At 75.0% G+C, this 114,579-nt stretch carries 89 protein-coding genes and 1 pseudogene (1 of these 90 cut by a window edge); 50 read left to right on the forward strand and 40 right to left on the reverse strand.

The window, feature by feature from the left end; genetic code table 11:
• The 3 genes from ACF1ED_RS09110 to ACF1ED_RS09120 form a co-directional block, all read left to right on the forward strand.
• A partial coding sequence (locus ACF1ED_RS09110; RefSeq protein ID WP_391758145.1) for a methyltransferase occupies nt 1–993 on the forward strand: 993 nt, incomplete at its 5' end.
• A gap of 6 nt (nt 994–999) precedes the next feature.
• Nucleotides 1,000–2,214, forward strand: a complete 1,215-nt coding sequence (locus ACF1ED_RS09115) for a cytochrome P450 (protein WP_391758147.1) — start codon at nt 1,000–1,002, stop codon at nt 2,212–2,214.
• A 23-nt stretch (nt 2,215–2,237) separates the two neighbouring features.
• Entirely contained in the window at nt 2,238–2,474 is a 237-nt protein-coding gene (locus ACF1ED_RS09120) for a phosphopantetheine-binding protein (RefSeq protein WP_391758149.1), read from the forward strand.
• A gap of 219 nt (nt 2,475–2,693) precedes the next feature.
• Here the strand turns inward: ACF1ED_RS09120 and ACF1ED_RS09125 are convergent, their stop codons facing one another.
• Nucleotides 2,694–9,737, reverse strand: a complete 7,044-nt coding sequence (locus ACF1ED_RS09125) for an amino acid adenylation domain-containing protein (protein ID WP_391758151.1) — start codon at nt 9,735–9,737, stop codon at nt 2,694–2,696.
• A gap of 251 nt (nt 9,738–9,988) precedes the next feature.
• Here ACF1ED_RS09125 and ACF1ED_RS09130 point away from each other — a divergent pair, with 251 nt between their 5' ends.
• Both ACF1ED_RS09130 and ACF1ED_RS09135 read left to right on the forward strand, forming a co-directional pair.
• On the forward strand, nt 9,989–19,204 hold the full coding sequence (locus ACF1ED_RS09130) for an amino acid adenylation domain-containing protein (protein ID WP_391758153.1): 9,216 nt from the start codon (nt 9,989–9,991) through the stop codon (nt 19,202–19,204).
• Nucleotides 19,205–19,337: 133 nt separating this feature from the next.
• Nucleotides 19,338–20,321: a class I SAM-dependent methyltransferase gene (locus tag ACF1ED_RS09135; RefSeq protein WP_391758155.1), complete on the forward strand. Its 984-nt coding sequence runs from the start codon at nt 19,338–19,340 to the stop codon at nt 20,319–20,321.
• A gap of 138 nt (nt 20,322–20,459) precedes the next feature.
• On the opposite strand, the gene ACF1ED_RS09140 is transcribed toward ACF1ED_RS09135, so the two are convergent.
• Nucleotides 20,460–21,080, reverse strand: a complete 621-nt coding sequence (locus ACF1ED_RS09140) for a helix-turn-helix domain-containing protein (RefSeq protein WP_391758157.1) — start codon at nt 21,078–21,080, stop codon at nt 20,460–20,462.
• 56 nt (nt 21,081–21,136) lie between these two features.
• Between ACF1ED_RS09140 and ACF1ED_RS09145 the strand changes: the two genes are divergently transcribed.
• The 3 genes from ACF1ED_RS09145 (at nt 21,137) to ACF1ED_RS09155 (ending at nt 24,663) form a co-directional block, all read left to right on the forward strand.
• Nucleotides 21,137–22,405, forward strand: a complete 1,269-nt coding sequence (locus ACF1ED_RS09145; protein ID WP_391758159.1) for an MFS transporter — start codon at nt 21,137–21,139, stop codon at nt 22,403–22,405.
• A 175-nt stretch (nt 22,406–22,580) separates the two neighbouring features.
• Nucleotides 22,581–23,642, forward strand: coding sequence for a sulfotransferase family protein (locus ACF1ED_RS09150; protein WP_391758161.1), 1,062 nt, complete (start codon nt 22,581–22,583; stop codon nt 23,640–23,642).
• 49 nt (nt 23,643–23,691) lie between these two features.
• The gene (locus ACF1ED_RS09155) at nt 23,692–24,663 is read left to right on the forward strand and encodes a quinone oxidoreductase family protein (protein ID WP_391758163.1); all 972 of its coding nucleotides are present in this window, start codon (nt 23,692–23,694) and stop codon (nt 24,661–24,663) included.
• Nucleotides 24,664–24,682: 19 nt separating this feature from the next.
• Here ACF1ED_RS09155 and ACF1ED_RS09160 read toward each other — a convergent pair whose 3' ends face one another.
• From ACF1ED_RS09160 to ACF1ED_RS09170, 3 genes are all read right to left on the reverse strand, one after another.
• Entirely contained in the window at nt 24,683–25,921 is a 1,239-nt protein-coding gene (locus ACF1ED_RS09160) for a serine hydrolase domain-containing protein (RefSeq protein ID WP_391758165.1), read from the reverse strand.
• Between the two features lie 168 nt (nt 25,922–26,089).
• Nucleotides 26,090–26,608, reverse strand: coding sequence for a hypothetical protein (locus ACF1ED_RS09165; RefSeq protein ID WP_391758167.1), 519 nt, complete (start codon nt 26,606–26,608; stop codon nt 26,090–26,092).
• A 79-nt stretch (nt 26,609–26,687) separates the two neighbouring features.
• A complete protein-coding gene (locus ACF1ED_RS09170; RefSeq protein WP_391758169.1) occupies nt 26,688–28,205 on the reverse strand; it encodes a hypothetical protein in 1,518 nt (505 codons plus the stop codon).
• Nucleotides 28,206–28,381: 176 nt separating this feature from the next.
• Between ACF1ED_RS09170 and ACF1ED_RS09175 the strand changes: the two genes are divergently transcribed.
• Both ACF1ED_RS09175 and ACF1ED_RS09180 read left to right on the forward strand, forming a co-directional pair.
• Nucleotides 28,382–28,819 (forward strand): nitroreductase family deazaflavin-dependent oxidoreductase, encoded by a 438-nt coding sequence (locus ACF1ED_RS09175; protein WP_391758171.1) that lies wholly within the window; start codon nt 28,382–28,384, stop codon nt 28,817–28,819.
• Nucleotides 28,820–29,125: 306 nt separating this feature from the next.
• The gene (locus tag ACF1ED_RS09180) at nt 29,126–30,265 is read left to right on the forward strand and encodes a DUF3103 family protein (protein WP_391758173.1); all 1,140 of its coding nucleotides are present in this window, start codon (nt 29,126–29,128) and stop codon (nt 30,263–30,265) included.
• A gap of 4 nt (nt 30,266–30,269) precedes the next feature.
• Here ACF1ED_RS09180 and ACF1ED_RS09185 read toward each other — a convergent pair whose 3' ends face one another.
• Nucleotides 30,270–30,815, reverse strand: coding sequence for an EF-hand domain-containing protein (locus ACF1ED_RS09185; RefSeq protein WP_391758175.1), 546 nt, complete (start codon nt 30,813–30,815; stop codon nt 30,270–30,272).
• A gap of 215 nt (nt 30,816–31,030) precedes the next feature.
• A complete protein-coding gene (locus ACF1ED_RS09190; RefSeq protein WP_391758177.1) occupies nt 31,031–32,554 on the reverse strand; it encodes a catalase in 1,524 nt (507 codons plus the stop codon).
• A gap of 206 nt (nt 32,555–32,760) precedes the next feature.
• On the opposite strand from ACF1ED_RS09190, the gene ACF1ED_RS09195 reads away from it, so the two are divergent.
• Both ACF1ED_RS09195 and ACF1ED_RS09200 read left to right on the forward strand, forming a co-directional pair.
• On the forward strand, nt 32,761–33,168 hold the full coding sequence (locus tag ACF1ED_RS09195; protein WP_391758179.1) for an ATP-binding protein: 408 nt from the start codon (nt 32,761–32,763) through the stop codon (nt 33,166–33,168).
• A gap of 109 nt (nt 33,169–33,277) precedes the next feature.
• Nucleotides 33,278–33,700 (forward strand): STAS domain-containing protein, encoded by a 423-nt coding sequence (locus ACF1ED_RS09200; RefSeq protein WP_391758181.1) that lies wholly within the window; start codon nt 33,278–33,280, stop codon nt 33,698–33,700.
• A gap of 21 nt (nt 33,701–33,721) precedes the next feature.
• Here ACF1ED_RS09200 and ACF1ED_RS09205 read toward each other — a convergent pair whose 3' ends face one another.
• Nucleotides 33,722–35,278: an alpha/beta hydrolase gene (locus ACF1ED_RS09205; RefSeq protein ID WP_391758737.1), complete on the reverse strand. Its 1,557-nt coding sequence runs from the start codon at nt 35,276–35,278 to the stop codon at nt 33,722–33,724.
• A 157-nt stretch (nt 35,279–35,435) separates the two neighbouring features.
• On the opposite strand from ACF1ED_RS09205, the gene ACF1ED_RS09210 reads away from it, so the two are divergent.
• Nucleotides 35,436–36,047, forward strand: a complete 612-nt coding sequence (locus tag ACF1ED_RS09210; protein ID WP_391758182.1) for a DinB family protein — start codon at nt 35,436–35,438, stop codon at nt 36,045–36,047.
• 70 nt (nt 36,048–36,117) lie between these two features.
• Nucleotides 36,118–36,858, forward strand: coding sequence for an SOS response-associated peptidase (locus tag ACF1ED_RS09215; protein WP_391758184.1), 741 nt, complete (start codon nt 36,118–36,120; stop codon nt 36,856–36,858).
• 523 nt (nt 36,859–37,381) lie between these two features.
• Here the strand turns inward: ACF1ED_RS09215 and ACF1ED_RS09220 are convergent.
• Nucleotides 37,382–37,885 carry a GNAT family N-acetyltransferase gene (locus ACF1ED_RS09220; protein ID WP_391758186.1) on the reverse strand — a complete coding sequence of 168 codons (504 nt, stop codon included), beginning with the start codon at nt 37,883–37,885 and terminating at the stop codon, nt 37,382–37,384.
• A gap of 637 nt (nt 37,886–38,522) precedes the next feature.
• Between ACF1ED_RS09220 and ACF1ED_RS09225 the strand changes: the two genes are divergently transcribed.
• Together ACF1ED_RS09225 and ACF1ED_RS09230 are read left to right on the forward strand one after the other, a co-directional pair.
• Nucleotides 38,523–39,911 (forward strand): serine/threonine-protein kinase, encoded by a 1,389-nt coding sequence (locus ACF1ED_RS09225; protein ID WP_391758188.1) that lies wholly within the window; start codon nt 38,523–38,525, stop codon nt 39,909–39,911.
• Nucleotides 39,912–39,943: 32 nt separating this feature from the next.
• Nucleotides 39,944–40,447: a GNAT family N-acetyltransferase gene (locus ACF1ED_RS09230; protein ID WP_391758190.1), complete on the forward strand. Its 504-nt coding sequence runs from the start codon at nt 39,944–39,946 to the stop codon at nt 40,445–40,447.
• A gap of 45 nt (nt 40,448–40,492) precedes the next feature.
• Here the strand turns inward: ACF1ED_RS09230 and ACF1ED_RS09235 are convergent, their stop codons facing one another.
• Together ACF1ED_RS09235 and ACF1ED_RS09240 are read right to left on the reverse strand one after the other, a co-directional pair.
• The gene (locus ACF1ED_RS09235) at nt 40,493–40,783 is read right to left on the reverse strand and encodes a WhiB family transcriptional regulator (RefSeq protein ID WP_391758739.1); all 291 of its coding nucleotides are present in this window, start codon (nt 40,781–40,783) and stop codon (nt 40,493–40,495) included.
• Between the two features lie 365 nt (nt 40,784–41,148).
• Entirely contained in the window at nt 41,149–41,823 is a 675-nt protein-coding gene (locus tag ACF1ED_RS09240; protein WP_391758191.1) for a GlxA family transcriptional regulator, read from the reverse strand.
• A 450-nt stretch (nt 41,824–42,273) separates the two neighbouring features.
• Between ACF1ED_RS09240 and ACF1ED_RS09245 the strand changes: the two genes are divergently transcribed.
• A complete protein-coding gene (locus tag ACF1ED_RS09245; RefSeq protein ID WP_391758193.1) occupies nt 42,274–43,116 on the forward strand; it encodes a dienelactone hydrolase family protein in 843 nt (280 codons plus the stop codon).
• Between the two features lie 52 nt (nt 43,117–43,168).
• Here ACF1ED_RS09245 and ACF1ED_RS09250 read toward each other — a convergent pair whose 3' ends face one another.
• From ACF1ED_RS09250 to ACF1ED_RS09260, 3 genes are all read right to left on the reverse strand, one after another.
• Nucleotides 43,169–44,830 (reverse strand): ADP-ribosyltransferase domain-containing protein, encoded by a 1,662-nt coding sequence (locus ACF1ED_RS09250; protein ID WP_391758195.1) that lies wholly within the window; start codon nt 44,828–44,830, stop codon nt 43,169–43,171.
• A gap of 82 nt (nt 44,831–44,912) precedes the next feature.
• Nucleotides 44,913–45,725: a macro domain-containing protein gene (locus tag ACF1ED_RS09255; protein WP_391758197.1), complete on the reverse strand. Its 813-nt coding sequence runs from the start codon at nt 45,723–45,725 to the stop codon at nt 44,913–44,915.
• Between the two features lie 71 nt (nt 45,726–45,796).
• A complete protein-coding gene (locus ACF1ED_RS09260) occupies nt 45,797–46,465 on the reverse strand; it encodes a class I SAM-dependent methyltransferase (RefSeq protein ID WP_391758199.1) in 669 nt (222 codons plus the stop codon).
• A gap of 209 nt (nt 46,466–46,674) precedes the next feature.
• Here ACF1ED_RS09260 and ACF1ED_RS09265 point away from each other — a divergent pair, with 209 nt between their 5' ends.
• The 3 genes from ACF1ED_RS09265 to ACF1ED_RS09275 all read left to right on the forward strand — a co-directional run bounded on the left by ACF1ED_RS09265 (nt 46,675) and on the right by ACF1ED_RS09275 (nt 49,880).
• Nucleotides 46,675–47,049, forward strand: coding sequence for a hypothetical protein (locus tag ACF1ED_RS09265; protein ID WP_391758201.1), 375 nt, complete (start codon nt 46,675–46,677; stop codon nt 47,047–47,049).
• Between the two features lie 189 nt (nt 47,050–47,238).
• Nucleotides 47,239–47,583: an ArsR/SmtB family transcription factor gene (locus tag ACF1ED_RS09270; RefSeq protein ID WP_391758203.1), complete on the forward strand. Its 345-nt coding sequence runs from the start codon at nt 47,239–47,241 to the stop codon at nt 47,581–47,583.
• Nucleotides 47,584–47,825: 242 nt separating this feature from the next.
• Nucleotides 47,826–49,880 (forward strand): phosphocholine-specific phospholipase C, encoded by a 2,055-nt coding sequence (locus ACF1ED_RS09275; protein ID WP_391758205.1) that lies wholly within the window; start codon nt 47,826–47,828, stop codon nt 49,878–49,880.
• A 31-nt stretch (nt 49,881–49,911) separates the two neighbouring features.
• Here ACF1ED_RS09275 and ACF1ED_RS09280 read toward each other — a convergent pair whose 3' ends face one another.
• On the reverse strand, nt 49,912–50,874 hold the full coding sequence (locus tag ACF1ED_RS09280) for a helix-turn-helix domain-containing protein (RefSeq protein WP_391758207.1): 963 nt from the start codon (nt 50,872–50,874) through the stop codon (nt 49,912–49,914).
• Between the two features lie 107 nt (nt 50,875–50,981).
• Between ACF1ED_RS09280 and ACF1ED_RS09285 the strand changes: the two genes are divergently transcribed.
• On the forward strand, nt 50,982–52,025 hold the full coding sequence (locus ACF1ED_RS09285) for a saccharopine dehydrogenase family protein (protein WP_391758741.1): 1,044 nt from the start codon (nt 50,982–50,984) through the stop codon (nt 52,023–52,025).
• Nucleotides 52,026–52,082: 57 nt separating this feature from the next.
• On the opposite strand, the gene ACF1ED_RS09290 is transcribed toward ACF1ED_RS09285, so the two are convergent.
• Together ACF1ED_RS09290 and ACF1ED_RS09295 are read right to left on the reverse strand one after the other, a co-directional pair.
• Nucleotides 52,083–53,087 (reverse strand): HEAT repeat domain-containing protein, encoded by a 1,005-nt coding sequence (locus tag ACF1ED_RS09290; RefSeq protein ID WP_391758209.1) that lies wholly within the window; start codon nt 53,085–53,087, stop codon nt 52,083–52,085.
• Nucleotides 53,081–53,761 (reverse strand): HEAT repeat domain-containing protein, encoded by a 681-nt coding sequence (locus ACF1ED_RS09295; RefSeq protein ID WP_391758211.1) that lies wholly within the window; start codon nt 53,759–53,761, stop codon nt 53,081–53,083. The genes ACF1ED_RS09290 and ACF1ED_RS09295 overlap by 7 nt, the downstream gene beginning before the upstream one ends.
• Nucleotides 53,762–54,423: 662 nt before the next feature.
• Between ACF1ED_RS09295 and ACF1ED_RS09300 the strand changes: the two genes are divergently transcribed.
• From ACF1ED_RS09300 to ACF1ED_RS09320, 5 genes are all read left to right on the forward strand, one after another.
• Entirely contained in the window at nt 54,424–55,716 is a 1,293-nt protein-coding gene (locus ACF1ED_RS09300; protein WP_391758213.1) for an MFS transporter, read from the forward strand.
• A 560-nt stretch (nt 55,717–56,276) separates the two neighbouring features.
• Nucleotides 56,277–58,955, forward strand: coding sequence for a class IV lanthionine synthetase LanL (gene lanL / locus ACF1ED_RS09305; protein ID WP_391758215.1), 2,679 nt, complete (start codon nt 56,277–56,279; stop codon nt 58,953–58,955).
• Between the two features lie 85 nt (nt 58,956–59,040).
• A complete protein-coding gene (locus ACF1ED_RS09310; protein ID WP_200425306.1) occupies nt 59,041–59,196 on the forward strand; it encodes a VenA family class IV lanthipeptide in 156 nt (51 codons plus the stop codon).
• 80 nt (nt 59,197–59,276) lie between these two features.
• Nucleotides 59,277–60,314, forward strand: coding sequence for an ATP-binding cassette domain-containing protein (locus ACF1ED_RS09315; RefSeq protein ID WP_391758217.1), 1,038 nt, complete (start codon nt 59,277–59,279; stop codon nt 60,312–60,314).
• The gene (locus ACF1ED_RS09320; RefSeq protein WP_391758219.1) at nt 60,311–61,189 is read left to right on the forward strand and encodes an ABC transporter permease; all 879 of its coding nucleotides are present in this window, start codon (nt 60,311–60,313) and stop codon (nt 61,187–61,189) included. Before ACF1ED_RS09315 ends, ACF1ED_RS09320 begins: the two co-directional genes overlap by 4 nt.
• Here ACF1ED_RS09320 and ACF1ED_RS09325 read toward each other — a convergent pair.
• Nucleotides 61,173–61,657: pseudogene (locus tag ACF1ED_RS09325) on the reverse strand (cytidine deaminase). The gene ACF1ED_RS09320 and the pseudogene ACF1ED_RS09325 sit on opposite strands and share 17 nt — an antisense overlap.
• Before the next feature lie 323 nt (nt 61,658–61,980).
• Nucleotides 61,981–62,829, reverse strand: a complete 849-nt coding sequence (locus ACF1ED_RS09330; protein WP_391758743.1) for an SDR family oxidoreductase — start codon at nt 62,827–62,829, stop codon at nt 61,981–61,983.
• A gap of 144 nt (nt 62,830–62,973) precedes the next feature.
• On the opposite strand from ACF1ED_RS09330, the gene ACF1ED_RS09335 reads away from it, so the two are divergent.
• Nucleotides 62,974–63,561 carry a TetR/AcrR family transcriptional regulator gene (locus tag ACF1ED_RS09335; RefSeq protein WP_391758745.1) on the forward strand — a complete coding sequence of 196 codons (588 nt, stop codon included), beginning with the start codon at nt 62,974–62,976 and terminating at the stop codon, nt 63,559–63,561.
• Nucleotides 63,562–63,611: 50 nt separating this feature from the next.
• On the opposite strand, the gene ACF1ED_RS09340 is transcribed toward ACF1ED_RS09335, so the two are convergent.
• Nucleotides 63,612–64,262, reverse strand: coding sequence for an NADPH-dependent F420 reductase (locus ACF1ED_RS09340; protein WP_391758221.1), 651 nt, complete (start codon nt 64,260–64,262; stop codon nt 63,612–63,614).
• An 89-nt stretch (nt 64,263–64,351) separates the two neighbouring features.
• Between ACF1ED_RS09340 and ACF1ED_RS09345 the strand changes: the two genes are divergently transcribed.
• From ACF1ED_RS09345 to ACF1ED_RS09360, 4 genes are all read left to right on the forward strand, one after another.
• Entirely contained in the window at nt 64,352–64,717 is a 366-nt protein-coding gene (locus tag ACF1ED_RS09345) for a winged helix-turn-helix transcriptional regulator (protein ID WP_391758223.1), read from the forward strand.
• A gap of 255 nt (nt 64,718–64,972) precedes the next feature.
• Nucleotides 64,973–65,350, forward strand: coding sequence for a VOC family protein (locus tag ACF1ED_RS09350; protein WP_391758747.1), 378 nt, complete (start codon nt 64,973–64,975; stop codon nt 65,348–65,350).
• A gap of 160 nt (nt 65,351–65,510) precedes the next feature.
• On the forward strand, nt 65,511–66,776 hold the full coding sequence (locus tag ACF1ED_RS09355; RefSeq protein ID WP_391758225.1) for an MFS transporter: 1,266 nt from the start codon (nt 65,511–65,513) through the stop codon (nt 66,774–66,776).
• Between the two features lie 123 nt (nt 66,777–66,899).
• Complete coding sequence (locus tag ACF1ED_RS09360) at nt 66,900–67,580, forward strand: beta-glucanase (RefSeq protein WP_391758227.1); 681 nt, start codon at nt 66,900–66,902, stop codon at nt 67,578–67,580.
• 39 nt (nt 67,581–67,619) lie between these two features.
• On the opposite strand, the gene ACF1ED_RS09365 is transcribed toward ACF1ED_RS09360, so the two are convergent.
• On the reverse strand, nt 67,620–68,315 hold the full coding sequence (locus ACF1ED_RS09365; protein ID WP_391758229.1) for a substrate-binding domain-containing protein: 696 nt from the start codon (nt 68,313–68,315) through the stop codon (nt 67,620–67,622).
• 97 nt (nt 68,316–68,412) lie between these two features.
• Between ACF1ED_RS09365 and ACF1ED_RS09370 the strand changes: the two genes are divergently transcribed.
• The 9 genes from ACF1ED_RS09370 to ACF1ED_RS09410 all read left to right on the forward strand — a co-directional run bounded on the left by ACF1ED_RS09370 (nt 68,413) and on the right by ACF1ED_RS09410 (nt 76,989).
• Nucleotides 68,413–69,180 carry an IclR family transcriptional regulator gene (locus ACF1ED_RS09370; protein WP_391758231.1) on the forward strand — a complete coding sequence of 256 codons (768 nt, stop codon included), beginning with the start codon at nt 68,413–68,415 and terminating at the stop codon, nt 69,178–69,180.
• Between the two features lie 104 nt (nt 69,181–69,284).
• Nucleotides 69,285–70,493: a 4-hydroxybenzoate 3-monooxygenase gene (locus tag ACF1ED_RS09375; protein ID WP_391758233.1), complete on the forward strand. Its 1,209-nt coding sequence runs from the start codon at nt 69,285–69,287 to the stop codon at nt 70,491–70,493.
• A gap of 54 nt (nt 70,494–70,547) precedes the next feature.
• A complete protein-coding gene (locus tag ACF1ED_RS09380; RefSeq protein WP_391758235.1) occupies nt 70,548–71,573 on the forward strand; it encodes an amidohydrolase family protein in 1,026 nt (341 codons plus the stop codon).
• A 25-nt stretch (nt 71,574–71,598) separates the two neighbouring features.
• Nucleotides 71,599–72,288, forward strand: coding sequence for a 4-carboxy-4-hydroxy-2-oxoadipate aldolase/oxaloacetate decarboxylase (gene ligK, locus ACF1ED_RS09385; protein ID WP_391758237.1), 690 nt, complete (start codon nt 71,599–71,601; stop codon nt 72,286–72,288).
• Between the two features lie 2 nt (nt 72,289–72,290).
• Nucleotides 72,291–73,208: an amidohydrolase family protein gene (locus ACF1ED_RS09390; protein ID WP_391758239.1), complete on the forward strand. Its 918-nt coding sequence runs from the start codon at nt 72,291–72,293 to the stop codon at nt 73,206–73,208.
• Nucleotides 73,209–73,232: 24 nt separating this feature from the next.
• Nucleotides 73,233–74,540: a protocatechuate 4,5-dioxygenase subunit alpha gene (gene ligA, locus ACF1ED_RS09395; protein ID WP_391758241.1), complete on the forward strand. Its 1,308-nt coding sequence runs from the start codon at nt 73,233–73,235 to the stop codon at nt 74,538–74,540.
• 1 nt (nt 74,541) lies between these two features.
• Complete coding sequence (locus ACF1ED_RS09400; RefSeq protein WP_391758243.1) at nt 74,542–75,516, forward strand: Gfo/Idh/MocA family oxidoreductase; 975 nt, start codon at nt 74,542–74,544, stop codon at nt 75,514–75,516.
• Nucleotides 75,513–76,541 (forward strand): aldo/keto reductase, encoded by a 1,029-nt coding sequence (locus ACF1ED_RS09405; protein WP_391758245.1) that lies wholly within the window; start codon nt 75,513–75,515, stop codon nt 76,539–76,541. The genes ACF1ED_RS09400 and ACF1ED_RS09405 overlap by 4 nt, the downstream gene beginning before the upstream one ends.
• A 49-nt stretch (nt 76,542–76,590) precedes the next feature.
• Nucleotides 76,591–76,989 (forward strand): VOC family protein, encoded by a 399-nt coding sequence (locus ACF1ED_RS09410; protein WP_391758247.1) that lies wholly within the window; start codon nt 76,591–76,593, stop codon nt 76,987–76,989.
• Between the two features lie 15 nt (nt 76,990–77,004).
• Here the strand turns inward: ACF1ED_RS09410 and ACF1ED_RS09415 are convergent, their stop codons facing one another.
• The 4 genes from ACF1ED_RS09415 to ACF1ED_RS09430 all read right to left on the reverse strand — a co-directional run bounded on the left by ACF1ED_RS09415 (nt 77,005) and on the right by ACF1ED_RS09430 (nt 81,030).
• Nucleotides 77,005–77,328, reverse strand: a complete 324-nt coding sequence (locus tag ACF1ED_RS09415; protein WP_391758249.1) for an SH3 domain-containing protein — start codon at nt 77,326–77,328, stop codon at nt 77,005–77,007.
• 65 nt (nt 77,329–77,393) lie between these two features.
• A complete protein-coding gene (locus tag ACF1ED_RS09420; RefSeq protein ID WP_391758251.1) occupies nt 77,394–78,161 on the reverse strand; it encodes an aspartate/glutamate racemase family protein in 768 nt (255 codons plus the stop codon).
• A gap of 218 nt (nt 78,162–78,379) precedes the next feature.
• On the reverse strand, nt 78,380–79,825 hold the full coding sequence (locus ACF1ED_RS09425; protein WP_391758253.1) for an MFS transporter: 1,446 nt from the start codon (nt 79,823–79,825) through the stop codon (nt 78,380–78,382).
• The gene (locus tag ACF1ED_RS09430; protein ID WP_391758255.1) at nt 79,822–81,030 is read right to left on the reverse strand and encodes a M20 family metallopeptidase; all 1,209 of its coding nucleotides are present in this window, start codon (nt 81,028–81,030) and stop codon (nt 79,822–79,824) included. The genes ACF1ED_RS09425 and ACF1ED_RS09430 overlap by 4 nt, the downstream gene beginning before the upstream one ends.
• Before the next feature lie 118 nt (nt 81,031–81,148).
• Between ACF1ED_RS09430 and ACF1ED_RS09435 the strand changes: the two genes are divergently transcribed.
• Entirely contained in the window at nt 81,149–82,249 is a 1,101-nt protein-coding gene (locus ACF1ED_RS09435) for an Lrp/AsnC family transcriptional regulator (protein ID WP_391758749.1), read from the forward strand.
• On the opposite strand, the gene ACF1ED_RS09440 is transcribed toward ACF1ED_RS09435, so the two are convergent.
• A complete protein-coding gene (locus tag ACF1ED_RS09440) occupies nt 82,223–82,864 on the reverse strand; it encodes an ankyrin repeat domain-containing protein (RefSeq protein ID WP_391758257.1) in 642 nt (213 codons plus the stop codon). The genes ACF1ED_RS09435 and ACF1ED_RS09440 overlap by 27 nt on opposite strands.
• Nucleotides 82,865–83,006: 142 nt before the next feature.
• Between ACF1ED_RS09440 and ACF1ED_RS09445 the strand changes: the two genes are divergently transcribed.
• Nucleotides 83,007–83,867 (forward strand): maleylpyruvate isomerase family mycothiol-dependent enzyme, encoded by an 861-nt coding sequence (locus ACF1ED_RS09445; RefSeq protein ID WP_391758259.1) that lies wholly within the window; start codon nt 83,007–83,009, stop codon nt 83,865–83,867.
• A 28-nt stretch (nt 83,868–83,895) separates the two neighbouring features.
• Here the strand turns inward: ACF1ED_RS09445 and thpR are convergent, their stop codons facing one another.
• The 7 genes from thpR to ACF1ED_RS09480 all read right to left on the reverse strand — a co-directional run bounded on the left by thpR (nt 83,896) and on the right by ACF1ED_RS09480 (nt 93,620).
• Nucleotides 83,896–84,477: an RNA 2',3'-cyclic phosphodiesterase gene (gene thpR, locus ACF1ED_RS09450; RefSeq protein ID WP_391758261.1), complete on the reverse strand. Its 582-nt coding sequence runs from the start codon at nt 84,475–84,477 to the stop codon at nt 83,896–83,898.
• Nucleotides 84,478–84,571: 94 nt separating this feature from the next.
• Entirely contained in the window at nt 84,572–85,633 is a 1,062-nt protein-coding gene (locus ACF1ED_RS09455; RefSeq protein WP_391758263.1) for a hypothetical protein, read from the reverse strand.
• A 392-nt stretch (nt 85,634–86,025) separates the two neighbouring features.
• A complete protein-coding gene (locus ACF1ED_RS09460) occupies nt 86,026–86,196 on the reverse strand; it encodes a hypothetical protein (RefSeq protein ID WP_391758265.1) in 171 nt (56 codons plus the stop codon).
• A gap of 67 nt (nt 86,197–86,263) precedes the next feature.
• Nucleotides 86,264–87,685 carry a GH1 family beta-glucosidase gene (locus tag ACF1ED_RS09465; protein WP_391758267.1) on the reverse strand — a complete coding sequence of 474 codons (1,422 nt, stop codon included), beginning with the start codon at nt 87,683–87,685 and terminating at the stop codon, nt 86,264–86,266.
• An 89-nt stretch (nt 87,686–87,774) separates the two neighbouring features.
• The gene (locus tag ACF1ED_RS09470) at nt 87,775–88,866 is read right to left on the reverse strand and encodes a DUF1996 domain-containing protein (RefSeq protein ID WP_391758269.1); all 1,092 of its coding nucleotides are present in this window, start codon (nt 88,864–88,866) and stop codon (nt 87,775–87,777) included.
• Nucleotides 88,867–89,014: 148 nt separating this feature from the next.
• Nucleotides 89,015–91,183: a discoidin domain-containing protein gene (locus ACF1ED_RS09475; protein ID WP_391758271.1), complete on the reverse strand. Its 2,169-nt coding sequence runs from the start codon at nt 91,181–91,183 to the stop codon at nt 89,015–89,017.
• A 244-nt stretch (nt 91,184–91,427) separates the two neighbouring features.
• On the reverse strand, nt 91,428–93,620 hold the full coding sequence (locus tag ACF1ED_RS09480) for a discoidin domain-containing protein (protein WP_391758273.1): 2,193 nt from the start codon (nt 93,618–93,620) through the stop codon (nt 91,428–91,430).
• A 190-nt stretch (nt 93,621–93,810) separates the two neighbouring features.
• On the opposite strand from ACF1ED_RS09480, the gene ACF1ED_RS09485 reads away from it, so the two are divergent.
• Nucleotides 93,811–94,830 (forward strand): LacI family DNA-binding transcriptional regulator, encoded by a 1,020-nt coding sequence (locus ACF1ED_RS09485; RefSeq protein WP_391758275.1) that lies wholly within the window; start codon nt 93,811–93,813, stop codon nt 94,828–94,830.
• Between the two features lie 112 nt (nt 94,831–94,942).
• Here the strand turns inward: ACF1ED_RS09485 and ACF1ED_RS09490 are convergent, their stop codons facing one another.
• The 5 genes from ACF1ED_RS09490 to ACF1ED_RS09510 form a co-directional block, all read right to left on the reverse strand.
• A complete protein-coding gene (locus ACF1ED_RS09490) occupies nt 94,943–95,101 on the reverse strand; it encodes a hypothetical protein (protein ID WP_391758277.1) in 159 nt (52 codons plus the stop codon).
• A gap of 167 nt (nt 95,102–95,268) precedes the next feature.
• The gene (locus ACF1ED_RS09495; RefSeq protein ID WP_391758751.1) at nt 95,269–96,639 is read right to left on the reverse strand and encodes a GH1 family beta-glucosidase; all 1,371 of its coding nucleotides are present in this window, start codon (nt 96,637–96,639) and stop codon (nt 95,269–95,271) included.
• Between the two features lie 47 nt (nt 96,640–96,686).
• Entirely contained in the window at nt 96,687–97,571 is an 885-nt protein-coding gene (locus ACF1ED_RS09500) for a carbohydrate ABC transporter permease (RefSeq protein ID WP_391758279.1), read from the reverse strand.
• The gene (locus tag ACF1ED_RS09505; protein WP_391758281.1) at nt 97,564–98,556 is read right to left on the reverse strand and encodes a carbohydrate ABC transporter permease; all 993 of its coding nucleotides are present in this window, start codon (nt 98,554–98,556) and stop codon (nt 97,564–97,566) included. Before ACF1ED_RS09505 ends, ACF1ED_RS09500 begins: the two co-directional genes overlap by 8 nt.
• 11 nt (nt 98,557–98,567) lie before the next feature.
• Entirely contained in the window at nt 98,568–99,878 is a 1,311-nt protein-coding gene (locus tag ACF1ED_RS09510; protein WP_391758283.1) for an ABC transporter substrate-binding protein, read from the reverse strand.
• 171 nt (nt 99,879–100,049) lie between these two features.
• On the opposite strand from ACF1ED_RS09510, the gene ACF1ED_RS09515 reads away from it, so the two are divergent.
• Nucleotides 100,050–101,414: an ROK family protein gene (locus ACF1ED_RS09515; protein ID WP_391758285.1), complete on the forward strand. Its 1,365-nt coding sequence runs from the start codon at nt 100,050–100,052 to the stop codon at nt 101,412–101,414.
• An 18-nt stretch (nt 101,415–101,432) separates the two neighbouring features.
• Here the strand turns inward: ACF1ED_RS09515 and ACF1ED_RS09520 are convergent, their stop codons facing one another.
• Nucleotides 101,433–102,200 carry an NPP1 family protein gene (locus ACF1ED_RS09520; protein WP_391758287.1) on the reverse strand — a complete coding sequence of 256 codons (768 nt, stop codon included), beginning with the start codon at nt 102,198–102,200 and terminating at the stop codon, nt 101,433–101,435.
• Nucleotides 102,201–102,390: 190 nt separating this feature from the next.
• Between ACF1ED_RS09520 and ACF1ED_RS09525 the strand changes: the two genes are divergently transcribed.
• The 6 genes from ACF1ED_RS09525 (at nt 102,391) to ACF1ED_RS09550 (ending at nt 113,884) form a co-directional block, all read left to right on the forward strand.
• Complete coding sequence (locus tag ACF1ED_RS09525) at nt 102,391–103,401, forward strand: endonuclease/exonuclease/phosphatase family protein (RefSeq protein ID WP_391758289.1); 1,011 nt, start codon at nt 102,391–102,393, stop codon at nt 103,399–103,401.
• A 444-nt stretch (nt 103,402–103,845) separates the two neighbouring features.
• The gene (locus ACF1ED_RS09530; protein ID WP_391758291.1) at nt 103,846–105,756 is read left to right on the forward strand and encodes a ricin-type beta-trefoil lectin domain protein; all 1,911 of its coding nucleotides are present in this window, start codon (nt 103,846–103,848) and stop codon (nt 105,754–105,756) included.
• Nucleotides 105,757–105,892: 136 nt separating this feature from the next.
• A complete protein-coding gene (locus tag ACF1ED_RS09535; RefSeq protein WP_391758293.1) occupies nt 105,893–108,982 on the forward strand; it encodes a glycoside hydrolase family 3 N-terminal domain-containing protein in 3,090 nt (1,029 codons plus the stop codon).
• Nucleotides 108,983–109,071: 89 nt separating this feature from the next.
• Nucleotides 109,072–110,520: an argininosuccinate synthase gene (gene argG, locus ACF1ED_RS09540; protein ID WP_391758295.1), complete on the forward strand. Its 1,449-nt coding sequence runs from the start codon at nt 109,072–109,074 to the stop codon at nt 110,518–110,520.
• A gap of 185 nt (nt 110,521–110,705) precedes the next feature.
• Nucleotides 110,706–112,253, forward strand: a complete 1,548-nt coding sequence (locus tag ACF1ED_RS09545; RefSeq protein ID WP_391758297.1) for a FadD3 family acyl-CoA ligase — start codon at nt 110,706–110,708, stop codon at nt 112,251–112,253.
• 11 nt (nt 112,254–112,264) lie between these two features.
• A complete protein-coding gene (locus ACF1ED_RS09550; protein ID WP_391758299.1) occupies nt 112,265–113,884 on the forward strand; it encodes a flavin-containing monooxygenase in 1,620 nt (539 codons plus the stop codon).
• Between the two features lie 69 nt (nt 113,885–113,953).
• Here ACF1ED_RS09550 and ACF1ED_RS09555 read toward each other — a convergent pair whose 3' ends face one another.
• Nucleotides 113,954–114,579, reverse strand: the 3' portion of a protein-coding gene (locus ACF1ED_RS09555; RefSeq protein WP_391758301.1) for an alpha/beta hydrolase. The gene runs 289 nt beyond the window's last position; only the last 626 of its 915 coding nucleotides appear in the window; the start codon falls outside the window, past its right edge — the gene reads right to left on this strand; the stop codon is at nt 113,954–113,956.

Genomic DNA, 114,579 nt, shown 5'->3' on the forward strand with positions numbered 1-114,579 from the left:
ACCACCGACAGGATCGTGGAGGACTACCTCACGCTGGTCGACGACAGCATGGTCGCGGTGCTCCCGCACGCCCTGCGGATCGCCGTCGAACTCGGCGTCGCCGATGTGATGGACCCGTCGGTCGCCCAGTCCGTGGAGACCACCGCGGGCCTGGTCGACGCCGACCCCGACGCCCTGGGGCGGCTGCTGTCCGCGCTCGCCCCGGCCGGGTTCTTCGACGGCGACCCGGCCACCGGCTTCCGGCTGACCGCGCTCGGCGCGCGGCTGCGCCGGGACGACCCGCACAGCCTCTCCGCGTCCCTGGTCAACGCCGAGAGCCAGCTGGCCTGGCTCCGCGCCACGGACACCTTCCGCACCGGCACGGCCTCCTTCGACGGCGACGGCGGCGGCTTCTTCGGCGTCAAGAACTCCAGACGCGGCGAGAACGTCGCGTTCCTGCGCCGCATGCGGGAACGCACCGGCCGCCTGTACCGGCAGGCGGCCGAGGCCGTCGACTGGTCGGACTCGCAGGTGATCCTGGACATCGGCGGCGCCGACGGCTTCCTCCTCGGCGAGATCCTGTCGGTGGCCCCGCACGCGAGCGGCGTCCTCTTCGACCGCCCCACGGTGATCGACGAGGTGAACCTCCGCGGCGGCGTGCCCGGTTGCCGTGCCGTGCCCGGCGACTTCTTCGCCGCGGTGCCCACCGGCGCCGACACCCACCTGCTGTGCAGCGTCCTGCACGACTGGACCGACGAGCAGGCGGTGGACATCCTGCGGTCGAGCCGCCGCGCCCTGGCGTCCGGCGGACGGCTGCTGGTCATCGAGATGCTGGTGCCGGAGGACGGCACCCAGCACGTCAGCCGCTGGAGCGACCTCGGCATGATGGTCCTCACCGGCGGACGGGAGCGCGACCGGGCCGGCTTCGCCCGGATCCTGGAGGCCGCCGGCTACCGGACGCACCGGGTCTCGGCCGTCGCCGGGTCGCCGTTCTCCGTGATCGAGGCGCGCTGAGCGGCGATGGACATCGACCTGCTCGCCCCGGAGGTCTTCGCCGGGCACCGGCACCTGGACCAGCTCGCGGCCGTCCGCGCCCGGCCGGGCCTGACCTGGCACCCGGAGCCCGACGGGCCCGGGTTCTGGGTGGCCGCCCGGTACGACGACGTGCTCGCCGTGCTGGGGGACCCGGGCACCTTCAGCTCCCGCGCCGGCATCCGGATCGGCGGCTCGGACGAGGCGGCCCGGCTGGTCGCCGACCGGATGATGGTGGTCAGCGACCCGCCGCGGCACGGCCGGATCCGCCGCGTGGTCGGCGCGCCCTTCACCCCGGCGGCGCTGCGGCGCTGGCACGACCGGATCGTCGACGGCGTCACCGACCTGGTGGACGAGACGGTCGCGGCCGGTGCCGGCGGGCCCGCCGACGGGCGGTCGGGACCGGCGGCCGGGCCATGGGTCCTGGACGCCGTCGGGGACCTGGCGCAGCGGCTGCCCAACCAGGTCATCTGCGCCATGATGGACCTGCCGCGGGCCGACTGGCCGCTGATCGGCCGGCTCACCACCGAGGGCCTGGACTCCCCCGACCCCATCGACCGGCTGGACGCCAACGCCGAGATCTTCGGCTACTTCGCCGACCTGCTCGACCGGCGCCGCGCCCGCCCCGGCGACGACCTGATCAGCGAACTGCTCGCGGCCGGCGGCGACCTCACCGACGAGGAGCTGATCGTCAACTGCAGCGGGGTGCTCACCGGTGCCAGCGAGACCGTCCGGTACGCGGCGGCCGGGGCGCTGCTGGTGTTCGGCGAACGGCCCGCGCTGTGGACGGCGCTGCGCGCCGCGCCGGAGCTGCTGCCGACCACCGTCGAGGAGGTCCTGCGCTGGACCAGCCCCGGCCTGCACGCGCTGCGCACGGTGACCCGGCCGGTGACGGTCGCCGGCACCCGGCTGGCCCCCGGCGAGCGGGTGACCGCCTGGATCTGCTCGGCCAACCGCGACCCGGCGGTCTTCGCCGAGCCGGACGCCTTCCTGCCCGACCGCGCCCCGAACCGGCACCTCGCCTTCGGCTGGGGCCCCCACGTCTGCGTCGGGGCCCGGGTCGCCCGGCTCGAACTGAGCGCGCTGCTGACCGCGCTGACCCGCCGCGTACGCGCGATCGCCCCGGCCGGACCGCCGGTGTGGAGCGGCGGCAACTTCATCCATGGACTGACCAGTCTGCCGGTGCGGCTGAGCCCGGCGTGAGCCCGTCAAGGAGCTGATCGACGATGGGAACCACCGCAATCGCCAAGATCTGGCAGGAGGTCCTGGGCGTCCCGGTCGCGGACGACGACGACTTCTTCGCCCTGGGCGGCCAGTCGCTGGCCGCCATGGAGGTGGTGGCCGCGGTGCGCCGCCGCCTCGGCGTCTCGGTCCGGGTCCGGGTGCTGCTCGAACACCCCGTGCTGGCGGACTTCGCCGAGCAGCTCGGCCGGGCCGGGGAAGGGGGCGCGGACCGGTCCTGACCCCCCCGGGCGCACGAGGACGGCGGGAGCGGATGATCCGCTCCCGCCGTCCTCGTGCGCCCGGCCCCGGGCCCCGGGCCCCGGGCCGGGGGCCGAAGGCCGGGGGCCGAAGGCCGGGGGCCGAAGGCCGGGGGCCGAAGGCCGGGGGCCGAAGGCCGGGGGCCGAAGGCCGGGGGCCGGGCCGTGAGGCGTCCTCACGGCCCGGCCCCGGGCGGTGTCTCACGGCCGGCCCAGCCGGTCCAGCACGCTCTGCAGGCTCTCCGCCAGGGCGGTCAGGTGCGGCGGGCGCATCATCGAGTGGTGGTCGCCCGGGACGGTGTGGAGCTCGAAGCCGCCGCGGGCGAGGACGCGCCAGGGGCGGGTCGTGAGCCGGCGCGGCTGCCGGCTCGCCGACAGCAGCACCAGGCGCGCGTCGACCGGGCCCGGGCGGTGCCGCAGCAGGGCGCGGGTGTTGGCCTCGAAGACCCGTATCCGGTCCCGCAGGTCGTCGCGGATGCCTTCCGGGACGAGGCCCTCGCCCTCCAGGAGGTCCAGCAGCGCCTCGTCCTGGCGGTCCGGCGGCAGGCCGCGCAGCGCGGCCTCGTCGTACTGGGGCGCCGGGGCGCCGGCGAGGCCGGCCAGGTCGTGGACGAAGCCGCCGAGGAGCGCGGCGCGGTCCGGCTGCTCCTCGCCGAGGTACGGCGGCATGCCGGTGTCCAGCATGACGACCACCGCGACCTCCTCGCCCGCGGCGGTCAGCAGGCCGGCCGTCTCGGCGGCCACCATGCCGCCGAGGGACCAGCCGCCGAGGTGGTAGGGGCCGTGCGGCTGGACGGCGCGGAGGGCGTCGGCGTACCGCTCGGCCAGGGCGGTCAGCGAGGTGGTGAGCGGGCCGCCGTCGAGCCCCGGGTCCTCCAGGCCGTAGAGCGGCTGGTCGGGGTGGACGAGGCGGGCCAGCGGCAGGTACGGCACCACGGATCCGCCGACGGCGTGGACGAGGAAGAGCGGCGGCCGGGTGCCGGTGGCCTTGACGGGCACCAGCGGCGAGGGCAGGCTCCGCTTCTGTCGGGACGGGTCGAGCAGCATGGCGGTCCTCTCCACGGTCGGTGCCGCGTACAGGTCGCGCACGTCGAGGTCGGCGCCGAACTCCCGGCGGATCTCGGCGCGCAGCCGGGTCAGGTCGAGCGAGGTGCCGCCCAGGTCGAAGAAGCTGTCGTGGACGCCGATCCGGTCGGTGCCCAGCAGCCCGGCCCAGACGCGGGCGACCGCGCGTTCGGTGGCGTCGCGCGGGGCGGCCGACTCGCCGGCGCGGAGCGGTTCGGGCGCGGGCAGCGCGGCCCGGTCCACCTTGCCGTTGGAGGTCAGCGCGATGCTCTCCACGGGCACCAGCGCGGAGGGCACCATGTAGGCGGGCAGGCGGGCGGCCAGGTGGGCGCGCAGCGCGCCGGGGTCCACGGGGCCGCCCGGCGTCGCGGGGACGACGTAGCCGATCAGCCGGTCGTCGCGGACGGCCGCACAGGCGTGGCGGACATCGGGGTGCCCGGCGAGCGCGGCCTCGATCTCGCCGAGTTCGATCCGGTGGCCGCGGATCTTGACCTGGTGGTCGATGCGGCCCAGGTACTCCAGGCCGCCGTCGGCGCGGCGCCGGGCGAGGTCGCCGGAGCGGTAGAGCCGGGCGCCGGGCGCGCCGCCGAACCCGTCGGCGACGAACCGCCGGGCGCTCAGGCCGGGCCGGTGCAGATAGCCCCAGGACAGTCCGGCGCCGCCGACGAGGAGTTCGCCGGGGACGCCGATGGGCGCCGGCTGTCCGGCCCGGTCGACGACCCACAGCGACAGGTCGGGGATCGGCTCGCCGATGGGGCTCGCGTTCTCGTCCAGCAGCTCGCGGGTGAGCGGGCAGTGGGTGACGTGGACGGTGGTCTCGGTGATGCCGTACATGTTGACGAGCCGCGGGCGGTCCTCGCCGTGCCGGTCGAACCAGCGCCGTACGGATGCGGTGTCCAGCGCGTCGCCACCGAAGATCACGTACCGCAGGGAGAGGGCCTCCTCGCGCTCCTCGTCGGCGGCGACCAGCTGCCGGAAGGCGGCCGGGGTCTGGTTCAGCACCGTGACCCCCTCCCGGACGAGCAGGCGGTGGAAGTCCTCGGGCGAGCGGGTCTGCCAGAACGGCACCACGACCAGCCGGCCGCCGTGGACGAGCGCGCCCCACAGTTCCCAGACGGAGAAGTCGAAGGCGAACGAGTGGAACAGCGTCCACACGTCCCGCTCGTCGAAGCGGTACCGGTCCTGGGTGGCCCGCATCAGCCGGACGACCTGCCCGTGCGGGACGGTGACCGCCTTGGGCTCCCCGGTCGAGCCCGAGGTGTAGATGAGGTAGGCCAGGTCGGCGCCGGTCGCGGTCGCCTCCGGCACCGGGAGGTCCCCGTCGGCGTCGGCGTCCAGGAGCAGCGCGGTTCCGGGCACGTCGAGGCCCTGCTGGGCGACCACCACCGACAGGCCCGCGTCGGCGGCCATGTAGGCCAGCCGCCGCGCCGGATAGTCGGGGTCGAGCGGTACGTAGGCGGCGCCGGCCCGCAGGATGCCGAGGACGCCGACGACGAGGTCGGTGTCCCGGCGGGCGCACAGGCCGACGAGACTGCCCCGGGTGACCCCGCGGGCGGCCAGCCGGGCGGCCAGCCGTTCGGCGCGCCGGGCCAGTTCGGCGTAGCTGGTCCGCTCCTCGCCCGCGACCACGGCCACCGCGTCGGGGCGCCGGCGGACCTGGGCGGCGAAGAGGTCCCAGAGGGAGTCGTCGGCCGGCACCTGGCGCCGGGCTTCGCTCCACCGGCGCAGGAGCGCCGCCTCCTCCGGTCCCGGCAGGACGAAGGTGCCCGCGGTGGCGTCCGGTTCGGCCGCCGCGCGGGTCAGGACGCGGCCCAGGTGTTCCAGCAGGCGGGTCATCCGGTCCTGGTCGAACAGGTCGGTGGCGTACTCGGCCTGGAGGCGCAGTCCGCCGTCGGCGGTGACGGTGGCGTGCGCGGCGAGGTCGAAGCGGGCGACCGAGCCGGTCACCGGCAGCGGTTCGGCGGTGACGGGGCCGAAGGCGGGCGCGGCCGCGGCGGTCTCGTCGGCGTGCAGGGTGAGGCTGATCTGGAAGAGGGGGTTGCGGCCGGGTTCGCGGGCCGGGCGCAGCTGCTCGACCAGGGTGCTGAAGGGGAGGTCCTGGTGTTCGGTGGCGCCGCGCACGGCGAGTTCGCAGCGGTGCGCCAGTTCCCGGAAGGTCGGGTTGCCGGCGAGGTCGGCGCGGAGCACGACGGTGTTGGCGAAGTAGCCGACCAGCGGTTCGAGTTCGGGGCGGTCGCGGCCGTAGAGCACCGAGCCGATGCCGATGTCGTCCTGTCCGGTGTGCCGGGAGAGCACCAGCAGGAAGCCGGCCATCACCACGGAGAGCAGCGAGCCGCGTTCGGCGTCGGCCAGGGCGCGCAGGGAGGTGCCGAGGCCGTCCTGGAGCCGGAGTTCCACGGTGGCGCCGGGGTGCCCGGAGGCGGTGCCGCGCGGGCGGTCGGTGGGGAAGTCCAGCTGCGGCAGGGCGTGGAGCCGTTCGCGCCAGTAGCCGAGCTGCTTGTCGAGGACGTCGTCGGCGAGCCGGGCGCGCTGCCAGACGGCGTGGTCGGCCGGCTGGACGCCGAGGTCCGGGAGGGCGGCGTCCGGGTCGGTGTAGAGGATGGAGAGTTCGTCGAGCAGGACGCCGGCCGACCATCCGTCGGCGACGATGTGGTGGGTGCAGAGCAGCAGGACGTGCTCGGCCGGGCCGAGCCGCAGCAGTTCGGCGCGCAGCAGCGGGTCCGCGGCCAGGTCGAAGGGGCGGGTGGCGGCCTCGGCGAGGACCTCGGGCACCTGGTCCGGGTGGACCGGGGTCGCCGTGAGCGGCCGGGGCTCCGGTGCGGGGTCGGCGACCTGGACCGGGGCGCCGTCCACGGTGACGAAGCGGGTGCGCAGGCTCTCGTGGCGGGCGGTCAGCCGGGCCAGGGCGCGGGAGAGCCGGCCGGCGTCGAGGGCGCCGGTCAGGCGGAGCGCGAGCGGCACGTTGTAGACCGGGGAGGCGGGGTCGAGCTGGTGGAGGAACCACAGGCCCTCCTGCTGGTACGACAGCGGGAGCGGGCCGGTCCTCGGGACGGCGGGGATCCGTCCGCCGCCGGCCGGTTCGAGGAGCCGGGGGGCGAGTTCGGCGACGGTGGGCGCCCGGAAGAGGGTCGCCACGCCGAGGTCCGCGCCGAGGGCGGCGCGGACGCGGTTGACCAGCCGGATGGCGAGCAGCGAGTGGCCGCCGAGCGCGAAGAAGCCGTCGTGGACGCCGACCCGGGGGACGCCCAGCACTTCCGCGAAGAGGGCACACAGGGCGCGTTCGCGGTCGTCGCGGGGTGCCACGTGCTCCGTGCCGGGGCCGGTCTCCTCGGGGGCCGGCAGCAGCTTCCGGTCGATCTTGCCGTTCGGGGTGAGCGGCAGCTGGGCGAGCGGCACCAGGGCGGAGGGCACCATATACGGCGGGAGGACGGAGGCGGTCGCGGCGCGGATCCCGGCGAGGTCCGGCACGGCCACGGCGGGCACCAGGTAGCCGACGAGGCGCTTGTCGCCGGGCCGGTCCTCGCGGGCGTGCACGTGGGCCTGGGCGACGTGCGGGTGGCGGAGGAGGGCGCTCTCCACCTCGCCGGGTTCGACGCGGAAGCCGCGGATCTTCACCTGGGTGTCGGCCCGGCCGGCGAATTCGAGGGTGCCGTCGGCGCGCCAGCGGGCGAGGTCGCCGGTGCGGTACATCCGGGTGCCGGGCGGGCCGAAGGGGTCGGCGACGAAGCGTTCGGCGCTCTGTCCGGGGCGGCCCGCGTATCCGCGCGCCAGGCCGGCGCCGGCGCCGTACAGTTCGCCGACGACTCCGACCGGCACCGGTCGCAGCCGGTCGTCGAGGAGGTAGACGGCGGTGTCGTCCATCGGCCGGCCCATCGGCACGCTGTCGGGCACCCGGTCCGGGTCGTGGAGGGCCGTCTGCACGGAGCACATGGTCAGTTCGGTGGGGCCGTACGTGGCGCGGACGCGCAGGTCCGGGTGGCGGCGCAGGACGGCGCGGACGGCGGCGGGGCTGATGACGTCGCCGCCGGTCATCACCTCGCGGAGTCCCGCGAAGCAGTCCGGGTCCTCCTCGGCGACGACCTGAAAGAGGCCGGAGACCAGCAGCACGTCGGTGAGGCCGGCGGCCCGCACGACGGCGCCGTCGACCTCGCCGGGGGGTGCCACGACGATCTCTCCGCCGGACAGCAGCGGCACCCAGATCTCGCAGGTCGAGGCGTCGAAGGCGTGCGGCGAGTGGAGCAGGGCGCGGCGGGGCCGCTCGTCCTGCCAGCAGCGGTCGCGGGCGAAGGCGAGCACACCGGCCTGGGTGGTGACGACTCCCTTGGGCGCGCCGGTCGAGCCTGAGGTGTACATGATGTACGCGGCCTGGTCGGGGTGCGCGTCGCCGTCCGGCACGGCGGCGCGGTCGTCCGCCGTGGCCTCGAAGCCGGTCACGCGCAGGGTCCGCCGTCCGGCGCCGGTCGCGGCCTCGTGGTCGCGCAGGGCGTCGTCGACCAGCAGGAGTTCCGCCCCGGAGCCGTCCAGGACGTCGCGCAGCCGTTCGGTGGGCGCGGTCAGCGGCAGCGGTACGAAGCAGCCGCCGGCCTTGAGCACGGCGAGCATCGACACGACGAGGTCGGCGGAGCGCTGCTGGAGGATGCCGACGCGGGTCTCCGCCGTGACGCCGAGCCGGCGCAGGCGGCCGGCCAGCAGGTCGCCGCGCCGGTCCAGTTCGGCGTAGCTCAGCGTTCCGTGCGGGTCGGAGACCGCGGGGGCGTCGGGGGTCCGGGCGGCCTGCCGGGCGAACGCCCGGGCGAGTCCGCCGGTCGGCGCGGGGCGGGTCGTGCCGTTCCAGCCGTACAGCACCGTGGCGCGTTCGCGGGCGTCGAGGAGGTCGAGGTCGCCCAGCGGCCGGTCCGGGTCGTCCGCCACCGCTTCGAGCAGCCGGACCAGGCGGTGGGCGAAGGCGGTGACCGTCTCGCGGTCGAAGAGTTCGGTGCGGTGGACGACCTGGAGGGACAGCTCCAGGGGGGTGCCGTCCGGGGCGGAGCGGTCGGTGAAGCTGACCGAGAGGTCGAAGTGGGCCGCGATGGTCCGGTTGCGCAGTTCGGTCACGGTCAGGCCGTCCAGCGCGTACCGCGCGGCGTCGTTGTTCTGGAGGACGAGGGCGACCTGGAAGAGCGGGTGCCGGTTGAGCGCGCGGCTCGGGTTGAGGGCCTCGACCAGGCGGTCGAAGGGCAGCTCGGGGTGGGCGAGGGCGGCGAGGTCGGTCTGTCTGGCCCGGGCGAGCAGCTGCCGGAAGGTCGGGTCCCCCGAGGTGTCCAGGCGCAGCACCAGCGTGTTCACGAAGAACCCGATGAGGTCCTCCAGGTCCTCCTCCGCGCGGCCGGCGTCCATGGTGCCGAGCGGGATGTCGGTGCCGGCGCCGAGCCGGGTGAGGAGGGCGCCGAGGGCGGCGTGCACGACCATGAACAGGGAGGCGTCGGCGTCGCGCGCGAGCCGCAGCAGGCGGGCGTGCAGCGCCGCCGGCAGGTCGAGGCGGACCTCGCCGCCGTCGTCGCCGGAGACGTCCGGCCGGGGCCGGTCCAGGGGCAGCGGCAGTTCGTCGGGCAGGCCGGCCAGCCGTCCGGTCCAGTGGTCGAGGAGGTCCGCGCCGTCCGGGCCCTCCAGGAGTTCCCGCTGCCAGAGCGCGTAGTCGGCGTACTGGACGGGCAGCGGCTCCCAGTCGGGCGCGGCGCCGGCCCGGCGGGCCGCGTAGGCGGTGCCCAGGTCGCGGCCGAGCAGGGCCATCGACCAGCCGTCGCCCACGATGTGGTGGAGCACCAGGTACAGGACGTGGCTGTCCGGGGCGGTGCGCAGCAGCCACACCTTCAGCGGCAGGTCCGCCGTCAGGTCGAAGGCGTGCCGGGCCAGCCGGTCCAGGGTGGCGGGCAGCGCGTCGGCGGCCACGTCCGTCTCGGTGACGAACTCGGCGGCGTCCACGGTGGCGCGGACCCGCTGCCGGGGTTCGCCGTCGACCTCGGGGAAGACGGTGCGCAGGCTCTCGTGCCGTGCGACCAGGTCGCCCAGGGCGGCGCGCAGGGCCGCGGTGTCGAGCGGCCCTTCCAGCCGGAGGGCGAGCGGCAGGTTGTAGGTCCACGCCGTGGTGTCGAGACGGTTGAGAAACCACAGGCGTTGCTGCGCGAAAGACAACGGGAACACGGATCCTCCTGCGCCTGCGAGACAGCGACGGTCGCCGGCCGCACACGATAGGTCGGCGCCGCCGGAGGGTGAGGCGACCGAGGGCCGAAAGGCCCTGTCCGCAGGGGTTTTGACGGTCCCGTGTAGGGGTTGTCGCAAAACTTTCCGTCCGCCCATCATGAGCCAGCCCGCACGGGACCACCGGCACAGAGGGAACATGGAGAGCCGCGATGCCGTTTTCGCCGGAGCACCTGCCGTCAGCCGATACCGACGTGAGCGCGTCCTTGCACGGGCTGGTGGCCCGGCACGCGGCACGGCGCGGTGACGCGCCGGCCCTGCGCTGCGGCGGGGTCGAGCTGCGCTACGCCGAACTGGACGCCCGCGCCAACCAGCTGGCCCACGTCCTGCGCGCCCGGGGCGTCGGCGCCGAGGACGTCGTGGCGCTGGCGCTGCCCCGCTCGGCGGACCTGATCGTGGCCATGCTGGCGGTCGGGAAGGCGGGCGGCGCGTTCCTGCCGGTCGACGTCCACCACCCGGCCGAGCGCATCGCCTTCATGTGCGCCGACAGCGCCCCCCGCGCCCTGCTCACCACCGGGGCCGGACTGCCGGGACTGCCGGACACCCCGGGCACCGCCCGGTGGCCGCTGCCGGAGCTCCTGGCCGAGGCGGCCTCGGCGCCGGTGACCGCGCCGGACCCGGTGGACCGTCCGCTGTCCCTGGCGTACGTCATCTACACGTCGGGGTCGACGGGCCGGCCCAAGGGCGTCGCGGTGCCGCACCGGGGGCTCGCGCCGTTCGCCGCCGACCTGGCGGAGCGGATGGCGGCGGGGCCGGACAGCGTGGTGTCCCAGCTCGCCTCGCCCAGCTTCGACGCCATGGTCATCGAGGTGCTGATGGCCTTCGCGCCGGGCGGCACCCTGGTGGTCTCCCCCGAGACGCTGGCCGGCGAGGACGTGTCCGCCTTCCTCGGGGACCACGGGATCACCCACGCGTTCCTGCCGCCGTCGGTGCTCGCGACCGTGCCGAGGACCGGGCTGCCCGCGCTGCGGGCGCTGATGGTCGGCGGCGAGGCGTGCGGCGCGCGGCTGGTGGACGCCTGGGGCCGGGGCCGCAGGATGGTCAACGGCTACGGCCCCACCGAGACCACCATGGCGATCACCCTGTCGGCCCCGCTCGTGCCCGGCCCGGACGCGCCGCCGATCGGCTCCCGGGCGGGCGACAGCCGCCTGTACGTGCTGGACGACCGGCTGCGCCCGACGCCCGACGGCGAGATCGGCGAGCTGTACAGCGGGGGCGGGGGCGTCACCCGCGGGTACGTCGCCCGCGCCGGACTCACCGCGCAGCGCTACGTCGCCGACCCCTTCGGCGCGCCGGGCGGCCGCATGTACCGCACCGGCGACCTGGTGCGGCGGCTGCCGGACGGCCAGCTGGCCTACTGCGGGCGCGCCGACGACCAGGTCAAGATCCGGGGCCTGCGGATCGAACCGGGCGAGATCGAGGCGGTCCTCACCGCCCACCCGGCGGTGGAGCAGGCCCGGGTCCTGGTGCACGAGGACCGGCTCGGCGAGAAGCGGCTGGCCGGCTACGTGGTCGCGAGCCGGGCACCGGCCGGCGACGACGGCAACGCCGAACGGCACGTCGACGAGTGGCAGCAGATCTACGAGTCGTTCTACGACCGGTCCGACCGGACCGCTTTCGGATCCGACTTCTCCGGCTGGAACTCCACCTACACCGGCGAGGGGATCCCGGTCGAGCAGATGGCCCGCTGGCGCGAGGCCGTCGTCTCCCGGGTCAGGGACTTCGCGCCCCGTCGCGTCCTGGAGGTGGGCGTCGGATCGGGCCTCATCCTGACGCCGCTGGTCGGCGAGGTGGAGGAGTACTGGGGCACCGACTACTCGGCCTCCGCGATCGAGGGGCTCCGCGACCGGCTCGCCGGCGAGCCGGACACCGCCGCCAGGGTCACCCTGCGCGTGCAGGCGGCCGACGTGACCGCCGGGCTGCCGCGGGACCACTTCGACACGATCGTCGTCAACTCGGTCGTGCAGTACTTCCCGCACGAGGAGTACCTCCGGGACGTGCTGGCCAAGCTGCTGGACCTGCTCCGGCCGGGCGGCCGGCTACTCGTCGGCGACGTGCGGTGCCTGCCGCTGGTCGACGCCATGTGGACCGGTGTCCGGGTCGGACAGCTCGACCGCGACCCGGGGCCCGGGGCGCTGCGCCGCGAGGTCGAACAGACGGTGGCCCTGGAGAAGGAGCTCCTGATCGACCCGGGCCTCTTCGGCACGGTCGGGGCCGGCGCGGTCGACGTACGGCTCAAGCCGGGAGCCGACCACAACGAACTGACCAAGCACCGCTACGACGTGGTGCTGCACAAGGACGCCACCGGCGCGCAGGACCTGTCGGCGGCGCCGGCCCTGCGCTGGGGGCACGACGTCCGGGATTCCGGGGAGCTGGCCGCGCGGCTGGCCGACGGCGCCGCGCTGCGGCTCACCGGGGTGCGCAACGCCCGGGTCGCCGGCGAGGTCGCCGCCGCCCGGGCGGTCCGCGCCGACGCGCCCCTGGCCTCGGTCCGCGCCGCGCTCGCCGGGCCGGACGACCAGGTCGACCCCGAGCACTGGCACGCCCTCGCCGCGGCGCACGGACGCACCGCCGTGGTCACCTGGTCGGCGGACGGACCCGACCTGCTGGACGTGGTCTTCCCCGCCGCCGACGGCCCGCGGGCCCTGGGCGGCGTGTACCTCGCCGGCGGCGGCCGCTCCGTCCCCCTCACCAACGACCCGATCGCCACCCGCCGCCGCGGGCTGCTGGTCGCGGCGCTGCGCGACTGGGCCAGGGAACACCTCCCGTCCTCCCTGGTGCCCTCCGCGTTCGTGGTGCTCGACGCGCTGCCCCTCACCGCGAGCGGCAAGCTGGACCGCCGGGCGCTGCCCGCGCCCGACTTCCGCGGCCACGCGTCCGGCCGGGCACCGCGCGACGCGCGGGAGAAGCTGCTCTGCGAGCTCGCCGCCGAGCTGCTCGACCGGCCGTCGGTCGGCATCGACGACGACTTCTTCGACCTCGGCGGCCACTCGCTCCTCGCCACCCGTCTGCTCAACCGGATCCGGGGCGCCTTCGGCGTCCGGCTCGAACTCGACGCGCTGTTCGCCACGCCCACCGTCGCCGGCCTCGCGGCCACCCTCGCCGGCACCGCCGGGCAGGAGGCGCCGGCCCTGGTCGCGGCCCCGCGACCGGACCGCGTCCCGCTGTCCTGGGCCCAGCAGCGCCTGTGGTTCGTGAACCGCGTGGACCCGCTCGGCTGGACGTACAACCTCCCCGTGGTGCTGCGCCTGGCCGGCCCGCTGGACCGGGCGGCGCTGGCCGCCGCGGTCGAGGACCTGACGGCGCGGCACGAGACGCTGCGCACCGTCTTCGACGAGCGGGACGGGCAGCCGTACCAGCGGATCCTGCCCGGGGTGCCGGCCGACGGCCTGATCCGGGTGCTGGACGTGGACGAGGCCGGCCTGGACGAGGCCGTGCGGGCCGCCTGCCGGGAGCCCTTCGACATCACCGCGGACGTGCCCGTGCGGGTGCGGCTGCTGCGCACCGCGCCGGACCGGCACGTGCTCGTGCTGGTGCTCCACCACATCGCGGGCGACGGCTGGTCGATGCGGCCGCTGGCCCAGGACCTGTCCGCCGCGTACGCGGCGCGGGCCGCCGGCTCCGCGCCGGTGTGGCGGCCGCTGCCGGTGCAGTACGCCGACTACGCCCTCTGGCAGCGCGACCTGCTCACCACGGCGCACCAGGAGCGGATGACCGGCTTCTGGCGCGACCACCTGGCGGGCCTCCCGGAGGAACTGGCCCTGCCCTACGACCGGCCCCGCCCCAGCGGCACCGACCACGACGGCGCGCTGCTCCCGCTGCGGATACCGGCGTCGCTCCACGCCGGACTGGCGGCCCTGGCGCAGCGGAGCCGGACGACGCTCTTCATGGTGCTGCACGCCGCGCTGGCCGCGCTCTACACCCGGCTCGGGGCGGGCACCGACATCCCGATCGGCACCGTGGTCGCGGGACGCGGCGACGACCAGCTCGACGATCTGGTCGGCTTCTTCGTCAACAACCTGGTGCTGCGCACCGACACGGCGGGCGACCCGACCTTCCGCGAGCTCCTGGAGCGCACCAGGACCGGCGACGTGGCCGCCCTGAGCCACCAGGAGCTGCCCTTCGACCGTCTCGTCGAGGCGCTCAACCCGGCCCGCTCGCTCGGCCGCCACCCGCTGTTCCAGACGATGCTGGTGCTGCAGAACAACGCGGACGCCGGCTTCGCGCTGTCCGGCCTGGAGACCGAGGTGGTCCGGTCGACGCCGTCCGCCGCGCAGCTCGACCTGTTCGTGAACCTCACCGACGCCTACCGCCCGGACGGCGGCGCCGACGGGATGACCGGCGAGATCGTCTACCGCACCGGGCTGTTCGACCGGGAGACGGTACGGACGCTGGCCGACCGGTTCCTCCGCGTCCTGGAGGCCGTCGTCGCCGACCCCGACCAGCGGCTGGGCCGCCTCGACGTGCTCGGCGACGCCGAACGCGACACCCTCCTGCGGTCCTGGAACGCCACGGAACGGCCGCTGTCGGACGCGTCGCTTCCCCGGCTCTTCGCCGCCCGGGCCGGGGCGACCCCGGACGCCGTGGCGGTCGCGGGACCGGTCACCCTCACCTACGCCGAACTCGACCGGCGCGCCAACCACCTGGCGCACCGCCTGGTCGGGGCCGGGGCCGCCCCGGACCGGCCGGTGGCGCTGCTCCAGCGGCGCTCGGCCGACCTGGTCGTCTCCATGCTGGCGGTCCTCAAGGCCGGCGCCGCGTATCTGCCGCTGCCGCCGGCCGCCCCGGCGGACCGGCTGCGCCTGATGGCCGAGCAGGCCGGCGCCGCGCTCCTCGTCACCGACGGGGCCGCCGGGTGGACGGACCTGCCCGTGCTGGCGCCCGGCGACGGCGAGTCCCCCGAGGCGCCCCGCCGGGACCCGCACCCCGACCAGGCGGCGTACGTCATGTTCACCAGCGGCTCGACCGGCAGGCCCAAGGCCGTCGTCCTGACCCACCGGAACACCGCGGGGTTCGTCCGCGACCGGCTCTGGCGGGCCGGCGGCACCGTGCTGATGCACTCCGCCACCGGCTTCGACGCGTCGGTGCACGAGATCTGGACCCCGCTGCTGACCGGCGGCACGGTCGTGGTGGCCCCGGACGGGAACCTGGACGGCGCCGGCCTGGCCGAGGCGGTCGCCTCGTACGGCGTGGACCGGGTCTGGCTCACCTCGGGCCTGTTCGGGGCCCTCGCGGAGGACCCGGACCGCTTCGCGGGCGTCCGGGAGGTCCTCACCGGCGGCGACGTGGTGCCGCCCGCCGCGGTCGCCCGGCTCCTGGAGCTCCACCCCGGCCTGACGGTCCGGGCCCTGTACGGCCCGACCGAGACGACCACCTGCTCCACCCGGTTCTCGATGTCCGGCGCGGACGCGGTGCCCGTCCGGGTGCCGATCGGCACCGCGATGGACAACACCCGGCTGTACGTGCTCGACGAGCGGCTCCAGCCGGTGCCCACCGGGGTCCCGGGCGAGCTGTACATCGCCGGTTCGGGCCTGTCGCGGGGGTACGCGGGGCAGGGCGGCCTGACCGCCGAGCGGTTCACCGCCGCTCCGTGGGGTCCGCCCGGCAGCCGGATGTACCGCACCGGGGACGTCGTCCGGTGGCGCGCCGACGGCACCCTGGACTTCCTCGGGCGGGCCGACGCCCAGGTGAAGATCCGCGGCTTCCGGGTCGAGCCCGCCGAGGTCGAGTCCGCGCTCACCGCCCTGCCCGAGGTCGGACGGGCCTTCGTCACCGCCCACGAGGACCGCGGCGGCGAACGCCGGCTCGTCGCCTACCTGGTGCCCCAGGGCGCCGGCGCGGACCCGGCCGCCGTGCGGGACCGGCTCGCCTCGGCGCTGCCCGACTACATGGTGCCCAGCGCGTACGTCGTCCTCGACGGGCTGCCGCTGACCGGCAACGGGAAGGTCGACCGGCGGGCCCTGCCGGAGCCCGTCTTCGAGACCGGCACCGGGTACACGCCGCCGCGGACCCCGGCCGAGGAGATCCTCGTCGCGCTCATGGGCGAACTGCTCGGCAGGACCCGGGTCGGCGCCCACGACGACTTCTTCGGCCTCGGCGGCCACTCGCTCCTCGCCACCCGCCTGGTCAACCGGATCCGCACCCACCTGGGAGCGGACCTGGGCGTCGCGGACCTGTTCGAGGCCCCCACCGCGGCGGCGCTCGCCGCCCGGCTCGGCTCCGGCCGCGAGACGGGCCCCGCCCGCCCGGCCCTGCTGCCGGCCGCGCGGCCGGCCCCGCTGCCCCTGTCGTACGCCCAGCAGCGGCTGTGGTTCCTGTCCCGGTGGAACGGGCTGGGCTGGCCGCTGGTGCTGCGCCTGGACGGCGCCCTGGACACCGGCGCGCTGCGCGCGGCGGTGGGCGACCTGCTGGCGCGGCACGAGACGCTGCGCACCCGCTTCCCCGAGACGGACGGCGTGCCCGGGCAGCACATCGCGGCGGAGGCCGATCCCGACGAGGTGCTGCGGACCGCCTCCGTGGACCCGGCCGACCTGGACCGGGAGCTGACGGCCGCCGCGGGGCACCGCTTCGACCTCACCACCGACCTCGCGCTGCGGCTGCGCCTGTTCAGCACCGGGCCCGACCGGCACACGCTGCTGCTGCTGATGCACCACATCGCCGGCGACGGCTGGTCGCTGGCCCCGCTGACCCGGGACCTCGCCCAGGCGTACGCCGCCCGCGTGCGGGGGGACGCGCCGGTCTGGCGGCCGCTGCCGGTGCAGTACGCCGACTACGCGCTGTGGCAGCGGGCCCTGCTCGAAGGCCCCGAGGGCAAGCGGCTCTCCGCCTACTGGACCGAGCGGCTGGCCGGACTCCCCCGAGAGCTGGCGCTGCCCTACGACCGGCCGCGTCCCGACTCCTCGGACCTGCGGGGCGCGCTGCTGCCGGTCACCCTGCCGGCGCCGCTCCACGCCGGGCTGCGGGAGCTGGCCCGGGCCACCCACACCACGCTCTTCATGGTGCTGCACGCCGCGCTCGCCGCGCTCTACACCCGGCTGGGCGCGGGCACCGACATCCCGATCGGCACGACGGTCGCCGGGCGCAGCGACGACGGCCTGGACCACCTGATCGGCTGCTTCGTCAACAGCCTGGTGCTGCGCACGGACACCGCCGGGGACCCGAGCTTCCGCGAACTGCTGGCCCGGGTGCGGGAGCTGGACCTGGCCGCCTACGCCCACCAGGAGCTGCCCTTCGACCGGGTCGTCGACGCGCTCAACCCGGCCCGCTCGCTGAGCCGGCACCCGCTCTTCCAGACCATGCTGGTGCTGCAGAACAACGCCGAGTCCTCCTTCGCGCTGTCCGGTGTGGACGTGTCTCCGGCACCGGCCGAGGGGGCGGTGGAGGCGATCCGGGTCGGTCCGGTGGACTTCGACCTCAACCTGAGCTTCGTCGAGCACCACGGCGAGGGCCGGGTGCCCGAGGGCATCACCGGCGAGGTGCGCTACCGCACCGATCTCTTCGACCGCGAGACCGTGACCGCCCTGACGGACCGTCTGGTACGGCTCCTGGGCGCGGCGGTCGCGGATCCCGACGCGCCGATCGGGCGGCTCGACCTGCTGTCCGGGGCCGAACGGCGGGTGGCGCTGGCGGGCCCGGGCGACACCGCGCGACCGGTCGTCGAGGAGGACCTCGCCGTCCTGTTCGCCCGGCAGGCGGCGGCCACCCCGGACGCGGTCGCCGCGGTGGAGGGCGACCGGTCGATCACCTACCGGGACCTCGACCGGCGCGCCAACCACCTGGCGCACGCGCTGGTGGCGGCGGGCTGCGCGCCCGACGACCCGGTGGCGGTGCGGCAGCCGCGCGGCATCGACTACCTCGTGACGGTCCTGGCCGTCACCAAGGCGGGCGGCGGCGTCCTGCCCCTGCCCGGCTCGGCCCCGCTCGCCCGCCGGCAGCACATGGTGGACCACATGCGGGCCACGCTGCTGGTCACCGACGGGCCCACCGACCTGACCGGGGTCACGGTGGTCACGCCCACCTCCGGCGCGGAGGAGCACGGGCCCGTGACGCTCACGCACCCGGACCGCACCGCGTACACGATGTTCACCAGTGGTTCGACGGGCGCGCCCAAGGCGGTCTGCGTCCCGCACCGCGGCGTCGCCGAGTTCGTCACCGACGGCGCCTGGTCGGGGCTGCGGCGGGCCGACGCGCTGATGCACTCGCCGACCTCGTTCGACCCGTCGGTCTACGAGATCTGGCTGCCGCTGCTCACCGGCGGCCGGGTGGTGATCGCGCCCGAGGGCGAGCTGGACACCGAGGTGCTGGCCCGGACCATCGTCGAGGGGCGGGCCACCACCGCGGTCTTCACCTCCGCGCTGTTCAACCTGATGGTGGCCGAGGCGGCACCGGCGCTGGCCGCGCTGGACCTCGTCTGGGTGGCCGGTGACGTGGTGTCGCCCGCGTCGGTCGCGGAGCTGACGGCGGCCGCGCCGGACACGGCGGTCGCGGCCGCCTGGGGCACCACGGAGACCACCGTCATCTCCTCCTGGCACCCGATCGCCTCGGCCCCGGGCCGTACGGTGCCGATCGGCCGCCCCATGGACAACACCGGCCTGTACCTCCTCGACGAGCGGCTGCGGCCGGTCCCGCCCGGCGTCCCCGGCGAGGTGTACGTGACCGGCACCGGTCTGGCCCGCGGTTACGCGCACCAGCCGGACGTGACGGCCACCCGGTTCGTCGCCGATCCGTACGGCCCGGCCGGCGGGCGGATGTACCGCACCGGCGACCTCGCGCGCTACCGGCCCGACGGGGTGCTGGAGTTCGACGGGCGGGCCGACGCGCAGCTGAAGGTCCGCGGCTTCCGGATCGAGCCGGCCGAGGTCGAGGCGGTCCTGACCGGGCACCCGGACGTGGCGCACGCGACGGTCACCGGGGACGGCGAACGGCTGGTCGGCTATCTGGTGCCGGCGGACGTGGACGCGGCGGCCGTGCGGGAGCACGCCGCCCGGACGCTCCCGGACCACATGGTGCCGAGCGTCTTCGTCACGCTGGACCGGCTGCCGCTGACCGGCAACGGCAAGGTCGACCGGAAGGCGCTGCCGGCCCCCGGCCCGAGCGCGTCCCGGGCCGCCTACGTGGCGCCCCGGGACGAGCGGGAGACGGCGCTGTGCGCCCTGTTCGCCGAGATCCTGAAGGCTCCGCGGGTCGGCGTGCACGACAACTTCTTCGACCTCGGCGGCCATTCGCTGCTCGCCACCCGCCTGCTCAACCGGGTGCGCACCCGCTTCGGCGCGAACCTCAGCGTGGCCGCCCTCTTCGACTCCCCGACGGTCGCCGCGCTCGCCGCGCGGCTCGGCGGGGCCGCGCCCCGGAGCCGGCCGAAGCTCCGCAGGCGCACGGGCTCCGCCGGAGCGGACCCGGATTCCCGATGAGGCGACGGGCGGAGACCCCGCCCGACCGAGAGACCGGCGCGGCACCGACGGTGCCGCGCCCGCCGGCCGGGAACCGTACCGGTCCGGCTCCGTGGAACCCGAGATGATCGTCGAATTGGAGTGGGAGAGCGCGATGTCACCCATCAGTACCCCTGAGACCGCGGCCGACCTCGCCGCCGTCGCCGCCCTGCTGGAGATGGCCGACCGGCTGGGCATCGTGCCCCTGCTGGAGCGCGGCGAGCCGGTGACCGCGGCGCAGCTGGCGGCGGTCGCGGACGTGCCGGAGGAGGGGATGGCCGGCTTCCTGTCCACCCTGGCGGCCGCGGCGCTGCTGGTGCCGGCCGGCGGCAAGGAGTTCCGGGTCGCGGAGGACTTCGCCGACCGGATCCACGCGTCGGGCTACCTCTACTGGTCGCTGCGGGCCAACCAGCCGTACGTCGAGCATCCCGCCGAGTTCCTGCGCGATCCGGCCGGCGCCGCCGCGAGACACCGGCGCGACGGCCGTGAGGTGGCGGTCAGTTCGCGCTGGATCGGCAGCCAGGGCTTCTACCCGGCGGCCACCGAGGCGATCCTCGCCGTCCGGCCCCGGCGGATCGTCGATCTCGGCGCGGGTGCGGCGGGGCTCCTCATCGACCTCCTGGGACGGCTGCCGGAGAGCACGGGGGTGGCCCTGGACATGAGCGCCGGGGCCTGTGCGGAGGCGGCGCGCGCGGCGCGGGCGGCGGGGGTGGGCGACCGTCTGGAGGTGGTGGAGCGGCCGATCCAGTCCATCGCCGACGACCCGTCGCCGGTGGCCGGCGCGGACGTGGTCCACGCCGGGTTCGTCTTCCACGACATCGTGCGCGAGGGCGACGTCTTCGACCGGGTGCTGCGCCGGTGCCGGGAGGCGCTGCGTCCGGGCGGCGTCATGGCGATCACCGACTCGGTGCCGTACGCGGCGGACGGGCGCGAGCGCAGGTTCAGCGCGCTGTTCACCTACCTGCACGCCGGGTTCATGGACGTGGAGCTGCCTCCGGAGGAGGACTGGCTGGACCGCTTCCGGCAGGCCGGTTTCGACCAGGTCCGCTGCGTGCCGCACCGGTTCCCCGGGGGGCGGCTCTTCATCGCCGCCAAGTGACGCGCGGGGGACGCCCGTGGCCCGTACCGGGTGAGGCGTCCCCCGCGCGGGAGTTCCGCAAGGACGAAGCGCCGTCCGCGTGTCGACACGCGGACGGCGCTTCCGTCTTCTCCCCGTTCCGTCTTCCCCCTCTTCCGTCTACTCCGCCGCCGGGTCCTTCGGCGCCCAGAACATCATCAGGAACTCGACCGGCACCACGGCCTTCTCCTCGTCGTCGGGCCGGTTGAACTCCTCCATCAGCGCGGCCAGGCGGGAGCGGAACTCGGTGGCCCGCTCCGGTGTCAGCCGGCGGTCCAGCGCCACGACCATCGGGCCGAGCGGGTCCGGCTCCGCCCCGGCCTCGGGCTCCGGCTGGAAGCGCCCGCTGGTGATGTCCCGGACGAGCCGGTCGCGGAAGTCGTTCAGCGTCACGGCGAACGCGTCGGCCAGGTCGCCCGCGTTGCCCGGGGCGGCCAGCAGGTCGCGGCTCAGCCGCAGGGCGAACTGCGCCACCTGGTACTGGCTCTCCTGGATCCCGGAGACCATCCGGGTCTGCGCCACCTTGATCAGGCCCGCCGACTCCAGCACCTTGATGTGCCGGTAGAGCCGGGTGGGCGGCTGGTCCAGGAGTCTCGCGATGTCCTTCACCCGGTGTCCCGCGCGGACGTCGCTCATCATCGTGCGCAGGATCGCCAGCCTCAGCGGGTCGGACAGGGCCTTCAGCGTCTCCACGTCGTCGACCTCGCGGACGACCGTCACCGCGTCGGCATCGTCAGCCATGAACCCATCCCCATTTCCTTGTAGCGAACCATTCAGCCTCATGCTACCGTTCACGCATGAGTGAACGCTTACGTCAGAGCGATAGCGAAGCTCCCGCCCCATCCATACCCCTGCGTCGCAACCGACGCTTCCAGATTCTCTGGATCGGCGCCGCCGCCGCCAACCTCGGTCTCGAAACGGTGGAGGTCGCGTACCCCCTCCTGATCATGTCCCTGACCGGATCCCCCGCGCTGGCCGGCCTCTTCGGCTTCGCGCAGATCGGCACCGCCCTCCTGGTCGGCCTCCCGGCCGGCGCGGTGGTCGACCGGTGGGACCGGCGCCGGATCCTGCTGGTCTCCGAAGCGGTCCGCGCCCTCACCCTCGCGTTCATCGTCCTCGGCCTGACGGCCGGCTGGACGGACTACGGCCTGCTCATCCTCGCCGCCGTCGTCCTCGGCGCCGGCACGGCCTTCGGCGCACCGGCCCGGATGCTGCTCGTCCGCGCGGTCGTGCCGGACCATCAGCTGACCGCGGCCCTCAGCCAGGACGAAGCCCGCAGCGGGGCCGCCGCCCTCGCGGGACCGCCCCTCGGCGGCTGGCTCTACCTGCTCTCCCGCGCCTTCCCGTTCGTCGCGGCCACCGCCGGCTTCGTCATCTCCTTCCTCTGCGCCCTGCTCGTCCGCGTCCCGAAGACGGAAGCGGTCACCGAACCGGCCGACACGGAGCGGAAGAGCGCGCTCGGACCGCTGACCGACGTCTTCTCCGGCCTCGTCGACCTCCTCGGCGACCGACTGCTGCGGTCCGCGCTCCTCCTGGTCAGCGTCTTCTACTTCAGCGTCACCGCCGCGATCCTGATGGTGATGGTGACCCTCCAGGACCGGCACCACTCCCCCGGCACCATCGGCCTCGCCCTGTCCGGCACCGCCGTCGGCATGCTCGCCGGCTCGGCGCTGGTCCCCCGGCTCAACCGGCGGCTCAGCCCCGGCGCGCTGCTCCTGGCCGCGTCCACGCTGACGACGGTATCGGTGGCCCTGCTGGCGGTCCCGCTGGGACCGGTCTGGGTCTTCGCCCTGCTGACCCTGGCGGCCCTCGGCCTGCCGGCCCTGAAGATCCTCGTCGACATCATGATCTTCCGTCAGACCCCGGACCACCGGCGGGGCCGCGCCATCGCCGCGACCATCACGCTCATCGGCGCCGGCTCCCCGCTCGGTTCCCTGGCCGGCGGTCTGGCCCTGGAGTTCCTCGGCGTCACCGGCGCCCTCGTCCTGATCGCCGGCGTCCAGGCCCTGATCACCGCGGCCGGACTCGCCAACCGGCACGTCAGGACCGCCCGCTGGCCCTCCTGAGGCCTCCCGGCGGCGGCCCGCGCGTCCCCCCTCCCGAGCACCCCGCCCGCCCCTCCCGCACAGCCGCCCCGGCGCACCGCCCGGGCCCCCGCGTCCGTACCGCCCGGAAACCCGCGCGCCGGTACCGCGGCACCACCCCACCCGAACCCGCCTCCGCGCGAAAGCGAGCTCCGTCATGCTCAAGCAGCCCGTCTTCATCGTCGGCCACCCCCGCTCCGGCACCAGCCTGGTCCGCAGCCTGATCGAGCGCAGCGAGCACGTCTGGAGCATCGGCCGCGAGGGCAAGCCGATCTGGGAGCGCGGCAGCCTGCACCCCAGCCGGCGCGACTGGCACTCCAACGCCCTGGACGCCTCCGACGCGACCCCCGAGGTGGCGGCCCGGCTGAACGCGGACCTGCTCGCCGCCGCCCGCAGGCCCGGCGCGGAGTGGTCGGTCGCCGACAAGCTCGACCACCTCGACTTCATCCGCGCCCAGGGCCTCCAGCCGTACTACTACGACGTCCCGCTGAAGGCCCTCCAGGAGCGCTTCCCCGGCGAACTGCCGGAGGGCCCGCCCACCACGCGCGACGGCGGCGAGCTCGACGAGATCACCCCGTTCTGCTTCCCGCCGCGCGGCCCCCGCCCCACCGAGGCCGAACTCGCCGACGGCATCCGGCTGGTCGAGAAGAGCATCCAGTCCTGCTTCCGGATCCCCTTCCTCCAGGCCCTCTACCCGGACGCCACCTACGTGTTCGTCGTCCGGGACCCGCGCACCAGCATCGGCTCCCTGATGGACGCCTGGCTCAACCCGAGGATGTTCTTCTCCTACCCGGTGCCGGAACCGCTGCGCATCAAGGGCTACTCGGACGTCTTCCCGTGGGGCAAGCAGTGGTGGAACCTCAGCCTGCCGCCCGGCTGGCGCGACTGGGTGGACCTGAGCCTGGCCGAGGTCTGCGCGCGCAACTGGGTGGCCCACAACCGGGCCGTCCTGGACGCCGCCCGCGCCCTGGCCCCCACGGGCAACTCCGTCCTCGTCCGCTACGAGGACGTCCAGGCCGACCCGGTGGCCACGATGGAGGCGGTGGCCGACGCCGTGAAGCTGCCCTTCTCCGACGCCTGGGGCCGCCGCGACCTCCCCGTCGTGATGACCCAGACCGTGCCCGACCCCGAGAAGTGGCGCCGGCACGAGGCCGGGATCCGGCAGGTCCTGCCGCTCGTCCGCGACCTCGCCGAAGAGGCCGGCTATGACCTCCGCTGAACCGCCGGGACTCCGGCGGGCGGAGGGCGGGCCCCGTACGATCCCGGCCATGAAAGCCATCCAGGTCAGCCGGGCCGGCGGGCCCGAGGTGCTCGAACTCGTCGACCTGCCCCGCCCGTCACCGGGGCCCGGCGAGGCCCTCGTGCGGCTCGCCGCCGCCGGCGTCAACTACGTCGACGTCTACTTCCGCTCCGGCCTGTACCCGCAGGACCTGCCCTACGTGCCCGGGCAGGAGGGCGCCGGCACGGTCGTCGAGGTCGGGCCGGGGGTGCGGGAGGTCGCCGTCGGCTCCGTGGTGGCCTGGGCGAACCTGCCGGGGGCCTACGCGGAGTACGCCCTGCTGAGCGCCGACCGGCTGGTGCCGGTCCCGGACGGGCTCTCCGCCGAACTGGCCGCGGCCACCCTGCTCCAGGGCATGACCGCGCACTACCTCTGCCACGACACCTACCCGGTCCAAGCCGGTGACACCGTCGTCGTGCACGCCGCGGCGGGCGGCGTCGGCATGCTGCTGACCCAGCTCGTCCGGCTCCGCGGCGGCACGGTGATCGGCACCGCGTCGACCGGGGCCAAGGCGGAGGCGGCGCGCGCCGCCGGCGCCGTCGAGGTGGTCGGTCACCGGCCGGGCGCGCTGACGGAGGCGGTGCGCCGCCACACCGGCGGACGCGGCGCCGCCGCCGTGTACGACGGCATCGGCGGCCCGACCTTCGACGAGAGCCTCGCCGTGCTCCGCCCGCGCGGCGTCCTGGCGCTCTACGGGCAGGCCGGCGGAGCGGTGCCGCCGCTCGACCTCCAGCGCCTCAACGCCGCCGGGTCGCTGTACGTGACCCGCCCGAACCTCACCCACCACATCCAGGACCGGGCCGAACTGCTCCGCCGGGGAGGGGCCGTGCTCGGCATGGTCCGCGACGGGCGGCTGCGCGTCCGCGTCGGCCAGCGGTTCGCGCTGTCCGACGCGGCGGACGCCCACACGGCGCTGGAAGCGCGCGGCACCATCGCCAAGACGGTGCTCACCTGTTCCTGACCCGCCCGGGCGGAGCCGGTCAGGCCGCGGGGTCGCCGTACCCGCCGTCGGGCCCGTGCCCGCCGCCGTGGCCGTCCTCCAGGAGGGCGCAGACGAAGCGCTCCTCGGTCGCGCGCAGGCGGGCGAGCAGCGCGGGGTCGAGGGTGACCTGGCTGGTGACGGAGACGGTCACGGTGCGCCGGCCGTCGGGGGTGGCGGCGGCGAACTGGGTGTAGCCCGGGGTGTTGCCGGTGTGGCCGAGGACGGTGCCGCAGCGGGTCTCGTACCGGAAGACGCCCAGTCCGGCCGCGTTCCTCCCGGGTCCGGCGGGCTCGGACGCGCCGGGGACGAACCGCCGCTGCGCGTGCCGGGTGCGCGGCGACAGCAGCGCGGGCCCGGCGTAGCCGCCGATGAAGGCGCCGAGGTCGGCCGGGGTGGAGACGATGCCGCCCGACGCCCACGCGCCGGAGGCGCTGATCGCCTCGCTGACGTCCTCGGGGGCCTCGCCGGGGGCCGTGGCGTAGCCGTGGAGGAAGGGCCGGGGCAGCCGGAAGCCGGAGGGGAGGCTGGTGTCGCGGAGGTCGAGCGGGCGGTACACCAGCTCCCGCAGCAGGTCCTCGTAACGGCGCCCGGTGGCCTGTTCGGCCATCAGGGCGACGGCGATGTTGTCCGAGTTGGAGTAGCCGTAGCGGCTGCCGGGCGGGAAGAGGAGCTCGGGGGCGGCGAATTCCAGCAGGCGCCGGGAGACGAAGCGGTGGCGCGGGTCGGCGCGGACGATCGCCTGGAAGCGCTCGCTCCGGCTGTAGTCGGGGAGCCCGCTGGTGTGCTGGAGGAGCTGGCGCAGGGTCACCGCGTGCCAGGCCTCGGGGAGGTGCGGCAGGCGCTGTCCCAGGGTGTCGTCCAGGCCGAGCGCGCCGCGGTCCACCAGGCTCAGGGCCACTGCTCCGCTGAACGCCTTGGCGGCGCTGGCGATCCGCATGTGGTCGTCCGGGCGCGGCGGCCGTCCGCTCTCCGTGTCGGCGGTCCCGGCGCGGTAGACGCGGGGGACGCCGTCGCGGGTGAGGACGGCGATCGCGCCGGGCGGCCCGCCGGGGGCGGCGACGAGCTCCGCGAGGGCCCCGCGCAGCTCCCGTTCCGAGCCGCCGCCCCCTCCGCCCTGGGCGGGCCGTTCGCCGGCGGCGGCGCCAGGGAGGACGGGCCCGGTGAGCGCGGCGACGAGGAGCAGGGCGGTGGCCGTGGCCCGGCGTGGCCGGTACGGCAGCGGGGCGGATCGGGGCATGCGGGACCTCCTGGACGGGCCGGCGGCCTGGTGCGCCGGCCCGTCCAGCTTCGGTCCACGGCTCCGGGGGCGTCGGCCGGGGCGCGCGATCCTGCGCCACCCGGCCGTGTCGAACCCCCCGACGGAAGGTTCCGCGCCTCCCCCGCCTGGGCCGATCGGGGGACCCCGTCACCGGAAGTAGAGGTCGGCCTTCCCCAGCACGTGGCGGGTGAACAGACCGCCCAGGGCGACCTTCCCCCGGTACATCGTGGTGCGGACCACGCCCCGGCCGGCCTCGACGGTGAGCGGGCGGCTGATCAGGGTCGTCCCCATGAGCCGGGCGTCCGCGGCCGCCCAGCGGGCCGCCTCGGGCCGGACGCGCGTGCTCACCAGGGCGGGCAGCACGAAGGCGGCGTTGCGGGCGCCGGGTATGCCGCGGCGCAGGCTCCCGGCGTGGCTCATGGCCCAGACGGTGAACTCCCCCAGGGCGGTCTCGTCGACCTCGGGCACGGCGGCGGCGAAGACGAACAGCTCGACCTTCGTCCCGAACCAGCGGACCTTGCGGTCGGCGCGGTGGGCGGCGACCACCCGGTGGCCGTTCCAGGTGGGCAGGGTCACCGCGCAGCCGTCGGCCGTCAGCCGCTCGTGGAGCGCCGTGAGGTAGGTGGCCGCCGCGTCGGCGGTCGGATCGGTCGCATGCGGATTCATACGCGGATCCTCCAACACCCTTGGCGCGCCGGGGAAGAGGCGTTTCGGCGCCCCGCGGGAGCGCCCGGCTCCCTCCGGTTCAGAGCAGCGCCGCCCCCACCGCGGCCGTCGTCCCGAACACGAGGATCGCGAGGACGTTCACCAGCACGTCCAGCCCCTCCGAGCGGCGCTCGGCCTCGGGGTCCAGGGTGAACCGGGCCGGATCGGAAGGGAGGTGGTGGACCGTCACCTCGCGGCCGTACGCGCCCTCCGGGTCCGGGAGGCGCTCCGTGCAGTGGGCCGTGACGGCCGTGCCCGCGCGGGTCGTGAACGCCACGACCGGGGTGGTCCTGGTCCAGGTGTGGCCGTCCTCCTCGTCGACGCCGACGTCCTTGAGGACCGCCACGACCCGCCCCGGCACGGTGTCCATGGCCGCGAGGACGGCGAGGCGGGCGCTTCGCTCGCGGACCGTCCCCGGGAGGTGGGCGGCGGCGTAGAGCGCCCCCGGTCCGCCCGCGCCGACCAGGGCCCACGGCCAGCCCCACTCGATCGCGGCGATGGCCACCAGCCCGGCGTAGACCAGGAGGACCGCGCAGCTCGGGCCGCCCAGTCCCCGGCCGGGCCGCTCGGGGACGTTCGAGAACCGGTGGGCGTGCGGCCGGCCCCGCGGGTGGCTGACGCCGATCTCCCGGCCCTCCCACGCCGCCGTGATCGTCTCGCCGCGCTCGCCTTCGTTGGTCGCGGTGACGTCCTGCCCGGAGACCGGGTCGCGGTAGGAGACGACCACGGATATCCCGCCGCTCCGGGTCCCGCCGTGCCGCGGCTGCCGCACCCGCACGACCCGTCCGGTGAGCCGGACCGTCCGCTGCGCCTTCGTCAGCCCCGCCAGCGACATGCCGAACCCCGCCAGCGCCGCCGCTCCCCACGCCGCGCACCACAGCCTCAGGAACCGGTCCCACCCGGGAAGGCCCGGCAGGGAGCCGTCCGGCCGCGGGCCGAACAGGTCGGCGCGGAGCAGCAGCAGCGCGCCCGCCACGCCGAGCAGCAGGCCGAAGAGGGTGAGGAACCCGCCGGCCCGGCCCGGCTCGGCGTCGCTCCGCAGGACGGGCCCGGGCGCGGCGTCCAGCCGGGCGCCCGCCGCCCGCGCCTCCCACTCCGGCGTGGGCCGCCTCACGATCCGCGCCTTCCACGGCCGGTCCGGCGGGTACGTGACCACCACGACGGCGCCCGGCCGGCGGTCGGCGAGCTCGGTGACGTGGACGTCCTGCCGGAACTCCAGCCGGAACGGGGGCGCGTCGTCGGGCACGACGGACAGCTCGAACCGCACCGGCACGTCGGTGCTCTTGTCCGGGGTCATCTCCCGTGCCTCGACCCTCGCGAGGGCGGTGCGCGGGACGGTCCTCGCCCGGCGCCGGCGGCGCGGCAGGGCGGAGAGGAAGAGGGCGAGTCCGTGGGCCGCGGGCAGGGCCACCCCCACGATGACGAGCAGCGGCCGCTCGACGACGCACCCGCCGATGAAGGAGGTGAGCGACACCCCGATCACCCCGCCCGTCAGGAACCCCAGGACGAGTTCGGGAGGCGAGTCGTGCGTGGGCGGCCCACCCGCGGTGATCGTCATGGACCCGATTGTGCCCGCCGGGGGCGCGGGGCCGACAGCCCCGGGCGGGCACCGGGCCGGGCGGTCCGGCGGCAGGCGCGAAGCGGACCGCCCGGCTCCGGAGGGCGTACGGTCTTCGGATAGCGTCGGCGGGGACGCCGGCCCGGCCGGACACCCCCTGCGAAAGGCGAGCACCCATGCCCCTCACCGGCACCTACGAGCCCAGCACGAACGAGCTGGTCCGCGCCCAGGTCGAGCTGTACGAGTCGTCCGGCGGCACCGAGGGCACCACCATGCGGGGCATGCCGGTGGTGCTGGTCACCAGCGTCGGCGCCAGGAGCGGCCGGCTCCGCAAGACGCCCCTCATGCGGGTGGAGCACGACGGCGCCTACGCGCTCGTCGCCTCGAACGGCGGCGCGGTGAAGCACCCGGTCTGGTACCACAACCTCGTCGCCCAGCCCCTCGTCGAGCTGCGCGACGGCCCCCGGGTCTGGGACATGAAGGCCCGGCTCGTGCTCGGCGAGGAGCGCCGGGTCTGGTGGGACCGCGCCGTGGCGGCCTTCGCCGACTACGCCGACTACCAGCTCCGGACCGACCGGGAGATCCCCGTCTTCGTGGTCGAACGCACCGGCTGACTCCGGCCCCCGCCCCCCGGCCTTCCCGGCCCCTGCCCCCCTGCCTTCCGGGCCCCTGCCCCCCTGCCTTCCGGGCCCCGGCCTTCCCGGCCCCCGGCCTCCCGGATCGGGCCGGGGGCCGGGGTGCTCCTTCCCTCAACAGCCTTGACCTGTAGCGCCGTTGAGGCGGTCTATACGCGTAGACACGTCATGCTCCATCATGGTCGGGCTCCACCCCCGCACCATCGCGCCGGCCGCACACCCACGGCCGGTTCCCGGCATGCCCCGGCACCCCGGGGCACCGGCCGACTCCCGATGGAGGACGTCTTGTCCGTCAGAAAGCAGCTCCGCACGGCCGCGTGCGGTCTCGCCCTCGCCGGCGTCGTGGTCGTCACCGCCCAGGGTCCCGCCGCCGCGACCCCCGGGGCGGTCGGCGCGGCCGGCGCGGCGGAGGTGTCGCCGGTCGCCGCCGCCGAGGACGCGGCCGCCCGCGCGCTGGCCCGTTCGCTCGCGGACACCGCCTGGCGGGCCGAGGCCGGCCGGGCCGTGGCGGGCGGCGACGGGACCGGGCTGCGGGCCCTGGCCGACGGTTCGCGCAGCCGGGCCGCTGCCGCGCTGTCCGCCGAGGTGGCCGCCGCGGACCGCTCCGTGCTCGCCGCCAAGGGGCTGGACGCCGGCACCGGCGGGCTCCTGACCGTCACCCTGACCGGGGCGGCGGACTCCCGCCGGGCCCCGCTGGTCGCCGTCGCCCCGTCCGACGACGAGGCCGCCGCCGTCATCGCGTACGACACGGCCGGCCGCCGGCACGCGCTGTCCGCCACCGAGGCGCCCGGCGTGCCGGTGTACGTCGTCGGCCTCGACGGGGAGAAGGCGGTCGAGGCGGGCATGGAGGTCCTGGAGCGGGAGCTGGCCGCCGCCGGGGTCCCCACGGCCGCGACGGCCGGCGCCTCGGCCACGCCGTCGGCGGCCTCGGCCACCGGCTACTGGACCTCCCGCATCACGTCGGTGCGCCTCTCCGACGACAAGGAGACCTGGATCAAGGGCGACGCCGAGGTCTTCAGCATCGTCAGCGGCTTCGGACTCGACGGCAAGGTGCGCGTCGACACGGTCACCCACCCCTATCTGAACGACGCGGGGACCACGTACCACCCGAACCAGATCCTGGTGGACTGGTCGCGGTACAAGTACGACCTGGCCGACACGGTCATGATGGAGGACGACGGCGACACGAACTACTCGGCTCTCGCCAAGGCCATCGCCACGGCCCTGCTGACCATCGCCGACCTCGGCGCCTACGTCCCGCTGGTCGACCCGGTCGTCGACGCGATCCCGTCGTCCTTCTGGACCGATGACGCCGACTTCGTCGACGCCTGGTACACCCTGGCCCGGGAGACCACCGGGACCCGTGACGGGGCGGGCGGCAACGGCCGCCTCACCTTCGACCGGTACTGGGTGTCCGCCCTCTGACGGATCAGGTGGCGGCGGGCACCGGGCCGCACAGCTGGTTCCCCGGTTCGGCCGGGTCGTCGCTGATCCAGAACTGGATCCACAGCTCGGTGAACTCGGCGCGGTCGAGGTGCCCGTCGCCGTCCCGGTCGAGGCGGTCGAAGACGTCGGCGACGTCGACGCTCCCGCCGTGCCAGGTGTCGACCAGGCACCGGTGCTCGGAGGGCGAGATGCGGCCGTCGCCGTTCTCGTCGACGGCGTCGAAGACGGTCTCGGCGGTCGCGGCGACGACCTCGCGCAGGGTGGGCAGCAGATCCACCATGGCGAGGAGCTCGTCCAGGTCGACCCTGCCGTCGCCGTCGGTGTCCACACGGGTCGCGAGCAGGTCCCACCAGCCCAGCATGAGCGAGTCCACGCGCGCCTCCAGCTCGGATCCCGGCCGCACGCGGGGCAGGCCCCGCCACCTCTCCGCGAGGGCCTGGAAGTCCCGCCGGTCGAGATAGCCGTTGTCGTCGGCGTCGAAGGCGCGGAACATGCTGACGAGCTTGGCGCGCTGGAAGTCACTTGCCACGGTGGGCCTCTCTGTCGGATCTCGGGCGATCCTGCCCACCCGGCACCCGCTCCCCAACGGCGTGCGGTGGCGCCGAGGGGCGCGCGGGGGGCGTGCGGAGGCGCGCCCGGCCCGTGCCGGCCTCCCGCCCGTCGGCGCCGGGTCCCCCTCCCCCGCCCCGCGGTCGCCCGCCGCACGGGGAGGGGGTCCTGGCGGCCCGACGGAGGCCGCCGCGCTCACGCCTTGCGCTGCATGGAGCTGCGGGCGGGATTGCCCTGGTCGGCCGCCTTGGGGTCCATCTCGTCGGCCTTGGCCCGCACGCCTCGGGCGATGCGGTCGCCGACCGTCTCGTCGATCTTCCTCCAGTAGGCGAAGGCGCGCTCCAGGACGGGCTCGCTGACGCCGTTGAGGAGGTGGCCCACCACGTTGTCCACGAGACGGTCGCGGGCCTCGTCGTCGAGGACCTCGCGCACGAGGGTGCCGGGCTGTCCCCAGTCGTCGTCCTCCGGGTGGGAGACGTAGGCCGCCCGGGTGATCTCGCCGTCCGCCGCCCAGCTAGGCGGGGTGCCGTGGCGCTCCGTGTCGGCGGCGGGGCCGCCCTTGGAGTTCGGGGCGTAGACCGGGTCGGTGGTCTTGCGGTAGGCCATCGCGCCGTCCTTGGAGTACGTGTGGACGTCGACGACGGGCGCGTTCACGGGGAGCTGCTGGTAGTTGCCGCCGATGCGGTGGCGGTGCGCGTCCGCGTAGGAGAAGAGGCGGGCCAGCAGCATCCGGTCGGGGCTCGGCCCGATGCCGGGCACCAGGTTGTTCGGCTGGAAGGCCGCCTGCTCGATCTCCGCGTGGTTGTCGGTGGGGTTGCGGTCGAGCGTCATCCGGCCGACCGGGATGAGCGGGTAGTCGCCGTGCGGCCACACCTTGGTGAGGTCGAACGGGTTGAACCGGTACCCGGCGGCCTCCTCGTACGGCATGACCTGCACGTGCAGCGTCCAGCTCGGGAACTCCCCGTCGCGGATGTGCTCGAAGAGGTCCCGCGTGTGGTAGTCGGTGTCGACGGCCGCCATCTGGTCGGCCTCGTGCTGGGTGAAGAACTCGATGCCCTGGTCGGTCTTGAAGTGGTACTTCACCCAGAACCGCTCGCCGGAGGCGTTGATCCACATGTACGTGTGGGAGGTGTAGCCGTTCATGTGGCGCCAGGTGCGCGGGATGCCGCGGTCGCCCATCAGCCAGGTGACCTGGTGGGCGGACTCCGGGGAGAGGGTCCAGAAGTCCCACTGCATGTCGTGGTCGCGCAGGTTGTTGTCCGCGCGGCGCTTCTGGGAGCGGATGAAGTGCTGGAACTTCATCGGGTCCTTGACGAAGAAGACCGGCGTGTTGTTGCCGACCATGTCGTAGTTGCCCTCGGACGTGTAGAACTTCACCGCGAAGCCGCGCGGGTCGCGCCAGGTGTCCGGGCTGCCTCGCTCCCCCGCGACGGTCGAGAAGCGGGCCACCAGCTCGGTGCGCGCGCCCGGCTGGAACAGCGCCGCCCTGGTGAAGCGGCTGACGTCATGGGTGACCTCGAAGCGGCCGAAGGCGCCGCTGCCCTTGGCGTGCGGCTGCCGTTCCGGGATCCGTTCCCGGTTGAACTGCGCCATCTGCTCGATCAGGTAGGCGTCCTGGAGCAGGATCGGCCCGCCCGGGCCCACGGTGAGCGAGTGTTCGTCGCTCTCCACCGGGGCGCCGGAGTCGGTCGTGGTGGCGGGAGGGCGGCTCTCGGTCATCGGTGCCTCTGCCTTTCGTCGCTCTGTCGGATGACGGGGCCGAGCGCGGTGGGCGCGTTCCCCCCGCGCGGACGGGCGCGGGGCCGGCCGCCGCGCACCCTCCAGCCTGGACGCACTCGACCGAAGCCACCACTTGGGGAATCGTTTCCCGTCCGGGGGGTAGCCGCCGGGGCGACGATCTGTCGGGCCCGGAGGAGGACAGGGCGATGGCGGCCTCCACGCGACGTCACATCGAGATCGACGGCCCCCGCGCGGCGCGGCGGGCCCGGCGGGAGGTGCGCCGTCTCGTCCGGGAGGCGGCCCGGGCGGGCGGGCCGGTGGGCCGGACCGCCGAGGACGACGCGGCGCTGGTGGTCACCGAGGTCGTGACGAACGCCGTCCGGCACGGCGGCGGGGCGCGCGTACTGGAACTGGTGGCGGGACCGGACGGTCTCGACATCGTCGTCACCGACCGCAACACCCGGCTGCCGCACCTACGGAGGCCGTCCCTGGCGGGGGACGGCGGTCACGGCCTGGCCATCGTGGCCCGGCTGGCGGACGCCGTGACGACGTGCGGTCCCGCGGGCCCCGGGGAGGGCAAGGCCGTGCACGTCCACCTGCCGCTCTCCTCGTGATCGCCGGGGCTCCGCCGCCGGGCGATACCCGAAGCATCTTTCACGTAAATGTTGACGTATAACCGTGGCGGGGCGGACACTCGGGTGGGAGCCCTCCCCGGGAGGAACCATGAGCCCACTGCCCGCGAACCCGCCGCCCGCGTCTTCCCCGGCCGCGGCCGGGGGCCCGCGCATCCGGGTCGAGGCAGAACCGACCGCCTCCGGGACCGTCCTCCGCCTCGGCGGCGAGATCGACACGGACACGGCCGGGCAGCTGGAGGCGGCACTCGCGCGCCTCCTGCCCGACGGCGACGGCGGCACCCGGCTTCCGGTCCTCCTCGACCTGTCCGGCGTGAGCTTCTGCGACTCCACGGGGCTCAACGTCCTGCTGCGCGCACGCCTGCGCGCCCGGCGCCGGCACGTCCTCCTCTCCATCACCGCCGTGAGCGAGCAGGTCGCCCGCCTGCTCGACATCACGCGGACCGACACCCTCTTCGGCCTCCCGTCCCCGCGGGGCCCCCGGGGGGACGGGAGGCGGCGGCACGGCGCGTGAGGCGCCGCGCACGGCGGCCCGTCAGCACCGGGCGTCGGACTCCGGCCGCTCCCCCGTGAGCAGGAACCGGGTGACGGCGCGGTCCCCGCAGGCGTTGCCGGCCCCGCCGGCCGCGGTCAGGTACACGCCGTGTCCGCCCCGGTCGACCGAGACCAGCCGGGCTCGGTCGCCGAGCGCCGCGCGCATCCTCAGCCCGGAGGAGTGCGGGGTCGCCGGGTCCCGCAGGTTCTGGATCATCAGGATGTTCGACGGCCCGTCGTCGGTGAGCCGGACCGGCTTCTCGACCGCCCCGCCCTTCCAGAAGGCGCAGGGCGTGACGTTGGCGGGCATGCCGCCGGTGAGCGGGTGCCGGACCCGGTCGGCGGCGGCCGCCCGGGCGTACGCCGGCACGGAACGGGGCCAGTCGACGTCGTTGCAGATCACGCCCACGGTGACGGCCGCGGCCTCGTCGGGCATCGCTCCGGACAGCTCGGGCGGCAGCGCGGGCACGCCCTTCGGATCGAGGGCCTGGCCGACGAGCCGCGCGAAGGCGGGGAAGGCGCCGTCCGAGTAGAGCGCGAGCTGGAGCGCCTGACGGAAGGAGGCGCCGTCGAGCGGCGCACCGGGCACGGTGGTGGCGCGGGGCGCGCGGTCGAGCCGTGCGGCCAGGCCGAGCACGAGGGCCCGTACGTCCGCGGGGGTGCCGGCCAGCCGCAGTCCGTCCGCGGCCCGGTCGGGGTGGGAGGCCCAGGCGGCGAAGTCCGGGAAGCGGTCCTCGGCCCCCTCGGCCATGTCGGCGAGCCAGCCGTACGCGACCCGGCGCGGGTCCGGGTCGGCACTGCTGTCCAGGACCCAGCGGTCGGTCCGGCCCGGGTGCTCCTGCGCGTACCGGGCGGCGACGTAGGTGCCGTACGAGGTGGCCCACGCGGACACCCGCTCCTCGCCGAGCGCCTGCCGCAGGAGCTCCGTGTCCCGCACCTGGTTGGCGGTGGTGAGGCCGCGCAGCATGGCGCCGCCGTCGCGGGCACAGGCGTCGGCGACGCGCCGGGCGCGCTCGGCGTTGGCCCCGGTCGAGCCGTCGGCGGCGGGCCAGGACCGCAGGGTCACCATCCACCGGTCCTCCGCCGCGAGCCCGCACCGCGCCTTGGCGGATCCGCCGACCCCGCGCGGATCGAAGGCCACCAGGTCGTACGCCCCGCCCGTCTCCTTCGCGAGCGCCGCGCCCTTCTGCGCGAGCCGCTGCACCCCGGAGCTCCCCGGCCCGCCCGGGATCACCAGCAGCGTCCCGCGCCGCGGCTCCGGGCCGGTGCCGGCCAGCCGGGAGACGGCCAGCCCGATCCGGGGCCCGGTGGGGTCGGCGTGGTCGAGCGGCACCTGGAGGACGGCGCACCGCTGTCCGTCGGCCGCCTTCACGGAGGCGGCGCACTCCCCCCACCGCAGCCCGCCGCCGTCGGCTGCGCTCACGGCCGCCGTCCCCGCGGACCGCGCGGTCGCGTGGGCCGTCCCTCCGGCGGCGACGAGGCCCGCCGAGGCGAGGAGAACGGTGGAGAGGGCGGTGGAGAGGGCGGAGGCGGCGAGGGGCGTACCGGCGCGATGCATTGTCATGCCCTCACCCTGGCGTTCGGGGTCCGGCCGGCCCATCCGGGCACCCGGCCCGTCGGCGGTGGGGCCAACCCCCCTCCCGGAACGGCCGAGTTGAGCAGTAGAGTGCGGACCGAAACTTGCTGCAAGAACTTGCAATCGAGAGGGAACAGCCATGCCGGGATTCGCCCCTCCCGTCGCCGACGAACGCTCGGCGCTGACCGCCTACCTCGCCCACCAGCGGCGCGCGCTGCGGGTCACCGCCCACGGCCTGACCGACGCGCAGGCCCGCATGGCGGCCTCCGCCGGCGAGCTGAGCATCGGCGGGCTGATCAAGCACGCGGCACGCTGCGAGACGTTCTGGACGGACCTGATCCTCCGGGGCGACAGCGGGCCGCGACGCTCGGCGGACGAGTCGGACGCCGACGAGTTCCACCTCGCTCCGGACGAGAGCCTGGCCGGCGTCCTGGCCGAGCACGCCGAGGCCGCGGAGCGCACCGACGCGGTGATCGCCGGCATCCCGGACCTCGGACGGGCCGTCCAGGTGCCGCGCGGCCTGCCGTGGTTCCCCGCCGACGTCCCGGAATGGTCGGTCCGCTGGGTCCTGCTGCGCCTGATCGAGGAGACGGCACGGCACGGCGGCCACGCCGACGTCATCCGCGAGGCCATCGACGGAGCGACCCACTACCCCCTGCTCGCCGCGGCCGAGGGGTGGCCCGACCCGTGGTTCCGGCCGTGGGAGCCCGCCGCCCCCGGCGACGGCCGGGAGCGGCCGGCCACCGGCTGACCCGCACCGGCGGCCGGCCGCACGGCCCGTCGGGCGGCGCGGACCCGGCCGGTGGTGGCAGAGTGGCGGTATGTGCGGCCGTTACGCTTCCACCCGCAGCCCCCAAGAACTGGCCCGGCTCTTCCAGGTGACCGACTGGCAGCCGGAGGAGACCCTGGAGCCCAGCTGGAACGTCGCGCCCACCGACCGGGTGTACGCCGTCCTGGAGCGCGCGGACCGGGACGGCGACGACGAGGGCCGGGTCCGCCGCGAGCTGCGGGCCCTCCGGTGGGGCCTGGTGCCCTCCTGGGCGAAGGACCCCGGAGCGGGTGCCCGGATGATCAACGCGCGGGTCGAGACGGTGCACGAGAAGCCCGCCTACCGCCGGGCCTTCGCCAAGCGCCGCTGCCTCCTGCCGGCCGACGGCTTCTACGAGTGGGAGCGGGTGGAGGACGAGGCGACGGGCAAGCCCCGCAAGCGGCCCTACTTCATCCACCCGGCCGACGGCGGGCCGATGGCCATGGCGGGCCTGTACGAGTACTGGCGCGACCCCGACGTGAGGGACGACGACGATCCGGCCGCCTGGCTGGCCACCTGCACGATCATCACCACCGACGCGACCGACGCGACCGGCCGCGTCCACCCCCGGATGCCGCTCGCCCTCTCCCCCGACGACCACGCCGCCTGGCTCGACCCCGGCCACCACGACACCGCCGCCCTCCGCGCCCTGCTCGCCCGGCCCGCCGGCGGACTCCTCGACGCCCGCCCCGTGTCCCCGGCCGTGAACAACGTCCGGAACAACGGCCCCCACCTCCTGGACCCCGCCGACTGATCCCGGCGGACGACCCGGGCGGGGGGCCGGGCAAGGGAGCCGGGCGGACGACCCGGACGAGACGGGTCCGGAGGCGGGGGTCGGGCGGGTCCGTGACGATCCCGGGGCTGTCCGTGGCGAAGATCTCCGCCGCCGACGGGCAGGTGTCGTGCTCCGCGCCCCCCGGGCGCGCCGCCCGGCGTGGCCTCCCGCGCGTCCGCCACGCCCGGGAGGCCCAGGGCGGGAGCGGTGACCAGGACCGCGACGGACAGCCGCCGGTGCGTGATGACGTGTCGTTCACACCGCACTCAACGGGCCGGCCCCGCGTCGGTGGCACGGCACGGGGCGGAACCGGTGAGCCGGTGGCCCGCTGGGGGGCGGGTACCGGTCGGAGCCGTACGAACGGCGGCTCGCCCCGCGGGGGAACGGCGAGGAGCCGGGGGCGGCCGCCGCCGGTGAGCGCGAACGGCTCCCGCGGAGCCGGGGCGCGAGCCCGCGGCCCGGCGCGGCCCTGCGCGGGCGGCGCGGGCCGCGCGGGCGGCGGTCACGGCAACGAGCGCGTCAGCCAGGCCACTTCGCCGTTCTCCTCGACGGAGAGGTGGTCCCGCTCGAAGCCGAGCTTCTCCAGGACGCGCAGCGACGGCGTGTTCCACGTGCCGACGGTCGACCAGAGCCGCTTCCGCCCGGTCGCGGTCGCGGCCCGGAGCACCGCGCCGGCCGCCTCGGTGGCGTAACCGCGGCCGTGCGCGTGCCGGAAGAGTTCGTACGCGATCTCGGGCTCGTCCAGCGAGGCGCGCCCGATGATCAGCCCGCAGTAGCCGATGAAGTCGCCCTCCTCGCGGCGCTGGATCGGCAGCAGGGCGATCCCCGTGGTCTCGGTCTCCGCGAGCAGGTCCACGATGCCCCGCCGGCTCTTCTCGACCGTGGGCGATCCCTTCTCCCGTTCGGAGAGCAGGGCGCAGAACTCCTCCGCGTCCGACTCGGCCCACGGCCGCAGCACCAGCCGCTCAGTCTCCAGGTGGTACGCCATCGTCTCGTACGTCGTCATGCCCCTTACCCTGCCCCATCCCCCGCGCCGTCGACCGCGCCGGGCCGGACCCCGGCCGCGGGGCGCGGCTCCCGCCCGCGCGGGTGCCGTCCGGCCCGTCCGGGCGCATCGCGCAGGGCCGGAGGGAACGGGCCGCGCGGGAGGGGCCGTTCGGGACGGAGGTGCTCGGCCGCGTCGACGACACGCGGGGGCTGCGGGCCGCCGCCGACGTCCCGCTCTTCCTGCCGCGCGCGTCCGGAGGGACGCCGACGCCCCCCTGACCGTGCCGGAGGCGCTGGCCACCGGCCGGCCGGTCATCCTCAGCGACCTGCCGGAGTTCGCCGTCCTGCGGACGCCGCCCGGCGACGCCCACCGGGCGGGTCACCTGCCGCGCCGGCTGCTCGACCGCCCGTGGTGGTGGCGGAGCCTCGCCGAACGGGGGGCCGGGCGACCGCGCGGCGGGAGTTCGCGCCCGAGCGCGTCCGGGCCCGTCACGCGGCCCTCCACCGGCAGCTCCCGCCCTGAACCGGGGGACCGGAGCGGGCCCGGCCGTGAGGACCCACGACGAGGACTGCGAAGGGGAGTTCGGCCGGATGGGGGCCGGTCCGGGTCCCCGGTCGCCGGGGTGGGCCGAGGGCGCATCGGATACGGTCCTGTCATGGACCCGCTGACACCCGAAGACCCCGACCGCATAGGACCGTTCCGGCTGGTCGCGCGCCTCGGCGCGGGCGGGATGGGACGGGTGTACCTGGGCCGGTCCGACCTCGGCAGGACCGTGGCCGTGAAGGTGGTCCAGCAGGAGTACGCGGCGGATCCCGAGTTCCGCCGGAGGTTCGCGCACGAGGTCGCGGCGGCCCGGCGGGTCGGCGGCCCGTGGACGGCGGCCGTGCTGGACCACGACACCGGTGCGCGCGTGCCCTGGGTGGCGACCCAGTACGTGGCCGGTCCCTCGCTCCACGACGTGGTGGCCCGGGAGTCCGGCCCCCTCCCGGAGGAATCCGTCCACGCCCTCGCCGGCGGCCTCGCCCGGGCCCTGGTCGACGTCCACGCCGCCGGACTGGTCCACCGCGACCTCAAGCCGGCGAACGTCCTCGTCACGGTGGACGGCCCCAGGGTGATCGACTTCGGTATCGCCCGCGCCCTGGAGACCCTCGCCGAGGGCCCCCTCACCCGCACCGGCGCGGTCGTCGGCTCCCCCGGCTTCATGTCCCCGGAGCAGGTGCGCGGCCAGCGGCTCACGCCCGCGTCCGACGTCTTCTGCCTCGGCTCGGTCCTCGCCTACGCGGCGACCGGCCGCTCCCCCTTCGGCACCGCCGACAGCGGCCCGCACGCGCTGCTGTTCCGGGTGGCCGAGGAGGAGCCCGACCTCGCCGGCGTACCGGCCTCGCTGCTGACGCTCGTACGGGACTGCCTGGAGAAGGACCCCGCGCGCCGCCCGACCCCGGAGCAGATCGTGGCCCGCGTCGGCGACGCCCTGCCCAGGCCCTGGCTGCCGGGACGGCTCCTGGCCGACCTGGGCCGGCACGCGGCCGAACTCCTCGACTTCGCACCGCCGCAGGCGCCCGCCCCCGCGCCGGCGCCGGTGTCCCCGCAGGTGCCGCCGCCCCGTCCGGAGGCGCCCGACCCCACGGTCCCGGCCCCGCTCTCCGCCTCCGACCCCGCCTCCGCCTCCGTCTCCGCGCACCTCGCCGCTCAGCTCGCCGCGGCTCCGACGGCGCCGGGCGTGCCCCCGGGGCCCCCGGCCGTACCGGCCCCCGCGCGGCCTCCCTTCCTGGGGCCGGTCGTGCGCGCGGTCGTGTCGCTCGTGCTCGCGGCCATGGCCCTGCTCCTGACCGATCCGGACGTCGAGGCGGCTCTCGGCATCGCCTGGACCGACAGCGTGCGTCCGCACGCGGTGGTCATCACCGTGCTGGGCGCCCTCGTCGCCGTACCGTGGCCAGCGCGCGGCCGTCCCCGCCCCGCCCCCTACCTGAACGCGGCCCTGGCGATCGCCCTGGCCGTCAACGTCCTCATGCTCGTCCGGCACCTCCAGCTCCCGACGGCCTGAGGCCGGCCCCCTCCTGCCCCGAAGGCGACCCCATGCCCCTCCGCCCCGCCACTGCCCACGACGCCGGCCTCCTCCGGGACGTCCTGCTGGAGGCGTACAACTGGACCGGTGAACAGCGCTTCACCGCCGAGCGGCTCGCCGCCGACCCGTACGCCGCCCGCTACCTCGCCGGCTGGCCCCGCGAGGGCGACTTCGGCGTCGTCGCCGAGACGGGGACGGGCGACCCGATCGGAGCGGCCTGGGCCCGCCGCCTCCCCGAGGACGAGCCCGGCTACGGCTTCGTCGCGCCGGACGTCCCCGAGCTGACCCTCGGCGTGCTGCCCGGTCATCGCGGGCGCGGTCACGGCCGCGCGCTCTTGACGGCGCTCGTCCGGTCCGCCCTCGACCAGCCCCGTCCCGTCACCCGGCTCAGCCTCAGCGTCGAGGACGGCAATCCCGCCGTACGCCTCTACGCCTCCCTCGGCTTCGTCCGCGTGGGCCGCAACGGCGGCTCGGACACCATGCTCCTCACCTCCCCGGCCCCACCCGCCTCCTGACGCGCCCCCACCGGGGGTCGGTGCCGCGTGCCGGGCGCGCCCGGGTCAGGCGGTGCGCCGCTCCGTGCCCGCCGCCGTGCCTGCGGCGTGCTCGCGACGGGCGGCCCGCAGCAGCCCGGCCCAGTCCCGGACGGTGGGCCGGCGCTTCAGCAGGGCGCGGCGCTCCCGCTCCGTCATCCCGCCCCAGACCCCGTGCTCGATCCGCCGGTCCAGCGCGTACGCGAGGCACTCGGCGCGCACGGAGCAGCCGACGCACAGTTCCTTGGCCTGGTTCTGGGCCGCCCCCTCGACGAACAGGTCCTCGGCGTCCGCCTCCCGGCAGAGCCCCGACGCCATCCAACTACCGTCCACGTGATCCCCCTTGACCCGCACGCCACCCCTCCGGTGATCAGTGGCGTTCATTGATCAGGCACGCTACGTAGGCATGTGCTGCGGGTCTACACCTCACCCCGCCCTTCGCCCCATCGGGTGACACCCGTATGTATTTCCGGCCACATTCCGTGACTGTCCGTCAGCCTCCGGCCGAGGGTGGAGCGTTTCGACGGCGGCGGGAGGAGAGGTCGGCGGAGGAGCCGGCAGAAGCCGTACCGGCCGGGCCGTACGCGGCAGTTCCTGGGGCCGAGGTGGCGGCGGACGCGTCGTCGTCCAGGCGCTCCCCCCGCCGGGCACGGCGGCGAGGACGGCCGCGGGCGGGGAGCCGTTCAGGGACGGGGGGCTTCCGCGTCGCTTCCGGGGGCCGTTCGGGCGGTGGCCCGGTAGGCGCTCGGGCGGCGCCCCATGTGACGGGTGAAGATGCCGGCGAAGGTTCCCGGGTCGCGGTAGCCGACGTCGCCGGCGATGGCGGCGACGGTGCGGTCCGTCGTCTCCAGGAGGTGGGCGGCCCTGCGCACGCGTGCGCCGTGCAGGTACGCGAGCGGGGTCCGGCCCGTCTCGGCGCCGAAGCGGCGCAGCATGGTCCTGGTGCTGACGCCGAACTCGCGGGAGAGGGCCGGCAGGTCGTAGCGGGCGGCGAGGTTCTGGTCGAGCCGGCGCATGACCGTCGCCGCGAAGGCGTGCCCGGTCGCCGGGAGGAGGTTCGTGTCCACGTACGGGGTCTGGGTGGAGCGGGTGTCGTCCAGGAGGGCGACGCGCGCGGTGGCGCGGGCGGCGCGGGGGCCGTCGTGGTCGCGGACGAGGCGCAGCGCGAAGTCGTGCATGGCGCTGAACGCCGCCGTGGTCGTCACCCCCCGGTCGGTCACCACCAGGCTCTCCCCGCGGACCCGGACGTCCGGATGACGGCGGGCGAGGCGGTCGGCGTACAGCCAGGACGTGGTCGCCTCGCGGCCGCGGAGGAGCCCGGCCTCCGCCAGGAGGAAGGCGCCGACGCAGATCGACACCACGGCGCTCCCCCCCGGCCGCCTGGGCGCGGATCGTGGCGATCTCCGGGGCGAGTCCCGCGAGGACGGTGTCCGGGTCGAGGGCGGGCGGCAGGTCGAAACCGGGCACGATCAGGACGTCGGAGGGGCGGACCGCCGAGACGTCGACGCGGGCGCCGCCGGAGGCGTGCACACGCCTGCGCGGGGAGACGACGGAGGTCTCGTACGACGGCTCGGGCCGTCCCTGGGCGGCGGTGACGTGCGCGGCCATGGTCAGGAGGTCGGGCACGCCGTACACCTCCGAGGCGAAGCAGCCGGGGTAGGCCAGGACGCTCACGCGAAGCGGGCTCATGCGGGGTCTCCGGTGGACGACGAGGGCGGCGGGGAGCGAGGGAGGAGTGGCGGTATTCCCCGGTGAACCGGCGATATCGCCGGTTCACCGGGGGACAGCGTCCCGCCATGCTTCCCGTCATGGCAACCATGCGGACGCAGGGGCGGGACGACGACCCGCTGGACGACTTCGAGTGCAGGGACGTCGAGGTGGAGGGGGTCGGCAAGCGCGTGTACGTCTCCGGGGACGGGCCCGCGGTCGTCCTCATGCCGGAGATGCCGGGCATCAGTCCCGATGTCGCCCGGTTCGCGCGGTGGATCCGGGACGCCGGGCTCTCGGTGTACGTGCCGTCCCTGTTCGGCGTCGACGGGGCCTATCCCCTGGCCGACGCCGCCGGGACCGTGATGCGGCGGGCCTGCGTCAGCGCCGAGTTCCGGGCGTTCGCGGGCGGCGGCACCAGCCCGGTGGTCGCGTGGCTGCGGGGGCTGGCGCGGGCGGCGCACGCCGAGCGGGGCGGACCGGGCGTCGGGGCCGTCGGCTTGTGCTTCACCGGCAACTTCGCGCTCTCGATGACCCTCGAACCCTCGGTCGTCGCGCCCGTGGTCAACCATCCGTCCCTGCCGCTCGACGACCCCGCGGGGCTCGAACTGGGCGAGGAGGACGCCGCGGCGGTGGCCGAGCGCGTCCGGCGCGAGGGGCTGCGGGTGCTCGCCTACCGCTTCGACGGCGACCGCTGGTGCACGGGCCGCCGGTTCGCGGCGTACCGCGCGCTGCTCGGAGACGCCTTCGACGGCCGGGTCCTGCCCGCCGAGGTGGCGAACACCGACCCGCCGCCCTTCTTCCGCGAGGTCGTCGGCTGTGCCCACAGCGTCGTCACGGCCCATCTGGTGGACGCCGCCGGCCACCCCACCCTGCGGGCCCGTGACGAGATCATCGCGTTCCTGGCGGAGCGGCTCGGGGTCACGGCGGCGGCGCCGGAGTGACCCCGGCCGGTGACGGGTGACGGGTGGGGCGGCGGGCGGGGGTGGGGGTGGGTCAGGAGACCAGGCGGGTGTCCAGTTCCCTCAGCCTGACGGTGCACAGGCCGCCGCGGTCGGCCTTCACGTCGGTGACCTCCAGCTGGGTGCCGGGGGCGAGGATGTACTCCTCCTCGCCCGTGAAGGCGGAGAAGCTGCGGATGCCCACGGCCCGGGCCGGCGTCACCTCGAAGAGGGTCCGCTTGCCCCGGCTGCCGAGGAAGGAGCGGGCGACGCCCAGTTCCGAGGTGCAGGAGGAGACGCCCCACCAGGTGACCGTCGAGCCCAGGGGGTACTGGCCGCGGAGGTCCAGGGCGACGCCGCGCCACAGGGGCTCGGTGCGGACGGGAAGGGACTCCACCGCGGAGAACAGCAGGCGGAGGTAGGGAAGGTAGGGCACGACGCGGGCGCGGTCGGGCGAGCGGAGGACCGCGTTGATGGTGCGGTAGAAGCCGGACTCGCAGGTGTAGAGGTAGAGCGCGGCGACGGCGTCGGCGGAGAGCCCGGCACCGGCCGGTTCGTCGGCGCGCAGCTTGCCGAACGCCCGGGAGCGGTCGATGTGCCCGCCGAGGCCGCGCAGGACCCGGGCGACCGGGGCGACGGCCTCCTCGAAGGGCAGCAGGGGGGTGTCGAACACGCCGGTGAGCGGCGGCAGGACGTGGCCCTCGTCGCGGACGCTGGTGAGCCGCTCCAGGTACAGCTGGTGGAGCTCCATCGTCGAGGCGATGAAGGCGCCCATGCGGGCGGCGACGTCGGTGTCCGGGGCGGACCCGGCGCCCGGGCCCGCGGCGGAGCCCGTACCCGTGGCGGGGCCGGCCGGGGGCTGGTTCCAGCCCTTGCTCGGCAGCCAGTCGATCGCGTCGGCGCCGAGGGACATCAGGGCGTCGTTCACGGTGGCGAGGTGGTCGCCGTCGCAGAACAGGTCGCCCTGGGCGGCCGGGTTGGCGTGGTCGATGTGCCGGACCTCGACGCCCGGGTAGTTCTTCTCCAGGCGCTGCACGGTCTTCTTGAGGCTGCGGGCGTGGGCGCCCCACCAGGCGAAGACGACGCCCCGGTCCTCCGGGTCCTCGGCCTCCTGCTTGGCGCGCAGGATCTCCTCGACGATCCGCTCGGCGACGGGCCGCCAGAAGGCGGTGTGCTGGTCGGTGGCCATGGCACCGTCGCCGCTGGCGGTCAGCGAGGCGTTGAGGAGGAGGACGCCCTGGGTGAGCATGGCCTGGAACCACTCGGGCGGCTGGACCGTGTCGCGCTCCTTGAGCAGGGCGCGGACGTCGGCGATCGGGGTCTTCTTGACGATGCCGTACTTCCACATCGCGGCCGCCTTGATGAGGCAGCGGATGCTGACGACCCGTCCGAACTGGCTGTCCTTCCAGTCGTTGAAGGTGTTGTCGAACATGGCGATGCCGGTGGCGCTCTCCGGCCGCGGATAGGGGTTCTGGCCGAAGACGACGACCTTCCACTTGTGCGGCGGGTGGGGCTTGAGCGCCTGGAAGGTCAGCTCGCGGACCGGGACGACCTGCGGGCTGCGGCCCGGGCCGATGAACCGGTCGGCGTCCGCGCGGGCCTCGATGACGGGCTTCAGGACGGGCAGCCACGGCTCGCCGCCGCCGGTGAAGAGTCCGGCGAGGGCGAGCGGGTCGTCCGGGTCGGGCTGCGGCGCGGAGGCGGTGGCTTCGCTCATGGCGGGGGAACTCCCGGGGGTCGTGCCTGTGGGGTGGACGGTGCCGGCGGCGGGCGGCGCGGAGTCGGCCGGAGCGGCCTCGTCAGCGGCGGAAGGGGTGCCCTTCGACGAGTGCTCCTTTGGCGCCTGCTCCTTTGGCGGCGGCTCCTTTGGCAGCTTCCCCTTTGGCACCTGCTCCTTTGGCGACTGTCCCTTTGGCGGCTGCTCCTTCGGCCGGTGTGCCGCCCGTAGGCGTCCCGACCGGCGGCACGATCCGCACCCGGGTCGTGGGTGGGGTCTGGTCGATGGCGGCGAGCTGGGCGGTGATGGTGGCGCGCAGCTCGTCGTCGTCCTGGAACCAGTGGTCGTGGAAGAGGGTGTAGCCGGTCCACATCAGGTTGGCGCACACCCGGGCCGGGACGCGGCCGGTGCGGGCGCCCATCCCGACCAGCGCCACCGAGCGGATGCTGCCGGGCGCCTTCCGGTTCTGCCGGTGCACGGCCTGGAAGGCCGCCGCGCAGGCCATGGCCACGTTGAGGGTCTCGCTCACGTTCTGCGAGGAGGTCACCATCGTCGGCGTCGAGATGACGAAGCGCGGCACCGTCGCCCCCGACGGGACGCACACCGCGCTGCCGACCGGCATGCTCCCGTCGAACCGGTCGCGGATCGCCCGCCGCACCCGCAGCTGGATCCCCGCGCCCAGGTGGCGCTTGATCGCGGCGTCGACGCCGCCGTCCATCCGCCCCGCCGCGTTCGTCGGCGTGACCCACGCGTCCACGTCCTCTTCGAGGATGGAACCGCGCCGGATCTCGATCCCGGGCACGTCCGCGAAGGCGGCGCGCCAGGCCTCCACCACTCCCGCGTCGACATCCGTCAGCACCACCCGCAGCGCGGTGCCCACCCAGCCGTCAGTCATCGAAGCCCCCTGTCGGAACGGTCTCTCGCAACACCTCCGAAACTAGTGGGCACCACTGACAACGGCCGTCCTCAGCGGTTCCGCCTGGCCATCACCACCACGCCGGGCCCGGTCGACTCGTCGGCGGGGAGGCGGAGTTCGGCCACCGTGTCCAGCCCGGCCGCCTCGATCAGCGCCACGAACTCCTCGGGGCGCCACCGGTGCGTCGTCCACCGCACGGGCACTCCGCCGTAGGCCTCGGTGCGGACCCGGTCCCCGTCGCCGACGTGGGTCGCGGTGATGAAGTGGCCGCCGGGCTTCAGGGCGCGGGCGAAGTGGGCGAGCACCTGCGGGAGCACGTCGCGGGGCAGGTTGAAGAGCGACCACCATCCGAGGACGCCGCCGAGGGACTCCTCGGCGAGCCGGAGGTCGGTGGCGGAGGCGACGTCGAAGCGGCACGCGGGGTACAGCCGGCGCGCGTTCTCGATCATGCGGGGCGAGAGGTCCACCCCGGACACGTCGAGGCCCCGCTCGGCGAGGTAGGCGGTGACGGTGCCGGGCCCGCAGCCGACGTCGAGGACCGGGCCGAGTCCGCTCACGGAGTCGGCGAAGGCGTCGATCGACGCCTTGAGCCAGGGGACGGTGCGGATGTCGCCGATCCCGGTGGTCAGCACCATGTCGACGTAGTTGTCGGCGACGCGGTCGTAGGAGTCCCGGACCACGTCGAGGTCGGCCGGCCGGTCGATGGGGTGTGTGCTCATCGGCCCACCATAGAACGGCGCGCCCCGCCCGGAAGCGGCCGGTGCCGGGGCCGGAATGACGCCCCGTCCTATGCCCCGGGCACCGTCTTCCGCCGAAAGCCCCTCATCCTCCGCCCGCGTGGTGTCTAGTGGGAGTCGTCCGCGATCACCACCCGGTCCGGGGCGTGACGTCCGGCCGGGGCCGTCGAGAACCAAGGGAGCACATACTGATGGCGAGTGTGGAAACGTCTCTGAAGGAGGCGATGACCTCCATCGAGGGCAGTGTGGGAGCCGCGCTGGTCGACTACACGAGCGGCATGGCCCTCGGGACGCTGGGCGGGGGCAAGGACCTCGACCTGACCGTCGCCGCGGCCGGCAACACCGACGTCGTCCGGGCGAAGCTCCGGACGATGGAGATGCTGGGCATCAACGAGGGCATCGAGGACGTCCTGATCACCCTCGGCAGCCAGTACCACCTCATCCGGCTGATCACGGGGCGGGGCGCCAACGGCCTGTTCCTGTACATGGTCCTGGACAAGAGCCGGGCCAACCTGGCCATGGCCAGGCACCAGCTCAAGCGCATCGAGGCGGACCTGGAGCTGTGACCGGCCTCCCGTTTCCCGGCTCCGCACACCCTCTACTTGAAGAACTCTTCAACTCGGCACATCTGAAAGTGATCAGTTGAGGGCGTGCGGGAGCCGGGACGCGGGAGAATGGCCGCAGCCGTGGATCAAGGTTCCGGCAGGTCCGGCCGTCGGCGTCCGGACCGGCCGGCCCAGGGGGAGAGTCGTCGCATGCAGGTGCCGCTGTACCAGGCCAAGGCGGAGTTCTTCCGCATGCTCGGGCACCCCGTCCGGATCCGGGTCCTGGAGCTGCTGCAGCACGGGCCCCTCCCCGTGCGCGAACTGCTCAAGGACATCGACATCGAGCCGTCCAGCCTCAGCCAGCAGCTCGCGGTCCTGCGCCGGTCCGGGATCGTGATCTCCATCCGCGACGGCGCCACCGTCAGCTACGCCCTCGCCGGCGGAGACGTGGCCGACCTCCTCAAGGCCGCGCGGCGCATCCTCACGGAACTCCTGGTCGGGCAGAGCGAGCTCCTCGCGGAGCTGAGGCACGCGGACGGGACGCCCCCGGAGTGACCGCACGCGGCCCTCCCGGTCGCTCCGGGCCGGCCCGGAGCGACCGGGGCTCGGCGCGGTCCGGAGCGGTCGGGGTCCGGAGCGGTCCGGACCGGCGCGGGGGATTTCCCCGGGCGTACAGCGGGAAGTCACGGGACGGTCGTGGGCCGGTGGTTCCGGGGCGCTCTCCTTGGGGCGCTCCGCGCCGGTCCCCGGCCGGCAGTCCGCTCCCGTCCGCTCGTACTCCGGAGGACTACTCCCCCATGGCCGACCTCGATCGTCGCCGGTTCCTTCAGCTCGCCGGCGGTGCCGTCGCGTTCAGCGCGCTCTCCGAGTCCATCGCCCGCGCCGCCGCCATCCCCGCCCAGGGGTCGACGGGCACGCTCCAGGACGTCGAGCACATCGTCGTCCTGATGCAGGAGAACCGTTCCTTCGACCACTACTTCGGGGCGATGAAGGGCGTCCGCGGCTTCGGCGACCCCCGTCCGGTCACGCTGCCGAGCGGCAAGACCGTGTGGCACCAGTCCGACGGCTCGAAGGTGACCCTGCCCTTCCGTCCGGAGAGCGCGAAGCTCGGCATGGAGTTCCTCCAGGGCCTCAACCACGACTGGGCGGGCGGCCAGAAGGCGTTCAACCAGGGCCGCTACGACCAGTGGATACCCGCCAAGACCAAGGCGACGATGGCGCACCTCACCCGGGACGACATCCCCTTCCACTACGCGCTCGCCGACGCGTTCACCATCTGCGACGCCTACCACTGCTCGTTCATCGGCTCGACCGACCCGAACCGCTACTACCTGTGGTCGGGGCACACCGGCAACGACGGCACCGGCGGCGGGCCGGTGCTCAACAACGCCGAGGCCGGCTACGGCTGGAAGACGTACCCCGAGCGCCTGGAGGCGGCCGGCGTCTCCTGGCGGGTCTACCAGGACATCGGCGACGGGCTGAACGCGTCCGGCTCCTGGGGCTGGATCAACGACGCGTACCGCGGCAACTACGGCGACAACTCGCTGCTCTACTTCAACAGCTACCGCGACGCCCAGCCCGGCGATCCCCTCTACGAGAAGGCCCGCACCGGCACGAACGCCAAGGCGGGCGAGGGCCTCTTCGACCGGCTCCGGGCCGACGTGCAGGGCGGCCGGCTGCCGCGGGTCTCCTGGATCGCCGCGCCCGAGGCGTTCTCCGAGCACTCCAACTGGCCGTCCAACTACGGCGCCTGGTACATCGCGCAGGTCCTGGACGCGCTGACCTCGAACCCGGACGTGTGGGCGCGTACGGCGCTGTTCCTCACCTACGACGAGAACGACGGCTTCTTCGACCACGTCGTCCCGCCGTACGTCCCGGCCTCGGCCGCGCAGGGCCTGTCGACGGCCCCGACCGCCCTCGACCACTTCCCCGGGAAGACCGGCTACGTCGCCGGGCCGTACGGCCTCGGCCCCCGGGTCCCCATGATCGTCGTCTCCCCCTGGTCCACCGGCGGCTACACCTGCTCCGAGACCTTCGACCACACCTCGGTGATCCGCTTCATCGAGCGCCGCTTCGGCGTCCGGGAGCCGCAGATCTCGCCGTGGCGGCGGGCCGTCTGCGGCGACCTGACCTCCGCCTTCGACTTCGGCCGCGCGCAGCCGCGGCCCGTCGCGCTGCCGTCCACCGCCGGGTACTACCCGCCGGACCGCGACCGGCACCCCGACTTCCCGGCCACCGCCCCGGCCGTCGGCTCGATGCCGCGCCAGGAGCCGGGGGCCAAGCCCACCCGTCCGCTGAAGTACGCCCCTTACGTGGACGGCTCCGCCGACACGGCGGCCGGCACCTTCCGCCTGGCGTTCGGCGGCGGCCCCTCCGCCGGCGCCCAGTTCTACGTGACCTCGGCCAACCGCACCGACGCCCCCTGGACGTACACGACGGAGGCGGGCAAGTCGATCGCGGACACCTGGAACACCAGGTACTCCAAGGGCACCACCGACCTCACCGTGCACGGCCCCAACGGCTTCCTGCGCCGCTTCCGCTCGCCCGGGAAGACCGCCGTCCCCGAGGTCACCGCCCGCCACAACGCCACCACCGGCGACCTGGACCTCAGCTTCACCAACGCCGGCGCCACCACGACGGTGACCGTCACCCACGCCTACGCGGGCGACCCGCGGACCCTGACGGTGGCGCGGGGCGCGACCGTCACCCACTCGGTGCCGCTGTCGGCCTCCGGCAGGTGGTACGACGTCACGATCACCTCTCCGGCGCACGCCGACTACGTGCGCCGCCTGGCCGGGCACGTGGAGACGGGGGCGGAGGGCGTCACCGATCCCGGCATCCTGACGTACTGACCAGAAGGCCCGCGGGCCCGGGGTCACGTGGTCACGTGGTCCCGGGCGGTCCCGCCGCGCGGGTGCGGAAGGTGCGGCGGTAGCTGTCCGGGGGCACGCCCAGGGTGCGGTTGAAGTGCCGCCGCAGGGTCGTGGCGGTGCCCATGCCCGTCGCGGTCGCGATGGCGTCGACGCCGTCCTCGGTCCGCTCCAGGAGTTCCTGGGCGCGGCGGACGCGCTGGGCCAGCAGCCACCGCAGGGGCGTGGTGCCGGTCGCCGCGCGGAAGTGGCGGGTCAGGTGGCGCGAGCTCATGCCCGCCCGGCGGGCGAGGTCCTCCACCGTCAGCGGCTGGTCGAGGCGCTCCACGGCCCAGGGGAAGAGGGCGGTGAGCGGGTGGTCCTGCTGGGCGGGCACGGGCGCGGTGACGAACTGCGCCTGGCCGCCGGACCGGTGCGGGGGGACGACCAGCCGGCGGGCGACGGTGTTGGCGACCGAGGAACCGTGGTCGAGGCGGACCAGGTGCAGGCACAGGTCGAGCGCGGCGGCCTTGCCCGCGGAGGTGAGGACATCGCCGTCGTCGACGTAGAGCACGTCGGGGTCGACCTCCACCGCCGGATGGCGGGCGGCGAGGACGCCGGTGTGCGCCCAGTGGGTGGTGGCGCGCCTGCCGTCGAGCAGTCCGGCGGCGGCCAGGACGAACGCGCCGGTGCAGAGCGAGACGACGCGGGCTCCGGCCGCGTGGGCGGCGCGCACCGCGTCGACCAGGTCGGCGGGCGGGGCCGCGTCGACGTCGGCCCAGCCGGGGACGATCACGGTGTCGGCGTCCCTGAGCCGGTCGAGGCCGTGGTCGGGTTCCAGGCGGAACGGGCCGAAGGGCACGGTGCCGGGCCCGCAGACCGCCAGCTCGTACCAGGGGACGGTGACCGCGTCCGGTGCGGAGCCGAACACCTCGTGGGCGATGGAGAGTTCGAAGTGCAGCATGCCGTCGGTGACGGCCAGCGCGACGGAGGTCATGTCCGGAAGTGTACGGGGCACGTCGTTTCCGACACTCACGGTTGCGCCTTCAACCATTCCAGGATGGAGGCATGCGAACGGACGAAGTACGGGCAGGGAGAGACCTCATGGCGGCGGGGCGGACGGTGGCGGTGTACGGCGCGTACGGGCACACGGGCCGGTTCGTGGTGGCGCATCTGCGGGAGCGGGGCTTCGTGCCCGTCCTGGCCGGGCGGGACGCCGGCAAGCTGGCGGCGCTGGCGGCGGAGCACCCGGGACCCGACGCGCGCCCGGCGCCGGTCGACGACCCGGCGGCGCTCGACCGCGCGCTGGCCGGCGCGGACGCCGTGATCAACTGCGCGGGGCCGTTCGCGACGACGGCCGGCCCGGTGATCGAGGCGGCGCTGCGGGCCGGGATCCCGTACGTCGACGTGGCGGCCGAGATCGAGGCCAACGCCGACACCTTCGCGCGGTACGCGGACCGGGCCCGCACCGAGGGCGCGGTGATCGTGCCCGCGATGGCCTTCTACGGCGGCCTCGGCGACCTGCTGGCCACGGCCGCGATGGGCGACTGGACCTCGGCGGACGAGGCGCACGTCGCGTACGGACTGAGCGGCTGGGAGCCCACCGAGGGGACGCGGATCGCCGGGAAGGTCTCCGCCGAGCGGCGCGGCGGGCGGCGGGTCCGCTTCGCCGGCGGACGGCTGGAGTACCACACCGACGAACTGCCCGTGCTGACCTGGCCCTTCCCCGAGCCGATGGGGCCGCGGGCCGTCGTCGGCGAGTTCACGATGGCCGATGTCGTCACCCTCCCCAGCCATCTGTCCGTCCCCTCGGTGCGCACCTACATGTCGACCGAGGCGGCGGGCGGCGTCACCGGCGCGGGCGGCACGGGACCCACGGCGGTCGACGCGCGCGGACGGTCCGCGCAGACCTTCCTCGTCGACGTCGTCGTCCGCTCCGAAGGGGCCGAACGGCGCGCCGTGGCCACGGGCCAGGACATCTACGCCGTCACCGCCCCGCTCGCCGTCGAGGCGGTGGACCGCGTCCTCACCGGCCGGACCCGCACGGCCGGCGTCGCCTCCGCCGGGGAGCTCTTCGACGCGGCGGACTTCCTGGACGCCCTGTCGCCGCACCTCACCTGGGAGACGAGCGGCACGGCGGGGGCCTGAGCGGAGAAGGCGCCGCCGCCCCGCCGTTCGCCGCCGGCCGGTCACCCGCGCCGGCGGTCAGCGGCCGGCGCGGAGCCGGCGGAGGTAGGTGGCCGTCAGGGCGACGGCGCGGTCCCGGTCGCGGGTGAGGTCCGCGAGGGCGCGGGTGGCGACGGGGCCGGGGATGTCGGCCAGGGCCTGGGTGAGGCGGCCCCGGGCGGGCGGCCCGGTGGCGGCGTGGGCGAGGCGGGCGACGAGGCCGGCCGCGATCTCGTCGGCCCTGGCCGCGTCGACGGCCAGGGCGCCGAGCGCGTCGGCCGCGTCGGTGTCGTTCCTGCCGTCCACGACCATCTCGACGAGCACCGGGATCGCCTCGGGCCCGCCCCGGCCGCCGAGGGCCAGGGCCGCCTGTCCCCGGACCACGGGATCGGAATGGGCGAGGGCGGTACGGAGCAGGGCGGCCGCCTCGTCCCCGGAGAGTCCGGCGAGGGTGCGCACGGCCCGTTCGCGCACCGCGGCCGCCGGGGAGTCGAGGCCCCGGGCCAGGAGGGCGGGGCCGCCGTCGCCGGAGCGGGCCAGCGCCCAGCGGAGGGCGCCGGCGACGTTGGGTTCCGTCTCGCTCAGGGCGGCCTCGACCAGCGCCTCGACCGGTACGGGGACCTCGTCGCCCGAGGACAGCGCGGCGCGCTGGCGGGCGTCCTCGCTCGTCGACCCGAGGGCCTGGAGGAGCGCGACGACCCGCAGGGCCTCGTCCCAGCTGGCGGGCTCGGCGGCGTCGATGCGGCGCAGCCGCGTGAGCAGTTCGGTCTCGGCCTCGATGCGGGCCCGGGTCTGCTCGATGAGGTCGCCGACGAGCTGCGCGGGCGTGAAGCCGGGGTCGTCGAGGGCGCGGCCGATCTCCCGCAGCGACAGCCCCATGGAGCGGAGGCCCTCGATGTGGAAGATCCGCCGGATGTCCTCGTCGCGGTACTCGCGGTAGCCGGAGCCGGTACGGCCCGAGGGCCGCACCAGTCCGAGCGACTCGTAATGCCTGAGCATGCGCGCGCTGACGCCGGAGCGCCGCGCCACCTCACCGATCAGCACGCCCCAGTGTCCCTCCCCGGGGCCCCGTCGAGCGCCACGGCGCGCTTCGCCTCCTCGATCGCGTACTCGAATCCGGTGTCGGGGTCGGTCAGGATCCGCCGGGTGGCGAGCGCGTGGGCGCGCACGCGCGGGTCGGGGTGCCCGGCCACGGTGTCCAGGGCGGGCAGGACCACGTCGCCGAGCCCGGTCAGCGCGCGGCTGAGGCTGAGCTGCGTCGCCCGCTCGCCGCGCCCCAGCTGGGTGACGAGCACGGCGGCGAGCGCGGGCTCCTCGCCGTCCGGCACGAGCAGGGCCGCCGCCCGCCAGGCGGTCCGGGCCACCTCGTCGTCGGTGTCGGTCAGGTGGGCGTGCGTGATCGCCGGCCACGCCTGCCGGTCCCCGATCTTGGACAGCGTGTGCAGGGCCTGGCTCCGCGCCCGCGGGCGCTCCGAGCGGAGCTCGGCGAGCACCCTGGGGAGCGTCAGGGTCTCGGGGTGGCGGGTCAGCGCCCAGGTCAGCATGTCGCGGACGAAGAACTCGGGCTCCACCGCGCACCGCTCGACGAGCGGCTCGACGAACCGGGCGTCGGGCGTCGTGCCGACCGCCAGGGCGGCCTTGAGCCGCACCGACGCCCGCTCGTCCGCCAGTGCCCGCAGCGCGCGCCGCACGTCCTCGTCCTGGTACGTCATGGTCATCGGGACCACCTCCTGGAGGGGCAGTCAAAGGCTTGTCACCGTGTCAAGGTCAAGGCGGGGGTCGAGGGGGCGCGGAGACTTGTGCGGGTTCGGGGTTCGCCGGCCACGGGCCGGCGCCGACGGCGGCGGTGGCCGAGGCGACGGGGCAGGCCGTGACGAAGGCGCTGTCGAGCCCGTCGCCGAAGGGGGCGCCGCCGGACTGCCGGGCGCGGACGACGGCGCCGGGGACCGCGCCGAACGCGTCGGCGGCCGCGGCCCGTGCTCGACCGCGCCCGCGGGCTCGACCGGGACCCGAGCTCCGGGTCCTATCCTCCGGGCACGTTTCGCGCCGGCCGGTCGAGGGCGGCGCAGATGCCGGGGCGGGAGTGGGAGTCGGTGGGCGGTCGGGCGGCCGGTGGGGCCGGGGTCCTCGGACGGGTGCGGGTGCCGGTGCGGGTGCGGTGCGCCTTCACCGGGCACGAGGCGTGGTGGCGGCACGGGCCCGAGGGGGTGGCCGGTCCGACGGGCCGGCCGGCCCTGGCGCCGCGGGTCCCGCTGGACCGGCCGGCGGGGGCCGGGCACCCCGTGGGTCCGGGCCGGGCCGCCCGCGCGTACCGCCTCCGGGTCTTCGTGTTCCCGGAGGAGCGCCCGGCGGCCGGCGGCGGGCGGGCGGTGCCGGTCCCGTGAGCGCCGCCGTGGGCGGGGTCTTCCGGGCCCTGCGCGTCCGGGACTTCCGGTTGTTCGTGCTCGGCCAGATCGTTTCGGTGGCCGGCACGTGGATGATGGTCGTCGCGCAGGACTGGCTGGTGCTCGGCCTCAGCGGCGGGTCGGCGAGCGCCCTGGGGACGGTGACGGCCCTGCAGTTCGCGCCCGTCCTGCTGCTCACGCTGTACGGCGGACGGCTCGCCGACCGGTACGACAAGCGGGCCCTGCTGACCGTGGCGAACGTGCTGTCGTGCGCGCTGGCGCTGGTGCTCGCGGTGCTGGTGGTGACGGGCGCGGTCCGGCTGTGGCACGTGTACGTGTTCGCGTGCGGGCTGGGGGTGGTGAACTCGGTCGAGGTGCCGGCGCGGATGGCGTTCGTCGGCGAGCTCGTGGGCTCCGAACTGCTGCCCAACGCCTCGGCGCTCAGCGCAGCGTACTTCAACGTCGCCCGGGTGGTGGGGCCCGCCCTGTCCGGGCTGTTGATCTCGGTGGCCGGCGTCGGCTGGGTGATGATGCTGAACGCGGCGAGTTACGCCGCCACCGTCGTCGCCCTGCGGCTGATGCGGGGCGGGACCGGCCCGGAGCGGCGGCGCGGCGACCGGGTGCGGGTGGTCGACGGGCTGCGGGCGGCGGGCCGCTTCGATCTGGTGGTGCCGCTGACGCTGGTGGCGGTGATCGGGCTGTTCGGCCTCAACTTCCAGCTGACGCTGCCGCTGCTGGCCTCGCAGGTGCACCACGCCGGAGCCTCGGCCTTCGGGGTGGTGACGGCGGTGTTCGCGGCGGGGTCGCTGGTCACGGCGCTGGCGACGACGGTACGGAGCGGGCGCCCCTCCGCGCGGCTGGTGGCCGGCGGGGCCGTCGCCTTCGGCGTCCTGGAGACGGCGGTCGGGATGACGTCGTCGTACGCCCTGTCCCTGGTGCTGCTGTTCCTCACCGGCGGGGCGACGATCTTCTTCGTGCAGGCCGCCAACCACCGCGTCCAGCTGGGCGTGCCGCCCGAGCTGCGCGGCCGGGTCCTCGCCCTGTACACGCTGATCCTCCAGGGGTCGACCCCGCTGGGGGCGCTGCTCGTGGGCGCGCTCGCCGACCGCTGGGGCGTGCGCTGGGGGTTCGTGATCGGCGGTCTGGTGTCGCTCGCCGCGGGGCTCGGGGCGGCCGCCGCCGGACGCCGCGACGGGACCGCCGGCCCGCCGGCCGACGAGGGGCCGCGGGAGCGGGAACGGCAGCCCTCCGGGGAGCGGGCCCGAGGCGGCCCGTGGAGGGCGCGGTGAGCGCGGTGAGGGATTCGCGCACGAGCTCGCGGGGCGGGTCCCGCGGGTGACGGTCTCGACGCGGCCGGCGAGCCGGAGCCGTCCTCCGGCTCGCCCACGACCGGGACGGCGCGGCGCTCGGCCACGGCGGCGGGCTCGACGGTCTCCCCCTGCGCCGTCGCCGACCGGTACGCCGCCGTCACGGGCATCCGGCGCGGATCACGGAGCGCCTCCTGGAGGGGAGTTGACGGCCGCGGGGAGTGCGTGACGCGTGCTCGCCGAGCCCGTGCCGCGTCCCCGGGTTCCTGACGGAGTTCCGGCGAGGTCCTGACGAAGTCCTGGAACGACGGCACCGGCGACGGGCCCGCGCACCGCCCGCGACCAGCAAGTTCTCGTTCCGGCAAGGCCGTTGGCTCCCCCGGGTGCGCGGCCGCGCGCCGTTCCGCGCCGGTCGCACCTCACGGTGGGACAACTCCGGCGCGCGCTCGGCGGAACCGGTGAATCCGGCCCCCGGTATGTGGGTCCGACACGTGCGCAGGGCACGTTCCCGCCAGCGGTTCTCACCGTTGAGAGGGATGGGCATGACGCGTCACGCCACGGAAGCCGTACCGGAAGCCGTACTGGAAGACCTCCTCCACCGAGCACTGCGCGCCACGGGCACGGGCGAGCGGTGGACGACCGAGTCGGACGACATGTGGTGCCGGCTGGCACCCAGGTCCGGGGAGCGGCGCCGGCAGGGATGGAAGCTGCACCTGTCGGCGACGGCCGCCTCCGCGCCCGCCGTCCTCGTGAAAGCCCTGGACGTGCTGCTGCGGGACGCGTCCGGGTTCAAGTTCGCGCGGTCGCTGGAGCGGGTGAGCGCGCTCAACTCCCGTGCCACGCCGCGCGGAAGCTCCGGCAAGTTCCTGACGGTGTACCCGCGCTCCGACGCCGACGCGGCCCGGATCGCCGGGGAGCTGCACCGGGCGACGGCGGGGCTCGCCGGTCCCCGGATCCTGTCCGACCAGCAGTACGCGGCGGACAGCCTGGTCCATTACCGGTACGGCGCCTTCGTCGGCCTGCGGCGGCTGTCCGAGGACGGCCTGCTCGTCTGGTACTTCGAGGACCCCGACGGCAATCCGGTGGAGGACCGGCGGACCGGGCGGTACACGCCGCCGGAGTGGGCCGTCAGCCCGTTCCCCGCCCCGCCCGCCCCCTCGGTCCCGGCGCCCGCCGCGCCCCGGCCCGTGGTGGTCGGCGGCCGGTTCTCGGTGCGGGAGGCGATCCGGCACACCAACAAGGGCGGTGTCTACCGGGGCAGCGACGTCCGCACGGGCGCCCCGGTCGTCATCAAGGAGACCCGCCCGCACGTGGAGGCCGACGCCTCCGGCTGCGACGTCCGCGACTGGCTGCGGGCCGAGGCGCGGACCCTGGAGAAGCTGCGGGGCACGGGCCTCGCGCCGGAACCGCTGGCGCTGTTCGAACACGGCGGGCACCTCTTCCTGGCGCAGGAGGAGGTGCCGGGGGTGCCGCTGCGGACCTGGGTCGCCGAGCGGTTCCGCGACGCCGGCGGCGAGCGGTACGCGGCGGAGGCGGCGGACCAGGTCGCGCGGCTCGTGGACCTGGTGGCGGCGGCGCACGCCCGCGGCTGCGTGCTGCGCGACTTCACGCCCGGCAACGTGATGGTCCGCCCGGACGGGGAACTGCGCCTCATCGACCTGGAGCTCGCGGTCCTGGAAGACGACGCCGCGCTCCCGACCCGGGTGGGGACGCCCGGCTTCAGCGCCCCCGAGCGCCTGGCGGACGCGCCCGTCTCCCCGACGGCCGACTACTACAGCCTCGGCGCGACCCTGTGCTTCGTGCTGGCGGGCAAGGTGCCGAACCTGCTGGCGGAGGAGCCGGCGGACCGGCCCGCGGAGGAGCGGCTCGCCGACTGGCTGGACGCCGCCGCCGTCTCCGTACGGCTCCCGGCCGGAGCGCGGGAGTCGGTCCTCGGGCTGATGCGGGACGACCCGGCCCGGCGCTGGGATCCGGCCCGGGCCCGCAGGGCCCTCCGGCGGACGGACGCGGCCCGCCCGCCCGCTCCCCGGAGCGCCCCGGCGGCACGGGTCACCGAGGGGACCGTCGAGACCGCCGTCTCCGGGATCGTCCGGCACCTCGTCGACACCATGACGCCCGGCGACGAGCGGCGGCTGTGGCCGGTGTCCACGACGGCCGGCGAGACCGACCCGTGCACCGTGCAGCAGGGCGCGGCCGGCGTCCTCGCGGTGCTGACGCGGTACTTCGAGCTCACCGGCGATCCCCGTCTGCCCGGTCCGCTCGCCGCCGCGGGCCGCTGGATCGCCGACCGCACCGGCACCCGCTCGGGCCGCCCCGGCCTGCACTTCGGGACCCGGGGCACCGCCTGGGCGCTGCACGACGCCGGGCGCGCCCTCGGCGACCGGGCGCTCATGGACCACGCCCTGGCCCTGGCGCTGGCGCCGCAGGAGCCGACGCCCAGCCACGACGTCACCCACGGCACCGCGGGCGGCGGCCTGGCCGCCGTCCACCTGTGGCGGCGCACCGGCGATCCGCGGCTCGCCGCGCTGGTCGCCGACGCGGCGGACCGGCTGGCCGCCGCCGCGCGCCGCGAGGAGGCCGGGGCGAGCTGGCCGGTCCCGGCGGAGGCCGTCGCGACGGAGGCGGGCAAGCGCTACCTCGGCTTCGCCCACGGCGCCGCGGGCATCGGCTGCTTCCTCCTCGCCGCCGCGTCCGTCACCGGCCGTCCGGAGGACCGGGAGCTGGCCGTGGCGGCGGGCGAACTCCTGGTGGCCCACGCCGTGGACGTGGACGGGGCGGCCCAGTGGCCGGCGCAGACCGGTGACGTGCCCACGGCCCCGTACTGGTGCCACGGCTCGGCCGGCATCGGCTCGTTCCTGGTGCGGCTGTGGCGGGCCACCGGCGACGACCGGTACGGCGGCCTCGCCCGGCGCGCGGGACGGGCCGTCGTCGAGCGGGCCTCGCGCGCCGCGCTCACCCAGTGCCACGGCCTCGCGGGCAACGGCGACTTCCTCCTCGACCTGGCCGAGGCGACGGGCGACCCGGCGCCCCGCGCGCGGGCCGGGGACCTGGCCCGCCTCATCGTCTCCGAACGGTCCCACCGCGGCGCCCACGTCGTCTTCCCCAACGAGTACGGGGACGTCACGACGGGCTGGAGCGACGGGTCCGCCGGAATCCTGGCGTTCCTCCTGCGGGTGCGCCACCAAGAGCCCCGGCACTGGATGGTCCAGCAGCCGGTGTGAGCGGCGGAGAGTCCGCCGCCGCGGTACCGAGGAACGGCGCGGAGAAGAAATCGGCACGAACGTCCTCACGGAGAAGGAGAACGCCATGGAGAACCAGGACCTCGACCTGCTCGCCCGCCTGCACGCCCTCCCGGAGACCGACCCGGTCGGCATCGACGGGGCGCCCTTCGGCGGCACCTGCGAGTGCGTCGGCCTGCTCACGCTCCTCAACACCGTCTGCATCGGTGTGAGCTGCGCGTAGTCCCCACCGCCTCCCCCGGCCGCCGGCTGTCCCGGGGCAGCCGGCGGCCGGGGGAGGCCCCATCGACGAGGACCAGGCCCATGCCGCTGCACACCGGTGACCACGAGTCCCCCCGCACCGCCGCCCCGCACCCGGGTGCCGGCCCTTCCGTGCCCGCGCCCGCCATCAGCACGCGGGGCCTGGTCAAGAGCTACCGGGGCCCGGACGGCGCCACCACCCACGCGGTGCGCGGCCTCGACCTGGACGTGCGCCAGGGCGAGACCTTCGCCTTCCTCGGCCCCAACGGCGCCGGGAAGTCCACCACCATCGCGATGCTCTGCGCCCTCACCCGGCCCACGTCCGGTCACGCGACCGTGGCGGGTGCCGACGTCCTCAGCGAGCCCGAGCGGGTGCGCCGCCGGGTCGGCCTGCTCTTCCAGCACAGCGCCCTCGACCCGGACCTGACGGCCGAGCAGAACCTCCGGGTCCACGCGCGCCTGTACGGGCTCCGCCGCGGCGAGGTCCGGCGCCGCACGGCCGAGGTCCTCGGCCTCGCCGACCTGACCGACCGGCGCCGCTCCCCCGTCCGCACCCTGTCGGGCGGCATGCGGCGGCGCCTGGAACTGGCCCGTCAGCTCCTGCACTCCCCGTGGGTGCTGTTCCTGGACGAGCCGACCACCGGTCTCGATCCGCACGCCCGCGCCCGCGTCCGGGAGCACCTGCGGGACCTGCGGGACCGGCACGGCAGCACCCTGTTCGTCACCACCCACTACCTGGACGAGGCGGAGCACTGCGACCGGCTCGCCATCATCGACCGGGGCAGGCTGGTGGCTCAGGGCACCCCGCGGGAGGTGAAGGCCGCGATCGGGGACGACCGGGTGGCGCTGCGCACGAGCGACGACGAGGCCGCCCGGCGGGTCGTCGGCCTGCTCGCGCCCCCGGACCGGACCGTCACCGTCGACGCGGACGGGCTGTGGCTGCGGGTGCCCGACGGCAGCGCCTGGATCCCCCGCCTGTGCGCGGCCCTGGGGGCCCGCGGCATCGCCGTGCACGCCGCGTCCGCGACCCCGCCCACCCTCGACGACGTCTTCTTCCACCACACCGGCCGCAGCATGGCCCCGGACGGAGGCGGCCGATGACCACGCTCGCCCGGCCGGAACCGGACGGCACCGGTATCGGCACCGGCACCGGCACCGGCACCGAGCGGCTGCCCCGCCTCCGGCACGAACTGCGCGCCCTGCACGCCCTGGTCCACCGCGACCTGCTCCGCCTCGCCTGTCAGCGCACCCCCACCGCGCTGATGCTGCTCCACCCGGTGCTGTACCTGTTCGTCCTGGGCGGCGGCCTGGCGGCGCTCATCCCCACCGCCTCGCTGGGCGTCGGCTACCGGACGTACCTCTTCCCCGGCATGCTGATGATGACCGTGCAGACCCCGGCCATCATGGTCGGCATCCGTCTGATCACGGACCGGCAGAGCGGTTACCTCCGCGAACTGCTGATGGCCCCGGTCGGCCGCGCCACCCTCCTGCTGGGCAGCTGCGCGGGCGGGACCCTGGTGGCCACGGTGCAGGGCGCGGTCCTCCTCGCGCTGGCCGGCGCGGTCGGCCTCCCGTACGACCCGGTCCTGTTCGCCCTGCTCCTCGGGGGCATGGTCCTGGCCTCCTTCACCATCACCGCGCTCTCCCTGGCGCTGGCCGTGGGCCTGAGCCGGCCGGAGACCTTCCACACGCTGCTCGGCCTGGTGATGATGCCGCTGCTCTTCCTCTCCGGCGGCTTCTTCCCCCTGACCTCCCTGCCCGGTTGGGCCCAGCCGCTGGCCGCCGCGAACCCGCTCGCGTACGGCGTGGACGTGCTGCGCCGCCCGATCGCCCTGCGGGCCCCGGAGCAGGCGGTGGCCGGCGGCGTCGAGTGGGCCGGCCGGCAGCCGCCGCTCCTCCTCGAAGCGGGTCTGCTCCTGGCCGCCGGGGCACTGGCCCTGCTGTGGGCGACCCGCCGGTTCAGCCGCCCGGAGTGAGCGGCCCCGCCGGGGGTTCCTGGTCCGCCCCCTCGGTCCCGAGCCGGTGGTCGGCCCAGACGTAGCCGACCGGCAGCAGTTCGGCGACGGGCACCGCGCGGACGCGGCCGTCGACGGCGACGAGGACCTTGACGACGGGGAAGTAGTCGAGGAGCACCTGGCGGCACCGGCCGCACGGCGGTACGACGCCCCGGTCGCGGTCGCCGACGGCGACGATCGTGTCCAGCTCGTAGACGCCCTGCGCGGCGGCCGTGCCGATGAGGACCAGTTCGGCGCAGGGGCCGCCGGTGAAGTGGTAGGCGTTCACCGCGGTGACGACGCGGCCGTCCGGGGCGCGCCCCCGGCGGCCATGGTGTGGTGGTCGCCGCGGCACCGGGTGCGGGCGACGTGCGCGGCGGCCCGGACCAGCTCGCCGTCGAGGGGGTCGAGCGCCTCGGGCGCGCCGGGGTGGGGGGTGGGGGTCGTCATCGTTCTCCGCCTCGGTGGGTCTCCGCCGACCTTGGCGCGAACGGGGGGACCGCGCAAGCGCATTCCGCGCGGGCGCGGGCGCCCGCCGGGCGGCGCGGCCCCGGGACGGCCACTCGCTCCGGCCGTCCCCGCCCCCGCCGCCGGTGCCGACGGCACCGGGCCCCCCGCCGTGCAGGACGCCGCCGCCGGCACGGCACACCCCGTGACCACGGCGACCGCCGTTCTCCGCATCACCCTCGCCCGCCTCTCGCGTCCCGTGCCGCCCAGGACGCCCGGCCCGCCGCCCGGGTGCCCGCCCGGGCCGGCGGGTCCGGGCCCGGGGGCTACCGGAAGGCCGGCAGGTGGCGCGCCACCCAGGCCTCGAAGGGGGCCGCGGGGCGGCCGAGGACGGTCTCCACGTCGGGGCCGGCCTTCTGCTCCTCGGGGAGCGGGAGGCCGAGCACGTCCAGGGTTCCGTTCACGACCTCCTCCGGCATGAACCCGGCCAGATGGGCGTGGGCCTCGGCGCGGGACAGTTCCACGAAGGCCACGTCCTCGCCGAGCGCCTCCGCGATCACCTCGGTCTGCCGGCGCGGGGTGACCGCCTCGGGGCCGGTGAGTTCGTACGTACGGCCCGAGTGCCCCTCCTCCCGCAGCGCGGCGGCGGCCACCGCGGCGATGTCCGCCGGGTCGACGACCGGCAGGGCCACGTCCCCGAAGGGCGCGAGGACGGTGCGCCGGGTGCGGACGGTCTCGGCCCAGGCGAAGGCGTTGGAGGCGAAGCCGCCGGGGCGCAGCACGGTGAAGTCGAGCCCGGAGGCACGGACGGCGCCCTCGAACTCCCGCAGGCGGGCGTGCGAGGCGGCGTGGGGCCGGGTGGCGGCGACCTGCGAGGAGACGAGGACGATCCGCTCGACCCCGGCGTCCCGCACGGCGCCGACGAGGCCGGCCGGGTCCTCGCCGTGGCTGTTGAGTTCGCCGCCGAGCAGCAGGAAGAGGGCGCGGGCCCCTTCGGCGGCCGTCCGCAGCCCCCCGGCGGTGCCGGTGTCGGTCCGGACCCAGTGCACGCCGGCCACCGGGCCGGCGCTCGGGGCGGCCTGCCGCGAGACGGCCCTGACCTCCTCTCCCGCACCGGCCAGCAGCTCCACCAGCGTCCGCCCGATGTTGCCGGTCGCGCCCGTCACCGTGATCATCATGAACCCCCTGAAGTGAGTGAGTTAGCCGACTGACTAACTGGACTGACCGTAGCACGCCGCCACCCCGGGCTGTCTATAGTCAGTCGGGTGACCAACTCAGTGAACCGACGGGAACAGGCGTCCCAGAAGCGCCGGCGCCTGATGGCGGCGGCGGCCCGGGTCCTGCACGAGCAGGGAGTCGAGCGGACCACGCTCGCGGACATCGCGCGCGAGGCGGACGTGCCCGTCGGGAACGTCTACTACTACTTCAAGACGAAGGACGAACTGGTCCTGGCCGCCCTCTCGGAGCACAGCTCGCACCTGGACGAGCTCACCGCCCGCCTGGACCGGCTCACCGACCCGCGCGACCGCCTCAAGGCGCTCGTGGAGGGCTGGATCGCCCAGCGCGACACGGCCGCGCGCTACGGCTGCCCCACCGGCACCCTCGCCGTCGAACTGGACAAGCGCGCCGACGGCACCCTCGACGCCGAGGCCGGCACGGTCATCCGCCGCCTCCTCGACTGGGCGGCCCGGCAGTTCCGCGCGCTGGCCCTGCCCGACCCCGACGACCTGGCCCTCACCCTCGTCTCCGCCTACCAGGGCATGTCCCTCATGGCCAACGCCCTCCGCGACCCGTCCGTCATGACCCGCGAAGGCACCCGCGTCCTGGCCTGGCTCGACTCCCTCCCGGCACCGCACGGGACGTCCACCGCCCTGCGCCCCGAAACGCCCTCCCCCCAGGACGCGTGACCCGCCGTCACGCCCGCGGCCGCCCCCGCGTGAGGGGCGGCCGGGCGCCGCTACCGCGCCGGACCCGTCGCGTACGCCAGCGGCGGGGCGATCGCCTGGGCGTCCGCGCCCTCGGCCACCCACAGGCCGATGAAGAGCGCGGCCGTCGCCTCCAGGAGCCCCGCCCGGTCGAGGCCGCCGCCCGACACGGGCTCGCAGCCCGTGTCCCGCACCAGGGCGCGCACGCGGGCGAGGGCCGTCTCGTCGTCGCCGCAGACCGGCACGGCCAGGGGGCGGCCGTCGAAGACGGGCGGACGCATGCGCCACACGTCCACGTGGCAGAGGTTGAAGGCCTTCACCACGTGGGCCTCCGGCGCCGCGTCCGCCAGGAGCCGCGCCGCGGAAGGCCCGCCCCCGGTCAGGAGCCGGAAGCCGGGCCCGAGCGGGTTGGAACAGTCGATCAGCACCTTCCCCGCGAGGGCCGGGCGCAGTTCCCGTACGGCCTCCGCCCCCGCGCCGAAGGGCAGCGCGACGAGCACCACCGCGCCGGACGCGGCCGCCGCACCCGGCGGGCCGGACGCCGCGCCCCCTCCGACGCGGTCCGCGAGCCGCCGGGCCTTCTCCGCGTCCCGTCCCCCGATGGTCACCTGGTGCCCTGCCCGCGCCCAGTGGGTGGCGAGCGCGTCGGCCATGCCGCCCGTTCCCAGTACACCGATCCTCATGCGTGTGCCGCCTCTCCGATCGTCCGTCACGCCCTTGCTCACGGACGTGCGTTCCGACGCTAGAAGGTCCGTCAGGCACCATCTGGTACGTGACCGAAGACCCGTTCCTCGCCGACTGCCGCGCCCGCCTCGCCTTCGACATCCTCTCCCAGACCTGGAACGCGGTGGTGCTCTGGGCGCTGCGCGACGGCCCCCGCCGCCCGGTCGAACTGCGGGCGCGGATCGGGGGGATCAGCTCCAAGGTCCTCACCGAGACCCTGCGCCGGCTCCAGTTCAACGGCCTGGTCGAACGGCACCGGGAGCCCGGCGCACCGCCCCGGGTGACCTACGGACTCACCCCTCTCGGACGGACCCTGCTGGCCCCCATCGACGCCTTCGGCGCCTGGGCCTTCGAACACGGCGACGCCGTCATGGCCGCCCAGGAGGCGTCGCGCCCCTCCGACCCGGAGGAGTAGCGGGAGCGGCGGCGGAGCGGCGGCGAGGTGCCGGGGCCGGCCGTCCGGGCGGAGCCGGGCCACGCGGAGGCGTCGGCGGCGCTCGGCGTCCCCGTGCGTACGGTCCTCACGGAGGCGAGCGTCCGGGGAGGGGCCGGGGGCGTCGTCGCGTCCGTCGCGGTCGTCGGGCACGGGATCGTCGACGAGGCCGGGCAGGTCCCCGCGCCCGCGGCCGGGCCGTGGGCGGGCGGGGGCGGCTGCTCTACGCTGCCCCTCATGATCGCCGAACTGCAGTGCGTGGTGCTGGACTGTCCGGACGTCGGGGAACTCGCGCGGTTCTACCGGTCGCTGCTCGGCGGGGTGGTGGACCGGCCCGACCCCCGGTGGTCCCTGGACGACGACTGGTCGACGCTCCACACCGGGGGCGGTCTCGTGCTCGCCTTCCAGCGCGTGGCGGACCACCGCCCGCCGCGCTGGCCGGATCCCGACCACCCCCAGCAGTTCCACCTGGACCTGGGCGTCAAGGACCTGGACCTCGCCCAGGCGGAAGCCGTCGCCCAGGGGGCCACGGTGCTCGACGGCGGTGACGGGAAGCGCGGCTGGCGGGTGCTCGCCGACCCGGCCGGGCATCCGTTCTGCCTCGTCCGGCACTGAGCCCCGGCCCCCGTCCGCGGCGCGGAGGTGCGGCCGGGGGCTCCCGGGCCGCCGCCGCGCGGGAGGGGGCGTGGCCGGATCTGCCGGTACCGGGCGCGGGCGGGGCGGTGGCAGGATGCGCGGGCACCTCGCAAGGCCCTTCCGCATCGGAGCGTTCCTCATGAGCCGCCCCTCCACCGCGCCGTCCCCGGACTGGCGCGGACCGTACGTCCGGTACGTCGCCGGCCGTGGCGTGTCCACCGCCGGCACCAACCTGGTCAACGTCGTCATGGCGTTCGCGGTGCTCGGGACCGGCGCCGGCGGATTCGCGGCCGGGCTGGTCCTGGCGTGCTCGATCCTGACGCAGACGGTGCTGCTGCCGGTGGGCGGCGTGCTCGCCGACCGGGTGTCGCGCAGGCGGCTGGCGACGGCCGGGAACGGCGCCCTCGCCGTCGTCCAGGCGGTCATGGGCACGGTCCTGGTCACCGCCCCCGAGCGGTCGGCCGTCTGGATGTTCGCGGTCGCCGCCGCCCTCACCGGCGCGGCCACGGCCGGCGTGCAGCCGGCCTTCCAGGGGCTGATGGTCCAGCTCGTCCCCGCGGCGGCCCTCCAGAAGGCCAACGCCTCGCTGCGTCTCGTCCTGAACCTGGCCCGGATCGCGGTCCCCGGCCTCGGCTCCCTGCTGGGCGCGGTGTACGGATTCGGCCAGGTCCTCCTCGTCGCGGCGGCCTCCTTCGCGGCCTGCGCGCTGATCCTCACCGGCCTGCGGGTGGCCGCCCCCGCCCGCGGGGCCGGCCGGACTCCGCTGCTGCGCGGCGGCCGGGAGGGCTGGCGGGCCTTCACCAGCCGCCCCTGGATGTGGGGTTACGCGCTCTCGGGGACGGTCGCCGTCCCCCTGTGGCTGGCCGGCTACCAGCTGCTGGGGCCCCTGACCCTGTCGGCACGGGACGGCGGGGCGGCCTCCTGGGGCTGGGCGGTCTCCGCCTTCTCCGCGGGCATGGTCCTCGGCTCGCTCGTCGCCCTGCGCTGGAGCCCGCGCCGCCTCATGCTGGCGTGCGTCCTGGTGCAGCTGGTCTGGCCGCTCCCCCTGGCCGTGCTGGCCGGGGACCACCCCCTCCCCCTGCTCCTGGGCTCCATGCTCCTCAGCGGGCTGAGCCTCGAACTCGCCGTCGTCTTCTTCGAGACGGCCAAGCAGCAGCAGGTCCCCGAGCGCCTCATCGGGCGCGTCACCTCCCTGATCATGCTCGGCGAGACCGCCCTCGTCCCCCTCGGCTACGTCCTCGCCGGCACCGTCGCGGACCGGCTGGGCCCGTCCCGGGTCCTGTGGATCTCCTGCGCCGGCATCACCGCCGCCACCCTGGTGCTCCTCCTCGTCCCCGGCGTACGGCGGCTGACGGCCGTCACCGAACCGGAGGGCGAGGCCGAGAGGGACCGGGTCCCCGCGTGAGCGGCCGCGCCGGTCCACGGCGGCCGTGACGAGTTCTGGACAGGAAGCGACGGTTCCGCATGGCCCGCGCGAGAGCGGGGAGCCATCCGGTGTCCGTCGTCCTCCCCGCAGTGAGGAGCCTCCATGTCCCTTCCGCACCCCCCGCGGTCAGACGAGCCCGTCTTCACCGCCGACTTCGGGTCGTCCGCGCAGTGGGTCGCCGGGCGTTCCTGGGCCTATCCCGACGGCGGGCCGGTGAACCCGCTCGACAACAAGCTCGACCACCTGGTGGACGATCCCGCGTACTGCCGTTCCGGGGTCTTCCGGGCGACCCGGCGCCGGGACGGGCTGTGGGACAGCGGGCTGCTCACGACGGAGGGGAGCGCCGACGGGTTCGAGGTGCGGGCGGGCGACGTGCTGGAGGCCCGGGTGCGGCTGCCGGTGGAGACGGGGGCCTGGCCGGCGATCTGGACGTGGCGGGACGGCGGGCAGGAGGTCGACGTCTTCGAGTACCACCCGGACAACCCCGACCTGCTGGAGCTCTCCAACCGGGTGCGGGGCACCCACCGCTACCACCGGTCGCCCGCCGTACGGCCCGGCGGGTGGGTGGACCTGCGGACGGAGTTCGGGGCGCGGTCCGTGGTGTGGTGGGTGAACGGCACCGAGGTCTTCGCGGACGGGCGGGGCGTCGGACGGTCCTGGCACGCCTTCCTGATCGTCAACCTCTCCGTCTGCGCGGGCCGCTACCACCCCGCGCCCGGTCCGGAGACCGACGCGATGTCCTTCGAGGTGTCGGACCTGCGGGTGTTCCGGGACGGCCGCTGAGGCGGCCGGCGGGCGGGGGCGCCCGGGCGGGCCCGGCGCTCAGCCCCGCACGGCGTCCATCCCCCGGGCCGCCGCGAGCCTCGCCGCCTCCTCGGTGGCGAGGAGGCCGAGGGCGGCCCGGGCGGCGGCCGGGTCCTGGGCCGTGGCCGGGACCGCGGCGCTGAAGAGCGAGGTGATGGCCGTGTCGCCCGGCAGGGGGCCGAGGACGGTGACGCCGGGGAGGTCCATCAGTTCGCTGTGCTGCTGGAAGGCCAGGTCGGCGCGGCCGGAGGACAGGAGGCTGCCCGCGGGGACGCCCGGCGGGGCCTGGACGAGGCGGCCGGCGAGGGCGTCGGCGAGGCCGAGGCGGTGGAGCAGTTCGACCAGCGCCGTACCGCTGGGGCCCGTGGAGTGGGCGATGCGCGCCGCCGAGGCCAGGGCGGCGCGCAGGTCGTCGACGGTGTCGAGGGCGGGCGCGGGCACGCCGGCCGGGACGGCGGCGACGACCTGGGAGATCCACAGGGGGCGGACCGTGCCGGGGAGGAGGTGTCCCTCCCGCTCCAGGGCGGCGATCGCTCCGGCGGCGAGGACGAGGAGGTCGGCCACGGCGCCCTCGCGGACGCGGCGGGCGACCTCCACGCCGCCGGCCGACTCGAAGCGTACGGGCGTCCCGTGGACGAGCCGGAGGTGCTCGCACAGGTCGGCGAGTATCGGCCGGGTCGCCATCGAGGACAGCCCCACGAGTTCACGGTGCACGTCGACTCCTCGGTCGTGATGTCGGTGTGGGATGCGGGAGGGAGGGGTTCGGCACGCTCGGCCCGGTGGCTCGACGCGGGTCTGCGAGACTGGCGGCGTGAGCACGACCCGGAGCACGGCGGCAGGAAAGGTGCTGGAGGTCCTCGCGGCCTTCGACCGCGAGCACCCCGCGCAGACACTATCGGAGATCGCCCAGCGCACCGGCCTGGCCCTGAGCACCGCCCACCGGGTGGTGCGGGAGCTGGCGGACTGGGGGGCGCTGGAGCGGGGCGAGGACGGGTCGTGGCACGTGGGGCTGCGGCTCTGGGAGATCGCCTCGGGGTGCCCGAGGACGCAGATCCTGCGGGACGTGGCGCTGCCGTTCATGCAGGACCTGTACGAGGCGACCCACGAGAACGTGCAGCTGGCGGTGCGCGAGGGCACCGAGCTGGTGTTCGTGGAGCGGATCGCCGGGCACCGGTCGGTGGAGCTGCTGACGGGGGTCGGGTCGCGCTTCCCGGTGGGGTCGACGGGGATGGGGCGGGTGCTCCTGGCGCACGCGCCGAGGGACATCCAGGAGGAGGTCCTCGACTCTCCGCAGCGGGCGTGGACCCGGCACACCGTCACCGATCCGAGGACGCTGCGGACGCAGCTGGACCGGATCCGGCGCGAGCGGGTCTTCGTCAGCGACCGGCAGTTGTCGGAGAACACGGTGGCGGTGGCCACACCGGTGCGGATCGGGCGGGCGGGGCCGGTGAGCGCCGCGCTGGGGATCGTGTTCACGGCGGAGGGCGCGGGCAGGGCGCACACGCTGCGCGAGCCGCTGCTGCGGGCCGCGTACGGCATCTCCGACGAACTCGGCAGGCGCGCGCGGACGGCGGAATGAGTTCCGGACCGGCTTCCGCCTGACGGAAACGCCGCAGACCGGGGGCTGGGCAGGCTGACAGCGTTCGAGCCGTTCGAAACGTTCACAGCTGCTTGGGAGATGCCATGGCCGACGTCCCCGTCGACTCCGTCGTCCCGGTCCCGGTCGCGGTGGTCGGCGCGGGGCCCGCGGGCCTCATGCTGGCGCACCTGCTCGGCCGCGCCGGGATCGAGGCGATCGCCGTCGACACCCGCACGCGCCACGAGATCGAGACCACCCAGCGGGCCGGGATCCTGGAGGCCGACGCGGCCCGGGACCTGGTCGAGACCGGGGTCTCGGACCGGATCCTGCGGGAGGGGTGCGAGCACGAGGGCATCGAGATCCGGACGGCCGGACGGGCGCACCACATCGACTTCAAGGAGCTCGTCGGCGCGTCCACCTGGCTCTACCCCCAGACCGACGTCTTCACCGACCTGGCGAACGCCCGCGAACGCGACGGCGGCACGGTCCACTTCGGGGTCCGCGACACCGAGGTCCTCGACGTCACGACCGACGCCCCGCGGGTGCGCTGGACGACGCCCGACGGGGCCCGCCACGAGATCCGGGCGCGGTACGTCGTCGGCGCGGACGGCTCGCGCGGCATGTGCCGCGACCTGGTGCCGGAGGACCGGCGGACGCGGTACGTCAAGGACTACCCCTTCGCCTGGTTCGGCATCCTCGCCGAGGCGCCGACGAGCGCGCCCGAGCTGGTCTACGCCCACTCCGAGCACGGTTTCGCGCTGATCAGCCGGCGCACCGAGTCCGTGCAGCGGATGTACTTCCAGTGCGCCCCGGACGAGTCCGTCGACGCCTGGTCCGACGACCGGATCTGGGAGACGCTCCAGGCGCGGGTCGCCGGGGAGGACGGCTTCCGGCTGAAGGAGGGGCCCGTCATCGACAAGACGGTGCTGCGGTTCCGCTCCTTCGTGCAGGAGCCGATGCGCTGGGGTTCGCTGCTGCTGGCCGGCGACGCCGCGCACACGGTCCCGCCCACGGGCGCCCGCGGCCTCAACCTGGCGCTGCACGACGTGAAGGTGCTCGCCGACGTGCTGACGCGGGCCCTCGGCGGCGAGGGCGGGCGCGCCCTGGACGAGTACCAGCCGCGGGCCCTCCAACGGGTCTGGCGGGCGCAGAACTTCTCGTACTGGATGACCCGGCTGCTCCACACCTCGCCCGGGGCCTCCGCGTTCGACCTGCGGCGTCAGCTCGGCGAGCTGGAGAACGTGGTGGGGACGCGCGCCGGACGCGCCTACCTGGCCGAGCAGTACACCGGCTGGCCCGCCCGGGACCACTGACCCCGCGCCGACTCCGCCGACCCCGCCGCACACGACGCAACACGAGGCTTCCCCATGATCATCGACTGTCACGGTCACTTCACCACCGCCCCGCCGCAGCTCGCCGCGTGGCGCGAGCGGCAGATCGCCGCCGTCGAGGGCCGCGGCCCCGTCCCGGACCCCGCCGAGCTGGTCATCACCGACGACGACCTGCGCGCGGCGATCGAGGGCAACCAGCTGCGGCTGATGGACGAGCGCGGCAGCGACCTCACGGTCTTCTCGCCGCGCGCCAGCTTCATGGCCCACCACGTCGGCGACTTCGCCGTCTCCTCGGTGTGGGCCCGGATCTGCAACGACCTGGTCCACCGGGTCAGTACGCTCTACCCGGACCGGTTCGCCACGGGCGCGATGCTGCCGCAGTCGCCGGGCGTCGACCCCGCCACCTGCCTGCCCGAACTGACCCGGGCCGTCGAGGAGCTGGGCGCGGTCACGGTGAACCTCAACCCCGACCCGTCGGGCGGCCACTGGACCGCTCCGCCGCTGACGGACCGGAGCTGGTACCCGCTGTACGAGGCGATGGTCGCGTACGACGTCCCCGCGATGATCCACGTCTCCACGTCCTGCAACCCGGCCTTCCACACCACCGGCGCGCACTACCTGAACGCCGACACCACGGCCTTCATGCAGCTGCTCCAGGGCGACCTCTTCGCCGACTTCCCGACGCTGCGGTTCGTGATCCCGCACGGCGGCGGCGCCGCCCCGTACCACTGGGGACGGTTCCGGGGCCTCGCGATGGCCCTGGGCGGGCCGGACCCGGAGGCGCTGCTCGACAACGTCTTCTTCGACACCTGCGTCTACCACCAGCCCGGCATCGACCTCCTGACCCGGGTGGTCCCCAGCCGGTCCGTCCTCTTCGCGAGCGAGATGATCGGCGCGGTCCGCGACGTCGACCCGCGCACCGGTCACCACTTCGACGACACCAAGCGGTACGTGGACGCCACCCCGCACCTGTCGGACGAGGAACGCGCCGCCGTCTACTCCGGCAACGCCCTGCGCGTCTACCCCCGCCTCGCCGCCCGCCTCGCCGCGGCCGGCCGCTGACCCCCGCCTTCCAGGAGAAGCACGCATGGAACACACCGAGATCGGCGTCGTCCACACGAAGATCGACCGGGCCGACCCCGAGGCCGTCGCCGAGCTGGCGAAGTACGGCGTCGCGACGATCCACGAGGCCATGGGCCGGGTCGGGCTGATGCGCCCCTACCTGCGCCCGGTCTACCCGAAGGCCCGGATGTGCGGCACGGCCGTGACCGTGCTCCTCCAGCCCGGCGACAACTGGATGCTGCACGTCGCCGCCGAGCAGATCCGGGACGGGGACGTCGTCGTCGCCGCCTGCGCGACCGAGAGCGAGGACGGCTTCTTCGGCGAGCTGCTCGCCACCTCCTTCCGCGCCCGGGGCTGCGCCGGCCTGGTCATCGACGGCGGTGTCCGCGACGTCGCCGACCTGGAGGGGATGGACTTCCCCGTCTTCTCCCGCGCGATCAACGCCAAGGGCACGGTGAAGGCCACCCTCGGCTCGGTCAACGTGCCCGTGGTCTGCGCAAACGCCCTCGTGCGGCCCGGTGACGCGATCGTCGCGGACGCCGACGGCGTCGTCGTGGTGCCGCGCGAGCGGGCCGCCGAGGTGGCCGCCGCGTCGGCCGCCCGCGAGGCGAACGAGGAGGGCAAGCGCGCGCGGTTCCGCGCGGGCGAGCTCGGTCTGGACCTGTACGGCATGCGCGGCCCGCTGGCCGGGCTCGGACTGCGGTACGAGGACTGACGATGACCGGTTTCGAGAAGACCCCCGGCTGGCTGGACTGGTACGCCGGTCCGAGCCGTCCGGAGTTCCGGCTCCCCGAGGGCGCCGTCGACGCGCACTGTCACGTCTTCGGGCCGGGCGAGGAGTTCCCGTACGCCCCCGAGCGCAAGTACACGCCCTGCGACGCCTCCAAGGAGCAGCTGTTCGCGCTCCGCGACCACCTCGGCCTCACCCGCAACGTCGTGGTGCAGGCCACCTGCCACGGCTCCGACAACCGCGCCCTGGTGGACGCCCTGCGGGCCTCCGGCGGGCTGGCCAGGGGCGTGGCCACGCTGCGGCGCGACGTGACGGACGCCGAGGTGCGCGAGCTGCACGAGGCGGGCGTGCGCGGGGTGCGGTTCAACTTCGTGAAGCGGCTGGTGGACGCGGCCCCGGAGCAGGACCTCCTGGACGTCGTCGAGAAGGTCGCGCCGTACGGCTGGCACGTCGTCGTCTACTTCGAGGCGGCCGACCTGCCCGGCCTGCGGGACTTCCTCCTGTCGATCCCGGTGCCGCTGGTCATCGACCACATGGGCCGCCCGGACACCGCCGAGGACCCGGACGGGCCCGAGTTCGGGGCCTTCCTGGACTTCCTGCGGGCCCGGCCCGACATCTGGTGCAAGGTGACGTGCCCGGAGCGGCTGACCGTGAGCGGACCGCCGGCCCTGGACGGGGAGCGGCGGGCGTACCGCGACGTCGTCCCCTTCGCCCGGCGCGTGGTCGAGGAGTTCCCCGACCGGGTGCTGTGGGGCACGGACTGGCCGCACCCCAACCTCACCGACCACATGCCCGACGACGGGCTGCTCGTCGACTTCGTCCCGCGCATCGCGCCGACACCGGAGCTCCAGCACAAGCTCCTCGTCGACAACCCGACGCGCCTGTACTGGCCCGACGCCGACTGACCCACCCCCGATTGGAGTACCGGCATGGCGCTGGACAAGACCTACCGGCTGGTTCCGGGGACGACGATCTTCGACTCCGAACAGTCCGCCAAGGGCTACCACCTCAACCAGTTCTGCATGTCGCTGATGACGGCGGAGAACCGCGCGGCCTACCTCGCCGACGAGCGCGCCTACCTGGACGCGTGGCCGCTGCGCGAGGAGCAGAAGCGGGCGCTGCTCGACCGTGACCTCAACGCCGCGATGCGCGAGGGCGGCAACATCTACTTCCTCGCCAAGTGGGGCGCCACACTGGGCTTCTCGTTCCAGCAGATGGCCGGCTCGATGACCGGCATGACCGAGGAGGAGTACCGCGCCATGATGGTCGGCGGCGGCCGCTCCGTCGAGGGCAACCGCATCGACCACGCCGTCCTCGAAGCCGCCCACGCCCCGGCGGCGCCCGCCGAGCACGCCTCGGTCACCGGCGCCGTCTTCACCTCGCACGTCCCCGCGATCGGCGCGGCGATCGACCACGGCAAGACCGAAGAGCCGTACTGGCGGCCGGTGTTCGAGGGGTACGAGTACTCCAGGGCGTGGGAGCGGGAGAACGTCCCGGACGTGGTCTTCCTGGTCTACAACGACCACGCCAGCGCCTTCGACCAGTCCCTGGTGCCGACCTTCGTGCTCGGCACCGGCGCCTCCTACCCGGTCGCCGACGAGGGGTACGGCCCCCGGCCCGTGCCGGACGTCGAGGGCGACCCGGACCTCGCCGCGCACATCGCGCACTCCCTCATCCGGGACGACTTCGACCTCACCCTCGCCAACGAGATGGCCGTCGACCACGGGCTGACCGTCCCGCTGTCGCTGATGTTCGGCGACGTGGAGAAGTGGCCGTGCAGGGTCATCCCGTTCCACGTCAACGTGGTGCAGTACCCGGTGCCCTCAGGTGCCCGCTGCTTCGAGCTGGGCCGGGCGCTGCGCAAGGCCGTCGAGTCGTACGACCGGCCGCTCAGGGTGCAGGTGTGGGGCACCGGCGGCATGAGCCACCAGCTCCAGGGCCCGCGCGCCGGCCTGATCAACCGGGAGTGGGACAACGCCTTCCTGGACCGGCTGGTCGAGGACCCGGCCGGACTGGCCCGGGTCCCCCACCTGGAGTACGTCGAGGAGGCCGGCTCCGAGGGCATCGAGCTGGTCATGTGGCTGATCGCGCGCGGCGCGCTGAGCGACGTCGACGGCAGCGGCGAGGTCGAGGTCAAGCACCGCTTCTACCACGTCCCGGCGTCCAACACCGCCGTCGGACACCTGATCCTGGAGAACCGTCCCCGGGCCGGAGGGCCCGCCGAAGGAGAGAACTGACATGACCGACGACCGGACCCTCCGGATCGCCCTGGCCGGCGGCGGCGCCTTCGGCGCCAAGCACGCGGCCGCCCTTCGCCGCATCGAGGGCGTCGAGGTGGCCGCCGTCGTGAGCAGCAGCCTCGAACGCGCCCGGAAGTTCGCCGCCGAGCAGGGCGTCGGCCACGCCGCCGCCTCCCTGGACGAGGTGCTGGCCAGGGACGACATCGACGCCGTCGTCCTCGCCACGCCCACCCAGCTGCACGCCTCCCAGACGCTGGCCTGCCTGGAGGCCGGCAAGCACGTGCAGGTCGAGATCCCGCTCGCCGACTCGCTCGCCGACGCCGAGGCGTGCGTCGCGGCGCAGGAGCGCACCGGGCTGGTCGCGATGGTGGGCCACACCCGCCGCTTCAACCCCAGCCACCAGTGGGTGAAGCGGCGCATCGACGCGGGCGAGTTCGGCATCCAGCAGATGGACGTGCAGACGTACTTCTTCCGCCGGAAGAACCTCAACGCGCTCGGGGAGCCGCGCTCCTGGACCGACCACCTGCTGTGGCACCACGCGGCGCACACCGTCGACCTGTTCGCGTACCAGACCGGTTCGCCGATCGTGCGGGCCAACGCGATCCAGGGGCCCCTCCACCCCGAGCTGGGCATCGCGATGGACATGTCGATCCAGCTGCGGGCGGCGAACGGCGCCATCTGCACGCTGTCGCTGTCGTTCAACAACGACGGCCCGCTGGGCACCTTCTTCCGCTACATCGGCGACACCGGCACCTACCTCGCCCGGTACGACGACCTGTTCACCGGCAAGGACGAGCCGATCGACGTCAGCGGGGTCGACGTGTCGATGGACGGCATCGAGCTCCAGGACCGCGAGTTCGTCGCCGCGATCCGCGAGGGCCGCGAGCCGAACTCCTCCGTCGCGCAGGTACTGGCGTGCTACCGCACGCTGGCCGCGCTGGAGGAGCAGCTGAACGCGGTCGCCGCCCCGTGACGGCGGTGACGCCCGCCGGCGCGGGGCCCGCCCCGCGCCGCGTCGGGCCCTTCGAGGTGCCGGCGATCGGCCTGGGCTGCATGAACCTGAGCCACGCGTACGGCGTCCCGCCGACGGCGGAGGCGGCGAAGAGGCTGCTCCTGACGGCGGTCGACGAGGGCGTCACGCACTTCGACACGGCCGCGCTGTACGGCTTCGGCGCCAACGAGGAGCTGGTCGGCCGGGTGCTGGCCCCCCACCGAGACCGGATCGTGCTGGCCAGCAAGTGCGGGATGACCGGGGTCGGCGGCCGGCGGGTCGTCGACGGGCGACCGGAGACGATCCGGCGCACCGCCGACGAGGCGCTGGCCCGGCTGCGCACCGACGTCATCGACCTGTACTACCTGCACCGGCTCGACCGGAAGGTGCCGGTCGAGGAGAGCGTCGGGGCGATGGCCGAGCTGGTCGCGGCCGGCAAGGTGCGCGCGCTCGGCCTCTCGGAGGTGTCCGCCGCGACCCTGCGGCGGGCGCACGCCGTGCACCCGATCGCCGCGCTGCAGAACGAGTACAGCCTCTGGACGCGCAACCCCGAGGCGGGCACGCTCGCGGCCAGCCGTGAACTCGGCGTCGCCCTGGTGGCGTTCAGCCCGCTGGCCCGGGGCGTCCTCACCTCCGCTCCCCCGGACCCGGACGCGCTGCCGGCCACCGACATCCGCCGGGGCATGCCCCGCTTCGACGCCCGCCACTACCCCGCCAACCTGGCCCGCAGGGCCGAGCTGGCGAAGCTGGCGCGGGAGGCGGGCCTCGGTCTCGCGCGGCTGGCGCTGGCGTGGGTCGTGTCGCGGGGCCCGCACGTCGTGGCGCTGCCCGGCACCCGGTCCACCGTCCATCTGCGGGAGAACCTGTCGGTGCTCGGCCTGGACGTCCCCCTCGACGTCCTGGAGGCGGCCGGCCGCGTGCTCGACGCGACGACCGTGCACGGGCCGCGCTACGGCGAGGCGACGCTCGCCGAGATCGACACCGAGCGGTGCGGGGCGGCGGGCTGACGCCGAGCGCCGGTGGCGCGGCCACCGGCGCTCGGGCATGATCATCCGCATGAACTCGGTGGTGCAGAACGTGGCGGTCGACTGTGCGGACGCGTATGGACTGGCGCGGTTCTGGAGCGCGGTGACGGGCGGCCCCCTGCACCCGGACGACGTACCGGGCTCCCGGGAGACGCAGGTACTGCTCCCGGAGGGCCCGGTGCTGTACTTCAACCAGGTCCCGGAACCGAAGACCGTCAAGAACCGGCTCCACCTGTGCCTGCGCCCGACGACCTCGCGCGACGCGGAGATCGGGCGTCTGCTGGGCCTCGGGGCCACCCTCGTCAACGACCTGCGCGAGCCGGACGGCGCGGGCTGGGCCGTCCTGGCGGACCCCGAGGGCAACGAGTTCTGCGTCCTGCGCGGCGACTCCGACCGCGCGGCGGCCGTCAGCGGCCCGACGGCCGGTTAGCCGCTCGGCGGCCGGTCAGCCGCTCGGGCGCGCGCAGGTCCGTGCCTCGAAGTGCCGTTTCACCGCCCAGCCCTCCGTGCCGGCGCGCAGTCCCGAGCGGGAGCGTTCGTCGAGGCTGATCCGGTACCAGTCCCCCGACTCCCGCTCCACCGTGACCTCGTCGCCGGGCCCGACCACGCCGAGGGGTCTTCGGTCCGGGCTCGGCCCGGTACGGAGGTGCACCGGGCCGTCGGCCTCGTAGCCGCAGGGTTCGAGCCGCTCCGGCGCGGCGGGCGCCGGGGCCACGGCCGCCAGGAACACGGCGGTCAGCGCCACCCCGAGCATCGTCGTCATTCGCATGCCCGGGCAACCGTCCGCACCCCCGGGGGTGTCACGGGCCCGGCGCGTCTGTCACCCCTTCGGGTTCACGCCAGGAGCCGCAGGACCTCCCTGCCCGCTGCCGGGACCGGGCCGACGACCGGAACCGGGAAGCGGTGCCGGAGTGCCTCGGCGGCTTCGCCGAGGGGTCCGCCGCCGATGACGACCGCTTCGGCGCCGTCCTCCCGCACGCACCGGTCGACCGCTTCCGCCAGGCGTTCGGTCATCTCCTCGGGGGACGCGGCCAGCCGGCGGGGGTCGCCGGGGGTGAGGCGGATGCCGGTGTACTGGGCGGACCAGCCGAGGCGGGCCGCGCGGGCGTCGATCGCGGCGGCGAGGCCGGGGGTGGTGGTGGCGATGCCGAAGCGGCGGCCCTCCGCGCCCGCCTCGCGCAGGGCGGCCTCCGCGATGCCGACGACGGGGACGGCGGTGCGGGCGCGGAGCTCCTCGACGCCGGGGTCCCCGAAGGCGCTCACGACGAACGCGGCCACGCGGTCGCCGTCCGGGCCCGCGAGGAGGCGGTCGGCCGCGTCGAGGACGTGGCGGACCGAGGCGCGCAGGACCTCCTCGTCGACGAGCATCGGCGGACCGGCGGCGACGGTGACGCCCCGGACGTCGTACCCGTCCCCGGGCCGCAGGGTGCGGCGGGCGATGGCGGCCATCATCGCCGTGGTGGCCCGGTCGGTGTTGGGGTTGACGATCGCGACGACCTGTCGGTGGGCTCCGGTCGCCCCGGTCCGGTGGGGGCCGTCCTCCGGCCGGCGGTGGCGCGGGCTCGCGTCCGCCGGGGCCGTTCCGCTGGGGAGGGCTTCCATGAGGGGATCCTTCCTGGCCGGGCGCAGAACCCCGGAAGGGGCACCTGGCTTCGAGATGCGAAAGATCGGCTCCGCCCTGCGGAAGTCTGGTTTCGCTGCCGCGGTCCCGTCAAGAGCCGGAAGCGCCTTTCTCGGCGGGCGTATCCACCGATCGGTTGCCCCCCGTCCCGGCCGTCCGCCCGCGTCGTGAAGCCGCCGGGCCGACCGTACGGGCCCGGTCAGGGCCGGGGGGTGCCGGCCCCGGCCCGGCGGGCGGCGAGGGTCAGGGCGGCGGCCGCGGCGGAGAGCGCCGCGCACAGCAGCCAGACCGTGACGTACGCCGGTTCCGACGGGGTGGTGGTGTGCGGGGCGGAGGCGGTGAGGATCCCGGCGATGACGCCTCCGGCGACGGCCCCGCCGAGCGTCTTGACGTTGTTGTAGAGGGCGGTGGTGACGCCCGTGCGGGACGGGTCGCCCGCCTCCGCGATCACGGTGGGCATCGCGCCGAGGGCGGTGCCCAGGCCGAGGCCCGCGAGGACCTTCGCGGCGACGAGCTGCCAGAGCGCCGTGTGCAGGGCGGCCGTCGTCAGGAAGCTCGCCGCGACGAGGGCGAAGGAGGCGGCGAGGGCGGGGACGTAGCCGACGCGTCCGGCGATGCGCGCGGTCAGGGACGCGGTGATGACGGCGGTCGCCGCCGCCGGCAGCGCCACGAGGGAGATCGACAGGGCGGAGAGGCCGAAGCCGTAGCCGGTGGTGTCGGGGTCGGCGGCGAGGAAGGTGGCGTCGGGCGCCTGGCCGCCGAAGTAGACGACGCCGAAGACGAAGGCGCAGAGGAAGAAGGGGGCCACCCGGCGGTCGGCCAGCGCCCGGACGTCCACGAGCGGTTCGGGGGTGCGCAGTTCGACGCGGACCCAGACGGCGCCGAGGAGCACGGCGAGGCCGAGCTGGGTCAGGGCGGCGGGGCCGGGCCCGTCGTCCTTGGCCGCCGCGACGCCGGAGAGGAGCAGCAGCACGGCGGTGCCGAGCAGGGTGGCGCCGGGCCAGTCGAGGCGGCCCCGGGCGAGGCGCCGGGACTCGGGGATGGCGAGGAAGGAGACGGGGACGCAGGCGGCGGCGAGGACGGCCGGGACGAGGAGGGTGAGGCGGACGTCGTCGGTGAGCGCGTGGACGGCGCCGGTGAGGACGCCGCCGAGGAGGGTGCCGAGGGCGAGGGCTCCGACCAGGCGGGCGATGGCCGAGCGGGCCGGGCCGAGCGGGAGCCGGTCGCGCACGAGGGCGATCTCCAGCGGCAGCAGGGCGGCCAGCGGGCCGGTGAGGACGCGGCCGGCGAGCAGCACCTGCAGGTTCGGCGCGAGGGCGACGAGGAGGCTGCCGACGGCGATCGACACGAGGGCCCAGCGCAGGACCCGGCGGTGGCCGTGGAGGTCTCCGAGGCGGCCGAGGACGGGGACGCTGACGGCGGCGGCGAGGAGCTGGGCGGAGACCACCCAGGTGAGGTCGGCGTCGGGGACGTCCAGTTCGCGCCCGATCTCCGGCAGCAGGGGGGCGATGCCGCCCTGGAGGAAGCCGCTGGTCAGCTCGAAGAGGACGAGGAGTCCGACGACGGCCCGGACGGAGGCGGCCTCCCGGGAGGCGGCTGCGGGGGCGTCGGTTCCGGAGGGGCCGGGGTGGCCGGTGGTGCTCATGCGGGGTCCTCTGCGGCTTCCTGGAGGCGGCGGGCGGCGAGTTCGGCGAGCAGGACGGCGGCGTCGAGGACGGCGTGGTCGTCGAAGACGGCCTGCGGCGAGTGGTTCATGGGGGCGGTGGCCGGGTCGCGGTCGGGCGGGCAGGCGCCGATGCCGAGGTAGGCGCCGGGGACCTCGCGCAGGACGAGGGAGAAGTCCTCGGAGCCGGTGAGCGGGCGCGGCGCCTCGAAGGCGCGGTCGGCGCCGAGGAGTCCGCGGGCGGTGCGCAGCGCGAAGGCGGCTTCGGCGGGGTCGTTCTCGGTGACGGGGTAGTTCTCCCGGTAGTCGAGGTCGGCCTCGACGCCGTGGGCGGCGGCGATGCCGCGGACCGTGCGCTCGACGCCGGCCCTGACGGCGGCCTGGGTGGCGGTGGAGAAGGAGCGGACGGTCGCCTCCAGGACGGCGGTCTGCGGGATGACGTTTCCGGCGGAACCCGCGTGCAGGGAGCCGACGGTGACGACGGCCGGGTCGAAGACGTCGACGGTGCGGGTGACCATCGTCTGGAGGGCGGTGACGATCTCGCAGACGGCGGGCACGGGGTCCTTGGCGGAGTGCGGCGAGGAGCCGTGGCCGCCGGCGCCGCGGACGGTGACGGTGACCGAGTCGGAGGCGGCCAGCATGGGGCCGGGGCGGACGGCCGCGTAGCCGGTGGGGAGCATGGTCGAGGCGACGTGGAGGGCGTAGGCGGCGACGACGCGGCTGCCGGCCGCGTCGAGGACGCCCTCCTCGATCATGAGTCCGGCGCCCCCCATGCCCTCCTCGCCGGGCTGGAACATCAGGACGACGTCGCCGGGGAGTTCGTCGCGGCGGGCGGCGAGCAGCCGGGCGGCGCCGACGAGTCCGGCGGTGTGGAGGTCGTGGCCGCAGGCGTGCATCCGGCCGGGGACCTCGGAGGCGTAGGGGACGCCGGTGTCCTCCTGGACGGGGAGGGCGTCCATGTCGCCGCGGAGCAGGACGGCGGGGCCGGGGCGGCCGCCGCGCAGGACCGCGGTGACGGAGCTGAGCCGCTCGCCGAGGGTGATCTCCAGGGGGAGTCCGGCGAGGGCGTCGAGGACCCTGCGCTGGGTGAGCGGCAGGTCGAGGCCGAGTTCGGGCGCGCGGTGGAGCTCGTGCCGCAGGGGGATGAGGGTGTCGGCGTGGGCAAGGGCGTCGCTGTGCGTGAACATGGCCGGTATAGTGCCGATCCGCCCGGTGAACGCCGTCCGCTTGCGGGGATCCGCCGCTCATGGGTGATCGTTTGCGCGAATGAGCCGTTCGATCCGTTTCGGGAACGGGGTGGTGGGCTTGCTGGACGAGCTGGACTATCTGCTGGTGACCGCCCTCCAGGTGGCGCCCCGCGCCGACTGGCAGACCGTCGGCGAGGCCCTGGGGCTGGACGCGTCGACGGTCGCGCGCCGCTGGACGCGGCTGACCCGGGCGGGGCACGCGTGGATCAGCGTCCACCCGGCGGTGCGGGCGCGGGCGCCCGCCGTGGTCGCCTTCGTCGAGGTGGACTGCGTGGCGGGCCGGCTGCACGAGGTGGCGGCGGAGATCGCCGAGGATCCGCACGTGTTCAACCTGGAGCACGTCAGCGGCGGCCGGGACCTGCTGGTCACCGCGGTCTTCGCGGACCAGGCCGAGCTGGCCCGGTACGTGGGGTTCCGGCTGGGCGCGCTCGGCGGGGTCGCCGCGTCGCGCACCCAGGTGGCCACGACCCTGCACGCGGAGGGGAGCCGCTGGCGGCTCGACCGGCTGACCGAGGAGCAGCGGCGCCGGCTCGCGGGCCCGGACCGGCCGGCGCCGGACCGGCCGGCCGGCGGGCGGCTGCTCGAAGGGCGTGACCTGGAGCTGGTGCGGGTGCTGAGCGAGGACCCCCGGCAGCCGGCGGCCCGGCTCGCGGAGCGGACCGGGCTCAGTCCGACGACGGTGCGGCGGCGGCTCGACCGGCTGGAGGCCGAGCACGCGCTGGTGTACCGCTGCGAGGTGGCGCGGGCGCTGTCGGGCTGGCCGGTGTCGGTGTCGCTGTGGGCGGCGGTGCCGCAGAGCCGGGCGCCCCGGCTGGCGGAGCGGATCAGCGCGCTGCGCGAGATCCGGCTCTGCGCCTCGCTGTCGGGGCCGTACAACCTGCTGCTGGCGGCCTGGCTCCGGTCGGTGGACGACATCGCCCCCTTCGAGTCGCGGCTGACCGAGCGCTTCCCCGAACTGGCGGTCGCGGACCGGGCGCTGACGCTGTGGCCGATGAAGCTGGGCGGCCATCTGCTCGATCCCCGGGGCCGGCACCTGCGGGCGGTGCCGCTGGGGCAGTGGAGCGACGCGCGCTCGGCGGCGGCCGAGGCGGCGCTCCTGGACCGGCTCCGTACGCCGCGTCCCGCCGCTCCGTCAGCGGGTCCGGCGGGCGGCGGCTGAGGCGTCGAGGGCGGCGACGATCTCCTTGAAGACGGCCGCCTTCTCCGGGTTCCGACGGGCGCCCCAGGACACGGCGCGGTCGCGGGCCGGGAGCGTGGGGGCGGCGCCCCGGGCGAGGAGGTGGTGGACGACGTCGGCGCGGGGCATGCCGGCCGCCCATTCGAGCGGGGTCATGTCCTTCTGCCGTTCCTCGATGTCGGCGCCGTGCTCCAGGAGCAGGTCGATCAGGGCGAGCGGGTCCCCGTGGGTGGCGGTGGCGGCGTGGACGAGGGGCACCCAGCCGAACCTGGTCTGGGGGCCGGTGGGGGCGCCGGCGGCGAGCAGCAGCCGGACGACGTCGGTGTGCCCCCAGCCCACGGCCGTGGTGAGCGGGGTCTGGTCGCCGTCGTACTCGCCGCCCGGCCGGCCCGGGTCGGCGCCGGCCCGGAGCAGCAGGCCGACGATCCCGGGGTCGCCCGCGCGCACGGCGCGGTCGAGGGCCGTGCGCCCGTCGCCGCCGGGGGCGTCGGGTGCGACGCCCCCGCGCAGCAGCCGTTCCGTCTCGGCAGCGTCCCCGGCCATCACGGCTTCGACCAGCCGGTCGGCGTGCTCCGTGCGTTCTCCTCGCCCGTCCATGCGGATGATCATCGCGGCGGGTGCGGGCGGGGGTCCACTCCGGGTCCCGGGAGTGTCCTGTTCGTGATGTGCGCGGCCCTGTCGCCAGGGTGCTACCGGACGGTAACGTGCGGGCCCGTCCACAGCCTTGGGGGGAGATCGCATGGGTGTCGTCACGACGCACGATCCGGTGGCCGAGCACGGACGGACCCGCGCCGCGCTGGAGGCCGCGACCGGGCGGCTGGTGGAACTGCTGGACGGGACGGACGACCTGGACGCGCCCTCGGGAGTGCCCGCGTGGTCCGTGGGGGACGTCGGGGCGCACCTCGCCGCCGTGTACCTCGCCTACGGCTCCGCCGTCTCCGCCGACGGGGGCGTCGACTGGGACGCGCTGCTCACGGAGGGGGAAGCCACCTTCAAGGAGCGGATCACCGCCGTGAACGCCCTGTCCACCGGGCTCGTCGCCGGGGCCGAGCGGAAGCGGCTGGGCGCGATCCTGGCCGAGCGGGGCACGGCCTTCCTGCGGCACTCCGGGGGACTCGCGCACGACCTGCCCGTCCCCTCGCCCTGGTACGGGCCCGGGCGGACCGTCCCGCTCTCGGCGGCGACCGGACTGATGCTCAGCGAGACCCTCGTGCACGGGCTGGACATCGCGCGCGGCGCGGGCCGGCCGTGGGCCGTCGGCGCGGCGGAGGCCTCGCTGGCGATCGGGCAGGCGATGGTGACGATGATGCCGCTCGCCCTCGACGCCGAGAAGGCGAAGGGGGTGCGGATCGCCTTCGACCTGGCCCTGAAGGGCGGCCCCCGGCTCGCCGTCGTGGTGGAGGACGGCGCCGCCGCCGTGACGCGGGACGCGCCGCCGCGCTCGTACGACTGCCGGATCACGGCGGCCCCGGCCGCCTTCCTGCTCGTCTCCTTCGGCCGGATGCCGGTCTGGAAGGCGATCGCGCTGGGCCGGATGCGGGCCGGCGGGCGCAGGCCGTGGCTCGCGACGCGGCTGAGCGAGCTGATCGCCGCGCCCTGAGGCCGGGCGGGCCGGCGCCGGTCCGGAATCAGGCTCCGGTGAACGGCCAGGAGACGATGTCCTGGTAGCGGACCGGCGCGGGACCCCGGGCGTAGTCGCTGCCGACGAGGTGGAGGCGGGCGGCCGGCCAGGGGCGCCCCTCGAAGCCGTCGAGGACGCCGGCCGCGTCCGGAACGCCGGTGAGGTCGCCCCGGCGGGCGCGGGCCAGCGTCAGATGGGGGCGCAGCGGGCGGCCCTCGTACGGGATCCCGGTCTCCTTCACCAGGGCGCGCACGTCATCGGCGAGGCGGTGGAGGCCGGGGACGTCGCCGGCGATGCCGCTCCACAGGACGCGCGCGTCGAAGTGGCCGCCGCCGCGGAGGGACAGGCCGAGGGGGCGGCGGGCGGCGGCGAGTTCCGCGAGGGGGCCGTGGAGCAGGGGCACGGCGGTGACGGGCAGTTCGCCGAGGAAGGCGAGGGTGACGTGCCAGTCCTCGATCCGGTTCCAGCGCATGGCGGGGTGTGCCGCGTAGGCGGGGGCCAGGGCCCGGGCGAGTTCGTCCTTGGCGTCGTCGGGCGGCGCCAGCGCGATGAAGACGCGGATGGCGGCGGGCTGGGTCGTGTCGTTCACAGAGCGATTCGTACCGTGCCGGGTCCGGCCCCGTGCGAGCGGGTCCCGGTACGGGGCCGGTGCGCCCTCTCGTACGGGGACCCGCCCGGCGGGGTCACCAGTCGCCGTCGGCGACCGGCGCGCCCGGCGGCGGGGGCGGGGGGCCGAGCGGCTTGATCTGGTGCGGGGCCGGCGGGGTCCACGGGTCGAGGTCGTCGCCGAGCCACTCCCCCACGGGCTTGACGTCGGCGAGGGTGTCCGCGGGGGCGAGGTCGGTGCCGTCGGCGTCGAAGTAGTCGTACCAGGGCAGGCCCGCGCGGGTGTAGGCGGCGCGGTCGACGGGGGACGGCGGGGGCTCCTCGCCGGTGATGCGGCGCCACTCGGGCGGGGTCACCAGGTGGACGAAGACGCGCGCCTCGGGGGTGTCGGACCAGTCGCGGGCCTTGCGGTCGTCCTGGTACACCTCCTGCCGCATGGAACCGCCCGCCCCGATGCCCATGGCCGCGCCGGGCGCGGGCGGCGCGCCCGCCGGGGCGGCCATCGGCATCGGCGGCGGGGCGCCGTAACCGGCCATGGGGGCCCCGCCGTACTGCGGCGGGTGGGCGGCGCGGTGGCGGGCCCGCTCCTCGGCGAGCCGTCGCTGCTCCTCGCGCCAGGCGGCGCGGGGCTTCGGGGCGAGCGGGAAGGCCTGGAGCTGGAGGCCTCCGACGGTCTCCTCGCCGGTGACCTGGCCCTCGACGGTGGCGCCCATGCCGAGCGGGACGGCGACGAACTGGCGCACCGTGCCCTTGCCGGAGTTGATGCCGTCCAGCCACGGCTGGCGGGGCAGCACCACGTAGTTCTGCGGGCGCCGGGACAGCTTCCCGGTCCACTTCTCGCCGGAGATCGCGCAGACCTTGCCGACGCCGACCTGGAGGGCCGAGGGCTCCTGGCTGCCCGCGAAGCTGAGCCACATCGCCTCGCGGAGGTAGACGGGGAGCATCACGCCGCCCTTGGCGCGCCACTGCTCGGGCACGGTGTCGGGGTAGTCCTCGACCCGGCGGAGCGGGAACTCGCCGAGGCCCGGGGGCAGCCGGTGGGTGCCGGTCTCGGGCAGCCGGAGCGTGCGGATGAAGCGCACCCGCACCCCGTCGCCCAGCAGCAGGGTGTTCCCCTCGATCCTCGTGTCGCCGGCCACCGCGTCTCCCTCGTCTCGGCACGTTCGTCCTCCGTTACACGATCGGCCGGAGCGGCTGGTTCCCGCCGGGCCGCGGCTTGTCGGAGGCGGCCGTCGGCGCCGTCTTGCCCCGCGTGGTCCCTGGTGGCGCGGTGGACGAGGCGGGGCGCGGGGTCTGCGGCCGGCTCCGCGAGGGCGTGCTGGAGCACCGCGTCCTCGCGCTCGGACCCGTCCTGCTCCGGAAGTCCCCGCCGCGGGGCGCCCGGCGCGGGGCGCGGGGCGCGGGCCGCCCGGCGCGGCCGCCTCGGCGGCCGTACCGGTCCTGCCGCTGATCGGCGTGCTCCCGGTCGGCCCGACCGTCGCCGGCGCGCCCGCCCCGCGGCGGGCGCTGCGCGCCTGAACTCCCGGCGGGGCTACTCCTCGCGCACGAAGTCGGCCTCGGCGCGCTCCGCGTCGAGGTCGGCCTGGGCGTGGGTGTAGAGATCGTGGACGAACGACCTGGCGTCCACCGGCGAGATCCCGGCGCCGAGACCGAGCAGTCGCTGGGTCCAGGCGGCGAGCGGGTCGCCCTGCTCTTCGGCCATGACGTCACTCCTTCGCCCCCTCTCCCATCGTCCGCCCCGCCACGACCGCCCGCAAGGCGCCCCGTCCTCAGGCCGTGCCGCGCACCAGGCGGGCCGTGTCGCGCAGCCAGCGGGCGCTGCGCTTGGGCGTGCGCGACTGGGTCGCGTAGTCGACGCGGACGAGGCCGAAGCGCTGGGCGTAGCCGTACGCCCACTCGAAGTTGTCGAGGAGCGACCAGGCGAGGTAGCCGCGGACGTCGGCGCCGGCCTCGCGGGCGCGGGCGACGGCGGCGAGGTGGGCGGAGAGGTAGGCGGTGCGGTCGTGGTCGTCGACGTGCCCGTCGGCGTCGGGGACGTCGTCGTAGGCGGCGCCGTTCTCGGTGATGACCATGGGCGTGCCGGGGTAGTCGCGGGCGATGCGCAGGAGCAGGGCGGTGAGGTCGTGGGGCATGACCTCCCAGCCGGGGCCGGTGACGGGCAGGCCGCCGTGCGGGAGGTTCCGGGTGACCGGGAGGCCGCGGGCGTCGGTGGTGGAGCCGTGCTCGTCGGTGCCCGAACTCCGCATCGAGCGGTAGTAGTTGACGCCGAGGGTGTCGATCGGGGTGGCGATGGCGGCGAGGTCGCCGTCGCGGACCGGGATCCCGACGCCGTGCGCGGCGAGGTCGCGGATCAGGTCCTCGGGGTAGGCGCCGCGCAGGATCGGGTCGAGGTAGAAGCGGAAGCCGAAGGCGTCGGCGCGGCGGGCGGCCTCCCGGTCGGCGGCGCTGTCGCCGGCCGGGGCGCTGGTGCCGAGCAGGTGGGTGACGGCCAGGTCGAGCGGGCGGCGGGCGTCCGCGCGCAGCCGCCGCGCGGCGAGTCCGTGGGCGAGGTGCAGGTGGTGCACGGCCGCGACGCCGTCCGCGAGGGAGCGTCCGCCGGGGGCGTGGACGCCCTCGACGTGACCGAGGACCGCCGAGCAGAAGGGTTCGTTGAGGGTGGTCCAGTGGGTGACGCGGTCGCCGAGCCGGTCGTGGACGAGCGCGGCGTAGTCGGCGAAGCGGTGGGCGGTGTCGCGGGCGGGCCAGCCGCCGGCGTCCTGGAGCTCCTGGGGCAGGTCCCAGTGGTAGAGGGTGAGCCAGGGGGTGACGTCCCGGGCGAGGAGTTCGTCGACGAGCCGGTCGTAGAAGGCGAGCCCCTTCGGGTTGGCCGGCCCCCGGCCGCCGGGCTGGACGCGCGGCCAGGAGACCGAGAAGCGGTACGTGTCGAGGCCGAGGTCCGCCATCAGCGCGACGTCCTCGGGCATGCGGTGGTAGTGGTCGCAGGCCGGGTCGCCGGTGTCGCCGTTGTCGATCGCGCCGGGGACCCGGCAGAAGGTGTCCCAGATGGAGGGGGTGCGGCCGTCCTCGGCCGTCGCGCCCTCGATCTGGTAGGCGGAGGTGGCGGCGCCGATGCGGAAGGCGCGCGGGAGGCGGGCGATCAGGGCGTCGTCGTCGGGGAAGCGGGCGTCGGGGAAGCGGGCGTCGGCAGGCATGGGGCGGGTGCTCTCCGGTGGAGGCCGCACGGGGGCGGCCCGGGCGCCGCGACGGGCGTCCGGGCCGTCCCGTACGGGGCGGGCGGGGGTCAGGGCAGGCGGTGGTCGGCGTCCAGCACCGTGCCGCGCTCGGGGCGGTAGAGGTCGAAGCCCCGGGTGTCGCACTGGAGGCCGCCGTTGATGCAGTGGTCGACCAGGGCCTTGAGGGTGCGCTCCTCCCACGCGTTGAAGAAGTCGTAGTGGAAGGAGTAGCCGCGGCCGCTGGCCAGGCGGACCTGGCTCATGTCGCCGTTGACCGGCCAGGCCATCTTGAACTCGATCATCGGCAGGGCGACCGGGTGGGAGGCCGGGCACATGTTGTCGTTGGTGCCGGGCTTCACGACCGGGTACGCCATGTGGCTCTTGTGGTCGGGGGTGTCGAGGTGCAGGCCGTTCCAGCAGCTGGGCGCCTGCATGCGCAGGTTGAGCTGGACGTCGGGCCGGCTCGGACAGCTCGCCGGGATGTCGGTGTTGAAGAAGCTGTCACCGCACTCCCAGCCCTCGACGAAGCCCTTGTGGGCGCGGAACTCCTGCTCGGTCTGCATGGGGTTGCCGACGACGAACCGCAGCCCCTTCGGGAAGGGGCGCACGCTGCGGTAGTCGGTCACGCCCGCCTTGTAGTAGATGACCTGCGGGCCGACGGGCAGGATCTTCTGGTCGCCCTTGTACAGCGAGGGCATCCAGTACGCGGAGGCGTCCGCCGGCGCCTTGCAGGTGGTGGCGCCCCCGTAGAGCGAGGCGGTGGTGCTGGCGGCGTTCGTGGAGGTGTTGCCCATGAACGTGTGGTCGTGGGACTTGCCGAACTGGCCCGGGTAGACGATCGGGTCGTCGGGCGCGGTATGGCTCGCGGCGCAGCCGGCCTGGAACTCGTGGTGGTAGGCCGGGGGCGGGGTGGCCGTGGAGGGGGTGACGCCGGTGACCGGCGGGACGGCGGGGATGTACCCGTCCCCGTCGGCGTCGTCGCCCGAGGCCATGGTGGAGGCGGCCATCTGGTGCCCGACGTGGTTAGCGGCCGCGGCGACGGCGGGCGGGACGCCCGCGTCCGGGTCGGTGGCCTGGGCCATCGTGCCGAAGCCGAGGGCGCCGGCGATGAGGGCCGTGCTGACGAGGAGGAGGGAGAGCCGCTTCGGACTCGATCTCATGGGGATCTCCTGCCCATGGGGGTGGTTTCGCGTGAACGCGGTGACGCCACGCGACGGGTGGGGTGGCGGTTGCGCTTCGTGCGGTGGTGCAGGGGTGGCGGGGTCCCTCCGCGGGTCCCGGCCACCCCCGTTCGTGGGTCCGGCGCCGTCAGCTGTAGACGCCGAACTCGTGGAGGGAGTAACCCCAGCCGGTGCCGCGGGCCGTCAGCTGGAGCTTGACGTACCGGGCGGTGGTGGCGGTCGCGATGGTGTCGATGTCCCCGTTGCCCGTGGTGGTGGTGTGGACGGTCCGCCAGGCGTTCCCGTCGTCGGACACCTGCACCTCGTAGGACTTGGCGTAGGCGGGGTCCCAGACGAGCTGGAGGGTGCGGATGGGCTTGGCCGAGCCGAGGTCGACCTGGATCCACTGCGGGTCGGCCCAGTCGCTGGCCCAGCGGGTGGCGGTGTTGCCGTCGGTGGCGTTGGCGGCCGGGCAGGGGCAGTCGCCGTAGGAGGCCTGGAAGGAGGAGGCGGTGGTGGTGCGGCCCTGCGCGAGGTTGGTGCCGGTGACGGGCGGGGCGACGACCTTGACGGACTTCGTCTCGATGCCGGCGTTGCCGCGGCCGTCCTCGGCCTGGACGTAGACCTTCCAGACCCCGAGCTTCTCGGGGGCGGTCACGGTGAGGGAGCCGTCGGCGTTGCGACGGTGCGGGGTCTCCAGGAGCCGCTTGTCGCCGTTGGCGTAGTTGCCGCTGAGGAAGACCTTGGTGGTGACGGGGTCGCCGTCGGGGTCGCGGACGTCGGCGCGGACGGTGAACTCGCCGCCGGCCGGGGCGGATCCGGACGGGGTGACGGTCATGTTCGAGATGACGGGCGGGGTGTTGTCGCCCGCGGTGCTGCCCGTGTACGCCTTCTTCAGGGCGTAGTACGAGAGCCGCTTGAGGCCGTCGGGCAGCAGGTTGAACCAGACGCCGCCGAAGTCGTGCTCGGTGCCGTAGTGGAAGACGGTGGCGCCCAGCGCGACGCCCCGGTGTCCGGTGACACAGTTCCAGGCGCGGGTGTAGCCCTCGGCCTTCTGCACGTCGGTGGGTTCGTCGGCGACGCCGTTGGCGTCCTTGGGGGTCTCCCACTCCCCCGCCGGGCCGGTCTCGGTGATGAGGTACGGCTTGGTGTAGCCGCCCTGCTCCCAGTCCTCGCGCACCCCGCACATGTCGCCGTAGGCGTTCATCGAGTACAGGTCGAGGTCGGGGGCGTTGCGCTTGTAGTAGGGCCAGGCGCCGGTCCACGCGTCCGTGGAGGTGACCGGGTGGTCCGGGTCGATGGTGTGGATCTTCTTGGCGACGTCGTTGACGAAGCTCGTGTAGGCGTTGCGCTGGGCTTCGAGTTCGGTGCCGGAGTAGCAGTTCTGGAGGCCGAGGACGGACTCGTTGCCGACGTTCCACATGAGGGTCGCCGGGTGGGACTTGTACTCCTCGACCCACTTCGCGAACTCGTTCAGCATGTTCGTCTTGTACGTCGTGTCGGTGACGTAGTTCGCGCAGCCGCCGGAGCCGGGGCCGCCGCCGGGCTGGAGCCAGAAGCCGTTCATGACGCGGATGCCCTGGGCGGCCGCCGCGTCGAGGAGCGGCTTGGTGGAGCCGTCGGTGCCCCAGGTGCGGATGGTGTTGACGCCCAGCGACTTCACGTCGGGCATGTACCGGCCGGCGTCGGCGACCGACGGGCCCCAGGTGACGCCCTTGACCGTGTACGGCTGTCCGCCGACGGTCAGCTGCCAGTTGCCCTGGCTCCCGGTGACGCGGACGGCGCCGCCGGTCTGCGGCGGGGTGCCGCCCTCCTCGCCGTACACCTTGAACTCCCAGAGGGAGAGCCCGTATCCCCCGGAGCGGGTGACGCCCTGGAGGCGGACGTGGCGGCCGGTCCCGGAGACGGCGATCTCGTCGGTGCCGCCGTCCGAGCCGGTGACGGTCTTCACCGTGCGCCAGTCGGTGCCGTTGTCGGAGAGCTGGATGTCGTACGCGGTGGCGTGGGCGGCCTCCCAGTTCAGCACGACACGGCTGACGGCGGCGGAGCGGCCGAGGTCGACCTGGATCCACTGCCCGTCGCTCCACTGGCTGGCCCAGCGGGTGCCGGGGTCGCCGTCGACGGCGGCGGAGGCGGGGAAGCCCGCGCCCTCGGTGGAGGAGGCGGTGGCCGTCCTGCCCTGGGAGAGCAGGGTCTCGGCGGCGGAGGCCGGGGCGGCGGCGAGGGCCGTCAGGGAGGTGGCGAGCAGGACGCCGAGCGAGACGAGGGAGGCGGCGGTGCGGGTGCGGGTGGTCGTGGGGAGGTGGTGCGCGGTCATGGCGGCTCCAGGACGGACGCGGTGAGGGAAGGGGAGGCGGTGCCCTTCCGGGCGGCGCAGCGGGACGGATCGCCGCCCGGAAGGGGTCGGGGGCGCGGCCCCGGGGTGCCGGGGGCGCGCGAGGCGCCGCCCGGCGGGGCCGGGGGGCGGGAAGGCCGTGGCGGTCCGGAGGGACTCCGGCCGCGGACGGCTGCCGGTGGGGACCGCCGCCGGGGCGCGGAGGGTGCCGCGCCCCGGCGGGTCGTCACGGGAAGCTGACGACGGTGGAGGGCACGGTCGAGGTGCCGGCGGGGATGGTGGACGCCCCGGTGTCGTTGATGACGTGGTTGTAATGGCCCATGCCGCCGAGGGAGACCACCAGGAGGCTGTGGAACTTCACCCCCGGCTTGACGGGCGCCTTGAAGCCGTGGTCCTGGACGATGGTCGGGTCCACGTTGTAGTTGCAGTAGCTGCCGAGGCCCCACGCCTCGTGGGTGTTCACCGAGTCGTCGACGCGGTAGGCGGCGTAGCCCTTGGTGGTGCCGTTCTGGATGGCGGCCTGGTTGGGGGCGTCGTACGCCTTCTCGTTCTGGTAGAAGATCGTGCGGCCGCGCTCGCCGTACCACTCGACGTCGTACTTGTTGAAGTGCTCGACGAAGAGGCCGGTGGCGAGGACGTCGTCGCCGTACACGCGGACGCCGTAGTCGGCGCGGTTGGTCTCCCAGCCGACGCCGTCGCCGTGGTCGGCGCGCCAGACCCAGGTGTGGTCGACGATGACGTCGTCGCTGTTGACGACCATGCTGGTGGTGGCCTTGCCGGGACCGGCGCCGCCGATGCGGATGTAGACGTCCTGGACGGTCGTCGGGTTGGCGGCGTGGTCGGCCGAGGAGTTCTGCGGGCCGAGCTCCAGCAGGACCGGGGAGTTGACCGGGCCGGCGTCGACGAGGAAGCCGGCGAGGCGGACGCCGTCGACGTCGGCGACCTTCATGGCGGCGACGCCGTTGTCCGGGATGATCGTGGCGAGACCGAGGCCGAGCACGATGGTGCCCGCGCGGTTGATCTCGATCGGCCGGTCGACGTGGTAGACGCCGGGCGTGAAGAGCAGGTGCAGGCCCTGCTGGACGGCCTGGTTCATGGTCGCGGCGGTGGTGCCGGGCTTGACGACGTAGAACTGGGTCAGCGGGATCTTCTCGCCCTGCGGGGCGCCGTTCGCCCAGGTGGTGCCGCGGGCGTTGGTCCGCTTGGCCGGGGAGAAGACCTTGTACTGGTTGTCCTCCCAGATCAGGTAAGGCTTCTCACGGGAGACCGGGGTGGTGTCCAGGGTGGTGTAGCGCGGCTCGGGGAAGGAGGTCGCGGGCGCGCCCTCGGTGCCGGAGAAGGTCTGGTTCCAGACGCTGTTGGACCAGCCGCCGATCGAGCTGTCGCGGGTGTACCACTGCTGCTGCGAGTAGTTGCCGACCTGGCCGTCGATCTTGGAGTCGGCGATGTAGCCGCCGGAGGCCCAGCCGTAGCCGTTCGGGGCGAGGTTGAGGCCGCCCTTGACGTGCATGCGGCGGAAGGAGGACGCCTGGGAGACGGCCCAGCGGTCGGTGCCGTTCACCGGGTTGAGGGCGAGGCCCTCGGCGCCGCGCCAGAAGTTCTGGGTGGCGTTGCCGTTGAACCAGCCGGCGTCGACGGTGACGTCGCCGTTGATGGTGGTGTCGTCGGGGCGGACGCCGAGGCCGGCGATCTGGGTGTAGAAGCCGAGCTGGGCGTTGAGGCCGTTGTACGTGCCGGGCTTGAGGAGGAAGGCGTGGCGGCCCGCGCCGAACTGGGCGGACTCCTGCTCCTGGAAGACGGCGTCCAGCTTGGCCTGGAGGCCGGGCGTGGACGGGTCGTAGACGTGCACGTTGGGGCCGAGGTCGCCGCCGCCGGGCAGCGTGGGGCCGGTGCCGTCGGCGGAGCCGTACACCTGGAACTCCCACAGGGAGTAGCCGTATCCGGTGCCTCTGGTGAGGCCGTTCATCCGGACGTAGCGGCCGGAGCCGGAGAGGGCGACCTCGTCGGTGCCGCCGTCGCCGGCCGAGACGGCGGTGACGGTGCGCCAGGTGGTGCCGTTGTCGGACGCCTGGATCTCGTAGCTCTTGCCGTAGGCGGCCTCCCAGGTGAGGACGGCCCTGCTGAGCTGCTTGGTGGCGCCGAGGTCGACCTGGAGCCACTGGGGGTCCTGCCACTGGCTGGCCCAGCGGGTGCCGAAGTCGCCGTCGACGGCGGCGGAGGCGGGGAAGACGGCTCCTTCGAGGGTGGAGGCGGTGGCCGTCCTCCCCTGGGAGAGCAGGGTCTCGGCGGCCTGCGCGGCGGTCGTGGGGACGACCGCGAGCAGGGTGCCGGCCAGGGCGGCGACGAGGGCGCCGGCCGTGGAACGGCGGAGTGTGGGGGCGGGGCGCCGGCGTGCCGGCGGGGACCCAACGGGGGACATGAGTCTCCTCGGTGATGCGGGACGGACACATGGGAGAGCGCTCTCCGGAACCTTGCACGCGGGCGGAGGGGACGGTCAAGCCATGTGACACGACTTTTCTTTTGACTTGCATTAAGCATCGATCGGGAACGGGGGGCCGCCGTGGCCCACGACCCACCCACCGGACACCCCGCACCGATAAAGTGCGTGGATGGGGAATCGGGGACCGACGCTGGAGGACGTCGCACGCGAGGCGGGGGTGTCACGCGCGACGGTGTCACGCGTGGTCAACGGCGTGCGGAACGTGGCCCCGGAGATCCGGCGGACGGTCCTCGCGGCCGTCGCCAGGACCGGCTACGCGCCGAACCAGGCCGCCCGCTCCCTGGTGACCCGGCGCACCGGCGCGGTCGCCCTGGTGCTGTCGGCGACCGGCGGCTCCTTCACCGCCCGGCTCTTCTCCGACCCCTTCTTCGGGCGCGTCGTCGACGGCGTGCTCCCGGTGCTGCGCGAGCGCGCGGTGCAGCCCGTGCTGCTGGTCGCGGAGTCCGAGCCGGCCCGCGTGCAGCTGGTCGAGTACCTGCGGCGCGGCGGGGCCGACGGAGCGCTGGTGGTGCCGCTCGACGAGGACGACCCGCTGCCCGGGATGCTGGTCGCGGCCGGACTGCCCACCGTGCTCTTCGGGCGCCCGCGGGCCGGGGTCCGCTGCGGCTGGGTGGACCTGGACAACGCCTCGGGCGCCCGGCTCGCGGCCGAGCACCTGTGGGCGGCCGGGCGGCGGCGCCCCGCGGCCGTCGCGGCGCCGGTGACGGCGCCGGCCGCGCGCGAGCGGCTGACCGGGTTCACGGCGGCGCTCACGGCCCTGGGCGTCGCCGACGTGCCGGTCGAGCGGGGCCTGTTCACCGAGGAGAGCGGCCGGGAGGCGATGGCCCGGCTGTGGGAGCGGGACCCGGGGATCGACGCGGTCTTCGCGGCGAACGACCTGATGGCGCGGGGCGCCTGCCGCTTCCTCGCGGAGCGGGGCGTGGCGGTGCCGGGGCGGGTGGCGGTGATCGGCTTCGACGACTCGGTGGCGGCCCGGACGGCCGCTCCCCCGCTCACGACCGTGCGGCAGCCGGTGGAGGAGATGGCCTCGGCGATGGCCCGGCTGCTCCTGGACCGCCTGGACGCGGGCACGCCGGAAACCGGTTCGAAGGTCTTCGAACCGGTCCTGGTCGTACGCGAGTCGGCCTGACCCCGGCCCCCGTACGCGCCCCACCGCCCCGGACGGCGCACGGCCCGCGTCCCCGGCCGCCGACGGCGCACGGCCCGCCGCTCCCGTCCGGGGCCGGGGGCGCGGCCGCCGTTCACTCCCCCAGGGCGTCCAGCAGGGCGACCTGCCCGGTGAGGCGCTCGGCGGACCAGCCGTCGAGCCGGCGCGCGAACTCGCCCTCGTAGGCGCGGCGCAGCCGGGCGCCGACGTCGTCGGCGCCGGACGCGAGGGGCGGGGTGGCGGGGACGGCCATGGGGTTCTCCTCGTCCGTGGGCGTCGGGAAGGAGCGGGGGCCGCCCCGGGAAGAAGCCCGGAGGCCCCGCCCCCGGGGAAGGGGAGGGCGGCCCCCGACGCCGCACGGGAGGGCCGCCCCCCTGACGGTAGGGGCGGCCGTGTGCGCGGTCGAGGGCCGCCGGCCGGTCAGCCGCGCGGATCGCGGTGGGCGCGGATCAGCTCCGCGTACCGCCGGCCGCTGGTCTTCACGGTGCGCTTCTGGGTGGCGTAGTCGACGTGGACGAGGCCGAAGCGCTTGTCGTAGCCGTAGGCCCACTCGAAGTTGTCCAGGAGGGACCAGGCGTAGTAGCCGGCGAGCGGGGCGCCCTTGCGGACGGCGCTCGCGCAGGCGGCGAGGTGCTGCTCCAGGTAGCGGGTCCGGTCGGGGTCGTGGACGGCGCCGTCGGGGCCGGTGGCGTCGGGGAAGGCGGAGCCGTTCTCGGTGACGTACAGCTCGCGGACGCCGTACTCCTCGGTGAGCCTCAGCAGCAGGCTCTCCAGGCCCGCCGCCTCGATCTGCCAGTCCATGCCGGTGCGGGGCACGTCGGGGAGGCGGACCTCGCGGGCGTGCGGGACGGGGCCCTCGGGGTCGTCGGCGACGGTCACCGGGAAGTAGTAGTTGAGGCCGTGCCAGTCCAGGGGGGCGGCGATGGTCTCCAGGTCGCCGGGCCGCTCGGGGAGTTCGACGCCGTACAGCTCGCGCATGTCGGCGGGGAAGCCGCGCCCGTACACCGGGTCGAGCCACCAGCGGTTGCTGTGCCCGTCCATGCGGGCGGCGGCGGCCAGGTCCTCGGGGCGGCCGGAGGCGGGCGTGACCGTGGAGTGGTTCGTCACCAGGCCGACGCGGGCGCCGGGCGCGGCGGCCCGGATCGCGGCGGTGCCGAGGCCGTGGCCGAGGAGGAGGTGGTACGAGGCGCGGACGGCGGCCGTCAGGTCGGTGAGGCCCGGGGCCATCCGGCCCTCCAGGTGGCCGATCCAGCCGGAGCAGAGCGGCTCGTTGAGGGTGGCCCACTGGGTGACGCGGTCACCGAGGCGCTCGGCGACGACGGAGGCGTACGCGGCGAGGTGCTCGGCGGTGGCCCGCTCGGTCCAGCCGCCGTGGCTGTCCCGCACCCGGTCCTGGAGGGCCTGCGGCAGGTCCCAGTGGTAGAGGGTGACGGAGGGGGTGATGCCGGCGTCGAGGAGGCCGTCGACGAGCCGGTCGTAGAAGTCGAGTCCGGCGGCGTTGACGGGCCCGTCGCCGCCGGGGACGACGCGGGGCCAGGCGATCGACATCCGGTAGGTGTCGACGCCGAGCTCCTTCATGAGGGCGATGTCCTCGGGCCAGCGGTGGTAGTGGTCGCAGGCCGTGTCGCCGGTGTCGCCGTTGTCGATCGCGCCGGGGACGCGGGAGAAGGTGTCCCAGATGGAGGGGGCGCGGCCGTCCTCGGCGACGGCTCCCTCGATCTGGTAGGCGGAGGTGGCCGTGCCCCAGGCGAAGGAGGGCGGGAAGGCCGCCAGGTCGAGGGGCGCGTCGATGGGGTCGGACACGGGGTGCCTTTCTGCGGTACGGGGCTGGGAGGACGTCACTTGACCGCACCCGCGGTGAGGCCGGCGACGAGGTAGCGCTGGAGGAGGAGGAACCCGACGACGACGGGGACGCTCACCACGAGGGAGGCGGCCATCACCTGGTTCCAGTAGACGTCGTTGAGGGTGGCGTAGCCCTGGAGGCCGACGGCGAGCGTGCGGGTGGTGTCGTTGGTCATGACGGAGGCGAAGAGGACCTCGCCCCAGGCGGTCATGAAGGCGTAGATCGCGACGGCGATGATGCCGGGCCGGGCGGCGGGCACGATCACCCGGAACAGCGCCTTGACCGGCCCGCAGCCGTCGACCTTGGCCGCCTCGTCCAGCTCGCGCGGGATCGAGTCGAAGTATCCGGTGAGCATCCAGATGGAGAACGGCAGCGAGAAGGTCAGATAGGTGAGGATCAGACCCTCGCGGGAGCCGAACAGGGCGATGCCGGTGGCGTTGCCGAGGTTGACGTAGATGAGGAAGAGCGGCAGCAGGAAGAGGATGCCGGGGAACATCTGCGTCGACAGGACGGTGACGGTGAAGACCCGCTTGCCGCGGAAGGTGTAGCGGCTGACGGCGTACGCGGCGAAGATCGCGACGATCACCGACAGGACCGTGGCCCCGCCCGCGACGACGATCGAGTTCACGAAGTAGTCGGCGAGGGGGACCGTCTCCCAGATGTCGAAGTAGGGCGCCACGGTGAGCGTGGACGGGATCCACTCGAACGTGCCCGACACGTCCTCCAGCGGCTTCAGGGAGCTGGAGATCATCACGTACACCGGCAGCAGGACGAAGCCGGTGAGGGCGGTGAGGACGATCCGCCGGGTCCAGAGGAAGGACCGGGGCGGGGCCATCGGCGAGCGCGGCCGGGCCGTGCGGGCGTGGGCGGCGTCAGACATCGGAGGTCTTCCTTCCGCGGGTGGTGAGCAGGAGGTAGACGCCCGTGACGAGGAGCAGGAAGAGCAGCAGGAGCACGGACATGGCCGAGCCGGTGCCGAAGTTCCAGGTCTGGAAGGACGACTGGTAGATGTGGAGCGAGATGAGGTCCGCGGCTTCCGGTGCCGCCTCGCCGAAGAGCACGAACGGCGTGTTGAAGTCGTTGAAGGTCCACAGGAAGAGGACCAGGACGAGGACCTGGTTGACGGAGCGCAGGGACGGCAGGGTGATGTGCCGGATCTGCTTCCAGACGCCGGCGCCGTCGAGGGCGGCGGCCTCGTACATGTCGCGGGGGATGTTCTGGAGCCCGGCCATGACGGTGAGGAAGGCGAAGGGCCAGCCCTTCCAGACGGAGACGGCGAGCAGCGCCCAGAAGCTGTTGTCCCCGATGAGCCAGAAGGCGGGGCTGTCGCCGATGCCGAGCTGGTCGTGGAGGAGGTGGTTGATGACTCCGTTGTCGCGCTGGAACATGAACGCCCAGGTGATGACGGCGGCGTAGACCGGCAGGGCGTACGGCACGAGGAAGAGGGTGCGCAGGACGCCCCGGCCGCGGAAGTTCTCCTGGAGGAGGATCGCGGCGGCGGTGCCCAGCAGCCAGCACAGGCCGACGGAGAGCAGGGTGAACTGGCAGGTGGTGAGGAAGGACTTGAGCAGCGACTGGCCGACGGCCCCGTCGAAGTCGAGCGAGACCGAGAAGTTGTCCGATCCGGCCCAGGGGGCGGCGGCCCAGTCCCGGATGTAGAACTGGGTGAGTTCCTTGAAGCTCATGGCGATGCCCATGAGCATCGGCACGAGGTGCACCAGGAGTTCGAGGAGCAGGGCGGGCAGGAGCAGCAGGTAGGGCAGTGCGAGACGGCGACGCCCGGAGCGGCGTGCGGTGCGCGCCCCTCCGGGTGTGGCCTTGCGCACCGCCGGCTCCCGCGCGGGGGTGACGGCGGTCTGGGTCATGGTGCGGGTGCCTACTTCTTCGGCATCTGCTGCTGGGCCTTGTCGAGCTTGGCCTTGACGGACTCGGTGGTGACGGGCCGGCCGGCGGCGGCGTCGGCGAACAGCTCCTTGACGGCGGTGCCGACGACGGTCTCGAACTGCGACTCCTCCGGGACCTGCGGGAGGGCGGCGGCGCTGGTGGCGAGGGTGTCGCGGATGACGGCGAGGGACGGGCCGGAGAAGGCCTGGTCCTTCTGGGCCGTCTTGACCGGCGGCACGGAGCCGTAGGTCTTGTTGAGGGCGATCTGCTCCTCGTCGCTGGTCATGAACTTCACGAACTTCAGGGCGCCGTCGAGGTTCTTGGTGTTCTTGAAGACGGCCATGTTGATGCCGGCGACCATCGAGTTGGTGGCGGTGCCGGTGCCCGGCTTGCCCGAGGGGACGGGGGCGGGGACGACGCCCCACTCCTCCTCCGACATGCCCTGGGAGGCGAAGGTCTGCGAGGGGGTCTGCCAGAGGACCATGCCCGTCTTGTCCTTGGCGAAGTCGCTCAGGGACTGGTTCTGGGCGTACTCGGCGTTGCCCGGGGCGACGATCTTGTGGGTGGCCATGAGGTCGACGTACTGCTTGACGGCGGCGACGGCGCCGTCGGAGGTGAAGTCGGGCTTGCCGTCGGCCGTGAAGAAGTCGGCGCCGTGCTGCTTGCCGAGGACGAAGACCTGGTGGATGTTGTTGGAGAGGTTGGAGCCCTCGACGCCGATGCCGTTCTTGCCGTTCTCGCCGAGCTTCTTGCCGGCGGCGATCACCTCGTCCCAGGTCGTCGGCGGCTTGGCTATGCCGGCGTCCTTGAACATCTGCTTGTTGTAGTAGAGGGCGTAGGCCATCGAGTAGAGCGGGACGGCGGCCGGGTCCTGGCCGGGGACGCCGGTGGAGCCGAGGGCGGAGTCGACGAAGCGGTCCTTGCCGCCGATGGCGTCGAGGTTCTTGGCGTCCCAGGGGAGCAGGGCGCCGGTGGCCTGGAGGGAGGCGCTCCAGGTGTTGCCGATGTTGAGGACGTCGGGGCCCTGGCCGGAGGTGGTGGCGGTGAGGATCCGGTTGAGCAGGTCGGACCACGGGATCACCTCCAGCTTGACCTTGACGCCGGTGCGGCGCTCGAACTCGTCCAGCTCGGGCTGGAGGACCTTCTTGTCGACCTCCAGGCTGGAGCCCTGGTTGGAGGCCCAGTAGGTGAGGGTCTTCGGCGACTGGCCGCCGCCGTCCTCTCCGCCGCCGCCACAGGCGGTCGCGGTGAGGACGAGGGAGAGGGTGACGGCACCCGTGACGGCGGCTCTGATTCTGCGCATGGCTCCTGGTCCCTTTCAGGGAAGGCGGGAGTACCGACAGGGGGAGCGCCCGGACCGCTCTCCGCCGCATCGGCTTAATTTAGGATGTGAGTTAAACCCCATGAGAAGGTCGCGTCAAGGCTTGTCGTGCGGGTATGTTGCAGCCGACGACTACGACGGACGGGGACGACAGTGCACGGGAAGAGTGGCCGCACGGTGCGCGACCTGCGGCGCGAGAACCGGACGGCGGTGCTGCGCAGGCTCTATTTCGACGGCCCGATGAGCCGGCTGACGCTGGGCCCCGCGACGGGACTCAGCTCCGGGTCGATCAGCAACGTGGTCGCGGAACTGGTCGCCGAAGGGCTCGTCGAGGAGGCCGGCAGCGTCGACTCGGCCGGCGGGCGGCCCCGCACCCTGCTGCGGATCGCGCCGGACAGCGGCTGCATGATCGGCGTCGACATCGGCGAGACCCGGGTGCGGATCGAGCTGTTCGACCTCGCCCTCACCGAACTGGCCCGCACCGAGCGCCCTTTGGCGACCTCGGGGCCGAGGACGGGGCGGTACGAGGTGGGGCTCGTGGTGCGGCTGCTGCGGGACGGCATCGCGGAGGTGCTGCGCACGGCCGGCGTCCCCTCGGAGCGGCTGCTGGGCGTCGGGATCGGCGTCCCCGGCATCGTCGAGCGGACCCCGGAGGACGGGGCGGTGGTGCACGGCCAGACCATCGGCTGGGACGCGGTCCCGCTGGAGCGGCTGCTCCGGGAGGCGGTGGACCTGCCGCCGGAGGTGCCGTACCGGATCGAGAACGGCGCGAAGACCCTCGGTCAGGCCGAGATGTGGTTCGGCGCGGGGCGCGGCGCCCGCAGCGCCGTGGCCGTGCTCTTCGGCTCCGGCGTCGGCGCCTGCGTGGTCACGGACCCGCTGGGCCCCGGGCGGGCGCTGGAGTGGGGCCACCTGACGGTGCGCGTCCGGGGCCGGCGCTGCCGCTGCGGCGCCCAGGGCTGTCTGGAGGCCTACGCCGGCGCGGAGGCGCTGCTCGAACGGTGGCGGGAGGCGGGCGGCGAGCCGCCGGCCGGCGCCGACGAGGAGACGGCCCTGACCGCGATGCTCGCGGCGGCGTACCCGGCGGACGGCGGGGCCTCCGACCCCCGGCGGTCCGGCCCCCCGCCCGCCGGGACCGCCCCGCCCGCGCCGGACGCCCCGGACGCGGTGGCGCTCGCGGTGCTGGACGAGACCGCCGAGTACCTCGGGGCGGGGCTGGCCGACCTCATCAACCTCTTCCAGCCGGAGCGGATCCTCGTCGGCGGCTGGGCGGGGCTCCAGCTCGGCAGCCGCTTCCTCGGCTCCGTGACGGCCTACGCCCGCGCCTACGCGCTCCGCCACCCGGGCGGGCGCACGGAGATCGCGCTCGGCACGCTCGGTCCCGAGGCGGTGACGGTCGGGGCCGGGCTGCTGCCGCTGGTCGACTTCTTCGCCCAGGGCGGGCGCCGCCCCGAGCGGGCGCCCAGCATCCCGGCGCCCGCGTGGCAGACGGCGCTGCGGGACCGGGTCACCACCTGAGACCCGGCCCCGCGCCGGCTACGCGTAGGGGTCGAAGGGGATTCCGGCCGGCTTCGCCGAGGCCAGGTGGGAGGCGAAGCTGCCGTCCTTCAGCCCGAAGTGGGCGCTGCCGAAGTCGGCCTGGCTGAGCTTCTCGCGGAGGCCGGGCGGGTAGCCGTTCCAGCCGACGAGCGCGGGGAACTGCCAGGTGCCCTGGTGGTTCTCGGGCGGCTCGTCGTTGCCGTTCGCGGCCCGGAAGCAGTGGGTGCCGATGCCGTCCTTGTGGTAAACGATCTTCGGGTGGGTGCCGTCCCAGCGGATCCGGTCCCGGGCGTGGACGGTGAAGGAGCCGTGGTTCGAGGTGGAGACGTACTGGGCCTGCCCGTTCTGGATCCAGACGACGACGTGCTCCCAGTCGTGCCGGTGGCCGCCGAGCCCGCTGCCCCAGACGGCCTGGTCCTTCTCGAAGTACAGGCCGTAGAGCACCGCGCACCAGCCGTTGTTGCAGAGCGCGCGGGAGTAGCCGTTGGTGCTGGTCAGGTCCCAGGAGTCCCGGCACTGGCCGCTGACCGTGCCGGACGGGTTGAGTCCGGGGTTGAGGGTGCCGTCCGGGCCGATCGCGGCGGTCGGGTAGCAGCCGTCGGTGTCGTAGTCGTACGCGGGCTGATAGGTCTGCTCCAGGGCGTCCGCGTTCGCCGGGAGCGCGGGCGGCGGGGCGGCGAGGGCGCCGCCCGGGAAGGCGAGGAGGAGCGCGAGGGCGCTGCCGAGGACGGCGGCCCCCTTCGTGACACGGCGCGTGGTCTTCAACTCCGGCTCCCTGAGGGGGTCGAGGCGATGGGGGGTGGGTCGTGCGGTGGGGCGGGTGGTGGACCGGACGGTCGCGCGCTGACATGCCCACTCCAAGTCGCCGTCAAACGGCCGGCAACCGCGGACCGGCCTGGAACGTCCTGATCAGGGACGCCGGGGGAAGACCGAAGGACGACCGGGGAAAGGGCGGATGGCTGTGGCGGGGCGGGAAGGGAAACCGGGCACGAGGTGGCCGCGGGCGTTCCGGCGCGGGCCGGGCGGCGGACGCCGGCGCGGGTGGCTGCTCACCGGGCTCGGCGTCGTCACCGCCGGGCTGCTCGCGCTGCACCGGTTCGTGCCGAACGCCCCGGGGCGGCTGGGCAGCCTCCTGGAGTCCTTCCTCTTCTGGCTCGGCCCGTTCACCGTGCTGCTCCTGCTCTGCGCGGCGGTGCGCCGCGCCCGCGCGGCACTGCTCGCCCTGCTCCTCCCCGCCGCCGCCTGGACCCTGTCCTTCGGCCCGCTGCTGCTGCCCGCGCCCCCGCCCGGCGCGCGCGAACTCACCGTGCTCCAGCACAACGTGGCCGACGACAACGCCGACCCGGAGGGCACGGCCCGGGCGCTCGCCGACAGCGGCGCCGACCTGATCGCCCTCCAGGAGCTGGTCGACCCGGCCCTCGCCGTCTACCGGCAGGCGCTCGCGCCCCGCTACCCGTACCACTCCGTCCAGGGCACGGTCGGACTCTGGTCCCGCCACCCGCTCACCGGCGCCCGGGCGCTGGACATCCGGCCCCGGGACATCACGGAGCCGTGGCGGCGGGCGCTGCGGGCCGAGGTGCGCACGCCGTACGGGGAGGTGGCGGCGTACGTCGTCCACCTGCCGTCCGTCCGCCTCGGCCCCGGCGGACTCGGCTCGGCGCGCCGCGACGAGAGCGCCGCCCTCCTCGGCGGGATCCTGGCGGCGGAGGCCTCCGCCCGGGTCGTCCTCGCGGGCGACCTCAACGGCACGGTCGACGACCGCGGCCTCGCCCCGCTGACCTCACGCCTCGCCGCCCCCGAGCGCGGCCTCGCCCTGAGCTACCCCGCCGCCCTCCCCCTGGCCCGCATCGACCAGGTCCTCGCCCGCGGCGCCCACGTCCCCGCCGTCCGCACCCTTCCGGCCACCGGGAGCGACCACCTGCCGGTGCTGGTCCGGGTCTCCCTGCACGGCCCGACCCGCCCCTGAGACTCGGCCTCCGCACCGGACCGGCCGCCCGGCGGGGCCCGGCTGCCGCCGCTTCACGGGTCCGGGGGCGAACCCGGCATGGATCCGCCCCCCTGGCGCGGGACGGGCACGGCCGTCTCCGACCGCCGACGGCTTCTCGCCACCCCCGGCGCGGGCGGCCGGTCCGCTCCCGTCCGGGGCCGCGCGCGGGCGCGGACGAGGGTGCGGGAGCGGGTCCCCCGCCCCCGTAACCTCCCGAACGCGTCACCACCCCGGGCCCGCCGGAAGGGGCGCAACACCCTTTCGAGACTTCGGGAGTTGGAGGCGGGAGGGGTTGACGGGGGCTCGGCGCCTCCATAAGTTCACAGCTTGATAAAAGGCTTGCCGCTTTGCGGGACACGTACGGGCCCGGGCGGGCCGGATCCGTACGGCACCGCGGCACCGCCTCGACGAAAGGGTTGTCAGGTGCAGCTCAATCTTTTGCGGGGTGCGCGCCACCGGGCGCGCCCCCGCTCGCTCGCCGCCCTCCTCACCGGCGCCCTCGTGGCGACCGGCCTGGTCCTCACCGCCCCCGGCACCGCGCAGGCGGCCGGGGAGCGGGTGGACGTCTGGCTGACCACCACCTCCGACGCCGGAGGACGTACCGTCACGCGGGGACTCGCCCCCCAGGCCCCGCTCGCCTTCGGCCCCGCCGGCGGCGGCGCGAGCCACACGATCACCGTCGACGAGTCCACCACCTACCAGCAGTTCGAGGGCGGCGGCGCCTCGATCACCGACACCACCGCCCACCTCCTGCGTGGCGGGGCGATCAGCGCCGCCACCCGCGACGAGGTGATGCGCAAGCTCTTCTCGCCGACCGACGGCATCGGACTCTCCTTCGTCCGCAACCCCATCGGCGCCTCGGACCTCTCCCGGCCGGGGAACGTCTCCCTCGACGACACCTGCTGCGACCTGAACGACTTCGGCGCCAACGGCTACGACACGAACGTGCGGCTGCTGACCGCGCAGGCGAAGCAGCTCAACCCGGCGCTGCGGGTCAAGGGCGTGCCCTGGAGCGCGCCCGGCTGGATGAAGGACAACGGCCGGATGGACCAGATGGGCTGGCTCAAGTGGGAGCACTACCCCACCTACGCCCAGTACCTGGTCAAGTACGTCCAGAGCTACCGGGCGGCGGGGATCGAGGTCGACTACCTCTCGGTGCAGAACGAGCCGAACTGCTGCCAGGCCGGGAACCCCACCGCCATGAACTACCCCGGCATGAGCTGGAACCCCTCCGGGCTCGTCGAGTTCACCAAGAACCACCTCTACCCGGCGCTGCGCGCCGCCGGCCTCACCACCAAGGTCCTCGTCCACGACTGGAACTACGGCGACTACGCGAACTTCGGCGCGGGGATCCTCGGTGACGCCGGGGTCCGGAACGACCCGCTCTTCGGCGGCATCGCCTGGCACGGCTACTTCGGCGACCCCGCCGTCGGCAGCCAGGTCCACGACCAGTACCCGGCGGTGCGGCAGTTCAGCACCGAGCACTCGGGCGGCACCTGGATCGGCAACCAGCACGACGAGGACCTGAAGGACATCGTCTCCTACGCCCGCAACTGGAGCGGCAGCCTGGTCAAGTGGAGCCTGGCGCTCAACCAGGACATGGGCCCGCACAACGGCGGCTGCGGCACCTGCACCGGGCTCGTCACCGTGCAGGAGGGCGGCGCGCGGGCCGGGCAGGTCGACTACACGGTCGAGTACTACACGACCGGCCACCTCACCAAGTTCGTGCGGCCGGGGGCGTACCGGATCGCCTCCACCGACAACGCCACCGTGCAGAACGTGGCCTGGCGCAACCCCGACGGCTCCAAGGCGCTCATCGCGCACAACCGCGGCGGCTCCACGCAGTCCGTCCGCGTCGACTGGGGCGGCCAGTCCTTCACGTACGGCCTCCCCGCGCACACCACCGCCACCTTCACCTGGTCCGGGACGCCGGGCGGCGGCACGCCCGCCGGGGCGCTGACCGGGCTCGCGGGCAAGTGCCTGGACGTGGCCGGGGCGGCGACCGCCGACGGCACCGCCGTCCAGCTCCACGGCTGCAACGGCACGGCGGCGCAGCGGTGGACGCTCGCCGCCGACGGCAGCGTGCGGGCGCTCGGCAAGTGCCTCGACGTCACCGGCGGCGCGGTCGCCGACGGCAGCAAGGTGCAGCTCTACACCTGCAACGGGACGGGCGCCCAGCGGTGGCGGTACGACCCCGTCACCCACGACGTGGTGAACACCGCGGCCGACAAGTGCCTGGACGTGACCGGCAATTCCTCCGCCGACGGCACCCGGGCGCAGATCTGGACCTGCACCGGCGGCGCCAACCAGAAGTGGACCCACCAGGCGTCCTGACCTCCCCGGCCCGGCCCACCGGGGCCGGGCCGGACCCGTCAGGGCCCGTCCGATCCGGTTCGATCCGGTTCGCCGGGGCCGGGGTGTCACGCCCCCGCCCCCGTCTCCCCCGCACCTCCGTCTCCAGGAGCACCGCATGCCGCACCCGCACCACCGCAGGAGAGCGCGCGCCCGAGGGGTCGCCGCCACCGCCGTCACCGCGCTGATCGCCGGACTCGTCGGGGCCGGGCCCAGCGGCGCCGCCGCCGGCGCGGACGACGGGCCGCCGCCCCGCGCCGTCGACCGTTTCGAGGGCGAGGTGCCCTTCGCGGGGCCGCCCGCCGAGGGGATCTTCACCTGGGGCGGCGACGCCGACGACCATCCGGCGCTCGCGCTCGCCGAGCGGGCCGACGCCCCCGAGGGCGACAAGGTCCTCGAAGGCCGCTACGACATCAGCGCCTGGGGCGGCTTCACCCACGACTTCGCCTTCGACGAGCCGGCCGAGGACTGGACCGCCCACCGGGGCATCCGCTTCTGGTGGTACGGGCAGAACACCGCGCCGCTGCCGCCCGGTTCGGGCAAGCGGATCAACTTCGAGCTGAAGGACGGCGGCGCGAACGGCGAGGCGTCCGAGCTGTGGACGACCTCCTTCACCGACGACTGGGAGGGCTGGCACCTGGTCGAGCTGCCCTTCTCGTCCTTCGCCTACCGCGCCGACTACCAGCCGGTCGGCGGCATCGACCAGGTCCTCGGCCTCGACCGGATGTGGGGGTACGCGCTGACCCTGCCGACGGGCGCGCCGGGTTCGTTCGCGCTCGACGGGGTGGAGCTGTACGGGAAGGCCGATCCGGCGCTGACCACGCAGGTGGTCACGGGGGCGGCCGTGCACCCGGTGGCGGAGGGTTCCGCCGCCCGGATCGACGTCACCCTGAACACGACGGGCGCGGCGCCCACGGACCAGCCGGTCACCGTCGCGTACACGACGGACGACGCCGGGCCCGCCGAGGCGGGGAAGGACTACCGGCCGGTGGCCGGCAGCCTCGTCTTCCCGGCCGGGACGCCCTCCGGCACCACCCGCTCGATCACCGTGGAGACGGTGCGGGACCGGTCCGCCGAGGCGGCCGAGACGATCCCGGTGCGGCTGACCGTCGAGGGGGCGAAGGCCCCCGCCGAGGACCCGGTCGTCGTGGTGGACGCGCACGGGCTGCCGTACCTCGACACCCGGCTTCCGGTGAAGCGGCGGGTCGCCGACCTGCTGTCCCGGATGACCCTGGCGGAGAAGGCCGGGCAGATGACCCAGGCCGAGCGGAACGCCCTGCGCGCGCCCGGTGACATCGCCGGGTACGCGCTCGGCTCGCTGCTCTCCGGCGGCGGTTCGGTGCCCTCCCCCAACACGCCCGAGGCGTGGGCGCGGATGATCGACGGCTACCAGCTGCGGACCCGCGCGACCCGCCTCCAGATCCCGCTGGTCTACGGCGTGGACGCGGTGCACGGGCACAACAACGTGGCCGGGGCCACGATCATGCCGCACAACGTCGGCATCGGCGCCTCCCGCGACCCCAGCCTCGCCGCGCGGACCGGCGCCGTGACGGCGAAGGAGGTGCGGGCCACCGGCGTGCCGTGGGACTTCGCGCCCTGCCTGTGCGTGTCGCGGGACGAGCGCTGGGGCCGGTCGTACGAGGCGTTCGGCGAGGACCCGGCGCTGGTGACCGCGATGGAGACGGTCATCCAGGGGATGCAGGGCGCGGCCGACGGGCGCGACCTGGACCGGAACGACAAGGTGCTGACCAGCGCCAAGCACTTCGTGGGCGACGGCGGCACGGAGTTCGGCTCGTCCACGACGGGCTCGTACACGATCGACCAGGGCGTCACCCGGGTGACCCGCGAGGAGCTGGAGGCGGTGCACCTGGCGCCGTTCGCGGAGGCCGTGAGGCGGGGCGCGGGCACGGTGATGCCCTCGTACTCCTCGGTCGACGTCATCGGGGACGGCCGCGGGCCGGTGAAGATGCACGCCGACGCGGAGCTGATCAACGGGGTGCTGAAGGACCGGATGGGCTTCGAGGGCTTCGTCATCAGCGACTGGCAGGCCATCGACCAGATCCCCGGCGACTACCCCAGTGACGTGCGGACCTCGGTCAACGCCGGCCTGGACATGATCATGGTGCCGACGAACTACCAGGACTTCACCCGGACCCTGGTGGCCGAGGTCGGGGCGGGCCGGATCCCGGTCCCGCGGATCGACGACGCCGTCTCCCGGATCCTCACCCAGAAGTTCCGGCTCGGGCTCTTCGAGAAGCCGTACGCGGACACCACCCACCTCTCCTCGGTCGGCTCGGCCGAGCACCGGGCGGTGGCCCGCGAGGCCGCCGCGGCCTCGCAGGTGCTGCTGAAGAACGAGGGCGGGGTGCTGCCGCTCAAGGCCTCGCAGAAGGTCTACGTGGCCGGCTCGAACGCCGACGACCTGGGCAACCAGACCGGCGGCTGGACCATCAGCTGGCAGGGCGGCTCCGGGAAGCGGACCACCGGCACCACGATCCTGGAGGGGATGCGGAAGGCCGCGCCCGGGCTCACCTGGTCGAAGGACGCCTCCGCGCCGGTCGAGGGGTACGACGCCGGGGTCGTCGTGGTCGGCGAGACGCCGTACGCGGAGGGCGTCGGGGACGTCGGGAACGGGCACGACCTGGAGCTGAGCGCCGCCGACCGGGCGGCGGTGGACCGGGTGTGCGCGGCGATGCCGTGCGCGGTGCTGGTCGTCTCGGGGCGCCCGCAGCTGGTCGGCGACCTGCTGCCGGGCATCGACGCGCTGGTGGCGTCCTGGCTGCCGGGCACGGAGGGCGACGGCGTCGCGGACGTGCTCTACGGACGGAAGCCGTTCACCGGGCAGCTGCCGGTGACCTGGCCCCGGTCGGAGGCCCAGCTGCCGATCAACGTCGGGGACGCCTCGTACGCCCCGCAGTACCCGTACGGCTGGGGGCTCACCACCCTGACGGAGGCGCCGAGGGGCGGGGAGGCCACGCTGAAGGCCCTCGGGCTGGCGGCCCGGGTGCTCCAGGCCGCCGGGCGGGGCGATTCACCCGAGGCGCGGCGCCTGGTGGCCCGGGCGCGGCTGCTGGTGCAGGATCGCATCGGGCAGGAGGTCACGGAGGCGGTGGCGAAGCCGTTCGCCGAGGCCGACCACCGGCTGCTGTCCGGTGACCCGGCGGGCGCGGTGGCGCGTCTGACCGTGGCCTACCGAGCGGCCGGCTGAGCACGGGGTCCGGTGGCCGGCCCCCTCCGGGGCCGGCCACCGGACCCCCCTGCATTGCATAGCCATGCGGATTCATGCATACTATTGCCATGTCCAAGGTTCTCACCTCCCTTCCCGTCGGCGAGCGCGTCGGCATCGCCTTCTCCGGTGGTCTCGACACCTCCGTCGCGGTCGCGTGGATGCGTGACAAGGGCGCGGTCCCCTGCACGTACACCGCCGACATCGGCCAGTACGACGAGCCCGACATCGCCTCGGTGCCCGGGCGCGCCCAGACCTACGGCGCCGAGGTGGCCCGCCTGGTCGACTGCCGCGCCGCGCTGGTCGAGGAGGGGCTGGCCGCGCTCACCTGCGGCGCCTTCCACATCCGCTCCGGCGGCCGGGCCTACTTCAACACCACCCCGCTGGGCCGCGCCGTCACCGGCACCCTCCTGGTGCGGGCGATGATGGAGGACGACGTCCAGATCTGGGGCGACGGCTCGACCTTCAAGGGCAACGACATCGAGCGGTTCTACCGCTACGGCCTGCTGGCCAACCCGCACCTGCGGATCTACAAGCCGTGGCTGGACGCCGACTTCGTCACCGAGCTCGGCGGCCGCAAGGAGATGTCGGAGTGGCTCGTCGCCCACGACCTCCCCTACCGGGACTCCACCGAGAAGGCGTACTCCACCGACGCCAACATCTGGGGCGCCACCCACGAGGCGAAGACCCTGGAGCACCTGGACACCGGCGTCGAGACCGTCGACCCGATCATGGGCGTGCGGTTCTGGGACCCGTCCGTCGAGATCGCCCCCGAGGACGTGACGATCGGCTTCGAGCAGGGCCGGCCCGTCACCGTCAACGGCAAGGAGTTCGCCTCCGCCGTCGACCTGGTGATGGAGGCCAACGCCATCGGCGGCCGGCACGGCCTGGGCATGTCCGACCAGATCGAGAACCGGATCATCGAGGCCAAGAGCCGCGGCATCTACGAGGCCCCCGGCATGGCGCTGCTGCACGCCGCCTACGAGCGCCTCGTCAACGCCATCCACAACGAGGACACCCTCGCCCAGTACCACAACGAGGGCCGCCGGCTCGGCCGCCTCATGTACGAGGGCCGCTGGCTGGACCCGCAGGCGCTGATGATCCGCGAGTCGCTCCAGCGCTGGGTCGGCGCCGCCGTCACCGGCGAGGTCACCCTGCGGCTGCGGCGCGGCGAGGACTACTCGATCCTCGACACCACCGGCCCGGCCTTCAGCTACCACCCGGACAAGCTGTCCATGGAGCGCACCGAGGACTCCGCCTTCGGCCCGCTGGACCGGATCGGCCAGCTGACCATGCGCAACCTCGACATCGCCGACTCCCGCGCCAAGCTGGAGCAGTACGCCGGCATCGGCCTCATCGGCGCCGGCAGCCCCGCCGTCGGCGCCGCGCAGGCCGCCGCCACCGGCCTCATCGGCTCGCTCACCGAGGGCGGCGCCGAGGTCATCGCCTCCCGCGGCGAGACCCCCGACAGCGAGGAGACGGCGCTCGACCGCGCCGCCATGGAGACCGGCACCGACTAGTCCCCGGCGATCCGAGCGACACCCGAGGAGGGGCGGCCCGTGCCGCCCCTCCTCGGCGTGTGCCGCCCCTCCGCCCGGCCCCCGCCGATGTTCCCGGTCAGCGGGAAACGGCTCCTGCGCCGGGCCGCCCCCGCCTGCGAGGCTCCCCTCCGTCGTGGATCCACACAAGGAGGTCGTGACGGATCATGAGGGGCGCCAAGACTCTGGCCGGGCTCGCGGACTGGGCGGCCGACGCCTACGGGGACGAGGAGGCACTCGTCCTCGGCGGGGACCGCTGGACCTTCCGGGAACTGCGGGACCGCGTCGACGAGCTGGCCCGGGCGGTGATCGCACGGGGACTGCGCCCCGGCGACGCCGTCGCCGTGTGGGCGCCGAACAGCGCCCGGTGGGTGGTGGCCGCGCTCGGCGCGGTGGCCGCCGGGGGCGTCCTCGTCCCCGTGAACACCCGCTACCGGGCGGCCGAGGCCGCCGACATCCTGCGCCGCTCCCGCGCCAGACTGCTCTTCACCGAGCACGACTTCCTGGGCACGGACTACCGCGCGCTGCTCAAGGACTCCGGCGAGGAACTGCCGCACCTGGAGCGGACGGTGGCCCTGCACGCGGAGGACTGGCCGGAGTTCCTGGCCGCCGCGGACCGGGTGACGGAGGCGGAGCGGCTGGCCCGCTCGGCCTCCGTCCGCCCGGACGACCCGGCCGACGTCCTCTTCACCTCCGGCACCACCGGCCGGCCCAAGGGCGTCCCCGCCACCCACGGACAGAACCTGCGCGTGTACGACGCCTGGGCGCGCACGGTCACCCTGCGGCGCGGCGACCGCTACCTCCTGGTGAACCCCTTCTTCCACGCCTTCGGCTACAAGGCGGGCGTCCTCGCCTGCCTGCTGCACGGGGCGACGATCGTCCCCGAACCGGTCTTCGACGCGGAGAAGGTCCTCGCCCTGATGCGGGACGAGCGGATCTCCGTCCTCACCGGGGCGCCCACCGTCTTCACCTCGCTCGTCCACCACCCGGACCGCGCCTCGTACGACCTGAGCGCGATGCGCATGGCGGTCACGGGCGCGGCGAACATCCCGACCGCCCTCATCGAGCAGATCAGGACGTGCCTCGGCGCCCGCGCCGTCTCCACCGCCTACGGGCTGACGGAATCGACCGGGGTGGTGGCGATCTGCCCGCCGCACGAGTCGCCCGAGACGCTCGCCCACACCTCCGGCACCGCCCTGGAGGGCACCGAACTGCGCGTCGACGCGCCGCCCGGAGAGCCCGGCGAGATCCTGACCCGCGGCTTCCACGTGATGCGCGGCTACCTCGACGACCCCGGGGCGACGGCCGAGGCGGTGGACCCGGACGGCTGGCTGCGCACCGGCGACGTCGGCGTCCTCGACGCCCGCGGCTTCCTGCGGATCACCGACCGGCTCAAGGACATGTTCGTCGTCGGCGGGTTCAACGTGTACCCGGCGGAGGTCGAGCAGATCCTGCGGGCCCACCCGGCCGTCCTGGACGCGGCGGTCGTCGGCGTCCAGGACGGGCGGCTCGGCGAGGTCGGCGTGGCGTACTGCGTCCCCGCGGCCGGCGCCCGGATCGACGCCGCCGAACTCACCTCGTACACCCGTGGGCGCCTGGCCAACTTCAAGGCCCCGCGCGCCTTCCACACGCTCCCGGCCCTCCCGCACAACGCGGCGGGCAAGGTCGACAAGGGCGCCCTGCGACGGCTGGCGGGGAACCCCGCCGGCGGATGAGGAGCACGCACGTGAACGACGGCACCACCACCCCCACCGATGTCGACGTGATCGTCGTCGGGGCGGGGGTCACCGGCCTGTACGCCGTGCACCGGCTGCGCGGACTCGGCCTGCGCGTGCGCGGGTTCGAGCGCGGCGACGACGTGGGCGGGGTCTGGTACTGGAACCGCTACCCCGGCGCCCGCTGCGACGTGGAGTCGGTGGACTACTCGTACTCCTTCGACGGGGAGCTCCAGCAGGAGTGGGACTGGAGCGAGAGGTACGCCACCCAGCCCGAGATCTTCCGCTACCTCGGCCACGTCGCCGACCGCTTCGCCCTGCGCGACGCCTACTCCTTCGGCACCTCGGTCCGCTCGGCCGAGCTCGACGAGGAGACGCTGACGTGGACGGTCCGCACGGACCGGGGCGAGACGGTGACGGCACGGTTCTGCGTCTTCGCCGTCGGCTGCCTCTCCGCCACCCACCGCCCGGACATACCGGGGGCCGCGGAGTTCGCCGGCCCCGTCCACCACACCGGGGCGTGGCCCCACGAGGGCGTCGACCTCACGGGCCTGCGGGTCGGGGTCGTCGGCACCGGCTCGTCCGGCATCCAGGCGGTGCCGCTCCTCGCCGAACGGGCCGCCCACCTGACGGTCTTCCAGCGCAGCGCCAACTACAGCGTCCCGGCCGGCAACCGCCCCCTGGACGAGGAGACGCGCGCCGCGCAGAAGGCCGGGTACGCCGAGCGGCGGCGGCTGGCGCGGCTCAGCGGCGGCGGCTCGCCGCACCGGGCCCACCCCTCGGGGACCTTCGAGGTGTCCGAGGAGGAGCGGCGGGCCGCGTTCGAGGAGCGCTGGCGGCTCGGCGGGGTGCTGTACTCCAAGACCTTCCCCGACCAGCTCACCGACCCGGCGGCCAACGACGCGGCGCGCGCCTTCTGGGAGGAGAAGGTCCGGGGCCTCGTCGCGGACCCGGCCGTCGCCGACCTGCTGGTCCCCACCGACCACCCGATCGGCACCAAGCGGATCGTCACGGACTCCGGCTACTACGAGACGTTCAACCGGCCCGACGTCCGTCTGGTCGGGCTGCGCGAGAACCCGATCGACCGGATCGAGAGCCGCGGGGTCGTGCTGGCCGACGGCACCCTGGTCGAGCTGGACGCGCTGGTCTTCGCCACCGGCTTCGACGCGATGACCGGCGCGCTCGACCGGATCGAGGTGCGGGGGCGCGGCGGGCGCCTGCTGCGGGACGACTGGGCCGCCGGCCCCCGGACCTATCTGGGCCTGGGCGTGGACGGCTTCCCGAACCTGTTCAGCCTGACCGGGGCCGGCAGCCCGTCCGTGATGGCGAACGTGGTGCTCTGCGCCGAGCAGCACGTCGACTGGCTGGCGGACTGCCTGCGCCACCTCGACGCGCACGGCCTGAGGGGGATCGAGGCGCGGGAGGACGCCGTCGAGAAGTGGGTCGCGGAGTGCCGCGACCGGGCGGCGGCCACCCTCTTCCCGGCGGCGGACTCCTGGTACCTGGGCGCCAACATCCCCGGAAAGCCGCGGGTGTTCATGCCGTTCATCGGGGGCTTCGCGGTGTACGGGGAGATCATCGCGGGCGTCGCGGAGAACGGCTACGAGGGGTTCGACCTCATCGGACCGTGACGGAGCCGGGGACGCGCCCGTGCCCCCGTGCCCACCGGTCGGGTGGGCACGGGGGCACGGGCGCGGGGCTCAGTCGTCCGCGAGGGCGGCGCGCAGGACGGCGAACGCGGTCGCGCGGGCCCCGGCGCCCTCGGGCAGGCCGCCGGCCATGGAGAGGAAGCCGTGGAACATGCCCGGGTAGTGGTGGTGCTCCACGGCGACCCCGGCGGCGGCGAGCGCCTCCGCGTAGGCGACGCCCTCGTCCCGCAGCGGGTCCAGGCCCGCGGTGACGACGTGCGCGGGCGGCAGCCCGGCGAGGTCGGCGTGGGCGAGCGGCGCCGCGTGCGGCAGGACCCGGTCGGCGGGGTCGGGCAGGTAGGCGTCCCAGTACCAGCGCAGGTGGTCGGCGGTGAGGAAGTACCCCTGGCCGTTCTCCCGGTGCGAGGGGCGGGAGCGGGCGGGGTCCAGCATCGGGTAGTAGAGCGCCTGGAAGGCGGGCCGGGGGCCGCCGCGGTCGCGGGCGAGCAGGGCGACGACGGTGGCCAGGTGGGCGCCCGCGCTGTCGCCGGCGACGGCGAGCCGGCGGCCGGGGTGCGTCGCGGCGGTCCACAGCAGGGCGGTGTAGGCGTCCTCGGGCGCCGCGGGGAAGGGGTGCTCGGGGGCGCGCCGGTAGTCGGCCGAGACGACGGTGGCGCCGGTGGCGCCGGCGAGGGCCC

The organism is Streptomyces sp. NPDC014656 (assembly GCF_043084305.1).
Taxonomy (GTDB): Bacteria; Actinomycetota; Actinomycetes; order Streptomycetales; family Streptomycetaceae; genus Streptomyces.

Coding starts and splice junctions, on each gene's coding strand:
- ACF1ED_RS09115 (WP_391758147.1), top strand. CDS start 1,000: ATGGACATCGACCTGCTCGCCCCGGAGGTCTTCGCCGGGCACCGGCAC.
- ACF1ED_RS09120 (WP_391758149.1), top strand. CDS start 2,238: ATGGGAACCACCGCAATCGCCAAGATCTGGCAGGAGGTCCTGGGCGTC.
- ACF1ED_RS09135 (WP_391758155.1), top strand. CDS start 19,338: ATGTCACCCATCAGTACCCCTGAGACCGCGGCCGACCTCGCCGCCGTC.
- ACF1ED_RS09140 (WP_391758157.1), bottom strand. CDS start 21,080: ATGGCTGACGATGCCGACGCGGTGACGGTCGTCCGCGAGGTCGACGAC.
- ACF1ED_RS09145 (WP_391758159.1), top strand. CDS start 21,137: ATGAGTGAACGCTTACGTCAGAGCGATAGCGAAGCTCCCGCCCCATCC.
- ACF1ED_RS09150 (WP_391758161.1), top strand. CDS start 22,581: ATGCTCAAGCAGCCCGTCTTCATCGTCGGCCACCCCCGCTCCGGCACC.
- ACF1ED_RS09155 (WP_391758163.1), top strand. CDS start 23,692: ATGAAAGCCATCCAGGTCAGCCGGGCCGGCGGGCCCGAGGTGCTCGAA.
- ACF1ED_RS09160 (WP_391758165.1), bottom strand. CDS start 25,921: ATGCCCCGATCCGCCCCGCTGCCGTACCGGCCACGCCGGGCCACGGCC.
- ACF1ED_RS09165 (WP_391758167.1), bottom strand. CDS start 26,608: ATGAATCCGCATGCGACCGATCCGACCGCCGACGCGGCGGCCACCTAC.
- ACF1ED_RS09170 (WP_391758169.1), bottom strand. CDS start 28,205: ATGACGATCACCGCGGGTGGGCCGCCCACGCACGACTCGCCTCCCGAA.
- ACF1ED_RS09175 (WP_391758171.1), top strand. CDS start 28,382: ATGCCCCTCACCGGCACCTACGAGCCCAGCACGAACGAGCTGGTCCGC.
- ACF1ED_RS09190 (WP_391758177.1), bottom strand. CDS start 32,554: ATGACCGAGAGCCGCCCTCCCGCCACCACGACCGACTCCGGCGCCCCG.
- ACF1ED_RS09195 (WP_391758179.1), top strand. CDS start 32,761: ATGGCGGCCTCCACGCGACGTCACATCGAGATCGACGGCCCCCGCGCG.
- ACF1ED_RS09200 (WP_391758181.1), top strand. CDS start 33,278: ATGAGCCCACTGCCCGCGAACCCGCCGCCCGCGTCTTCCCCGGCCGCG.
- ACF1ED_RS09205 (WP_391758737.1), bottom strand. CDS start 35,278: ATGCATCGCGCCGGTACGCCCCTCGCCGCCTCCGCCCTCTCCACCGCC.
- ACF1ED_RS09210 (WP_391758182.1), top strand. CDS start 35,436: ATGCCGGGATTCGCCCCTCCCGTCGCCGACGAACGCTCGGCGCTGACC.
- ACF1ED_RS09215 (WP_391758184.1), top strand. CDS start 36,118: ATGTGCGGCCGTTACGCTTCCACCCGCAGCCCCCAAGAACTGGCCCGG.
- ACF1ED_RS09220 (WP_391758186.1), bottom strand. CDS start 37,885: ATGACGACGTACGAGACGATGGCGTACCACCTGGAGACTGAGCGGCTG.
- ACF1ED_RS09225 (WP_391758188.1), top strand. CDS start 38,523: ATGGACCCGCTGACACCCGAAGACCCCGACCGCATAGGACCGTTCCGG.
- ACF1ED_RS09230 (WP_391758190.1), top strand. CDS start 39,944: ATGCCCCTCCGCCCCGCCACTGCCCACGACGCCGGCCTCCTCCGGGAC.
- ACF1ED_RS09235 (WP_391758739.1), bottom strand. CDS start 40,783: ATGGCGTCGGGGCTCTGCCGGGAGGCGGACGCCGAGGACCTGTTCGTC.
- ACF1ED_RS09245 (WP_391758193.1), top strand. CDS start 42,274: ATGGCAACCATGCGGACGCAGGGGCGGGACGACGACCCGCTGGACGAC.
- ACF1ED_RS09250 (WP_391758195.1), bottom strand. CDS start 44,830: ATGAGCGAAGCCACCGCCTCCGCGCCGCAGCCCGACCCGGACGACCCG.
- ACF1ED_RS09255 (WP_391758197.1), bottom strand. CDS start 45,725: ATGACTGACGGCTGGGTGGGCACCGCGCTGCGGGTGGTGCTGACGGAT.
- ACF1ED_RS09260 (WP_391758199.1), bottom strand. CDS start 46,465: ATGAGCACACACCCCATCGACCGGCCGGCCGACCTCGACGTGGTCCGG.
- ACF1ED_RS09265 (WP_391758201.1), top strand. CDS start 46,675: ATGGCGAGTGTGGAAACGTCTCTGAAGGAGGCGATGACCTCCATCGAG.
- ACF1ED_RS09270 (WP_391758203.1), top strand. CDS start 47,239: ATGCAGGTGCCGCTGTACCAGGCCAAGGCGGAGTTCTTCCGCATGCTC.
- ACF1ED_RS09275 (WP_391758205.1), top strand. CDS start 47,826: ATGGCCGACCTCGATCGTCGCCGGTTCCTTCAGCTCGCCGGCGGTGCC.
- ACF1ED_RS09280 (WP_391758207.1), bottom strand. CDS start 50,874: ATGACCTCCGTCGCGCTGGCCGTCACCGACGGCATGCTGCACTTCGAA.
- ACF1ED_RS09285 (WP_391758741.1), top strand. CDS start 50,982: ATGGCGGCGGGGCGGACGGTGGCGGTGTACGGCGCGTACGGGCACACG.
- ACF1ED_RS09295 (WP_391758211.1), bottom strand. CDS start 53,761: ATGACCATGACGTACCAGGACGAGGACGTGCGGCGCGCGCTGCGGGCA.
- lanL (WP_391758215.1), top strand. CDS start 56,277: ATGACGCGTCACGCCACGGAAGCCGTACCGGAAGCCGTACTGGAAGAC.
- ACF1ED_RS09310 (WP_200425306.1), top strand. CDS start 59,041: ATGGAGAACCAGGACCTCGACCTGCTCGCCCGCCTGCACGCCCTCCCG.
- ACF1ED_RS09315 (WP_391758217.1), top strand. CDS start 59,277: ATGCCGCTGCACACCGGTGACCACGAGTCCCCCCGCACCGCCGCCCCG.
- ACF1ED_RS09320 (WP_391758219.1), top strand. CDS start 60,311: ATGACCACGCTCGCCCGGCCGGAACCGGACGGCACCGGTATCGGCACC.
- ACF1ED_RS09330 (WP_391758743.1), bottom strand. CDS start 62,829: ATGATCACGGTGACGGGCGCGACCGGCAACATCGGGCGGACGCTGGTG.
- ACF1ED_RS09335 (WP_391758745.1), top strand. CDS start 62,974: ATGGCGGCGGCGGCCCGGGTCCTGCACGAGCAGGGAGTCGAGCGGACC.
- ACF1ED_RS09340 (WP_391758221.1), bottom strand. CDS start 64,262: ATGAGGATCGGTGTACTGGGAACGGGCGGCATGGCCGACGCGCTCGCC.
- ACF1ED_RS09350 (WP_391758747.1), top strand. CDS start 64,973: ATGATCGCCGAACTGCAGTGCGTGGTGCTGGACTGTCCGGACGTCGGG.
- ACF1ED_RS09355 (WP_391758225.1), top strand. CDS start 65,511: ATGAGCCGCCCCTCCACCGCGCCGTCCCCGGACTGGCGCGGACCGTAC.
- ACF1ED_RS09360 (WP_391758227.1), top strand. CDS start 66,900: ATGTCCCTTCCGCACCCCCCGCGGTCAGACGAGCCCGTCTTCACCGCC.
- ACF1ED_RS09375 (WP_391758233.1), top strand. CDS start 69,285: ATGGCCGACGTCCCCGTCGACTCCGTCGTCCCGGTCCCGGTCGCGGTG.
- ACF1ED_RS09380 (WP_391758235.1), top strand. CDS start 70,548: ATGATCATCGACTGTCACGGTCACTTCACCACCGCCCCGCCGCAGCTC.
- ligK (WP_391758237.1), top strand. CDS start 71,599: ATGGAACACACCGAGATCGGCGTCGTCCACACGAAGATCGACCGGGCC.
- ACF1ED_RS09390 (WP_391758239.1), top strand. CDS start 72,291: ATGACCGGTTTCGAGAAGACCCCCGGCTGGCTGGACTGGTACGCCGGT.
- ligA (WP_391758241.1), top strand. CDS start 73,233: ATGGCGCTGGACAAGACCTACCGGCTGGTTCCGGGGACGACGATCTTC.
- ACF1ED_RS09400 (WP_391758243.1), top strand. CDS start 74,542: ATGACCGACGACCGGACCCTCCGGATCGCCCTGGCCGGCGGCGGCGCC.
- ACF1ED_RS09410 (WP_391758247.1), top strand. CDS start 76,591: ATGAACTCGGTGGTGCAGAACGTGGCGGTCGACTGTGCGGACGCGTAT.
- ACF1ED_RS09415 (WP_391758249.1), bottom strand. CDS start 77,328: ATGCGAATGACGACGATGCTCGGGGTGGCGCTGACCGCCGTGTTCCTG.
- ACF1ED_RS09420 (WP_391758251.1), bottom strand. CDS start 78,161: ATGGAAGCCCTCCCCAGCGGAACGGCCCCGGCGGACGCGAGCCCGCGC.
- ACF1ED_RS09425 (WP_391758253.1), bottom strand. CDS start 79,825: ATGAGCACCACCGGCCACCCCGGCCCCTCCGGAACCGACGCCCCCGCA.
- ACF1ED_RS09430 (WP_391758255.1), bottom strand. CDS start 81,030: ATGTTCACGCACAGCGACGCCCTTGCCCACGCCGACACCCTCATCCCC.
- ACF1ED_RS09440 (WP_391758257.1), bottom strand. CDS start 82,864: ATGGACGGGCGAGGAGAACGCACGGAGCACGCCGACCGGCTGGTCGAA.
- ACF1ED_RS09445 (WP_391758259.1), top strand. CDS start 83,007: ATGGGTGTCGTCACGACGCACGATCCGGTGGCCGAGCACGGACGGACC.
- ACF1ED_RS09460 (WP_391758265.1), bottom strand. CDS start 86,196: ATGGCCGAAGAGCAGGGCGACCCGCTCGCCGCCTGGACCCAGCGACTG.
- ACF1ED_RS09465 (WP_391758267.1), bottom strand. CDS start 87,685: ATGCCTGCCGACGCCCGCTTCCCCGACGCCCGCTTCCCCGACGACGAC.
- ACF1ED_RS09470 (WP_391758269.1), bottom strand. CDS start 88,866: ATGAGATCGAGTCCGAAGCGGCTCTCCCTCCTCCTCGTCAGCACGGCC.
- ACF1ED_RS09475 (WP_391758271.1), bottom strand. CDS start 91,183: ATGACCGCGCACCACCTCCCCACGACCACCCGCACCCGCACCGCCGCC.
- ACF1ED_RS09480 (WP_391758273.1), bottom strand. CDS start 93,620: ATGTCCCCCGTTGGGTCCCCGCCGGCACGCCGGCGCCCCGCCCCCACA.
- ACF1ED_RS09485 (WP_391758275.1), top strand. CDS start 93,811: ATGGGGAATCGGGGACCGACGCTGGAGGACGTCGCACGCGAGGCGGGG.
- ACF1ED_RS09490 (WP_391758277.1), bottom strand. CDS start 95,101: ATGGCCGTCCCCGCCACCCCGCCCCTCGCGTCCGGCGCCGACGACGTC.
- ACF1ED_RS09500 (WP_391758279.1), bottom strand. CDS start 97,571: ATGTCTGACGCCGCCCACGCCCGCACGGCCCGGCCGCGCTCGCCGATG.
- ACF1ED_RS09505 (WP_391758281.1), bottom strand. CDS start 98,556: ATGACCCAGACCGCCGTCACCCCCGCGCGGGAGCCGGCGGTGCGCAAG.
- ACF1ED_RS09510 (WP_391758283.1), bottom strand. CDS start 99,878: ATGCGCAGAATCAGAGCCGCCGTCACGGGTGCCGTCACCCTCTCCCTC.
- ACF1ED_RS09525 (WP_391758289.1), top strand. CDS start 102,391: ATGGCTGTGGCGGGGCGGGAAGGGAAACCGGGCACGAGGTGGCCGCGG.
- ACF1ED_RS09535 (WP_391758293.1), top strand. CDS start 105,893: ATGCCGCACCCGCACCACCGCAGGAGAGCGCGCGCCCGAGGGGTCGCC.
- argG (WP_391758295.1), top strand. CDS start 109,072: ATGTCCAAGGTTCTCACCTCCCTTCCCGTCGGCGAGCGCGTCGGCATC.
- ACF1ED_RS09545 (WP_391758297.1), top strand. CDS start 110,706: ATGAGGGGCGCCAAGACTCTGGCCGGGCTCGCGGACTGGGCGGCCGAC.